The following is a 108,371-nucleotide window of genomic DNA, read 5'->3' as shown; positions in this document are numbered from 1 at the left end:
CACGGGTGCCCCGTAGGCGGTGTCGAGGTCGAGCGGATCGACCGAAAGCGGCAGCTTCCCGCCCTGCCATGTCACGTTGCCGTCCTCGGCCTCGATATCGAGGGCAAAGGGCGCGCCATCATCCAGCGTCGTCAGGTCGGTCTCGGCGCTCCAGCCCTCGGGCAGCACCAGCAGCGCGGCCTCTGCCGCCCCGGCTTCCTTGGGCGTGGTCGCCACGCCCGAAAGCACTATGGACTGCCCCTCCACCGTCACCTCGCCGCGTTCCAGAGGCGCAAGGGCCTGGGCCGCAACCATTGCCGCATCGCCCCAACCGGCGGGGCTGCCCGCGGCAAGGGTCAGACCGCCCGCCGCCTCGGCACCGATTTCTTCCGACAGGGCAGCGCGCGCCGCCTCGCTGGGCACATTGCCCTCCCACACCGGGCCACCCGGCCCGCGGGCCCCGTGAAGCCTGTAGGGGTCGGCCAGCGGCAGGATCTCGGCCTCAGAGCGCACCACGCGGCGCCCCGGCACGGCGTCGAGCGCCGCCATCACCCGGCCATGCTCGGCCTCGCCATCCGCCATCCCGGTCAGCACGATATCGCGCCCGCGCACTTCGGCCGCGAGTCCGTGCACCGCGCCCTGCACCGCCGCAGCCGCCTGTTCGCCTACCCGGTCCTCGATGGAATGGGCCGGGCGTGCTCCGGCATAAAGCCCCAGTGCCAGCACGCCTCCCACCAAAACTGCACCGCCCAAGAGCTTGCGCACGTCAAAAAATCTCCCGGTTCTCAAATCCACGCCTCGGCGTTGCCGCATGGTGACCGCAAGCGCCCGGGCATTGCAAGACCAAAGCCCGAAGCGTACCGGCGGCAGGGCGGGTGAAACCCGCCATTCGCCTCAAACGGCGGCCTTGCGCATCTCGTCGATGTAGATCTCGCGCAGACGCGTGGCCACCGGGCCGGGCGCGCCCTCGCCCAGCTTGGCGCCGTCGATCTCGACCACCGGCATCACGAAGGCCGAGGCCGAGGTGATGAAGGCCTCGTCCGCGTCTTGCGCCTCTTCGATGGTAAAGGGCCGCTCCTCCACCTTCATCTGCGCCTCGCGGGCAAAACGCAGCACGGCGGCGCGGGTGATGCCATGCAGGATCTCGGTGCCAAGCTGACGGGTGATGATGGTGCCGCCCCGCACGATATAGGCGTTGTTCGAGGTGCCCTCCGTCACCTTGCCGTCTTCCACCATCCAGGCGTCATCGGCCCCGGCCTTCTTGGCCGCCATCTTGCCCATCGAGGGGTAGAGCAGCTGCACCGTCTTTATGTCGCGCCGCCCCCAACGCTCGTCGGGGATGGACACGATCCGCACGCCCTTGCCCGCCGCCGGGCTGTCGGCCACCTGCTTTTCCTGATGGAACAGCACGAGCGTCGGCTTGGTGCCCTCGGCCGGATAGGCAAAATCGCGGTCCGCCGCGCCGCGCGTGACCTGCAGGTAGATCAGCCCTTCCTCAAAGCCGTTCCTCGCGATCAGCTCGCGGTGGATCTCCAGCAGCTCCTCCTCGGTGCAGGGCGCGGTCATCTCCAGCTCAGCCATCGAGCGCCAGAGACGCTTGGCGTGGCCGCCGAAATCCACCAGCTTTCCGCCCAGAACGGTCGTCACCTCATAGACACCATCGGCAAAGAGAAACCCCCGGTCGAAGACCGAAACGCGGGCCTCCTCTTCCGGCAGATACTCTCCGTTCACATAGACGATCCGGCTCATTCTCAATGCTCCTTGCTGGTGTTTTCGGGTGATACGCCGCCACCCCGGGCTTGTCGAGCGGCCTCGACCTGCGCGGCAAAACGGTCCAGAACCCGCGCCAACGGCCCGGCTTCGCAGCTCTTGCACCACAAGAACTTGCGCCGCCTGAGCCACAACATGCTGAGCCCGCCGCCGCAGCGCTCGCAGGCGCGGTCAAGGTCGGGCGGATAGGACTTGAGCGCCGCAATCTCCTCGTACACCGCCGGAAAGCGGGCGCAGAGCGCGGCGAGGCTCTCGAGCTCGAAATCGGGGCCATGCACCTCCAGCTCGCGCAGGCTCTCCATGTCGAGGATCGGCGTGATGTCGAGATCGGGCGGCGCGATCCCGTTCAGGTGCAGCACCTCCAGCCGGAGGTCGCGCAGGAAGGCGAGGCTGCTGAGCTTCTGCTTGCGGTTCATCCCGGCCGAAAGCTCCAGCCGCCGCAGCCCGGGCAACTGCGCGAGTGCCGAGGCGTCTTCCAGCGGGCCGGTGTCCCACCACCGCAGTCGTTTCAGCCCCGGCGCCCGGGTGATGCCCGCGCAACTGCGCAGCTTGGGGCTGTGCCAGACGATCAGCTCCTCCAGCCCGGCAGGCAGCGGAATGTCGGTGAAGTCGGGGGCCGAGATCCAGCGCAACTCCAGCAGCTTCAGCGGCAGGCGCTCCAGCCCGGCCAGCCGGGGCAGATCGGCGCGCCGCACCTCGTAGATCGCAAGCGCGTCGAGGTCGGCGGGCAGTGCCGCGGCATCGAAATCCGCGCCGCTCACCATCACCCGCCCCTCGCCGGTGGTGCCCGGCCCCGCGCTCACCCCCGGATCCACCCGGTGCGCACCGCGCGAGCCCAATCCTCGCGGCCATAGGCGCGCGCCATGGCCACCATCCGCGCCGCGTCATAGCGCGTCGAGCGAAACTCCACGCCCCAGCCCTCCCGACTGCGGGCAACCACGGCCCATTTCGCCTCGGGCGAGCCGGTCTCCACCGCATGGGGCGTGGGCGTGTCGTCGCTATAGGCCGGGCAGCCCACCGAACCGGGGTTCACCGCCAGCCGCCCGCCAACCTCCATCGCGCGTTGAAGGTGCGAATGCCCGCAAAGCACCAGCCCCGCGTCGATGCCGTCCAGATCGGCCGAAACCGCCTCGGCGGGGCGCTCGGCCACGCCCTCGCCGTCGATGACCTCCATCAGGTAGGCGTCATCCTGTGCAGGCCGCGCATGGCAAAGATACACGTAGTCCCCCAGCCATGCCGTCACCGGCAGCGCCCTGAGCCAGCCCATCGCCGCCACGTCCAGCGCCTCCCGGCTCACCCGGTCGGTCGCGCTCATCTGGTCCAGCGGGTTTTCCAGCAGGTAGCGGTCATGATTGCCCCGAATGCACACCATCTCGGGCCGCGCCAGCAGCAGCTCCGCCGTGCCCGCCGGGTCCAGCGGCCCGCTCAGATGGTCGCCGAGGTTGACCACAAAGCGCAGCCCCTCCCGGTCGATCTCCGCCAGCACCGCCGCCAGCGCATCGGCATTGCCGTGGATGTCGGCAATCACCGCAAAGCGCCCCGGCGGATCGGGGAGGCGTGCCGCGGGCAGCCTCATCCCCAGAGCGCCGCCTGGCTCGGATGCACGCCGTGCCCGTCATAGGCCAGCGGCGGGACCCGGTCTTCCTTCAGCAGCAGCGGCCCGTCGAGATCGGTGAAGCCCACGCCCTGCGCCGCAAGCACCGCCGGGGCCATGCCCAGCGAGGTGCCCACCATGCAGCCCACCATGATCCCGTAGCCCTCTTCCATCGCCGCCCGCTTCAGCGCGAGGGCTTCCGTGAGGCCGCCGGTCTTGTCGAGCTTGATGTTGATGACATCATACTTGCCCTTCAGGTGCTTCAGGCTCTCGCGGTCATGGCAGCTCTCGTCGGCGCAAACCGGCACCGGCTTGATAAGCCCGATGAGGCTCTCGTCCTGATCGGCAGGCACCGGCTGTTCCACGAGATTCACCCCGAGCCGCAGCAGGTGCGGGGCAAGCTCGCTGTAAATCTCGGCGCTCCACCCCTCGTTCGCATCCACGATCAGCCGCGACCGCGGGGCGCCGCGCCGCACGGCCTCCAGCCGGGGCATGTCCTCCGGCGTGCCGAGCTTGATCTTCAGCAGCGGACGATGCGCGTTCTCCCGCGCTGCCAGCTCCATCTCCTCCGCCGAGCCCAGCGACAGCGTATAGGCGCAGATCTCCGGCCCCGGCTCCTTCAGGCTCGCCAGCGCCCAAACCCGGGCACCGCGCTGCTTGGCCTCCAGATCCCACAGTGCACAATCCACCGCGTTGCGCGCCGCCCCGCTCGGCAGCAGCCGCGGCAGATCCTCGCGCGCAACCTTCCCGGGCAGCCCCTTGATCTGGTCGGTCACGCTCAAAAGGCTCTCGCCATAGCGCGCATAGGGCACGCATTCGCCCCGCCCCACGGCCCCGCCCGCGCGGATCTCGACCGTCACCACATCGGCGGCCACCTTGGTCCCGCGTGAAATGGTGAAGGGCACCCGCAGCGCAAACTGCTCGGTCTTGACGGTGATTTCCATGAAGCTCTCCGAATGTCGTGTTGCGTCAGCCTATCGCGGCCCATCAGGGCGGGCAATTCGCCCGCCCCTCCTGCACCCCTAGCCCTTCGGCGCAGGCAGCGCATCCACCAGCCGCGCGGCGCCCTGCCGGAACGGGTCCACCGTGGGCAGGCCCATCTGCGCCTCCACATCGGCCATGTAGGCCAGCGCCTCCTCCTCGGTCATGTGCTGGGTGTTGATCGACACGCCGATCACCTCGCAACCGGGGTTGACCACCCGCGCCATGGTAAGCGCCACATCGCGCAGCGCCTCCAGCGTCGGCAGCTCGTAGCCCGGCAGGCCGCGCATGTGCGGACGGGTCGGCTCGTGGCAGAGCACCAGCGCATCGGGCGCGCCACCATGCACCAGCGCCAGCGTCACACCGGAGTAGCTCGGGTGAAACAGGCTGCCCTGCCCCTCGATGAAGTCCCAGTGGTCGGCGTCGTTATCGGGCGTGAGCCACTCGATGGAGCCGGCCATGAAATCGGCAATCACCGCGTCCAGCGGCACGCCTTCGCCGGTGATCAGGATGCCGGTCTGCCCTGTCGGCCGAAAGCTCGACTTCAGCCCGCGCTCGCGCGCCTCCGCATCCATCGCCAGCGTGGTATACATCTTGCCCACCGAGCAATCGGTGCCCACCGCCAGCAGCCGCATCCCCTTGCGCGGCTCGCCATTGGCGATCGGGTATTTCACGCTCGGAATGCGCACGTCATGCAGCTGCCGCCCGTGCTCCTCGGCCAGCGCCACGAGGCGCGGCTCATGCTTGAGCAGGTTGTGCAGCCCGCTCGCCAGATCGAGCCCGGCCACCAGCGCCTGCTCCAGCACCTCCATCCAGGCCGGGCTGATGGTGCCGCCCCGGTTGGCCACGCCGATCACCAGCGTCTTGGCCCCGGCCGCCACCGCCTGCTCGATGCTCATCTCGGTCAGTTTCATGTCGGCCTTGCAGCCCGGCAAACTGAGCTGGCCCACCGCGTTTTCGGGCCGCCAGTCCTTGATCCCCTGTGCCACCTTGGCAGCGAGGGCATCGGGCGCGTCTCCGAGGAAAAGAAGATAGGGGGTCTCGATCATCTGTGAAGCTCCTTGGTTTGGCGCGATCCTAACCCTCCTGCTCAAGGATTTTGTGTCGTTCTCCGCGGCCCTTGCCCGACAGTCCGCAAGATTTTCGCTCATCGCCACATTGCCACGCAACTTTCTCGCGCCCCGCATGACGATCAGGCAGAATCCAGCGCAAGCCCCCGGAATCGCTGCACTGCGGCGCAAACAGGCTTGCAGATGACGACGCAACAATCTATCACCCACACCGACGCTCACGACATTTCATTACCCGGAGACCTGCCGCCATGTCCTTCCGCCTCCAGCCCGCCCCGCCCTCGCGCCCCAACCGCTGCCAGCTCTTCGGCCCCGGCTCCCGCCCCGCGATCTTCGAGAAGATGGCCGCCTCCGCAGCAGATGTGATCAACCTCGACCTCGAGGATTCCGTCGCCCCCGACGACAAGCCCGAGGCCCGCAAGAACATCATTCAGGCGATCGGTGACGTCGACTGGGGCAACAAGCGCCTCTCCGTCCGCATAAACTCGCTCGACACCCCCTTCTGGTATCGCGACGTGGTCGACCTGCTCGAAAACGCCTCGGAGCGGCTCGACCAGATCATGATCCCCAAGGTCGGTTGCGCCGAAGACATCTACGCCGTCGACGCGCTGGTCACGGCCATCGAATCCGCCAAGGGCCGCAGCAAGAAGATCGGCTTCGAGGTCATCATCGAAAGCGCCGCCGGCCTCGCCCATGTCGAAGAGATCGCCGCCGCATCGCCCCGGATGGAGGCCATGAGCCTCGGCGCCGCCGATTTCGCCGCCTCCATGGGCATGCAGACCACCGGCATCGGCGGCACGCAGGAGAATTACTACATGCTCCACGGCGAAACCCGCCACTACTCCGACCCCTGGCACTGGGCACAAACCGCCATCGTCGCCGCCTGCCGCACCCACGGCGTGCTCCCGGTCGACGGCCCCTTCGGCGACTTCTCCGACGACGAAGGCTACCGCGCCCAAGCCCGCCGCTCGGCCACCCTCGGCATGGTCGGCAAATGGGCGATCCACCCCAAGCAGGTGGCGCTGGCCAACGAGGTCTTCACCCCCTCCGAAGAGGCCGTGGCCGAGGCCCGCGAGATTCTCGTCGCCATGGAACAGGCCAAGAAGGAGGGCGCCGGCGCGACCGTCTACAAGGGCCGCCTCGTCGATATCGCCTCGATCAAACAGGCCGAGGTGATCGTGAAGCAGAGCGAACTCATCGCCGGCTGACCCGTAGGGCGGGACTTGTCCCGCCTTCCCGCCGCCAGCCCCGCACCGTAGGGCGGGACTTGTCCCGCCACCCGGCCCGCCTAGGCCAGCGGCATCACAACCTCCGTCAGCAGGTCCTCCGGCGCCGTGTCCATCGCGTTGTTCAGGTAGCGCTCGAAAGGCGCCTCATCCGGCGAAGGCTCCCGCCCGCTCTCCGGCAGCGCCTTGCCATAGATGAACCCCCAGGCCTCGGGCAGCCCGGTGTAGGGCCCCTTGTGGGTGACAACCAGCACCTCGCAGGGCTTCACCTCCACCCTGTCCAACCCCTCCGGCACCGCCTCGCCACCGGGCAGGATCACCCCGGCATGGGAGCGCAGCTTGTCGGCCGGCACCGCCGTCGGGTCATCCCAGAACCACGCCACCAACTGCCCCATCTTCCCGCCCAGCCCGGCTTCGAGACAGCGGGCGATCAGCCCCTCATAGGCCTGCCCGATCTCCTGGTAGGGGCCGGAATGCGCCAGCGCAGCGCCGCAAAACCCCGGCTCCTCGCGGATCTCGACATCATACATCGCAAGTTCTCCTTCGTTCTCTGGCAGTAGCAAAACAGGGGCCACGCGGCTCTTGCGCGTCTGCAATGGCGTCTGGCCGAAGGCGGCGCGATAGGCGCGGGCAAAGCTCTGCGGGTTTGGATAGCCGCACATGCCCGCCACCTCCTCCAGCGCCTGCCGCGTGGTGGCCAGCATCACCGCCGCGCGGTTCAGCCGGGTGCGCCGCACCGTCTCGGCCACGGTCTCGCCCATCATCCGCGTGTAGACCCGATGAAAGTGAAACCGCGAGAAAGCCGCCACATCGGCCAGCGCATCAAGGCTCAGGTCCTCGTCCAGATGGGTCAGGATATGGCGCTCCACCCGCGCCATCCGCTTTCGGTAATCCATTGCCCACCCTCGCCGTTCCCTGCCTCTCCCTAACATCCGCCGATCTGACAAATCTTGCTTTGTTGCAAGCCCGGCGTCCCTGCGCCATATGAAGGGGCAGCACTCCGCGAGGCCAGTCTGCGAGGATCAATGACCAACTACCTGGAATTCGAAAAGCCGCTTGCCGAAATCGAAGGCAAGGCCGAAGAGCTGCGCGCGATGGCCCGCTCGAACCCCGAGATGAAGGTCGAGGACGAGGCCAAGGGGCTCGACAAGAAGGCCGCCGACCTGCTCTCCGAGCTCTACGGCGACCTCTCCGCCTGGCGCAAATGCCAGGTCGCGCGCCACCCCGACCGGCCCCACTGCAAGGATTACATCGAGGCGCTCTTCACCGAATACACGCCTCTCGCCGGTGACCGGAACTTTGCCGACGATCACGCCGTCATGGGCGGCATGGCCCGGCTCGAAGGCCGCCCAGTGGTGGTGATCGGCCACGAAAAGGGCAACGACACCAAAACCCGGATCGAGCGCAACTTCGGCATGGCCCGCCCCGAGGGCTACCGCAAGGCGATCCGCCTGATGGACCTTGCCGACCGCTTCAACCTGCCCGTGGTCACGCTGGTCGACACCCCCGGCGCCTACCCCGGCAAGGGCGCCGAAGAGCGCGGCCAGTCCGAGGCCATCGCCCGTTCCACCGAAAAGTGCCTCGAACTGGGGGTGCCCATGGTCTCCGTGGTGATCGGCGAGGGCGGCTCCGGCGGGGCGGTGGCCTTCGCCTCCTCCAACCGCCTCGCGATGCTCGAGCATTCGATCTACTCGGTGATCTCCCCCGAGGGCTGCGCCTCGATCCTCTGGAAAGACGCCGAAAAGATGCGCGAAGCCGCCGAGGCCCTGCGTCTGACGGCCCAGGACCTGTCCCAGCTCGGCATCTGCGACCACATCGTGAAGGAGCCGCTCGGCGGCGCGCAACGCCACCGGGCCGAGGTCATCACCCGCGTCGGCGGCGCGGTGCAGACGCTGCTGAAGGAACTCGAGGGCAAGAACCGCAAGCAGCTCCGCAAGGATCGGCGCGACAAGTTCCTGAAGATGGGAAGCAAGGGGCTGGCCGCCTAGCGGTCAGAACGCCCGGCACCCATTCACCACATCCGCGAGCGCCGTAGGGCGGGACTTGTCCCGCCTTCCGCCTACCACATCCGCGGCTTTGCATATTCCGCATAGCCCTCGTCGTAGCTCTCGGCATCAAACCCGGCATCCGCCTCGCGCACCAGCTCGCCCGCACTCGGCACGCTTGCGCTCTCATCCTCGCCGCGCCACAGGCCCGATCGCATGATCGCCTTGGCGCATTGAAAATAGACCTCGCCGATCGTCACCACCACCACCGAGCGCGGCAGCTTACCCGCCTTGCCGAACCGGCCCCGAAGGCCCTCGTCGACAGATACCACCGCCGTCCCGTTCACCCGCACCACGTTTGTCGAGCCGGGCACCATGAACATCAGGCTCACCCGACCGTCGCGGACGATGTTGCGCAGGCTGTCCATGCGGTTGTTGCCCATCCAGTCGGGCAGCGCGAGGGTCTGCGCGTCGAGCGCCTCCACCACCGGGCCATCATCGCCGCGCGGCGAGCCGTCGGTGCCTTCCGGGCCAACGGTGCTGAGCACGCAAAAGCGCGACGCCGCGATCCACTTGGCATAGAGCGGCGTCAGCCGGTCGGCCACCTTGTCGAGCGAGCGCCGCCCCGGCTGGCCATAAAGCGCCTCCAGCGCCGCCACATCCTCGATCCGGCTCACCGTGCCGCCCCCGCAGCCCGCGCCGCCGGCGCGTCATAACCCGCCTCCAGCATCAGCGCGTCAGAGCGCGCCTCCACGACCTCCTCGAGCCGCGCCATGAAGGCCTGCGGCACCAGCCCCGGCGGGATCGGCGGCAGGAACTCGATTACCCCGACCCCCGGCTTGCGCAGGATGCCCTTGCGCGGCCAGAACACGCCCACGTTGGTCGCCGCCGGAACGCAGGTCTGCCCCAGCTCGCGGTAGAGCACGGCGCTGCCCACCTTGTAGGGCATGGCGGCCCCGGGCGCGACGCGGGTGCCCTGCGGATAGATCACCAGCTGCCCGGGCCGCTGCGCGCCCGAGGCCACGTCGCTCACCATCTTCTGCACCGCCTGCGCCCGCTTGCCCCGGTCCACCGGCACACAGCCCATCCGCAGCGCGTACTGGCCGAGGATCGGCGCCCACATCAGCTCTTTCTTCATGATGAACTTCGGGCGCGGCAGCACCGAGCAGAGCAGGATGATATCCAGAAAGCTCTGATGCTTCGACGCCACCAGCACCTCGCGCTGAGGTACCTCGCCCCGCACCTCGGTCTTCAGCCCCACCATCCAGCGGGCACTCCAGCGCACATAGCGGCAATAGCAATGCACGCCCCATGTCGCGCCGCGCCGGTCCACCAGCATGATCGGCGTGTAGAAGATCGCGAGGAAAAACATCGCGAAATACATCTGCCCGACAAAGAACAGCGAGCGCAGCCATTGCACCGCGCCGCTCATGTCACCTGCCTCAAGGTGCGCAGCGCCGCCGCCCGGGTGGCAAAGAAGGCCGTCGCCGCCGCCAGCACCGGCACCACCAGCGGCAGCAGCCAGCCCGCCCCGGTAAAGCCGAGCCCGGTCAGAAAGCCGCCGGCCGTGTCGGCGCGGGGCAGCATGGCCAGCGCCAGCATCGCCGCCGAGGTGCCCACCGCCGCGCCCACCAGCGCGCGCTGGGTGAAGCGGCGCACGAAGGCGCGGGCAATATAGGTATCCTTCGCCCCGACCAGCCGCAGCGTGGCGATCACGCGCGCATTGGCCGCAAGCGCCGAGCCCGCCGCCAGCGTGATCATCGCCGCCGTCGAGGTCGCGATCAGCGCAAGCGCCACGATCCCCAGCAGGCGAAGCCGCGAGGCGGCGCGGATCAGCGGCGCGCGCCAGCGCGAGTGGTCGTCATAGACCGCGCCCGGCACCTCACCCGCCAGCCGTGCCTTCAGCCCCGCCACATCCAGCCCCGCGCCCTCGACCACCTCGATCAGCACCGGCACCGGCAGCTCCTCGAGCGGCAGATCCACCCCCAGCCACGGCGCCAGCAACTCGCGCTGCTCCTCCTCCGAGAGCTGCCGCGCCGAGGCGATGCCCGGCGTGCTCTCCAGCACCTCCAGCGCCCGCGCGGCCTGCGCCGCCTGCTGATCGGCAGGGGCCGAGATCCGCAGCGTGGCAGAGCGCGCCAGCTCGTCCGACCACCGGCTCGCCACCCGCCCCGTCGCCAGTGACAGCGCCAGCGCGAACACCGCCAGAAAGGCCATCGCCCCGGCGGTGAACAGCGTGAGATTTGCGGTGAACCCGGTCGGCGGCACAACCCGGTCGGCCTGCCCGTCGCCCTGCAACAGCGCCAGCAGCTTCGACACCCGGTAGCGTACCTCGCCCAGCGCCTTCTTCGCCCCGCTCACAGGTCCGCACCCGCAAGCTGCAACCGCCGCTTCGAAATCCGCAGCACCCGCGCCGCAACCTTGCTCTTGGCGGTGCGGATCAGGTTGAGATCATGGGTCGCGATCAGGATGGTCTTGCCCATCTTGTTCAGCTCCACGAGCAGCTGAAGCAGGCGCTGCCCCATCTCCCAGTCGATATTTCCGGTCGGCTCGTCGGCCACCACGATGTCGGGCGACATCACAACCGCCCGCGCCAGCGCCGCCCTTTGCCGCTCGCCGCCCGAAAGCGAGGGCGGCAGCGCATCGGCGTGCTTTTCCAGCCCGACCCAGCGCATCAGCTCCTTGATGTTCTCGCGTTCCAGCTCCACGTTCCGCCCCGCCACGGTGAGCGGCAGCGCGATGTTCTCCGCCAGCGGCAGGTGGTCGAGAAACTGGCAATCCTGATGCACCACGCCGATCCGCTGGCGCGCCCGCGCCACCTCGTCGCGGCTGAACCCGGTGGCAGGCTTGTCAAACAGCTGCACCCGCCCGGCCGTGGGGGCCAGCTCAAGGTAGCACAGCTTCAAAAAGGTGGTCTTTCCGGCGCCCGAGGGCCCGGTCAGAAAATGAAACGACCCCGGCGCCAGCCGCAGCGAGATGTCACTCAACAACTCGCCCCCGCCGTAGCTGTAGGCCACATTCTCCAGCTCGATCACTCTTAACCCCCGCCAATCCTGCCGCTCCTTTTGCCGCAGCGGGGCCTCACATGCAATTGGGGTGGCCTGCTTGCCCGTGCAATTTCTTTGCTTCCGGGGGTTTGAGTGCTAGTTTGTGTGTCAAATAACAGAGGCACACAACCGAACCGGGTTGAAATCGAGGGGGCAGGTATGCGGCTGGTATGCCCGAATTGCGGTGCGCATTACGCCGTGGATGACAGTGTCATTCCAGAGGCCGGGCGAGATGTGCAATGTTCCAATTGCGGGCACAGCTGGTTCCAGCTGCCCGATGGCGCCCGCGAGCGCGTGAGCGCGGCGGCCCGCATGGCCGGCCAGGCCGGCCCGAAGCGCGAAACCACCAAGATCGCCACCGGCACCCCCGACGAGCCTGAAACCCCCGCCGCCGACCCCGTGCCCGAGCGTCCGGCCCGCAGGGCGCTGGACTCCGCCGTGATGGATGTGCTGCGCGAAGAGGCCGAGCGTGAAAAGGCCGCCCGTGCCGCCGAAGCCCCGCCCGAGCCGGTCCACGAACCGGCCCCCGAACCCGTGGCCGAGGCACCGCCCGCCGCGGAGACAACCCGCATCGCCGAGCCGCTTCCCGAGCCCGCGCCGCAACCCGAGGCGCAACCGGAGCCCGCTCCCGAACACGCCCCCGAGCCCGACGAGCGCCGTGTCGCAAGCGAAACCCACAAGGCCCGCATGCGCGGCGAAAATCCCGCCGTCGCCGTCGCCGCCCTCTCCGGGCGCGCCGCACATCGCAGCGAGATGCTGCCCGACATCGAAGAGATCAATTCCACCCTCCGCGCCAGCGCCGACCCGAGCCGCACCGCCGAAGAGGCCGGGGCCGCCAGTGCCGAGATCGAGAAGCAAAAGGCCAAGCGCGGCTTCCGGCTGGGTTTCGGCTTCGTCGCCATCCTCGCCGTGCTCGCCTTCCTCGCCTACACCCAGGCCCCGCGCATCGCCGCGGCCGTGCCCGCACTCGAAGCCCCGCTTGCCAGCTACGTGAGCGCCGTCAACGCGGGCCGCCTCTGGCTCGACACCACCCTGCGCGGCGCCGGGAGCGAATAGCGCCCCGCTAGCCGGAACCAACCAACGCAAAGCCTGGCGCGCAGGCGCTCTGCCACCTCAGCTTCCTCGCATCCGCAGGGCGTCGATGCCTTCAAGGGGGATCAGAACCGCTCGAGCAGCCGCTTGAGGTATTCCAGTTCCACATCCGGGCGGCCCTGCTCCGAAGAACGGCGGCGGATCTCGTCGAGCAGGTCGCGGGCGCGGCGATAGACGTCATCGCCCTGCAGCATGTGCTCCTCTGTGCCCAGCGGCCCGGTTGAGCCACGGTCGCGGCCCAGCGGGTCGCGGCGGCCGCTCGGGTCGGCCTGACCCACGTTCTCGCCCTGCCCGCCCTGCTGCTGGCGGCGCTCCTCGGCCATGGCTTCTCCGAGGTTGCGCATCCCTTCGCGCAGCCGCTCGATCGCCTGTGACTGGTTGTCGATCGCATCCGCCAGATCGCCCTGGTTCAGGCTCTCCTCGGCCCGGTCCATCGCGCGGCCCGCCTCATCCAGCGAGCGGCGGGCGGCGTCGCCCTGCTCGGTGCCCGCGCCGGGCATCTGGCCACGCTGGCGCTCCAGCTCGCGGCGCAGCTCGCGCTGGCGCTGCGCAAGGCTGCGCTCGTCCGGCTCGCCACCCTCGCCGGGGCGGCCATCGGGGTTGTTGCCCTGGCCCTGCTGGTTCTGCCCCTGCTCATGGCTCTCGCCCTGGCCCTGGTTGCCGTTGCGGCCCTGGTTCTCGCCGCTCTCGCCCTGCTGGGCATTGGGGTTGAACTGCTCCTGAAGGTCGCGGAAGGCCTCGTCGCTCAGGCCCTGCTGGTCGCGCAGCGTCTCCGCGAGGCCCTCCATGGCCTGCTCGCCGGGGCTCTGCTGCCCCTGCCCGCCCTGGCCTTGGGTGACCTGCATGTTCTGCATCATTTCCATGAGCTGGTTCAGCAGTTCCTGCGCCTCGGCGGTGCGGCCCTGCTGCATCAGCTCTTCGAGCTTGTCGAGCATGTCCTGCAGGTCCTGCTGGCTCAGCTCCATGGTCTCGCCCTGCTGGCCCTGCTGCTGCTCGCCGGGTTGCTGCTGCTGGGCGAGCTGGCGCATGTAGTCCTGCATCGCCTGCCGCATCTCTTCCATCAGCTGGGCGATTTCCTCGTCCGAAGCGCCGTTGCGGATTGCCTCGTTCAGCCGCTCCTGTGCCTGCCGCAACCGCTCCAGCGCGTTCGAAAGCGTGCCCTCCTCGATCCGCACCGCAATATCCCAGAGCGCATCGGCCAACTCGTCGCGGGTGGCCTCGGGCAGCGTCTCGCCCGCCGCCTCCAGCCGCTTCAGCACCATCCGCACCTGCAGGTAGGTGCGCGGCTGGGCCAGCGCCGAGGCCGGTTTCCAGGTGATCGTGCGCAGGATCTGCGCCGTGCGCGCCGCGTTCTCGCGGCTCCACAGCAGATCGCGCCGCAGCTCGATCAGCGCCGCCGCCGCCGGGTCGAAGAAGCGCCGCCCCGGCAGCACCATCGCGCGCGCCTCGCTGCGGCCCTGCTGGCCGTTGGCATCCTCCACCGTGAGCTGCATCGTCACCGGCAGGTTGGCCCATGCGTGCTTGCTCAGATCGTCGATCAGCGTCTCTTCAAAACTCGCCCGATCCCCCGAGATCGTCATCGGCAGGTCCAGCACCACCGGCTCGCGCGGCTCCGGCTCGGTGGCCAGCCCGTAGCGCCGCTCGAGCCCGCTCTCGTCCAGCGTGATCCGGGCGCTCCCGGCCACAACGCCATAATCATCCTCGGCCCGGAACCGCTGCTGCAGCTCTCCCATGGCCGTCTTCTCGATCGGCGCCACAAGCTCCACACGCGGCGCTGTATCGGGCGATATCAGCACCTGCCACGTCCGCCCGCCCGCGCCGTCAATCTCGATCTCGCCAGAGCCGTTCACAGCAAAGCTGCGCACCCCGTCATCCACGGCGGGCGGGCTGTCTTCGCCGGCAGCCTCCCCGGCCATGGCCTCACCCTCCGGTGCCGCCGCCTCGGCGGTGCCCGACACGGTCTCGCGCACCGACAGCGCGCCAACCTCGCCATAGAGCCGGATCGTCACTTCCGAGCCCTCCGGCACGGTAAAATCGGCCTGCGATATGTCGTTGAGGTAGAGCGAGGGCTTGCCGGTATAGGCCGGCGGCTCGATCCAGCCTTCCCAGCTCGGCCCGGCGGCCAGTGCGGCACCGGGGCCTGCCCCCGCCGCATCGTCGAGCGAGGTGATCCGCCAGAGCGAGCCGAACAGCAGCGCCGTCACCAGCGCGCCCAGCGCGGCGTAGCGCAGCGCATAGGGGTCGCGGTCCGAGAGCCGCAGGTCGGGCCGCACCGCCTTCGCGGTTTCGATCCGCGCGGCCATCCGCTCCACATGGGCGTTCCACACCGCCTCGGAGCCGAAATCGCCCGCGCCAATCGCCTGCTTGTCCGAAAGCGCCCGGATCGGGCGGCCCGGCAGCGTCGCATCCAGCCGCGCCACGACCTCCTTGCCGGAGGGGCGCGCATAGGCCCGCACGCCAAGCCCCAGCGCCACGAGCAGCGCCGCAATCCACAGCCCGCCAACCGCCCACACGCCTTCCGGCGGCAGCACGTCATGCGCACCGAAGGCCAGCGCGGCAGCGGCAATGAAAACAAGCGTCCAGACCGGCCAGAAGCAGCGAGTCAACCGCTCGGCAACCATCCCCACCCGCGTCAGCTGGAGGGGTCGCATCAGGCGCTTCAGGGCGCGGGAGCGGGCGGCATTGGGGTCCATGACCCTCCGTTGCGGTCAGGATTCGCGGCAAGTGCGGCCAGCATGGCCTACACCCATGAAGGAACCTTATCGCGGGCAATCATTTCGTCAAAGGTCGGTCTGGCCCGTATGACGGCAAAGTTATCCCCGCTCACCAGAACCTCCGGAATCAGCGGCCTGCCGTTGTATTCGCTCGACATCACGGCGCCATAGGCCCCCGCCGAGCGGAAGCCCACCAGCTCCCCGGCCTTCAAAGGCGCCATGGTGCGGCGCTTGGCAAAGGTGTCCCCGCTCTCGCAGATCGGCCCGACGATGTCATAGGTGCGCTGCTCCACCCCCGGCTCCGCCTCGATCACCGGAATGATATCGTGGTGCGCACCATACATCGCAGGCCGCAGCAGGTCGTTCATAGCCGCGTCGAGAATGAGAAAATCGGTGCCATCCCCGTCCTTCTCGTAGATCACGCCCGAAACCAGCATCCCCGCATTGCCCGAAATCAGCCGCCCCGGCTCGATCTCCACCTCAACGTCCAGCCCGGCGGTGACACGCTTGATCATCGCGCCGTACTCGATCGGCAGCGGCGGGCCGGAGTTGTTCCGCTCGTAAGGAATGCCAAGCCCGCCCCCAAGGTCGAGCCGCTCGATCTGGTGGCCCTCGGCGCGCAGCGCATGGGTCAGCTCCACCACCTTCTCGAAGGCGGTCTCGAAGGGGGCCAGCTCGGTGAGCTGCGAGCCGATATGCACGTCGATCCCAACCACCCGCAGGCCGGGCAGCGCGGCGGCGCGGGCATAGGCCTCCTTCGCGCGGCTGATCGGAATGCCGAACTTGTCGCCCTTCTTGCCGGTCGAAATCTTCTCGTGGGTCTTGGCATCCACATCCGGGTTCACCCGGATCGTCACCGGAGCCTCCACGCCCATCGCACTGGCAACCTCGCTCAGCGCCTCCATCTCCGGCTCGCTCTCGATGTTGAACTGCCGAATACCGCTTTTCAGCGCCATCGCCATCTCTTCGCGGGTCTTGCCCACGCCCGAAAACACGATCCTGTCGCCCGGAATGCCCGCCGCAATCGCCCGCGCATATTCCCCGCCCGACACCACGTCCATCCCCGCCCCGAGCTTGCCCAGCAGCGTCAGCACCGCTTGGTTGGCAAGGCTCTTCATCGCAAAGCAGATGCAATGCGGCACGCCCTCGAGCGCCTCCTCGAACAGGTTGAAATGCCGCGTCAGCGTGGCCGCCGAATACACATAGAACGGCGTGCCGACCTGGGCCGCGATCTCGGAGATCGGCACATCCTCGGCATGGAGCTCGCCGCTCTTGTAAAGAAAATGATCCATCGGGCCCTCGCTTGATACGGCGCGTTGCTACTGCACGGCAGCGGGCAGATCAATCGCTCACCACGCCCGCTGCACCCGCACGCCGCGCCCCTCGCCGCCCCGGCCCGGCAAGTGCCGGCCAAAGCGGCATCACGCCGCGTCGATGATCTTCAGGAAATCGGCCAATCCCCATGGCCCCAAGCGCATCGACGCGCCTGCGAGGGCCTCAGTCGGTGAACCGCGTCACCATCCGCAGGTTGCCATCCGCCCCCTTGGCCACGCCCATCTGCGCCTTGCCATGAAAATGCACGCCCGGCGGATAGGGCGGCTCATTTGTGCTCTCCAGCCCGCAGCCCGCGAGCAAGGTCAGGACCGCCGCCAGCAGCAGCTTCTCAGAACGTCCGGTCATCTTCATCCGCTCCGACAATCACATAGGGCGCACTGCCGGTGACACGGCCCACCGGACGGGTCGGCCCGTCGCTCGACCCGGCCACCCCGGCCTGCACCTTGGTCGGCAGCTCCACGGCCACCTTCAGGCCGCCCCCGCCGCCATCACAGCCCGCCAGGGCCAGCACGCCGAGCACCGCCAGGGCCCTCACAGCCCGCTCCCCCCGCGCACACCCACCTTGACGGTGCCGCTCACATGCACCCCGGGCGCCACCGGCGGCTCCGGCTCGCCATCCACCCCGCAGGCCGACAGGGCCAGCAGCGCGGCAAGGGCAAAGGCAGCTCTCATCCAAGGGTCTCCTTCCAGCGGGCAATCTGCGCCTTCACGTTGGCAGGCGCGGTTCCGCCATAGGATGTCCGAGAGGCCACCGAGTTGTCCACCGAAAGAACCGTGAACACGTCTTCCGTGATCCCCGCATGCACCCCCTGCATCTCTTCCAGCGACAGCTCCGGCAGGTCGCGGCCGGTCTTCTCGGCCAACGCCACAAGGCTGCCGGTGACGTGGTGAGCATCGCGGAACGGCAGGTTCAGCACCCGCACGCACCAGTCTGCAAGGTCGGTCGCGGTCGAAAAGCCCGTGCCCGCCGCCTCCGCCAGCTTCTCGCGGTTGGGGCTCATGGTCTCGATCATCCCCGCCATTGCGGCCAAGGCCAGCATCAGGGTGTCGGCCGCGTCGAAGACGCCTTCCTTGTCCTCCTGCATGTCCTTCGAATAGGTCAGCGGCAGGCCCTTCATCACCGTCAGCAGCCCCAGATTGGCGCCAAGAATCCGCCCGATCTTGCCCCGGATCAGCTCCGCGGCGTCGGGGTTCTTCTTCTGCGGCATGATCGAAGAGCCCGTGCTCCAAGTGTCGGACATGGTCACAAAACGGAACTGCGCCGAAGACCAGATCACCAGCTCCTCCGCCAGCCGGCTCAGATGCATCGCGCAAATGCTCGCCGCCGCCATGAACTCCAAGGCAAAATCCCGGTCCGCCACCGCATCGAGGCTGTTCGCCATCGGCCGGTCAAACCCCAGTGCCTCGGCCGTCGCCTCCCGGTCGATGGGAAAGCTGGTGCCCGCCAGCGCCGCCGCGCCAAGGGGCGACTCGTTCATCCGCGCCCGCGCATCCTGAAACCGGCCCACATCGCGGCCCAGCATCTCGACATAGGCCAGCATGTGGTGGCCCCATGTCACCGGCTGGGCAACCTGCAGATGGGTATAGCCCGGCATCACCCAATCCGCCCCACGCTCGGCCTGCCCCAGCAGCGCGCCCTGCACCGCCCGAATGGCCGGAACAGCGGCATCGCACTGGTCACGCACCCACATCCGAAAATCGAGCGCCACCTGATCGTTCCGGCTCCGCCCGGTGTGCAGCCGCTTGCCCGCATCCCCGATCAGCTCCACCAGCCGCGCCTCGACATTCATGTGAATGTCTTCCAGCGCCGCCGAAAACTCAAACGTCCCGCCCTCGATCTCTGACAACACCGTGAGCAGCCCTTCCCGGATCGCCTCCGCATCGCTATCCGAGATGATGCCAGCCTGCGCGAGCATGGCGGCATGGGCGCGGCTGCCCGCGATGTCCTGCTGCGCCATCCGCTGGTCAAACCCGATCGAGGCATTGATCGCCTCCATGATCGCGTCCACACCGGCAGAAAAGCGCCCGCCCCACATGGCGTTGGCGGCATTGTTGGAGGTCTCTGTCATGACGGGCCTAAAGGAGTTGAGGATGAGAAATCTGATCGCCGCGGTTCTCTACACGGCGCTGGCCGTCACTGCAAACACGGGCACCGCAAGCGCCGAAGACATTGCCGCCCTGCGCGACGGCAGCATGAAGAAGCTCGCCGTGCATTCGGCCCCCCGCGACGTGCCCGCCGAGGTGTTCGACGGCCCCGACGGGCCCGTCACCCTCGCCGACCTGAAGGGCGAGGTCATCGTGCTCAACTTCTGGGCCACATGGTGCGCCCCCTGCCGCAAGGAAATGCCCGCCCTCGCCGAGCTGGGCGAGGCCTTCGAAGGCAAGGGCGCCCGCGTCGTCACCGTGGCCACCGGGCGCAACCCAGAGGGCGCCGTCACCCGCTTCCTGGACGAAATCGGCCTCTCCGACATGCCCGTCTACCGCGACCCGCGCCAGAAACTCGCCCGCAACATGGGGGTGCTGGGGCTGCCGGTGACGGTCATCCTAAACGCCGAAGGCCGGGAGGTCGCCCGCCTGACAGGCGACGCCGAATGGAACAGCGACAGCGCCCGCGCCATCATCGCCGCGCTCGTGGCCGAGGGCAGCTGAAAAACTTCAATGCCTCCGGCGGGAGATATTTGAAGCAAGAAAATGAAGCGTAACCCGTTCATTTTCTTGCTCTAAATACTCAATCATCCGACCGGCCGAGCGCGGCGCAGTCGTCGTGGCGCGGGCAGGTCACGACATGGTCGTTCACCATCCCCACCGCCTGCATGAAGGCGTAAACGATCGTCGGCCCGACAAAGCGGAACCCCTGCTTCTTCAGATCCTTCGAGATCGCCTCCGACACCGGCGTCTTCGCGGGCACCTCGGCCAGCGAGCCCCAGCGGTTCTGCGCCGGTCGGCCCCCGACGTAGTTCCAGAGGTAGGCCGAAAACCCCTCCCGCGCCTCGATCTCCAGCCATCCGCGCGCATTGCCGATGGCGGCCTCGATCTTGCCCCGGTGCCGCACGATCCCCGGATCGGCCAGGCAGCGCGCCACCTCCGCCTCGCCCCATTGCGCGATCCGCGCAGGCTCGAACCCCTCGAAGGCGGCGCGGAAATTCTCCCGTTTCTTCAGGATGGTGATCCAGCTCAACCCGGCCTGGAACCCGTCGAGCATGAGCTTCTCGTAAAGCGCCCGCCCGTCCCACTCCGGCACGCCCCACTCGGTGTCGTGATACGTCAGATAGATCTCGTCGGTCCCGACCCAGCCACATCTCTCGCCCATCACGATCCCTTTTCGGAAAATTAGAACAAAATGAGAATATTCAGCATTTCTTAAGAGAACAAGCGGCATTCTCCCGTCAACCGGCAGAGCGCAGCAAGGAGCACGGCAAGGCATGGCCCCAGGAAAGCAGCGGAAGCGACAGTTCGAGGCCAGTGATTCCTCTCCCCTCGGCTCCGCGGTGCTCCAGCGCGACGAGGATATCATCGAAATGGTGCGCGGCGCGCTCGACCGGCGCGATGTGCTGCTCGCCTTCCAGCCCATCGTGCGCGCCACCGATCATCGCAAGGCCGCCTTCTACGAGGGGCTGATCCGGGTGCTGGACGACACCGGGCGGGTGATTCCCGCGCGGGAGTTCATCTCGGCCTGCGAAACCCACGAGATCGGCCGCATCATCGACTGCCTCGCGCTCGAAATGGGGCTGACCGCGCTGCACCAGGCCCCCTCCCTGCGCCTCGCCATCAACATGTCGGCCCGCTCCATCGGCTACCCGCGCTGGATGCAGACCCTCGAGCGCGGCCTTGCCATGGAGCCGACCCTCGCCGAGCGCCTCATCATCGAGATCACCGAAGCCTCCGCCATGGTGATGCCCGACATCACCTCCGTCTTCATGCTCGACCTGCAAACTCGCGGCGTCGCCTTCGCGCTCGATGATTTCGGGGCGGGCTACACCGCCTTCCGCTACTTCAAGGATTTCTTCTTCGACATCCTCAAGATCGACGGCCAGTTCGTGCGCGGCGTCAGCCGCGACCCCGACAACCGGATGCTGGTGGAGGCCATGGTTGCCATCGCCCGCCACTTCGACATGTTCACCGTGGCCGAGTTCGTCGAAAACGCCGAGGATGCCGCCGTGCTCTCCGAGATCGGCGTCGATTGCCTGCAGGGCTACCACTTCGGCGCCCCCACCACCTCGCCCGGCTGGCGCGAGTTCCCCCAAGGCATGCGCCGCGCCGGCTGAACCCTCCCTCCGCCACGCCCCGTAGGGTGGGTGCCAACCCACCCTCACCCTATGCCGCGCCCCCGACTCACCACCACCCCCACGCCCGCGGCGCCACCGCTCACCGCTCCGCCGCCCTCGCCGCAGCGCAGCATTTTGCCGCACCGCAGCAATCGCGCCCTTGCGTCACCCCGACCAAAGCTCTACCCATGGCTGTGATCCGGGCGGGGTGGAGTCGGGTCATGCGTCCGCGTCACAAGCACCTCGCCCCTGCCAATGGGAAAAGGATGTCTCATGACCAATGTCGTTATCGCCTCCGCCGCGCGGACCCCTGTGGGCTCCTTCCTCGGTGCCTTCGCCAACACCCCCGCCCATGACCTCGGCGCCGCCGTGCTCAAGGCCGTCGTGGAGCGCGCCGGCATCGACGCCGGCGAGGTGTCCGAAACCATTCTCGGTCAGGTCCTGACCGCCGGCCAGGGCCAGAACCCGGCCCGCCAGGCCCATATCAACGCTGGCCTTCCGCAGGAGTCCGCCGCCTGGAGCATCAACCAGGTCTGCGGTTCGGGCCTGCGCGCCGTGGCGCTCGGCGCCCAGCACATCCAGCTCGGCGATGCCTCCATCGTTGCCGCCGGCGGGCAGGAAAACATGTCGATGTCCCCCCACTGCGCCTCGCTGCGTCAGGGCCAGAAGATGGGCGACATGACTTACATCGACACCATGATCCGCGACGGCCTCTGGGATGCTTTCAACGGCTACCACATGGGCCAGACCGCCGAGAACGTCGCCGAAAAGTGGCAGATCTCCCGCGACCAGCAGGACGAGTTCGCCGTCGCTTCGCAGAACAAGGCCGAGGCCGCGCAGAAGGCCGGCAAGTTCGACGACGAGATCACCGCCTACACCATCAAGACCCGCAAGGGCGACATCGTGGTCGACAAGGACGAGTACATCCGCCACGGCGCCACCATGGAAGCCATGCAGAAGCTCCGCCCCGCCTTCACCAAGGATGGCTCCGTCACCGCCGCCAACGCCTCGGGCCTCAACGACGGTGCCGCCGGCGTGCTGCTGATGAGCGCCGATGACGCCGAGAAGCGCGGCATCACCCCGCTGGCCCGCATCGCCTCCTACGCCACCGCCGGCCTCGACCCGTCGATCATGGGCGTCGGCCCGATCTACGCCTCGCGCAAGGCGCTCGACAAGGCGGGCTGGTCGGTGTCAGACCTCGACCTGGTCGAAGCCAACGAGGCCTTCGCCGCCCAGGCCTGCGCCGTGAACAAGGACATGGGCTGGGATCCCTCGATCGTGAACGTGAACGGCGGCGCCATCGCCATCGGTCACCCCATCGGCGCCTCCGGCTGCCGCGTGCTCAACACCCTGCTCTTCGAAATGCAGCGCCGCGACGCCAAGAAGGGCCTCGCCACCCTCTGCATCGGCGGCGGCATGGGCGTTGCCATGTGCCTCGAGCGGCCTTGATACGCCGCAGCGCAGAATGGTCGCGCAATATAGTTGCGCGACCGATCCCCCTCACGTAACAATGCCTCCAACACGGAGGAGGAGACTGATATGACCCGCGTTGCACTCGTCACCGGCGGAAGCCGGGGTATTGGCGAAGCCATCTCGAAGGCCCTCAAGGCCGAAGGCTACCAGGTGGCTGCCACCTATGCCGGCAATGATGAGAAGGCCGCCGCCTTCACGGAGGCCACCGGCATCAAGACCTACAAATGGGACGTGGCCGATTATGCCGCCTCCAAGGCCGGGATCGACCAGGTCGTCGCCGACCTCGGCCCGATTGATACCGTGGTCGCCAATGCCGGCATCACCCGCGATGCCATGTTCCACCGGATGACCCCGGAGCAGTGGAACGAGGTCATCGGCACCAACCTGACCGGCGTGTTCAACACCGTGCACCCCTGCTGGCCCGGCATGCGCGAGCGCAAGTTCGGGCGGGTCATCGTGATCTCGTCGATCAACGGCCAGAAGGGCCAGGCCGGCCAGGCCAACTATGCCGCCACCAAGGCCGGCGATCTGGGCATCGTGAAGTCGCTGGCCCAGGAAGGCGCGCGCGCCGGGATCACCGCCAACGCCATCTGCCCGGGCTATATCGGCACCGAGATGGTCATGGCCATCGACGAGTCGGTGCGCGAGAAGATCATCGCAGGCATCCCCGCAGGCCGTCTCGGCACGCCCGAGGAAATCGCCCGCTGCGTCACCTTCCTCGCCTCCGAAGACTCCGGATTCATCAACGGCTCCACGATTTCGGCCAACGGGGCGCAGTTCTTCGTCTGAACGCGCCACAGGCAGCAAAAAACAAGGGTCGGCCCCCGTGGCCGGCCCTTCTTCGTGCGGGCCCTTCGCAACGGGCCAGGCGTTCCAGATTTTGCAAAGTTTCCCGGGGGCCCAACCGCGCCGGCATCGGCGCAGGGCCTCTCACGGTGTGACGGAGCCGACCGAGTGGCTGGCCGCCTCCGCCTGCCTCAGCATCTCCGGCGCGATGCAGGCGGCATGTCTGCGCCTGCCGCGCCGTGGAAAATCAGCTGTCGAGCCGCGTAATCTCTTCCTTCAGCCGAAGCTTCTGTTTCTTCATCTCCGCGATGGAAAGATCGTTCACCCCGGGGCTTCGTTGCGCCTCTTCCACCTCGGCCGAGAGTACCTGGTGTTTGCGACGGAGCTCCTGAAGATGGGCGGTCACGGACATGAGTATCTCCTCTTATGTGATGGTTCGGTCTGACCAGTGCACCACACAATGTGAGTCGTGTCACGGGTGACGCCCAAATCAGATGGGGATAATCGTCAACCCCAAACCTTACCAAAGGGTTAAAACTTCACAGGGCTGTCATGTTTGCCCTCACCCCATCCGTGTCAGCGCAGCGCCGTCGCGCAGGATCGCCGCCACCTCGGGGGTGTAGTCCTCGGCATCGCTCCTGTGCACCGGCCCCTCGTGCAGCACCATCGGTGCAAGCAGCCGCGCCTCGGCCCGCCCGCCCTTTCTGGCCTGCACGATCACGCGCCCGGCGGCGCGCCCCTCGCGGCCTGTCAGCGGCAGCACCGTCGCGCCGCCAAATCCGCCCCGCGCCACCATCGCCGCCAGCAGGTCGGGCAGGCGCTCGGCCCTGTGAATCACCGTGAGCCAGCCGCCCGGCGACAGGCGGCGGGCCGCCACATCGACCCAGATGCCAATCGGCGTCTCTTCGCCCATCGCCGCCTCCCGCGCCGCATGGGGCGAGGCCTTGCCGCGGCTCCGGTCAAAATAGGGCGGGTTGAACAGCAGATGGGTGAATCGGCGCGCCTTTACCGCCTCGGGCAGCTCGGCCAGGTCGGCCTCCACTACCTCCAGCGGCGCGGCGCCCCCGCGGGCATTTTCCGCCCCGTTGCGCCGGGCCAGGGCGGCATAGCTCGCGTCGCGCTCCACCGCCGTCACCCGCACCCCCGGCACCCGCGCCGCAAGGCACAGGCTCGCCACCCCGGCCCCCGCGCCCAGCTCCAGCGCCGTCTCGCCCGCGCGCGCAGGCACCGCCGAGGCCAGAAACACCGCGTCCAGCCCGGCCCGATAGCCCGTCACCGGCTGCCAGGCCTGCACCCGCCCGCTCAGGAAGGCGTCGCATCGTGCCTCAGTCAACGACGCCCTCAACCTCATTGTCGCGCAGGATCTCCGCGGCCTCTGCGTGGTCGGCATCCGCCACCATCAGGCGGCGCGGCAAAATGCCTATGCTCCCCTCGAGAACGCTCATGTGGACGTCCATTTCGAAGCAAGTTATATCCTCGCCGGCCAGTAGGGCCTTTGCGAAGACGAGTTGTGTCGGGTCGGTGGTGCGCAGAACGGCCTTCATGTGCAAAGACTTAAGGGCAGCAAGCGAAGCTGTCGAGCGGGGTGACGGAGGCGTGACAGTGCTGAAGACAGTGGAGACCGGCGCGCAGAGCAAGCCGCACGAGCGGCTGGCGGCGGCGCTGGCGGGCGAGATGGCGGATGTGAACGCCCTGATCGCAGAGCGCATGGCCTCCGAGCACGCCCCCCGCATCCCCGAAGTTTCGGCCCACCTGATCGACGCCGGCGGCAAGCGGCTGCGCCCCATGCTGGTGCTCGCGGCGGCCCGCCTCTGCAACTACGCCGGCCCCTTCCACATCCACCTCGCCGCCACCGTCGAGTTCATCCACACCGCCACGCTTTTGCATGACGACGTGGTCGACGAAAGCGGCCAGCGCCGTGGCCGCCCCACCGCCAACCTGTTGTGGGACAACAAATCTTCGGTGCTGGTGGGCGACTATCTCTTCGCCCGCGCCTTCCAGCTCATGGTCGAACCGGGCAACCTGCGGGTGCTCTCCATCCTCTCCAACGCCGCCGCCACCATCGCCGAGGGCGAGGTGCTGCAACTGAGCGCGGCGCAGGATCTGCGCACCGACGAGAGTGTCTATCTCAAGGTCATTCGCGGCAAGACCGCGGCGCTGTTCTCGGCCGCCACCGAGGCCGGCGGGGTGATCTCCGGCGCCTCCGACGAGGCCACCCGCGCGCTGTTCGACTACGGCGACGCCCTCGGCATCGCCTTCCAGATCGTCGATGACTACCTCGATTACGCGGGCGACGCGGGCGCCACCGGCAAGAACGTCGGCGACGATTTCCGCGAGCGCAAGCTGACCCTGCCCGTCATCAAGGCCGTCGCCCTCGCCGACGACGAAGAGCGCGCCTTCTGGAAGCGCTGCATCGAGCGCGGCAAGCAGGAAGAGGGCGATCTCGAAACCGCGCTCGGCCTTCTCGCCCGGCACGGCACGCTGGAGCAGACCCGCGAAGAGGCCACGTCCTGGGCCGATCGCGCCAAGGCCGCCCTCGCCCCCCTGCCCGACAGCGACATGCGCAGCATGCTCACCGATCTGGCCGACTACGTGGTCGCCCGCATCCGCTGAACCAACCGCGCGGCGGGCCCTAGCCCTCGGCCACCCACCATTCCGGCCGCTCGTCGCGCAGCACACCGGCCGCCCGGTCGCGCGCCTCGTTGTCCTCGAAAATCGCAAAGCAGCTCGCCCCCGAGCCCGACATCCGCGCCAGCATGATGCCCTCCATGGCCCGCAGCTCGTCGAGCACCTCGCCGATCTCGGGGGCCAGCGAGCAGGCCGGCGCCTCAAGGTCGTTGCGCTGCCATGTCAGCCAGTCCACCAGCTCCCGGCGGCTCGGCGCTTCGGGCGGGTCGGGCATCGGCGCATTGTCGGTCCGCTCCAGCCGCCCGAAGACCGCGGCGGTCGATACCGGCACCCGCGGGTTCACCAGCAGCAGGTTCAGCGCCGGCAGCGCCGGCAGCGCGGTCAGCTCCTCGCCGATCCCGCGCATCCGATAGGCCGCCTCCGGAGCAAGGCACACCGGCACATCCGCCCCCAGCTCCTTTGCCAGCCGGTGCGGCCCCGGCACCGGCACGCCCCAAAGCTCCGACAGCCCGCGCAGCGCCGCCGCCGCATCGGCCGAGCCGCCGCCAAGCCCCGAGGAGATCGGCAGAAATTTTTCGAGCTGGATCGATACGCCGCCCACCGCCACACCTTGCCGCGCCGCCTCGGCCTCCATCAGCTCCGCGGCTTTCAGCACCAGGTTGCTCGGCCCCGGCGGCACGCTGCCGCCGAACGGCCCCGACGCGCCAAGGCTCATGCCCGCCGCGTCCCGCAGCACGATGAGGTCGCCGACCCCGGCAAAGCACACGAGGCTGTCGAGCAGGTGATACCCGTCGTTGCGCCGGCCGGTGATGTGAAGTGCGAGGTTGATCTTGGCCGGGGCGAAGGCCTCAACCTTCGTCATTGGCCACGGCGAGCGGCTCCGCGCCCTCTTGCAACAGCACCGCGTCCAGACCCACCTCCAGCTTGCGCCGGATACGGTCCGCGTCCTTCTCTTCCGGGTCGAAGCTCAGCGCGCGTTTCCACTGGAACTGCGCCTCAAGCTGGCGGCCCACGGCCCAGTAAACGTCGCCAAGGTGGTCGTTCACGATCGGGTCCACCGGCAGCAACTCGGTGGCCCGCTCCATGTGGCTCACCGCCTCCTGGTAGCGACCCAGCCGGTAGAGCACCCAGCCCAGACTGTCGGTGATATGGCCCGAGTCGGGGCGCTCGGCCACCGCGCGCTCGATCATCTCCAGCGCCTCGTCAAGGTTCTCGCCCATCTCCACGTAGGAATAGCCGAGGTAGTTGAGCACCTGCGGCTGGTTCGGCCGCAGCTCCAGCGCCTTGCGAAAATCGGCTTCCGCCAGGTCCCATGTCTTCAGCCGCTCGCGGGTGATGCCGCGGGCGTAATACACGATCCAATGGGTCTCGTTCTCGTCCTCGAACAGCGCAATCGCCTTGTCGTAGGCAGCCTCGCTCTCAGACCATTTCTCCTGCCCGCGCAGGATGTCGCCCAGCGCGATGTGCACGCCCAGAATCTCGGGGCGGGCCTTGGCAAGCTGGCGCAGCACCTCGGTCGCCGCCGCGTCGTTGCCACCCTGGCGCAGCGCCTCGGCGCGGCCCATCTCGGCGGCATGAAACGCCGGATCGTCGCGCGACACCCGGTCATAGGTGCGCGTCGCCAGCTCATACTGCTCCATCTGGTCGAGCAGCTCGGCAGAAAGCAGCAGCGCCTCGGTGTTGTCATCGGGGCGCAGGTATTCGGAGGTGCGCGCATAGAGCAGGGTGTAGCTGTCGGTGGTTTCGCCGTTCAGCGCCCCCGCCACGCTCAGAAACACCTCTGCCAGCCCGTCATCGGCCGAGCGGATCACCGTGAACGGCAGCGTCTCGCCCGCCTCCAGCTGGTCACGGATGCCGGCAAGCTCGGGGTCGAGATCGCGGGTGAAGGCCTTTTCCATCAGCTCGATGGCCGCCTCGTTGCGGTCGAGCTGGCTGAGCACCTGCACATGCGCCACAACCCCGCGCCGGGTCAGCCGCAGCGGCCCGGCTTCCGCGCCCGAAAAGATCGCATCCGCCGCCTCGAAATCACCGGCCACCCCATAGGCCAACGCCTTGTGGTAGAGGCCAAAGGCCTTCAGCCCGGTTTCGTTCGCCGCGCCGTCGAACCCTTCCAGCGCCTTGTCCATGTTGCCCAGCGCCAGCTCGGCCCAGGCCCGCACGAGGCCATCGACCAGCGGGCCAACCGAGTCGCCCGCATCGAGCCCGTCCACGACCTTCTGGTACTCTTTCTTCCGCAGCGCCTCGGCCATCAGCACAAGCTGGGCAATCTGGCTCTGGTCGACCGTGCCCACCATCTTCTGCGCAATCGGCACCGCTGCCTTGAAGTCGGCCAGCCCGACAAAGGCAAGGATCGCGTTTTCCAGCAGCAGAGGATTGTTCTGATCGCGCACCAACGCGCGGGTGTAATAGTCGGCAGCGGCCCGGAAGTCGCTGTTGAAGCTCGCAACCCGCGCCGCAAGATAGGCGCCCGCAAGCCCCCGGTCGGTCTGTTGGGCGGCGGCGGGGAGGGCAACCGCGGCGCCAAGGGCGAGGGCGGCAGCGGAACGAAGCATGGATTTCAGGCGCACGGGGCTCTTTGACCTCTGTTTTGTTCTGATTGCGGCACGGTAGCTGCGCCGGGTTAGCAAAACAATACGCCTGAGAGGCCCCAAACCCGCCCCCACGCGGATTCTCGCGCCATCGTGACGCGGATTGCAGGCCACCCGCCCCGGGCCAGCCCGCGCCCCGCCATCAGATGTCGCAAAAGGCCCCGCGCGGGGCCTACCGCTCACATGTTCGGGTAGTTCGGCCCGTCGCCGCCCTGCGGCACCGTCCAGTTGATGTTCTGCGGCGGATCCTTGATGTCGCAGGTCTTGCAGTGCACGCAGTTCTGGAAGTTGATGACGAACTCTTCCTTGCCGTCCTTCTCCACCACCTCATACACGCCCGCCGGGCAGTAGCGCTGCGCCGGTTCGGCGTATTTCGGCAGGGTGAACTGGATCGGCACGCTCGGGTCTTTCAGCGTCAGGTGGCAGGGCTGGCTTTCCTCGTGGTTGGTCATCGAGAAAGACACGCTGGTCAGCCGGTCAAAGCTCAGCTTGCCATCGGGCTTGGGGTAGTCGATCGGCTCGAAATCGGCGGCAAGGCCGGTCGAATCCGCGTCGGTCTTGCCATGCTTGATCGTGCCGAACAGCGAAAACCCGAACAGGTTGTTGGTCCACATGTCCAGCCCGCCCAGCGCCAGCGACGGCCACAGCCCCCACTTGCTCCACATCGGCTTCACGTTGCGCACCTTCTTGAGGTCCTTGCCAATCGCGCCGCCGCGCACCTCGGCCTCGTAGTCGGAAAGCTCGTCACCCTCGCGCCCGGCCTTGATGGCGGCATGGGCCGCCTCCGCCGCCGCCTTGCCGCTCAGCATGGCGTTATGGTTGCCCTTGATCCTCGGCACGTTGACCATGCCCACCGAGCAGCCCAGCAACGCCACGCCCGGCGCCACCATCTTGGGCATCGACTGAAAGCCACCCTCGGTGATCGCCCGCGCCCCGTAGGCCACCCGCTTGCCGCCTTCCAGCAGCTCGGCCACCACCGGATGGTGCTTGAGCCGCTGAAACTCCTGATAGGGCCGCAGATAGGGGTTCTTGTAGTTCAAATGCACCACGAACCCGACGAAAACCTGATTGTTTTCCGCGTGGTAGATGAAAGAGCCACCCCCCGCGTTGCTCCCCAGCGGCCAGCCCATCGTGTGGGTCACGGTGCCCTCGCGGTGCTTGGCCGGGTCGATCTCCCAGATCTCCTTCATGCCAAGGCCAAACTTCTGCGGCTCCATGCCGGCGCTCAGGTCGTACTTGGCAATCACCTCCTTGGAGAGCGAGCCGCGCACGCCTTCGGAGAGGAACACATACTTGCCGTTCAGCACCATCCCCGGCTCATAGCCCGGCCCGGCGGTGCCATCGGGGTTCTTGCCGAACTCGCCCGCAACCACGCCCTTCACCCGGCCGCCCTCGTAGATCAGCTCGCTGCACGCCATGCCGGGGAAGACCTCGACGCCGAGTTCCTCGGCCTGCTCCGCCAGCCAGCGGCAGACGTTGCCCATGCTCACGATGTAGTTGCCGTGGTTGTGCATCAGCGGCGGCATCGGAAAGTTCGGCACCCGAACCTTGCCCGCTTCGCCCAGAATGTAGAAATTGTCCTTCTTCACCGGCACGTTGACCGGCGCACCCTTGGCCTTCCAGTCCGGGATCAGCGCATCAAGGCCCGCCGGGTCCAGAACCGCGCCCGACAGGATATGCGCCCCCACTTCCGAGCCCTTCTCCAGCACCACAACGTCGAGATCGGCATCGAGCTGCTTGAGCCGGATCGCCGCCGAAAGCCCGGCCGGCCCGGCCCCCACGATCACCACATCGTAGTCCATCGCTTCCCGTTCGATCTCGGCCATCTGGCTTGCCCTCCGCGCAAGATTAGTTCGTTGCGGCCTTGGTTACCGGAGGGAAAGGGCAGAGGCAATCGCAACGCTGCGGCGCAAAACGCGCAAGGGCTGGATGTGCAGGGAGGAAAGGTGGCCTGGCAGGGGCAGCAGGGCTTGAACCCGCGCTGAGGATGCCCACGGGATGCGCGGCAGGGTGAAGGCGCTCAAGGACGCCCATGGAGATGCTGACGCCTTCCGTCTGGTGGATGGGGTTTCCAACTTGTTGGTGAAGGGCGGACCCGATCTGGTGGCGCTTCAGAAAGCCGTGAAGGCCCGCAGGCCCGCGCTGGTGGTGATCGACACTATCGCCATGGCCTTCCCCGGCTTGGAAGAGAACGACGCGAAGAGCATGGGCCTTGTTGTGGCCGCGGCCCGGTCCCTGACCAAATGGGGCGCTGCCGTGCTGTTGATCCACCACGACACGAAAGAGGGCAGCGGCATTGCTAGGGGGCACTCCATCCTGAACGGGGCGCTGGACATGTCCTTGCATCTGAAGCGCGACGGCGGGCAGGTCACCGGCAATCTCACCAAGAACCGCAATGGCTCGACGGACCAAGGCTTCGCCTTCATCGTGAAAACCGTCACGCTTGGCGAGGATGAAGACGGCGACCCGATCACCACGGCGATTTGCGAAGAGTCCGACGGGCCGGAACGGGCAGCCCCGAAGCTGACCCCCAGCGTGGAGGCGGCCCTCGCGATCTTCAATGCTCTGCCCCAGCCCGTGACGGATGAGGACTGGCGGCAAGCCGTGATCGACTCCCGCACCGTGTCCGCGTCCGAAGACCCGGATAGCCGCCGGAAGGCTTACAAGCGGGCGGTGGAAGACCTGACCCGCAAAGGCATTGTGGTATTTGCCGACGGCAAATTCGTCCTTGCGACTGGCGACTGTGAGGACTTCACCGACGACATGGTGGAGGGGGCGCAATGACCAAGGCGGCGCATAACTCCACGCCGGCCATTGCTTCCGGGCCGTTCCAAGGCGGTCATATCGCCAAGGCGGAATCTGTGCAGCCTCACCAGTGGCAGCAGCAGACTAGCCCGGGCACCGGACAAAGCGGACGGACACGGACAAGGGCCGGACATGTCCGCACCTGTCCGGCGGGCATTAGGTGGGCGGGACACCGGACGGACACGGACAGGGGTCTTAAGACCTGTCCGTCTGTCCGGTCCGCACATGCCCCGGACATGCAGGCTTCAGGGGAAGAGGGAAGGAAGGGGAACCACGGCGGCACGTTGACCGAGCGCGGGTCCTTCCCGGGGCGGCGGGGTGCGGGGTGCGCGGAGCCCCGAGTCGTCACTCTTTGGAGAACAATTTAGATCAGGAACCCGATTTACTCTAACCAGTAGTTGGAGTAGTTTGAGCAGTGAAGCAGATTCGGAAGGGATACATCATGCGATTCAAGACCATCGAAATCGACTTCGAGATTCACAAGATGATCGAAGCAGTGCGGAAGGGCTTTCACGAACCGGAGTATGTCGCCTTGCGGCGTCTGCTGGCATTGCCGGAACCTTCTTCGGACGAGGCTGAAGACGACGATATTAACCGTGAGGGCATTCCGTTCACCGAAGACGGAGTCGAGATACTCCACGGCTCATATGCTCGGATGCGCTACCTACGCGGGACGCAGCAATACGAAGGCCAATTCTTGGACGGAAAACTGGTCGTGGAAGGCGTCGCATATCCGACCCTTTCCGCTGCTGCTAGCGATCTGGCGCGCACCAAGGAAGGCAAAAAAACCAGCCTAAATGGCTGGCTCTACTGGGAAGTCAAAGTCCCCGGAACGTCGCGCTGGATAAAGCTCAGCGACCTTCGCGATCAGGTGAACGCAAAATTGAAACAAGCCAGTAAATGGGTCTGACCGTTGCAGCACATCCCGCAATCCGAACTCGCCGAGATTGACGCACTCGTGGGCGGCCCGGACCCCGTGCCGGTTCCCGGCGATCTGGTGAATGCCGCCGGGCTGGCCGATTGGCTGGGGCTGACGCCCAACCGCGTTTCGGCCCTCGCCCGTGAAGGCGTGATCCCGCGGAGCGCCGACAAGCTCTTCGCCCTGAAGGCCGCCGTGCGGGCCTATGCCGACCATGCCCGGGCCGGAGCGCAGGGCCGCCGCGTCGACTCCGAACTGGCCGCCGAGAAGCTGAGGGCGGCCAAGGCGACCGCCGAGAAGCTGGAACTTCAGAACGCCAAGGTCCGAGGCGAGATCATTGCCGCCGCCGACGTGGAACGAGAATGGGCGGACGTGCTGCGGGGACTGAGAGCTGCCTTTCTCGCGCTGCCGTCCCGGGCTGCGGCCAAGCTGGGCCACCTGACGCCCCATGACCTCGCCGCGCTGGACGCCGAAGTCCGCGACGTGCTGTTGGAGATTGCCGCCGATGACTGACACCCTCACCCGCACCCGCCGCCGCGCTCTGGCCGCCCTGAGGCCGCCCCCGCGCCTGTCCCTGCCGGATTGGATCGAGTCGACCATGCGGCTGCCCGAGGGCGTCTCTGCTACGCCGGGCCGCGTCACCCTCTGGCCGTATCAGCGCGGCATTGCCGAGGCTATCAGCAACCCGCTTATGGAGCGTGTGACGGTGGTGAAGCCCGTCCGCGTAGGACTGACCACGCTTCTGTCTGGCACGGTGGCCGCCTACATCGCCAACGAGCCTTCCCCGATCATGGTCTTGCAGCCGACCGAGGCCGATGCCCGCGATTATGTGGTGAGCGATCTGGAACCGATTTTCGGTGCCACGCCCGAACTGAAGAGCCTGCTTTCTGCCGAGGCCGACGAGTCCGGTCGCAACACCCTCCTGAGCCGCCGCTTTCCCGGCGGTAGCCTGAAGGTGGTGGCCGCCAAGAGCCCGCGTAACCTGCGCCGCCACAACGTCCGCGTCCTGTTGATCGACGAAGCCGATGCGATGGAGCCGGGGGCCGAGGGCAGCCCGATCACGCTGGCCGAGCGCCGCACCCTGTCCTTCCCCAATCGCAAGATCGTGCTGGGCAGCACGCCGACGATGGAGGCCACCAGCAACGTGCTGCGCAGCTACGCCGCCAGCGACCGGCGCGTTTTTGAAGTGCCGTGCCCCCTTTGCGGCGCGTTCCACGAAATCGGCTGGGCGGACATTCAGTGGCCTGACGGCGAGCCGCACCGTGCGGCCTACGTCTGTCCGCATTGTGGGGCCGTGACCGAAGAGCGGCACAAGCCCGCCATGGTGGCCGCGGGGCGCTGGCGTGTGACCCGGCCCGAGGTTCAGGGCCATGCAGGTTTCCGGCTCAATGCGCTTGTCTCCACGCTGGCGAATGCGTCGTGGGGCAAAATCGCTCAGGAGTTCTTGGAGTCGAAAGACCATCCCGACAAGTTGCAGGTCTGGACGAACACCCTCTTAGGGCAAGGCTGGCGCGAGGCCGCGGAAGAGATCGACGAAACCGCCCTTGCGGCCCGTGCCGAGCCCTTCGCGCTGCCCGATGCGATCCCGCCCGACGTGCTGTTCATCACCGCCGGGGTGGACGTCCAGCGGGACCGTCTGGAAATGCTCTTCCTTGGCTGGGGGCGGGATGAAATCTTTGTGCTGGGGCAATCGGTCATCTACGGCGACCCGATGGGCGATGACGTCTGGGCGGAACTCGACGATGCCCTGCGGACGATCTGGAAGCACCCTAAGGGCGGCTTCCTGCGCGTGGATGCCGTGGGCGTGGACGCGGGCGACGGGGTGACGATGGACCGAGTCCTGGGCTTCTGTCGCCCGCGCATGTCGCGCCGGGTTTACGCCGTCAAAGGGGCCGCCGGGGACCGCCCCACCATCCGCGCCAGCGACACCAAGGGGGCACGGCTCTTCATCGTAGGCGTGGACTCCGTGAAGGGGCAGCTTATCAACCGCCTCGCCCGTGGCCGGTCCGTCCGCTTCAGCGACACGCTGGAAGGGCGCTTCTATGAAGAGCTTGCGAGCGAAAGGCTTGTGGTGCGCTACCGCCGGGGTGCCCCGATCCGGCAATGGGAACGCACCCCGGGCCGCCGGGCGGAGTCCCTCGACTGCATGGTTTACGGCATGGCCGTGCGGGCTCTGGTGAATGCAGACGTGGACCGGCGCGAAGTTGAGGTTGAGGCCAAGACAACGCCGAAGAAGCCCGCTACGGTAGTGAAGAGTAAGTGGCTGGAAAGGTGAACGCATGACGATTGGGTATTTGGATGAATCTCGCATCGAGAATATTCCGCCAAAGAACCGCGCAGCGCATGAGTTTTGTTTCCGACTCCATGACTTGATGGCCCATTTAGTTGTTGAAATGTCTATGGGAGGCCTTTCGGGTGTCTCTTTTCAATTTCAAACTCAAGAAGAGATTGACGCTTTTGAAAGCGGAATGCACCCGTTGGATTTTCTCGCCTCAACTGGAAAAGGCGATCTCGAAAGGCGAGCTGTCATAAATCACGCTTCCCTTGCAATGTTTTCGGATATGCTGCACTTTATTTATGACGGCCTCACAGCATTGGAGAAAAGGAAATTCTCCGTCGCATTCAATTTGCTCAGGAAACCCTTCAAAGAAGGACTGCCCCTAGCAGCTTGGATGTGCGCGGATGAAGAGGGCTTCTTTTCGAGACTCAAAGTGGACCCAAGCGGCTCCTTTGATCCGAGAAAGTTGGATCAACAGAAGCGTCGCGACCTCTATCGCGCTGCCGCCTGTCAGTCGGGCTGCAAGGACTTTATAGATGCGGATTATTTGGATGGCGTGGTCTCAGACAGAAGCAACTCATTTGGACTTGCACCGCTCTTTGACAAATCTACTCACTACGTCACTGGCAACCGGGCAATTGAGACTGAAGCATACAATATAAATATGATCTTCAAGAACCGAACGGACAACGATGTCTATGAAGGCTGCTACAAGGACATAGCATATATCCTTTTCTTCATGCACATGATCCAGATTAACATCTATTCTAGAATGTCTAGCGCCAAGAAGAAGTATATTAACTGGCTGATTTTCTCGACTCTATCTGTTTTCGAATCTCTTTTCGTGACCGGGAGTTCGAATATGCTAAGATTCATGAACAAGGAGTTTGGCGAGTTCTTCCAGTGCCCAATGTGTGAGGCGGATTTTCGGATACACAAGAAGCAAGCTCCTCGATTCTTTATTATGGAACTTGTGGAGTGCAAGGAATGTGGAATGACCCACCAATTTCCCTTCAACTGGCTTCTATCGAAAGTTGATCTCGACCTTGGCCGCGCTTAGACCGGCAGCGGCCCCCGCCCGTCGCGAAGGTCCAGCACCTTGATAAGCATTTGGGTGAAGCCGTTGTCGTAGGCTTCGCCAATCTCCATCGCTTCGGAAATCTGCCGATCCGACCAACTCAGGCTGACGAACTCGCCCGTCCGCTGCATCCACTCATTCACGATCTGCCGGGCCGCCTTGGCGCGGGTCGGGTGAATCTCGCCCGTGATGTAGGGCGCGAAGCACGAATGAGCGTTGCGGGTCTTCCGGTCCATACAGCTTTGCCTTTCCGGGGGAAGGGTGCGCCGGGCGAAGCATAGGAGAACCTCACCCGGCGCGTTGGCGTCGATGGGGAAATCCCTTACCCCGGCGACCGTATATCCGATTCCAGAAAGCGGAAGCAAGTATCTTGTTGCTATGCCTATCCATAGTAAAACTATTTTTGACCATGTTTTAAAGGCGTTGACTCCGATTGCTGTAAGCTGATATTGAGGGATTCGCCAACAAGGAGTCCCCTTATGACCAGCACCCAAGACCGTGATCCCGAAATTGGCGGGGCGTTCTACGTTCCCGCGGAAGCGCCCGACCAGTTGGGCGTTACGACCGAGCAAGCCGCCCGCGCTCTCGCGCACCCCGGCTTCGATGCGAAGCAGGCGACCGCGTTCTTCCGCAACCGCGTGACCGCCGGGCACTTGATCCCCTATGGCCGGATGACTTCGGACAAGCGCCGCCCCTACCTCTTTCGCACCGATCAGGTGTTGGTGGCTGCCGTTCAGCACCGTCTTGCCGAATGCGGGCTTACGGGCGACCCGATGCACGCTGCCTTCCTCGCGCTGAATGCGTGGGACGCAGATGACAAGGCCAAGCTGCCCAACCCCACCCATGCGCCGCAGCGGCCCGCCGGGCACGTCATGCGCCTTTACCTGACTGGCGTGCGCAACTTCGGTTTTGAACTCATCACCCTTCGCAACACCGCCGGTCGCGGGGATGTGGCCTTTTCGGCCCGGGTCCGCCGCTTCGACCCGGAAACCGGCAACGCCGATGGCACGTCTTTCCGGCTGCCCGGGCCGTCTTGGGAACGTCGCTCGATCTGGGCGACTGACCTTGACCCGATCCTTGCCTACATCACCCGCGAAAAGCCCGTGGTGAACTGATATGGCGTTCCCCTTCGTCCCCAAGCTCTTCAGCCGTTCGGCCAAGCCCCACACAGTCCGTCGCTTCGATGGCGCGGCTGGCGGGCGTCGGGGCTTTGGGATGGGGACGTTTGGGCGGGTCAATTCGGAAGTGGCCGCGAGTGGCGGGACTCTTCGGTCCCGCGCCCGCTACCTCGCGGCCAACAACCCTTGGCTGGCGCAAGCTGTCGCGAATTGGGCTGGGGCTCTGGTGGGGGCCGGTATCGTGCCGACCCCGAAACACCCGGACGCCACCACGCGGGCCGATCTGACCGCCAGCTTCCAAAGATGGGCCGATGACGCGGACGCCGATGGCCGGACGGATTTCTGGGGCCTTCAGGCGGACGTCGCCCGTGGGCTGGTGATCGACGGCGAGGCATTCCTCCACGTCCTGCCCGGTGAAGACGGCCCCCGGCTTCGGCTTCTGCCGCCTGAACTCATTGACGAGTCTATGACCCGCGAACTTGGCGACGGGGCCGTGATCGTGCAGGGCGTGGAGTTCGACGCTGAGGGCCGCCGGGTTGCCTACCATGTGCTGCCCTATCGCCCCCACGATCAATTCGCGAACTACGCCCCGCCGGTCCGCGTGCCTGCCGATGAAATCATCCACGTCATGAAGCCGTTGGCCGCCGGGCAGGTTCGCGGCGTCTCATGGCTCGCGCCTGTGATCCTCAGCGCGTCCGACTTCGATCAACTCTGCGATGCATTGTTGATGGGCGCGAAGGTGGCGGCGATGCACGCGGCCTTCCTTATCGACCTCAACGGCACCGGGGGCGAGCCCTACGACGGCACCGGGGAGGGCGGAATCCTCGAAACCGGCTTGGAGCCGGGCACCATGAAGCGCCTGCCCACGGGTTACGACGTCAAGTTCAACAGCCCCCAGACCATTGCCGAGATCGGGGCCTTTCTGCGCCTGAACTTGCAGCAACTCGCCGCCGGGCTGGGGCTGCCGGAACATCTGCTTTCGGGCGATCTGAGCAATGCGAACTATTCGAGCTTGCGGGCCGGGCTTTTGCCGTTTCGCCAGCGGGTGGAGCAAATTCAATATGGCACCCTTGTGCCCCAATTCCTGAAACCCGTCTGGGAACAGGTCATCACCCACGCCGTCTTGTCCGGCGATCTGGCGGCCCCGGACTTCGAGTCCTCGCCTCGCGTCTATTCGGCGGAATGGCTGCCGCCGAATCCGATGCAAGTGGACCCCCTGAAAGACACTCAGGCGACCGTGGCCGAACTGGACGCCGGACTAACCTCGCGGCGTAAAGCCGTGGCCGAACGCGGCTGGGCGCTGGAAGACCTGGACTCCGAAATCGCCGCCGATCCGCGCCAGAACGCGGGGGCAGCCGATGCCTGAATACTCCTATGAGGCGCACTGTCGGAAGCTAGCCCGGAAGCTGGGGGCTTCGGACGTGGTGAGCGGCCCGCGCCTGACCATCAATCCCGACAAGGCCACCGTGATCGTGCTGCCGCGTGAGGGCCGAAAGATCACGCCCCGAGACAAGGAATACACCGAATGGAAACGCAAGAATTGCTGACCCGCCGGGCGGCGATCACGCCCGAGACCTTCGACGCCGACGCGGGCACCGTGGAGGCCGTCGCCTCGACTTTCGCCCCGGTCCGCCGGGCAGGCTTCATGGAGCGGCTGGACCCTGCGGCGATCAACCCCGCCGATCTGGTGGGGCTGCCCGTGCTGGACGGGCACCGCAGCGGGCGGGCGCTGGACGTGGTAGGCAGCATCACCGCGGCCCGCATGGAAGCCGGTGCCCTTGTGGTAACGATCCGGCGCACCAGCGCGACCGACGCGGACCCGCTCTGGCAGCGGGTCGCGGACAAGACCATTCGCGGCGTGTCGATTGGCTACGCCGTGCGCAAGTGGCGTGAGACCACCGAAGGCGGGATGCGGGTCCGCACCGCCGTCGAATGGGCGATCAAGGAAGTCTCCGTTGTCGCCTCCCCCGCGGACCCTCAGGCAACATTTAGGAGCGAAGACATGCCGCAAGACGAAATCGAAACGGTGGAAACCACCGAAGAAACCACCACCGAAACCCGGGCGGCCATTCGGCAGATTTGCCGCAGCGCGGGCATGTCGGCGGAACAGGCCGATGACATGATCGACCGCGACCTCAGCATCACCGAGGCCCGGGCGGAAGCCTTTGAGGCCATGCAGCGCCGCACCCCGGCCCGCATTCGCACCGCGGCCCCGGCGAACGATGACCCCGCCGTCACCCTGACCCGCCGCGCCGATGCCCTCTTCGCCCGTGTCTCGGGCGAGGCCCCGACCGACGAAGCCCGGCCCTATGCTGCCGAGACGCTGCGCGATATGGCGCGGGCTTGCGTGGAGGCGGCGGGCGTCAGCACCCGCGCGATGGATGCCGACACGCTCTTCCGGGCTGCCATGCACACCACCAGCGACTTCCCGCAGTTGCTCACCAGCACCGGCAACAGGACGCTGACGGCGGCCTATCAGGCGGCGCAGAGTCCGGTTAAATCGGCTCTGGCCCGTCGCACCACCATGACCGACTTCCGCCCCGGCACCCGCCTGAAGCTGTCGGACATCGGCACCTTGGAGAAGGTGAGCGAGTCCGGCGAGATCAAGCACACCAGCCGGGGCGAGGCGTCCGAGTCCTATGCGCTCGACACCTACGCCACGCAGTTCGCTATCAGCCGCAAGGCGCTCATCAATGACGATCTGGGCGCGTTCCGCGATTGGGGCAGCACCGCCGGGCGCATGGCCGCTGAGACCGAGGCCAACCTGCTTTTGGCCCTCCTGCTTTCCAACCCGACGATGGGCGAAGACAACAAGGCGCTCTTCCACGCCGATCACGGCAACCTCTCCGACAACCCGGGCGCTCTGGGTGACGCCGGGGTGGGCGTGACGGGCCTTTCGGAAGCCCGGCAGGCCCTTCGCGGCATGAAGGCTCTGGACGGCAAGACGCCGATCAACGTCACGCCGAAGTTCCTTCTGGTGGGGCCGGAACAAGAGACCGAGGCCGAACAGCTTCTTTCCGAACTGGCCGCCGCCACGGTGGATGACGTGAACCCCTTCGCCAAGCGCCTGTCGCTTCTGGTGGAGCCCCGGATCACCGGCAGCGAATGGTATGTCTTCGCCGACCCGGCGCAGCTTCCCGTTCTGGAATATGCCTACCTGTCCAGCGCCCAAGGCCCGCAGATGGCGAGCCGTGAAGGCTGGGATGTGCTGGGCATGGAATTCCGCGTGGTGCTGGACTTCGGCTGCGGGGCCGTCGACTGGCGCGGCGCGTTCAAGAACGCGGGCGCGTAATGGCGACCGTCGCTGAACTCACGAAAATGCGGGCGGACCTTCTGGCCGCCCGCGCTGGCGGCGTCCGGCGCTACCGGGACCAAAACGGCGAAGAGATCGAATATCGGTCCGATGCCGAAATGGCCCGGGCTCTGGCCGCTCTGGACGCCGAGATTCAGGCGGCCACCGCCCGGCCCGCCAACACGATCCACTTCAAAATGAGCAAAGGACTCTGAGATGAAGAACTATGTGCAGAAGGGTGAGAACATCACCGTGACCGCCGCCGCCGCTGCCACCAGCGGGCAAGGCGTGCTTGTCGGCAACCTCTTCGGCATTGCCGCGGGCGATGCCGAGATCGGCGACGATCTGGACCTTGTGACCGTGGGCGTCTTCAGCATGGCGAAGGTTTCGACCGACGTGCTGGCCGTGGGCGATCCGGTCTATTGGGATGACACCGCCAAGCTGGCGACCGCGGACGATGACTCCGGCGCGAATGCCGAGATCGGCCTTGCCGTGACCGCCGCCGCCAACCCGTCCGGCACCGTCAACGTGCGCCTGAACGGGTGAGACATGCCCCGGGGTCCTTCCACCTTCCGGCAAGCTGACGTGGAACGGGCGGTCAAGGCCGCCCGCGCCGCCGGGCTGGATGTCGGAACCGTGGAAGTGACTCGCGAGGGGACCATTCGGGTTATGGTGGGGGCTTCTACCGGCGAGTCGGCTCAAGCCGAAACGCCCTTCGACACATGGAAGGCCAAGCGCGATGCGGGTCCGTCTTAAAGGTATCAACAGGGTTTCCAAACGGCTCGCCGATGGCAGCCGGGTCACCTACTACTACGCATGGAAGGGCGGCCCCCGGCTGCCCGGCAAGCCCGGCGATCCCGAGTTTGTGGACGCCTACAACGCGGCGATTGCCGAGAAGGCGAAGACGCCCAAGGGCACGCTGCAATCTGTTCTGAACGCCTATCAGGACTCTCCAAAGTTCACCGATCTGGCCGAGCGCACCCGCAAGGATTACGCGAAGCACGTCCGCAAAATCGAAACCGAATTCGGCGACTTCCCCTTGGCCGCCCTGTCCGACCGCCGCACCCGCGGCGAGTTCCTGGCATGGCGTGACCGCATGGCGGCCAACTCGCGTCGGCAGGCCGATTACGTCTTCGCCACCTTCGCGGCGATCCTCGCGTGGGCCGCCGACCGGGGCATGATCGTAACCAACCCCTGCGCCCGTCCCGGCAAGCTCTATCGGTCCAAACGGTCCGATACGATCTGGACCGAGGCGGATGAAACCTCCCTCTTAAAAATCGCCCCTGCCCGCATTCGCCTCGCCTACCTTCTGGCAGTCTGGACCGGGCAGCGCCAAGGCGACCTTCTGCGGCTGACGTGGAAAGCCTACGACGGCACCCATATCCGCCTCACTCAGCGCAAGACGGGCCGCCGGGTGGTGATCCCTGTGAGTGGCACCCTGAAGGCCGCTCTGGACGAAGCCGCGAAGACCAAGAGCGCGGTCACGATCCTCACCACCACCAAGGGCACCACTTGGACAAGTCACGGCTTCAGCGCCAGTTGGCGCAAGACGCTGGCGAAGGCGAAGGTGACCGGGCTCACGTTCCACGATCTGCGGGGCACCGCCGTCACACGGCTTGCCCTCGCCGGGTGCAGCGAACCCGAGATTGCGACCTTCACCGGGCATAGCCTTCGGGACGTGGCCGCGATCCTCGACGCCCACTATATGAGCCGTGATGCCCGCATGGCAGAATCAGCACTCAGCAAGCGGGAGGCGCACGAAGCCGGAACAAAAATTCCCAACTGAACGCCCAACCGCTCCACAGGAGTCCGCCTCAGAAGTCCATTTGGTCCATGAAAAGAAGTGGCAGGGGCAGCAGGGCTTGAACCCGCGACCTACGGTTTTGGAGACCGTCGCTCTACCAACTGAGCTATACCCCTAAGGCCGGGCCGATGGATAAGAGAGAGGGTTCGGCTTGGCAAGAGCGAAATGGTCTCTCCGGCCCCACCTCTCCGCTATATCCACCTCAGCCTGCGCAGGACCCAGAGCTGCAAGGCCCCCACCACCGCCAGCGCCCCGGTAAACACCCAGAACGCCCACGGGCTTTCGGCCCCGGGCATACCGCCGAGGTTGATTCCCATCAAGCCGGTCAAAAAGCCCAGCGGCAGGAAGATCGCGGAGAGGATCGAGAGCAGGTAGAGGTTGCGGTTCAGCTTGTCCTGCACCGCCGCGTCGATCTCGTCCTTCAGCACGATCAGCCGGTCGCGCATGGCGTCCAGCTCCTCCACCGCACGCACCAGCCTGTCATGCGCCTCCGCCAGCCGCCGCCGGTCGGACTTGCTGAGCATCGCATGGCCGCCGCTGGCAAGCTGCCCGATCGCATCGCGCTGCGGGCCCAGAAAGCGGCGCAGGTCGATCACCTCCTGCCGCTCGTCCACCACCTGCGCCCGCTGCTCCGGCGCCGGCGCACCGATCACCGCGTCCTCCAGCAGGTCCACCCGCTCGGCCAGCTCGAACAGCGTCTCGTCGATCCGTCCGCCCAGCCGCTCGACGAGGCTGGCCAGAAAGCTGCCCACGCTCTGCGGCCCCTCCGCCGCCGCCACCTCCTCGCGCAGCTCGGAAACAGAGCGCAGCGGCCGGCGCGACAGGGTGATGATCCGGGCCGGGTTCAGGAACACCCGGAGCGACACCATGTCTTCCACGTCCTCGCCGGGGTTCAGGTTGACCCCGCGCAGGATCACCACCAGCCCGTCCTCCTGCACCGAGGCGCGCGGGCGGGTCGATTTGGCGGTGAGCGCGGCGCGGGTCGGCGGCTCGACGAAATCCAGCACCTCCTCCATCCAGGGGTCGGTGTCGGGGTGGTCGGCAAGAAGATGCAGCCAGGCCAGTTCGTCGGCCTTCAGCCGGGCCACGATGTGGTCCTCGCTGTCCAGCCGCTTGCCCGCGTCGGGGCCGTTCAGGCAGTAGGCAAATTCGATGTGTTCCATGGGCCAGAGGCTAAGGGCTCTGCCGTCCGGGGCAACTGTAAAGAGGCGTTGCTGTCGTTAACAAAGTTCATTTTGCAAAAATACCGTATGCACAGGCTGTGCACAGGTTGTGTACGGGATGTGACAACGGTTTTTCGTGGTTAACGCCCCGAGGCGCCCCGCCGTACCTGCATTTTTGCAAAGCCCGGCCGCACCCCTCCCGAGGCGCGGCCAAGCCCTTGTTATTCAGGCAAATTCAATGCCCGCATCCACCATCGGCAGACGGAAGATGCGTTTTCCGGTCGCGTTGTAGATCGCATTGGCCACCGCAGGCGCCGCAGGCGGCAATCCCGGCTCCCCGATCCCCGTCGGCGCCTCCGCAGACGCTACGATATGCACCTCGATCTTGGGCATGTCGGTGATCCGCAGCGGCTCGTAATCGGGGAAGTTGCTCTGCACCACTTCGCCCCCGTCAAAGGTGATCTTCTGGCGCATCGCATGGCCCAGGCCATAGCCGATTCCGCCTTCGATCTGGGCGCGGATCACGTCCGGGTTCACCGCCACGCCGCAGTCCACCGCCGCCACGATCCGCTCCAGCTTCACCACGCCATCGGCGTCGGTCGACACCTCGGCCACCTGCGCCACATAGCTCTGAAACGAGAAATGCGCCGCAACACCACGGCCCCAGCCTTCGGGCAAGTCACTGCCCCAGCCCGCTTTTTCCGCCGCGAGCTTGAGCACGCCCGCCAGCCGCGGGCTGCCGCCAAGCAGGCCCTCGCGGAAGGCCACCGGGTCTGCGCCCGCCGCCTCCGCCGCCATGTCCATGGCCACTTCCATCGCATAGGCGGTGTGGCTGTTGCCGACCGAGCGCCACCAGAGCACCGGCACCGGGGTTTCCATGTTGCGCACTGAAACCTGCATCGCCGGAATGCCGTAGGGCGTGTCGGAAACCCCCTCGACCGAGGCGTGGTCGACCCCCTCGTGCACCATCATCTGCTCCATAGGCGTGCCCGTGAAGATCGACTTCGAAGCCACGTCCGAGCGCCAGGCCGCAAGCGTGCCGTCCTCTCCGAGCGCGGCCTTTACCCGATGCTTAACCATTGGGCGGTAATATCCGCCCGTCACGTCATCTTCGCGGGTCCACACCAGCTTGACCGGCTGATCGGTGCCCAGCGCGATGGCAGCCATGGCGGCTTCCACATGGTAGTCGCTGTCCATGTTTGCCCGGCGGCCAAAGGAACCGCCGGCATAGACGGTTTCGATGGTCGTGTTTTCCGGGCCAACGCCGGTCACGGCGCCTACCGCCATTTGCGTGACGGTCGGAAACTGGGAGCCATCCCAGATATGCGCCTTGCCGTCCTTGATCTGCACGGTGCAGGTCATCGGCTCCATCGGCGAATGCGCGAGGAACGGAAAGTCGAACTCCGCCTCGATGGCGGTGCCGGAGGCCAGCGCCTCCTCCGTGCCCGCATCGTTGCGCGCAGTCGGGCCTTCACCGTCCAGCGCGGCGGCGTATTCGGCCTCCATCTCCTCGGTCGAGCGGCCTTCGGCGTTGGAGAAATCCCACTCCACGCTCAGCGCCTCCCGGCCCTGGATCGCGGCCCATGTGTCGGTGCCATAGACCGCCACGCCCTTCGGCGTCTGCTTCACCGCCGTCACGCCCGGAACCTCCAGCGCGGCGCTGTCGTCAACACTGGCCACCGTGCCGCCAAAGCGCGGCGCGCGGGCCATGACCGCATAAATCGTGCCCTCCGGCGCCACGTCCATGGCAAAGATCGCGGTGCCATCCGTCTTCGAGGGCGTGTCCTTCCGGGGCAGCAGATCCTGCCCTATCAGTTTGAAATCCTTCGGCTCTTTCAGGATCGGCGCAGAAGGCGGCTCGGCCCCTTCCTTCACCTTGGCCACCAGTTCGCCAAAGCTGGCCGAAATATCGCCATGCGACACCACGCCCTTCTCGATGGTGATCTCGCTGGCCCGCACCGCCCATTCGAGGCTGGCAGCCTCCATCAGCATCGCACGCGCCGCAGCGCCCGCTTCGCGGTATTGCATGTAGCTGTTGGCCATGGCGGTCGATCCGCCGGTGCCCTGCATCCCGAAAAGCGTGTTGGCATAGATGCTGGCATCGGCGGGGGCAAACTCGATCTGCACCTGCGCCCAATCGGCATCCATCTCTTCGGCCACCAGCGTAGCAAGGCCCGTGGTGGTGCCCTGCCCCATCTCGAAATGCTTGAGGATCACCGTCACCGTGCCATCCGGCGCGATCTTGACGAAGGGGTTCGGCACCAGCGCGCCATCATGCCCGGCCGCCAGCGCACCTCGGCCATTGAAGCCGATGACCAGCGCCCCGGCGGCGGCACCGGCAAGAAACCCACGGCGGGAAGTTTTGAAATCTTTCATGGGTTTAACCCTCCATCTGCTTGGCTGCATCATGGATCGCCGCGCGGATCCGCACGTAGGTGGCGCAACGGCAGACGTTGCCGCCCATGTAGTCGTCGATGTCTTCGTCGGTGGGGGTGGCGTTTTCGCTGAGCAGGCCGATCGCCTGCATCATCTGACCCGATTGGCAGTAGCCGCATTGCACCACGTCATTGGCCCGCCAGGCCGCCTGCACCGCCTCGGCGACACCGCCGTTGATCCCCTCGATGGTAGTGACTTCGAGCCCCTCCACATCGGAAATCCAGGTCTGGCAGGAGCGCGTCGGCTCGCCATCCACATGCACGGTGCAGGCCCCGCAGGAGGCCACGCCGCAGCCGAACTTGGTGCCGGTGAGCTTGAGGCGATCGCGGATCACCCAGAGGAGCGGCATGTCCTCCGGCGCGTCAACGCTGACCGCCTCGCCATTGAGTTTGAAGGAAATAGACATCGGTGCTGGCCTCCCTGAGCTGGCATAGTGAACCGTTGCGTTCATCTTGCGGGGAGAGATAGGGCGGTGCGACAGCTTGTCTTGCCCGTCCGGGCAAAAAACAGGGGCCGCCTCGCTAAGAGACGGCCCCGTAAAGATTTTTCTGTCAGGGCAGGTCAAACCTGCCCGACGCGATCACTCGATGATCTTCGACACAACGCCGGCGCCGACGGTGCGGCCGCCTTCGCGGATGGCGAAGCGGAGGCCGTCTTCCATGGCGATCGGGGCGATCAGCTCAACGGTGAAGCTCACGTTGTCGCCGGGCATGACCATCTCGGTGCCTTCCTTCAGCGTCACCGTCCCGGTCACGTCCGTGGTGCGGAAGTAGAACTGCGGGCGGTAGTTCGCGAAGAACGGCGTGTGACGGCCACCTTCCTCTTTGGTGAGGATGTAGGCTTCCGCCTCGAACTTGGTGTGCGGCGTGACCGAACCCGGCTTGCAGAGCACCTGGCCCCGCTCAACGGCTTCACGGTCGATACCACGCAGCAGCGCGCCGATGTTGTCGCCGGCCTCACCACGATCCAGCAGCTTGCGGAACATTTCCACACCGGTGCAGGTCGTCTTGGTGGTGTCCTTGATGCCGACGATTTCGAGTTCGTCGCCCACGTTCACAACGCCACGCTCGATGCGGCCGGTCACAACCGTGCCACGACCGGAGATCGAGAACACGTCTTCGATCGGCATCAGGAACGGCTGGTCGACAGCGCGCTCGGGGGTGTCGATGTAGTCGTCGACGGCCTTCATCAGCTCGGCGATCTTCTCGGCGCCGATGTTGTCGTCACGGCCTTCGAGGGCGGCCAGGGCCGAACCGGCGATGATCGGAATGTCGTCGCCCGGGTAGTCGTAGGACGACAGCAGCTCGCGGATCTCCATTTCGACCAGCTCGAGCAGCTCTTCGTCGTCGACCTGGTCGACCTTGTTCATGAAGACAACCATCTTCGGGATGCCAACCTGACGGCCGAGCAGGATGTGCTCGCGGGTCTGGGGCATCGGGCCGTCGGCGGCGTTCACGACCAGGATCGCGCCGTCCATCTGGGCGGCACCGGTGATCATGTTCTTCACGTAGTCGGCGTGGCCGGGGCAGTCGACGTGGGCGTAGTGACGCGCGTCGGTCTCGTACTCCACGTGGGCGGTCGAGATGGTGATGCCGCGGGCCTTCTCTTCGGGCGCGCCGTCGATCTCGTCATAGGCCTTGAAGTCGCCAAACTGCTTGGTGATCGCAGCCGTCAGCGTCGTCTTGCCGTGGTCAACGTGACCGATCGTGCCGATGTTCACATGCGGCTTGTTACGTTCAAACTTTTCCTTAGCCATGGTCCTTGGCGCCTCTGTTCGGGGGGCCGACCAATGGCCCCGGGATTTGCATGGGCGGGTGCCTACGCGGGCGGGGGGGAAAAATCAAGCGCCCTTTGGGCTCAAGGGCTTCACGTCGCCGGGAAAGCGCCGTTGTCCTATTGGGCCGGTGTGATCACATCGCCGATGTCGGGCGAAACGCCGGGCCGGTCGGTTGCCAGCGGCGGCGCGGCAGAGGGGCCTTGCGCCCCGGGGCCCTCGAGCGGCGCAGGCAGCTCCGTCGGCAGCGCGTAGCGCGGCGCGAACCAGCCGGGGTTTTCCCGCATCCAGCCCTCGATCAGCCGGGCCGAATTGGCCGCAAGCTGTGCCATCTGCTGCTCCCGCGTGCGGGTCAGGCCGGAGCCGAGCACGGTCTCACCCGAGAGCCGCTCGAACACCGTGAAGACCCGCGGCTCGGGGTTGATCTTGCCCCCTGCCGCATCGTCCCAGACCGAAACCTGGATCCGCAGGATCGACTTGGGCGAGAGCACCACGGGCACGCCGGGCACCGCCAGCGCATAGGCATCCACCTTGACCGCAAGGTGATAGAGCTGATCGCCGCTGAACCGGCCGAAACGCTCCTGTAGCGCCGCCTCCAGCACACTCTGCCACTCCTCGGCGCTGGCCTCCCGCGAGGGTGGCACCTTCTGCGCCCCTTCGGCCACCACCACCGTATGGCCGAGGCTGAAGGCGCCGATGGGCTCGACCGGCTCCTGCAGGTCGGCCACCGCAGAGCAGCCCGCGAGCAGCATAGTGGCGGCGAGCCAGGCCCTCATTTGCAGATCACTTTCAGCGCATCCCATTCCGCGGCGCTGAGAACCGGCTCGAAGTCATCCTTGCCCCGGCTTTCGGCCGCCCGCGCGGCGATGGCGCGGCTGGCGAGGTTGGGGTGCGAGGCGAGATATTCCATCGCGCCCTCGCTGTCGCCGTAGCGGTCGCGCAGCTTTTCGAAGAAGCGGGCGATCCCCTCGGTCGGCAGCTCGGCCTCGCGCAGCGCCTCGAAGGCAAAGACATCCGCCCCCGCCTCCGCCTCCCGCGAGAAACTGGCCTGCATCAGCTGTTGCGAGATCACCAGCACCAGTGCACCGCCGGCGAAGTCCCCGAGGATCATGGAGAGAATACCCGCCGAACCCGCCGTGCGCAGGGTGATGCGCAGCGGGTCGCGGTTGTAGACATGGCCGATTTCATGGGCCAGCACCCCGGCCACCTCTTCGGGGCTGTCGGCCTTGTCGAGCAAGCCGGAGACGATCACGATATGCCCGCCCGGCGCGGCGAAGGCGTTCACCATCGGGTGGCGGATCACCTTGAGCTTCAGCGGATAGGGCAGCTCGATATGGCCGGTCAGCCGCTCGGCCATCTTGTCGAGCGCGGCCTGCCCCGCGTCGCTGGTGCAGAAACCCGAGCCGTTGTGGCTGCCCAGCATCCCCTCCATCTGTGCCACGACCGTGGTGCCGATGGTCTCTTCCTGCTCGGGCGAGATCAGCCCGGCAAGCGTGTCGGAGAGGGTGGGCAGGATCACGAACAGAATGAGCAGCAGGGCCGCCACCGCACCGCCGGTCCAGAACAGCACCTTGCGCGTCGTGCCCTTGGCCACCGAGACCTTGCGCAGGTTGGGGGCCACGGCTTCCAGCGCCGCCGCATCCTGGGCCGAGGCCACGTTGAGCCGCGCCTCGTCATGGCCCTCGCGGAAGAACACGATGCCGTCGCCAAAGCCCGGATCGCGGATCATCCGCAGCTCCTCGAGCGGCCACTCCTCGAGCAGCCGCCCGCTTTCCTCGTCGACGATCTGGAGCCGCCCCTTCATCTGCTCGGCCACCCCGCGCACCACCCGGGCACCGGCACTCTGCCCGTCGAAGTAACGGGCAGAGACGGCGAAGGCCGGAAGGGGCGTGGTCGGGTCGGCCACGGGCGTGGCTCCTTTCAGGTCGGGGCGCCGCTAGAAGGCGGCGCCAACATCGAGCGCATCGGCAAAGCCTTCGGCATCCACCACGTCATCGCCCACACGCTGGCGGATCGCGTCGAGCTTGGTCGCTCCGATCACCGCGGTTTCCTCCACGTAGTGGCGCAGGATCGGCTGGGTGATGAACACCATCGACAGCGCACCGGCAAAGACGATTGCGAAGATATAGGCAAAGGCGATGATCGCAATGAACAGGATGCCCTGCGGGCTGCCGAACAGGTCATTGGGGTTGGCGCCGCCGCCCAGAACCGAGGCAAAGCCTGCAATCAGGAAGCCCACCGGGATCAGCGCAATCGCCGTCAGCAGCGACACCGCGATGGTGCCGACGATGTAGGTGCCGATGATCGTGCCGGTGCGCGGCAGCGAGCGGAAACGGATGTCATCGCCCAGCACCTTGTGGGCGGCAAGGATGCGCCATGCGTGAACCTGGTAGTAGATGAATCCGATGATGAGCCAGATGTAGGCAACGAAGAAGATCACGAAGCCCAGCAGCGCAAGCTGCTCGTCCATCACCATCAGCACCGCGGCACCGATGAACAGCACGACCCCGATGATCACATGGATCATCGCCCGGTAGAGGCTTGTCCACTTTCCGCCCTGGCTGAACTTGGCATCGCCGTACCATGTGCGGTCCCAGGTGTATTTCTCGAGCTTGAAGGTGGCGAGCGGGCTGAGCAGGCCCAGCGTGAAGGCGCTGACCAGCGCCAGCAGGCAACCGCGCCAGGTGTAGCCCCAGGCGCCCTTCTCGGCGCCGAAACGCACGCCGCGCCAGCGGGTGCGGCTGAGCAGGTAGCGGCGGGCACGATACTGGGCAAAGTAGATCAGCGGGATCAGCGCGAAGAGGTTGATGTAGAGAACCAGGATCTGCTGCAGGGCCACCATCGGGTCCGCCGGATCTCCGCCGATGATGATCGAGAAGCCGGCAAAGAGCAGCAGCACGTTGAGAATTCCGAGATAGGCGGCGAGGATCACAACCGCGACGAGGAAGCCCAGAAACTTCTCCAGCCCTGTACCGGTGTATTCAAACGGGTTGCCGCCCGGCGCCGTGGCGCTCCACAGGTAGCGGCGAATGCGGGCCTTTGCCCAGAAGCGGTAGATCCCCAGCGTCAGCAGGGTCAGCATTCCGGTGCCGAGGGCGAGCCAGAACAGGCGGCCCCCTTCACCCCGGTACGCGCCGTGCAGAACGTCTTCCTCCACCAGCGGTGCATCAGTGTAACTCATTGCTCGTCCCTCGTTTTGTGCCCTGCCCTCTTACCGGGGCGGATCGGGCGAAATCGTGACTATCAGTTGGTAAATTTATTGTCCCTTGGAAATCCGCGGGGAGCCATGCGGCCCGAGGAGGCGCGTTTGCCGATCCATTCGGCAAGGTCGGTTTCGGTGCGGGTGCGCCCGGCCGGGTCTTTCCAGCTCAGACCGTCTTCCAGCGCGAAAGTCACGGCGTCGGAAAGGCCGCCATCCTTGTAGCGCTGCAGCCGCACGCCCTTGCCGCGTGCCATCTCGGGCAGCTCGTCGAGGCCGAAGACCAGCACCTTGCGGTTTTCGCCCACGGCGGCCACGTGATCGCCCTGCACCGGACGGCACACCAGCGCCGTGACGCCATCCTTCACGTTCAGCGACTGCTTGCCCGCACGGGTCTGCGCGACCACCTCGTCGGAGTTGACCACAAAGCCATCGCCCGCAGTGGAGGCCAGCAGCAGCTTCTGCCCCGGAACCTGGGCGAAGAGCGCCACGATCTCGGCCTCGTTGGGCAGATCGACCATCAGCCGCACCGGCTCGCCCATGCCGCGCCCGCCGGGTAGCTGGGAGCCGGGCAGCGTGTAGAACCGCCCGTTGGCGCCAAGCAGCAGCAGCTTGTCGGTGGTTTCGGCGTGAAACGCAAAGCGCGGGCCGTCGCCATCCTTGAACTTCAGCTCCTGGCTCAGGTCGATATGGCCCTTCATCGCCCGGATCCAGCCCATCTGCGAGCAGACGACCGTGATCGGCTCGCGGTCGATCATCGCCTCGATCGGCACGTCTTCGACCACGCCCGCCTCGGCAAAGGTGGTGCGCCGGGCCCCGCCTTCCGCCTTGGCGCCAAACTTCTCACGCACCTCCTTCAGCTCGTCGCTGATGCGGTTCCACTGAAGCTCGGGGCTTTCGAGCAGATCCTGCAGCGCCTCGCGCTCGCGCATCAGCGCGTCCTGCTCGTTCTTCAGCTCCATCTCTTCGAGGCGGCGCAAGCTGCGCAGCCGCATGTTGAGAATCGCCTCGGTCTGCACCTCGGTCAGCCCGTCCTGCGGCTCTTCCGGCGTGCCGGGGCCGATCGGGCTGACGTAATCGCGCTCATCCGTCGCCCGCGCCCGCTTGACCGACCAGTCCTCGGCCATCAGCGCCCGCTTGGGCTCATCATCATAGCGGATGATGTCGATCACGCGGTCGAGGTTGAGGAAGGCGATCATCAGGCCTTCGAGCACTTCGAGGCGGTTGTCGATCTTCTCCAGCCGGTGACGCGAGCGGCGTTCCAGCACTTCGCGGCGATGGTCGAGGAAGGCGCGCAGAAGCTCCTTGAGCGAGCAGACCTTGGGCGTGCGCCCGTCGATCAGCACGTTCATGTTAAGGCTGAAGCGCACCTCGAGGTCGGAGTTGCGATAAAGCATCCCCATCAGGATTTCCGGATCGACGTTCTTCGAGCGCGGCTCGATCACCAGCCGGATGTCCTCGGCGCTTTCGTCGCGTACATCGCCCAGAATCGGCAGCTTCTTCAGCTGGATCAGCTCCGCGATCTTCTCGATCAGCTTGGACTTCTGCACCTGATAGGGGATCTCTGTGACAACGATCTGCCACTGCCCCCGGCCAAGGTCTTCCACCTCGTAGCGGCAACGCAGCCGCACCGCACCGCGACCTGTGCGATAGGTCTCAGCAATGCTCTCGGGCGGCTCCACGATGACGCCCCCGGTGGGGAAATCGGGGCCCTTGACGTAGTTCAGCAGCGTGTCGTCACGCACATCCGGCGTTTTCAGCAGATGTTGGCAGGCCTGCACCAGCTCGTCGATGTTGTGGGGCGGAATATTGGTGGCCATCCCCACGGCAATGCCGCTGGAGCCGTTGGCCAGCAGGTTCGGGAAGGCGGCGGGCAGAACCTCGGGCTCCTGCAACCGGCCATCGTAATTGTCGCGGAAGTTGACGGTGTTCTCGTCCAGCCCTTCCAGCAGCGCCTCGGCGGCGGCGGTCATCCGGGCCTCGGTGTAGCGCTCGGCGGCAGGCATGTCGCCGTCGATGTTGCCGAAGTTGCCTTGCCCGTCGACCAGCGGGTAGCGCACGGCAAAATCCTGCGCCAGACGGGCCATGGCGTCATAGATCGCCTGGTTCCCGTGCGGGTGGAAATCGCCCATCGTGTCGCCGCTGATCTTGGCCGATTTCAGGAACCCTCCGGTCGGCGAAAGCCGCAGCCGGCGCATCGCGTAGAGGATTCGCCGGTGAACCGGCTTCAGCCCGTCACGCGCATCCGGCAGCGCGCGGTGCATGATGGTCGAGAGCGCATAGGTCAAATAGCGCTCGCCTATCGCCCGGCGGAGGGGTTCGGCCCTCTCGTTTGGCTCGATATTGGGGGTGTCTGCCTCGTTATCCATAGATGATGTGATACCCAAGCCACTCGGAGCGGTAAAGCGAAAGCAGCGCCTCAAAGTGAAGGCAAAAACCTACCCAAAGAACTATGATTCCGGTAAGCCCTTGGCCGGGTGGAACTCATCACGCTATACTGGCGTTGATTTTACACAAAATGATTTCGGTAGGTCGTCTTCGGAGGGTGCAATGGGTGCGCGTGGGTTGTTGAAAATGGTTGTGGCGCTGCTGGCGCTGATCTTCGGGTCGATGGCGATCGTGGGCAATGGCCCCGATGTTGCCATGGGTTCGGACGAGTCAGAGCTGACAGCCGAGGAGCTTGCCGCTCTGGACAGCTCCACCAATGTCGCCCCGGAAGCCGTGACCAAGGCCGAAGACACCCCTGTGATTCTGGCCGCAACCCAGGCCGAACCCGTTGCCGAACCCGAGCCGGCGCCGGTGCTCGAAGCATCGCTCGGCGAGGCCACCGACGCCGCCGTGCAAGCCGCCTTGGCAGAGACCGAACCGACCGAACCCGAAGCCACCGACGCCGTAGACCTGACCACCGTGGGCGTGGTTGTGGGCCAGCGCGTCAACGTGCGCTCCGGCCCTTCCACCGGCAACGGGGTGATCGGGCAGGTCGTGCAGAACCAGGAAGTCGAAATCCTGGGCTACGAAGACAACGGCTGGGCGCGCATCCTTCTGGGCGACGAAGAAGGCTACATGTCGGGCGATTTCCTTCGCGAAATGCCTCAGGGCTGACAATCCGCCGCCGCGAGGCTGCTTGCGCCCGACTTCCCGCCGGGGCATTGCCTAGGCCATGAGCCAGAAAACCATCCTCATCACCGGCTGTTCAACCGGAATCGGGTATGACGCCGCCCATGGTCTGCGCGACGCCGGCTGGCGCGTGTTCGCCACCTGCCGCCAGCAAAAGGACGTGGAGCGCCTGAAAGGCGAGGGCTTCGAGAGCCTTCTGCTCGATCATCAGGACACCGCAAGCATGGAAGCCGCCGTATCGACCGTGCTCGAAGCCACCGGCGGCACGCTCGATGCGCTTTTCAACAACGGTGCCTATGGTCTCGTCGGCCCGCTGGAAGATGTGCCCACCGACGGTCTGCGCGACCTCTTCGAAAGCAACTTCTTCGGCTATCACACCATGATCCGCCTCGTGCTGCCCGCCATGCGCGCGCAGGGGCATGGCCGCATTCTCAACTGCTCCTCCGTGCTCGGCTTCATGGCGATGCGGTGGCGCGGCCCCTACGTCGCCTCGAAATTCGCACTGGAAGGGCTTTCCGATGTGCTCCGGCTCGAAATGTCAGACGCCAATATCGACGTCGTGCTGATCGAGCCCGGCCCGATCCGCACCGAGTTTCGCCGCAACGCTATCGCCAAGTTCGAGCAATGGGTGGACTGGAAGGCCTCTCCGCGTCGCGGCCAATACGAATCCGAGCTGCTGGACCAGCTCTACAAGCGCAGCGACAAGCCCGAGCCCTTCGAGCTTGGCCCCGAAGCCGTGACCCAGGCCGTGCTTAAGGCCCTCACCGCCCGCAGCCCCCGCGCCCGTTACCGCATCACCACGCCCACCCGCATCATGGCGCTGGCCAAACGCCTGCTGCCGACGCGGGTGCAGGATTGGGCGATTCGCAAGATCTGAGCCTCTTCGCTTTTGGCGCAACGGGGGCTACATGAGCCGAAACGGGAGACCTTCATGCTCAACGATCCGCTCTTCATCCTCGTCGCCGTGGCCTGCCTCATCGTGGTGGCCATCCTGCTGTTCGGCATCGGCGGGTTTGCCAAGGGTGGCGACTTCAACAGGAAACACGCAAACAAGGTCATGCGGTGGCGGATCGGGGCGCAGGCAGTCGCCATCGTGCTGATCCTGCTGTTCGTCTGGCTGCGCCGAGGAGGCTGACATGGTTGTTCTGAACAAGATCTACACCCGCACCGGCGACAAGGGCGACACGGCCCTTGGCACCGGCGACCGGGTGGCAAAGCATTCTGCACGCGTGTCGGCCTATGGCACTTCCGACGAGCTGAACTCGGTCGTGGGCATGGCCCGCCTTCATGCAGAGGGCGACATGGATGCGCGCCTTGCCACGATCCAGAACGACCTGTTCGACCTTGGCGCCGACCTCTGCCGCCCGGGGCTGGCACAGGATGACGCCGCCGAATATCCGCCCCTTCGGATGATCGAGGCACAGGTCACGCGGCTGGAAGCCGAGATCGACGCCATGAACGCCGGGCTCGAGGCGCTGCGCAGCTTCATTCTGCCCGGCGGCACCCCGCTCGCCGCCCACCTGCACCTCGCCCGCACCACCTGCCGGCGTGCCGAGCGGCTTGCCACCGAACTGGCCGAGGCCGAGCCCGATGACGTGAACAGCCACGCCATCCGCTACCTGAACCGCCTGAGCGACTGGTTCTTCGTGGCCGCCCGCGTGGCCAATGGCGGCGAAGACGTGCTCTGGGTCCCTGGCGGAAGCCGCTGAGGCCGCAAACGTTTGCGCTAACGTCCCAAAACGCGGCGTCTGCATGGCAGATTGCGGCGTTTTTGCCCTGTAAGCGGGCGACACTCTCCGCTAACAAATGCACCAATCCGGGTGGTCTTGCCGCCCATGAAGCGAGGAGAGAGACCCCATGAAGGTGCTTGTGCCTGTGAAACGGGTGATCGACTACAATGTGAAAGTCCGTGTCAAATCGGACGGAAGCGGTGTCGATCTTGCCAATGTGAAGATGTCGATGAACCCGTTCGACGAGATCGCCGTCGAAGAGGCGATCCGCCTCAAGGAGGCCGGAACCGCCGAAGAGGTCGTGGCCGTCTCCATCGGCGTGAAGCAGGCGCAGGAAACGCTGCGCACCGCACTCGCCATGGGCGCCGACCGGGCGATCCTGGTCGTGGCCGCCGATGATGTGCATCAGGACATCGAGCCGCTCGCCGTCGCCAAGATCCTCGCCAAGGTCGTCGAAGAAGAACAGCCGGGCCTCGTGCTCGCCGGCAAGCAGGCGATCGACAACGACATGAACGCCACCGGCCAGATGCTTTCGGCCCTGCTCGGCTGGAGCCAGGCCACCTTCGCCTCCGAGGTGAAGGTCGAGGGGGACAGCGCCGTTGTGACCCGCGAGGTCGATGGCGGCCTGCAGACCATCAAGGTGAAGATGCCCGCCATCGTCACCGTCGATCTGCGCCTCAACGAGCCGCGCTACGCGTCGCTGCCCAACATCATGAAGGCCAAGAAGAAGCCCTTGGACGAAAAGACCGCCGCCGACTACGGCGTCGACGTCTCCCCGCGCCTCGAAGTGGTGAAAACCTCCGAGCCCGAAACCCGCCAGGCAGGCGAGATCGTGGCCGATGTCGATGCGCTGGTGGCGAAACTCAAAGAAAAGGGGGTTATCTGATGGCTGTTCTCCTTCTTGCCGAAGTGACCGATGGCGAGCTGGCGATGGACGCCACCGCCAAGGCCGTCTCTGCTGCCAAATCTCTGGGTGATGTGACCGTGCTCTGCGCCGGGGCCTCTGCCTCTGCCGCCGGTGAGGCCGCTGCCAAGATTGACGGCGTGGCCGAGGTGCTCGTCGCCGAAGACGCTTCGCTGGGCCACCGTCTTGCCGAGCCGACCGCCGCGCTGATCGTCTCGCTTGCGGGTGACTACTCGCACATCGTCGCCCCCGCCACGACCGATGCAAAGAACGTGATGCCCCGCGTCGCCGCCCTGCTCGATGTGATGATCCTTTCGGACGTGTCCGGCGTTGTCGACGCCGACACCTTCGAGCGTCCGATCTACGCCGGGAACGCGATCCAGACCGTGAAGTCGAAGGATGAAAAGAAGGTTATCACCTTCCGAACCTCCACCTTCGACGCCGCCGGTGAGGGCGGTTCGGCCTCAGTCGAAACCGCCTCCGCAGCCGACAACCCCGGCCTCTCCGAATGGGTCGAAGACAAGGTGGCCGAGAGCGACCGCCCCGAGCTAACCTCCGCCGGCATCGTCGTCTCCGGCGGCCGTGGCGTGGGCTCGGAAGAGGACTTCGCGCTGATCGAGAAGCTCGCCGACAAGCTCGGCGCCGCCGTGGGTGCCTCGCGCGCCGCGGTCGACTCGGGCTTCGCCCCGAACGACTGGCAGGTCGGCCAGACCGGCAAGGTGGTCGCCCCCGACCTCTACGTCGCCGTTGGTATCTCGGGTGCGATCCAGCACCTCGCGGGCATGAAGGACAGCAAGGTGATCGTGGCGATCAACAAGGACGAAGAGGCCCCGATCTTCCAGGTCGCCGACTACGGCCTCGTCGCCGACCTCTTCACCGCCGTCCCCGAGCTGATCGAAAAGCTCTGAGCCAACACGAAACACGCCAATCTCGAAAGGCCCGCCCTCACGGCGGGCCTTTTGCGTTATGAGACCATGCTCGCAATTTCGGGCGTCAGGGCCGCGGCGATCTCCTCATGCACGGCGGGGCCGGGCATCGCGCTCGCGGCGGGGGCTTCCGTCTCGGAACAGATCATCCCCTCGTTCCCCGCCGCCCAGGCCGCGTCGCTCGGCGTAGCCTCGACAACACCGGCCAGCTGCGGGCGCAGGATATCGACCATCGCCGCATCGACGAACAGCGGGTCATTCCCGAGGCTGTCGTGCGCTTCGTCATCGCTGCCGGCTCGGGTGTCATGCAGCCACAGAAGCACCACCTTGCCCGGGATCATCGCAAGCATAGTCTGCATCCGCGCCACCCAGGCCGCCTTCAGCTCTTCGACCACCATGAGATACTTCTTCTCGTTGACCCGCCGCAGGGTCGAGAGCAGATGGCGGGTGAAATTGAACTCGGTGAAATCCACCTCGCGAAAGACCGTCCGCATCAGGCTTGAGGCCCTGAGAAAGCGATCGTTCCGCCGTGGATGCACGGCATAGAACCGGTTCGACATGTTCTGCGCCCCCATCACCTGAACCACGGTCACGGTGGCGCGTCGGGCGGCGTCGATCAGGGTAGGGTCATTGATGAAAAGGTCGGCCCCGGCGTTCAGGCAGCCGAAGTTGACACAGCGCGCGCCGGTGCTCTCCTCGACAAGCGCCGGAAACGGATCCTCAACGAATTTGCCGTAGGTCTCTGTTCCACCGAAGAAGGCTACATAGGGGCCCTCCAGCTTGCGCTTGGGACCACGAAACAACAGCCGCGACTGGCCATAGCGACAATGCAGATAATCCAGCGCACTCTGACCAGCGATCTCAAAGGTCATTCCACCACCTCACACGTTCTCTTCACCCGCTGAAAAGCCTGCCCGAAGGCACTTTCGATTTTGCTAACGTTTCAAATCCGGCAGAAATTTCTTTGTATCCCGGGCCTTGCTGCGGCTGCACAGCCCCCCTAATCTCGCCGCAACCAGCAAGAGCGAGGTAAGGACCATGGACATCCAGAGCATCGGCGTTGTCGGCGCGGGGCAGATGGGTAACGGCATCGCGCATGTGCTGGCGCTCGCGGGCTATGACGTGAAGCTGAATGACATCAAGCAGGACGCCATCGACCGCGCCCTCGATACCATCCGCAAGAACATGGACCGCCAGGTCAGCCGCGAGAAGATCACCGCCGAGGCGCGGGATGCAGCCCTTGGCCGCATCTCGACCACGCTCACCCTGACAGACCTCGGCCCCTCCGATCTCATCATCGAGGCCGCGACCGAGCGCGAAACGGTGAAGACCGCAATCTTCGAAGACCTTGTGCCGCACCTCAAGCCCGAGACGATCCTGAGCTCTAACACTTCCTCGATCTCGATCACCCGGCTTGCATCACGCACGGACCGACCCGAAAAGTTCATGGGCTTCCACTTCATGAACCCGGTGCCGGTGATGCAACTTGTCGAGCTGATCCGGGGCATCGCCACCGATGAGCCCACCTACAAGGCCTGCGCCAAGGTGGTGGAAAACCTCGGCAAAACCGCCTCTTCGGCAGAAGATTTTCCGGCCTTCATCGTCAACCGCATCCTGATGCCGATGATAAACGAGGCGGTCTATGTGCTCTACGAAGGCGTGGGCAACGTGAAGTCGATCGACATGGCCATGAAGCTCGGCGCCAACCACCCGATGGGCCCGCTCGAGCTGGCCGATTTCATTGGCCTCGACACCTGCCTCGCGATCATGAACGTGCTGCACGACGGTCTGGCCGACACCAAGTATCGCCCCTGCCCGCTGCTGACCAAGTATGTCGAAGCCGGTTGGCTTGGCCGCAAGACAAACCGTGGATTTTACGATTATCGCGGCGAGGAGCCGGTGCCGACGCGCTAAGGGCGCCGCAGCTCCGAAGCCTCTGTGAAAGTCAGCTTCCGGGCTTCAGCGCCAGCGTCTTTTCCCGCAGCCACGAGATGAAACCACGCTGATTGCTCGACCAGTCGTCGATCTCGCCGCGCTCGATCGGTTCGCCCACGATCGGCGCTTGCGGCTTGTTGAGCGCATAGCGCACCTCGTAGAGCAGAAGGCTCTGGCGCAGCACGGCGCTGATCTTGTTGGCAATCTGATAGTAGCGGCTGTTCTGCCCCTGGAAATAGATCGGCACCACCCGCGCCTCGGAACGCAGGATCATCTTGGACGTGAAGGTGTGCCACTCTTTCTCGATGGCCGGGCCAAACCAGCTCTTGGAAGAGGCCACTTCGCCCGCCGGGAAGACCACCACGCAACCCCCCGCCTTCAGATGGTCATTGGCCTTCTTGCGCATTTCAAGATTGCGCTCGAGAGCATCCGGCTCGTGCGGAAAGGGCACCGGGATCATGAAGTCGTCGATCTCGGCCACGCCGGTCAGCAGCGAGCGAGTCAAAATCTTGTAGTCCGTCCGCCGCCGGCCGATCAGCTCGGCCAGCACCATGCCGTCGACCAGCCCGTGGGGGTGGTTGGCGACAATCACCAGCGGTCCGGTTTCGGGGATGTTGTCGATCTGCGCCTGCGGCGTGGTCAGCTCGATCCCCATCACACCCAGCGCCTGAGCCCAGAAGCCCTGCCCATGGGGCACGCTCATCGCCTCGAAGCGGCGGATCAGCCGCAGGAGCCTCAGCTTGGCCGTCAGCCACTCCATCACCCGGATGAAGTTGGCCTGGATCGGGTTGGGGAAGGTATTGGCGTAGCTCAGACGGCGACGGTCGTAGGGCACATCGTTCAGCGCTTCAGACTCGGGCTGCGTATCCGCTGTTCCGACAGGCAAGTCCAACCCCCGGCGCGGGCGCCGCAGGTTCATCGTCTTGGGTTGGTAACTTTCCACCAAGAGGGCCGTGCCTCCCTGCTCTCGTCTGTCAGATACCTTCGCCGAACTTGTCGGCCACCAGCTCTGCAAGGGCGGTCGCCAGTTCTTCGGCCTGGGCACCGCGGGTTTCGACCTCAATAAAGCTTCCCTTGGACGCTGCCAACATCAAAAGGCCCATGATGCTGTCGCCCCCGGTGCTCAAACCGTCCTTCGACACCTCTGCCTCGGCGTCAAATTGCTCAACGGTCTCGACAAACTTTGCAGATGCGCGGGCATGGAGGCCCTTTTCGTTCACGATTTCCAGTCGTTGCACCGATACCCCCACACAGCCTCAGACGACGCCGCCGTCGTAGCTGTTTATGTATTTACGTCCCGCCGCCATGGCACAATTTACTGCGTCTTCCACTTTGAGATGGCGGGATTTCGCGAGTTTGACCAGCATCGGCAGGTTCGCGCCATAGAGAATCTTGCGATTTTCCGGCCGACAGGCGAGCAGCGAGAGGTTGGAAGGCGAGCCTCCGAACATGTCGGTCACAACCACCACGCCGGCTCCATGGTCGACCGCGTCCGCGGCTGCACAAATTTCGGATTGTTTGTTCGACCTGTCACAATCCGCAGCTATGGTGATGGCGCGGATGCCATCCTGCTGACCCACGACATGCTCCACGGCGGCGAGGTATTCCTTCGCCAGCCCGCCATGCGCCACGATCACGATTCCGATCAAGCCAGTGTCCCCAATGCCGCGGCAGGCGACTCTGCCGCCCGTGCCCCAGCCCGCCGTTCGATTTCCCGATGCCGAATAGACACGCGCCATCCAGCACCTGCAAGCTCTTTCCCGAACCGTTCCGCTAGGGCAACGGAGCGATGCTGACCGCCGGTACAGCCGAAGCCGATCGACAGGTGGGATTTGCCTTCCTCTACAAAGGCCGGAAGAAGCATATCTACAAGGCCTCGCACGCGGTTGTGAAACTCCGCGAAGCGCGGGTCGGCCTCGACATGAGCCACCACCGCAGGGTCGCGCCCGTCGAGCGGACGCAATGCCGGCTGCCAATGCGGATTGTTGAGGAAACGGCAATCAAATACCATGTCCAGCCCGTGCGGCAGGCCGCGTTTGTACGAAAAGCTCTGAACCGAAACACCGAGTCGCACGGTCGCTTCGAGGGTGAACAGCCGGTCCAGTTCTTCCCGCAGGTCGTGCACCGACAGATCCGAGGTATCAATCAACACATCCGCCCGCTCGCGGATGTCGGCCAGCAGGTCGAAGTCGCGGGCGATGCCGGCCTCGGGGCTTTCGGCAGGGGCCAGAGGGTGACGACGCCGGGTTTCGGAATATCGCCGCAGCAGCACCTCCGGCGAGCAATCGAGATAAAGCACCTCGCGGGCGATATCGGGGCGCGCATCTAGCTGCGAGAGCAGGTCGATCAGGTGGGGCGTGGCGAAGTCGCGATTGCGACTGTCGATCCCGAGGGCCAAGGCACCGCCGCGAGGCTGGCCCTCAAGCAGGCGGGGCACGAGAGAGAGCGGCAGATTGTCGATCGCTTCGTAGCCAAGGTCTTCCAGCACTCGCACCGCCGAGCTGCGCCCCGCACCGGCAGGCCCGGTGACGAGCACCAGCCGCTGCACCGCCGAGGAATGCGGCAAGGTGCCTGTGTGGGTGTCGGTGTCTGTTGTGTCAGTCATGCGCCGTGGGGCCGTGGAAGGTCAGATTGCGGGCCGCTGGTCATCATCAGCAGAACCGCTGCCGGAAAGTGCGCGCCTGGAGCGCGGTGAAGCAAGGGCAGAGTGCATCCAAACAGGAGAATCTCGCGGGGTGGCGGCAACCTGTCACGCTCTTCCCGGCCTGCGTCGATCACCAGAGCGATTTCCGCCTTCGGAACCGAGGGCACCGTGAGCAGGCCGACACCGCGACACTCGATCATGCCTTCAAAGCCGGGCCGCGGCCGCGCGGTCAACACCCCATCTTCGCTGGCAAGCATCACCCTGTCGTCGCCCACCAGGTGTGCCCCGCGCGCGACCAGTTCGACGGCCAGCGCGGATTTGCCTGCGCCGGAGGCCCCGACAATCAGCACCCCACGCCGCCCGAAGGCAACGGCTGTGCCATGAAAGAAGTCATCCTTGTTCGAGTGCTGCCCGGCCATCGGCTGGCTCGTCCTGAGGTTGCCTCCGCGCAGGCCGGGTGCGGCGCCGGATCAGACCGGAAGGCCGACCACGAAACGGGCGCCCAGCGGCTCGGAGGTTATGTCATCATCGGTGGGGCGAATGTTCTCGGCCCAGATCACGCCGCTATGGGCCTCGACGATCTGCTTGGAGATTGCAAGGCCAAGGCCGGAATGGTCGCCAAACTGCCCCTCGGGTCGCTCGGAATAGAAGCGGTTGAACACTTTTGTCAGCGCCTGTTCGGGCATGCCGGGGCCGGTATCCTCGACCACCACCAGAACACGGTTTTCGCGGCGACGGACCCAGACGCGGACGGCGTCGCCCTCCTCGCAGAACGACAGCGCATTGGTGATGAGGTTCACGAAGACCTGCGCCAGCCGGCCTTCGAGGCCGGTGATGCGGATGGGCTGGCGCGGCACGTCCGAGATGAACTCCACACCCCGCCGCTGCGCCTCGCCACCGAGGTATTCGGTGATGTTGCCCAGCATCTTCAGCAGGTCGAACTCTTCTTCCTCTTCCTTCACCAACTCGCTGTCGAGGCGCGAGGCGTTCGAGATGTCGGACACCAGCCGATCCAGACGGCGCACATCATGCTCGATCACGTCGAGCAGCTTGTGGCGCTGGTCATCGCGCTTTGCGACCCGCAGCGAGCTCACTGCAGAGCGCAGCGAAGCCAGCGGGTTCTTGATCTCGTGGCTGACATCGGCAGCGAACTGTTCGTTGGCGTCGATCCGGTCGTAGAGCGCGGCCACCATGCCGCGCAGCGCCCCGGAAAGGCGCCCGATCTCGTCGGGGCGCCCCGTCAGGTCAGGGATACGCACCCGGTTGGGGCTCATCTTCTGGCCACCCTTCTCGCGGCCGATCTCGGCGGCCGAGGCCAGGTCGGCGATCGGGTTGGCGATGGTGGAGGCCAGCAGCAGCGACAGGCCAATGGACACGAGGATGGCGATGACGAACATCTGCAACACCTGCTCGCGCTCGGACCGCACCAGCGTGTCGATCTCGCCCTGCGCCGAGGTGATGGCGACAACGCCCACAACCTGGTTGCCCACCAGAACCGGCGTGGCGACTGAAAAGATCGTGCCGCCCGCCGCGTTGGAGCCGGTGCGAACGGTGGTCCGCCCGGTGGCGGCATCGGCCACCATGGCACGGGCAAGGCCCTCGGCATCGACATCGGGAACATCGGTGCGCTGGGACGAGAAGATCGAAGACATCCCTTCCCAGATCGCATTCAGAAAATCGGTGATGACGGTGCGGCGCTCTTTCTGCGCCTGTGTCACCGCGCTCTGGGAGTCGCTGCCGACGGTGGAGCCGAGAATGGTCTCTTCCTGCCCGAAGACAAAGACTTCGACACCCGACGACAGGTCGAGCCCGTCCACGACCGCCTGCACATCCACGCCGCTGGTATCCAGCGCCACAGGGCCGTCGATGAGCTGCACCTCGAAGACATCGGCAATCAGCTGTGCCTCGGCTTGCAGACCGGCTTCGCGCTGCAGGGCCAGGCTGTCGCGGAACGGGTTCAGATAGAACACGCCGGCGACCAGCAGCAGCAGGCCGAGCAGGTTGAAGGTGATGATCTTGCGCGCAAGCGGAGAACGATTGAGCGTCAGGAACCCCCGACGCTTTCGCTTCTCACGCATGGCATGGTCGGCGCTCTGGGGACTTTCCCAGTCTTCGCCGAGGACGACATCCGCCTCATATGTCTGGCTTGTGTCCCGCACCTGGGCCACCTCCTGACTGCGCTGCCTCACTCCTCGTTGTAGCGATACCCGATACCGTAAAGCGTTTCGATGGCGGAAAACTCGTCATCGACGCTGCGCATCTTCTTGCGAAGGCGCTTGATGTGGCTGTCGATCGTGCGGTCGTCGACGTAGACCTGATCGTCATAGGCCACGTCCATCAGCTGGTCGCGGCTCTTCACGAAGCCGGGCCGCTGGGCGAGGGCCTGCAGCAGCAGGAACTCGGTGACGGTGAGCGACACGTCGAGCCCCTTCCAGGTCACGGCATGGCGCAGCGGGTCCATGACCAGCTCGCCGCGCACCATCACCTGGGCCGTCTCGGCCTCGGTCGGGCCGTCGCCGCCAATCACCTCCTGACGACGCAGCAGGGCGCGGATCCGCTCGACCAGCAGGCGCTGGGAGAAGGGCTTCTTCACGTAATCGTCGGCACCCATGCGCAGGCCGAGCACTTCGTCGATCTCGTCATCCTTGGAGGTGAGGAAGATCACCGGCATGGTCGTCTTGGAGCGCAGGCGCTGCAGCAGGTCCATCCCGTCCATCCGCGGCATCTTGATGTCGAGCACCGCCATGTCGGGAAGCTTCTTGTTGAAGGCGTCAAGCGCCGTCTGGCCATCATTGTAAGTCTCGACCTCAAAGCCTTCGGCCTCCAGAGTCATCGAAACGGACGTGAGGATATTCCGGTCGTCATCGACGAGGGCAATTCTCGACATGCCTGTATTCCTTATTGTTTGTGCTCGTTTGCCTTGTTTTGCCTCAACATCCCGAATCGCACCTTTGGAATCAACAACTAACTGCGAATCACAGGCACTTGCGGCCATGATTGAACCGCAAAAGTGAGAACGAATGGCTAATTTGCATCACTCAATCGTCGCATTTTGCACCTCTCGGCAGATGTTTGCGTTAAACTGCCGCTGGTTGCGCTAACGCCGCACCTGCGCCGGTTCCTTTGCAAAAGTGACATGTTATAGGGGCGGAACTTCCCCCACGTCGGGGAGGTGTTCCGGGCCGGGAAGGGCCGGGACAGGCACCCAGATACGAGCTTGCCTCAGGAGCATGAAAAAACGATGACCATTGGACGCGTGAACCCCGCCAAGCGCTTGGAAGATCAAGGGATTACCGGGCTGGGAAACGTCTATTACAACCTCATCGAGCCGGCCATCATCGAACAGGCCGTCAAGCGGGGCGAAGGTGAGCTGGGGATCGGCGGCGCGTTTCTGTGCACCACCGGAAAATTCACCGGCCGCTCGCCGAAGGACAAGCACGTTGTGCGCTCGGCGGCGACCGAAAACACCATCTGGTGGGACAACAACGCACCGATGTCCGAAGCGGGCTTCGACGCGCTCCATGCCGACATGATCGAGCACATGAAGGGGCGCGACTACTTCGTGCAGGACCTCTTCGGCGGCGCCGACCCGGCGCAGCGCCTCGATGTCCGGATGGTCACGGAACTGGCCTGGCACTCGCTCTTCATCCGCCACATGCTGCGCCGTCCCTCGCGGGACGAGCTCGACAGCTTCGTGCCGGAATTCACCGTCATCAACTGCCCGAGCTTCAAGGCCGACCCGGCCAAGCATGATTGCCGCTCCGACACGGTGATCGCGCTGAACCTCGACAAGAAACTGATTTTGATCGGCGGCACCGAATACGCGGGCGAGAACAAGAAATCGGTCTTCACCCTGCTCAACTACCTGCTGCCCGAGCGCGGCATCATGCCAATGCACTGCTCGGCCAACCACGCCCAGGGCAACCCGGTGGACGCCGCCGTGTTCTTCGGCCTCTCCGGCACCGGTAAAACCACCCTGTCGGCCGACCCCAACCGCGTGCTGATCGGCGATGACGAGCATGGCTGGTCGGACCGCGGCACCTTCAACTTCGAGGGTGGCTGCTACGCCAAGACGATCAACCTTAGCCCGAAGGCCGAACCCGAAATTTACGCCACCACGCAGATGTTCGGCACTGTCATTGAGAACATGGTCTACAATCCCGAGACCAAGGAACTCGATTTCGATGACGACAGCCTGACCGCCAACATGCGCTGCGCCTACCCGCTGGAATACATCTCCAACGCGTCCGAAACCGCGCTCGGCGGCCATCCCAAGAACATCATCATGCTCACCTGCGACGCCTTCGGGGTGCTCCCCCCGATCGCCCGGCTCACTCCGGCGCAGGCGATGTACCACTTCCTCTCCGGCTTCACCTCCAAGGTGGCCGGCACCGAGCGCGGCGTGACCGAGCCCGAGCCGACCTTCTCCACCTGCTTCGGCGCGCCCTTCATGCCGCGCCGCCCGGAGGTCTACGGCAACCTGCTGCGCGCCAAGATCGACACCCACGGTGCCACATGCTGGCTGGTCAACACCGGCTGGACCGGCGGCGCCTACGGCACCGGCAACCGGATGCCGATCAAGGCCACCCGCGCCCTGCTGACCGCCGCGCTCGACGGCTCCCTGCACGAGGCGACCTTCCGCAAGGATGAGAACTTCGGCTTCCAGGTCCCCGTGACCGTCGCCGGAGTGGACGCCGCCCTTCTCGACCCGCGCTCCACATGGGCCGACAAGGAAGCCTATGACGCGCAGGCCACCAAGCTGGTTGAAATGTTCGCCGAGAACTTCGCCCAGTATGACGCCTACATCGACGACGACGTGAAGGCCGTCGCCATCGGCTGATGCAATGCGTCGCGCAAAATCGGGCGGTGCGGGCCGGGCTGGCCCTCGCCGCCCTTTTGCTGTCCGCCCTCCCCGCCGCTGCCGGGCCAGCCCCGTCGATGGACAGCGGAGCAATCGCCGCACTGGAGTTCGGCATCGTCTGCCCGCCCCGGGTGGTCGGCTCCGAGACGGCACCCGGCACCGAGAATGGCCGGGTCGACATCTTCGAGGGCGAGCCGCGCTTCATCGACAGCGGGGGTATAGTGCCTGCCACCCTCGGCATGAGCTTTGGCGTGCGGGCATGGGCGCAGGATGGCACCGCCCCGCGCAACGTGACCATCAAGAGCCTGCATCCCCGCTTTCCGGGCACAGGAACCTCCGAGCAGAGCTTTGGCTCCTCCATTGCGCCGGGCCGCCCCATGACCCATATCTACACCTTCGACATGCCACATGAGGCCGCCCCCGGCCTCTGGCAGCTTCAGGCCGAAGCGGAGGGTAAATTGCTCTATTCTGTTCCGTTCGAGGTGGTTCCGCCCGCGGCCTACACCGGCCCGGCGCTCGACTGTGCGGAACCGCCAGTTCTGAGCCGTGCCACCCCTGCCCCGAGGTCGGCCGGATGATCCGCGCCGCCCTGTTGATGAGCACCGCCCTCGCCCTGCCCGCAGCAGCGCAGGAGGCCTCCGCCGATCTCTACATCAACCCGGCCCTCGTGGCCGACGTGAGCTATGGCCTCAACTGCTCTGTCGAGATCACCGGCTCGATCGACGCGCCCGACACCGACCGGGGCGAGGTCGACGTGTTCGACAAGTCACCCGAGCTGTCACCTCTCGGACAGCTCGTGCCGGCACAGCTCGGCCTCGGCTTCGGCGTGCGGGCCCGTGCGGCAGATGGGGTGCGCATCACCGGTGCGACCTTCCGGGTGTTTCACCCCCCGTTCCCGGGGCGCGGCACCACCGAGCAGAGCTGGCTGGCAAGCTATGTCGACAGCAGCCACTCAACTCACCTCTACCGCTTCGACTTTCCCTATGAGGCCGTCCCCGGCACCTGGGTGATGGAGGCCACCCATGAGGGCGAGCTTCTCTATCGGATCCCCTTCACCGTGGTGCCCGAGGCGGCCTATCCGGGGGCCGAGACCCTCTGCGACCCCGAGGGCCTTCTGAGCCTCGCACCTTCCCTCCGCCACCCGGCGTAGGGCGGGACTTGTCCCGCCGCCCCGAGGCGCCTTAGCCCATCAGCCCGCGCCGGATCAGGTTGAGCCCGGCAAAGAGCAGCACCGCCAGCGTGGCCTTGCGAAAGGTGTTCTGGTCGATCCGGTCCTGCACCTTGAAGCCAACCCACATGCCCGCAACCGCAGGCACGAGCAGCATGGCCGAGAACCAGACCGTTTCGCCGTTCATCACGCCGCTCTTGAGGTGGCCCGCCAGCAGCATCACCGAGCCGAGGCCGTAGATTACCCCCTGCACCACGATCTGCCGCGCCTTGGGGGTTTCGATCGCCACGAGGTAAAGCACCGTCGTCGGCCCCCATGTGCCCGCAAGCCCGCCGAGTGTGCCGGAGAGAAACCCCGCGATGACGGAAGCCAGGGGCCGTCGCTCCTCCGGGATTACCAGCTTCAGCCCGGCAAGCTGGATCGCACAGAGCGCCGTGACCGGGATTCCGAGCACGAGGTACATCACGTCATCGGGGATCACGGTGACGAGCTGGGCCGACAGCAAGATCATCACGCAGACGATCAGGATGTAGACCCAGTAGTCGCGCAGCGCCGACTTCGCCTCCACCCAGCCGCATCGGGCCACCTGAAGCGCATTTGAGAGCACGATGGGCAGGATGATGCCGGCCACGACCAGCTTGGGATCCAGCAGGATCCCCATGCCCGAGATCATGATGAGCGGCATGGCAAAGCCCACCGCGCCTTTCACCACGCCCGCCAGCACGGTCACGGCGAGCGCAAAGACAATGAGGCCGGGGGTGAGAAGGTCTGGCAAAAGGTTCATACTGCCTCTTATCGCGCCGCCCGCGCCGCTGCATCCCAAATTGACCGCGACATTTTTATGCAAGAAAGATACAGATCACGAAATTAAGTTGCGCTGCAACTGCGAAGGGATTATTCCACCCGGGCACGACAGCGAGGACCGAATCCATGCCCCACGACGGACAGGACATGACCGCACAATCCGCCCTTCTCCCAGATCTTCTCAACCTCACCGGCGCCGCCATCGCGCCGGCCAAGGCGATCTTGGAGAAGGCCCAGAGCCACCTGAAGGGCGCGCTGGAGAAGGACGGCCGCATTTCGGGCGCCGCGATCGAGGCAAACCAGACCGCCGCCCACGGGCTGGCCTGGCTGGCGACCTATGTACAGGCGCTCGAGCAGATGCAGAAATGGGCCGAGCGGCTGACGGCGGATGGCAAGTTCGGTGAGGTCGAGGGCCTGCTGCACCAGATCGCCTTCGGCGAGTATCTCTGGCAGATCTACGGCGGCATCCCGATGAGCCAGGGCGAAATCATCCGCCTCCAGGATATCGGCCTCGGGCAGGACGACCAGCGCGCACTGATGTCACCCGAAGTCATGACGCTCTGCAACGGCGGCAATACCCAGGCCGCGCGCCTTCGCCTCGTGGAGCTGATGCAGGAGCAGGCGGCCAATATCACCGTGGGTGCGACCGGGTTGGACGACGAACTGGAGATGATCCGCGAGCAGTTTCGCCGCTTTGCCGTGGAGCGGGTCGAGCCACACGCCCATGAGTGGCACCTCAAGGACGAGCTGATCCCGATGGAAATCATCGAGGAGCTGGCCGAGATGGGGGTGTTCGGCCTCACGATCCCCGAGGAATACGGCGGCTTCGGGCTGTCGAAGGCCTCGATGGTCGTGGTCTCCGAGGAACTTTCGCGCGGTTACATCGGCGTTGGCTCGCTGGGCACCCGCTCGGAGATCGCCGCCGAGCTGATCCTCTGCGGTGGCACCGACGCCCAGAAGGAAAGCTGGTTGCCCCGGCTCGCCTCCGCCGAGATCCTTCCGACGGCCGTGTTCACCGAGCCCAACACCGGCTCCGACCTTGGCGCCCTGCGCACCCGCGCCGTGAAGGAGGGCGACAGCTACTCCGTCACCGGCAACAAGACCTGGATCACCCACGCGGCCCGTGCCCACGTGATGACCCTGCTCGCCCGCACCGACCCTTCGTCCAGTGATTACAAGGGCTTGTCGATGTTCCTCGCGGAAAAGACCCCGGGCACCGACGAGGACCCCTTCCCGACCGAAGGCATGACCGGCGGCGAGATCGAGGTGCTTGGCTACCGCGGCATGAAGGAATACGAACTTGGCTTCGACGGCTTCAAGGTGAAGGCCGAGAACCTGCTGGGCGGCGAAGAGGGCAAGGGCTTCAAACAGCTCATGGAAACCTTCGAGAGTGCTCGCATCCAGACCGCCGCCCGCGCCATCGGCGTGGCCCAGTCGGCGCTGGATATCTCGATGAAATACGCGCTGGACCGCAAGCAGTTCGGCAAATCCCTCATCGACTTCCCGCGTGTCGCCTCCAAGTTGGCGATGATGGCCGTCGAGATCATGGTCGCCCGGCAGCTCACCTATTTCTCGGCCTGGGAAAAGGACCACGGGCGCCGTTGCGACCTCGAGGCCGGCATGGCCAAGCTGCTCGGCGCGCGCGTGGCCTGGGCAGCGGCGGACAACGGCTTGCAGATCCACGGTGGCAACGGGTTTGCGCTGGAATACAGCATCAGCCGGGTGCTCTGCGACGCACGCATCCTGAACATCTTCGAAGGTGCGGCGGAAATTCAGGCCCAGGTCATCGCTCGCAGGCTGCTGGCCTGAGGCAGGGGTTTCCTGCCTCATCGCAGGAGCTTAGCCGCCGACCCAGACCAGTTTGCAGGCAAAGCCCGGGCGCCCCGGCGCATGGCCATCGGTCTGTGCCGCCCGGCATTGCGCCATGGCCTCGGCCTCGGCTGCGGCCCGGGTGCGGAAACCCGATGCGCTGCCCCAGTACCCACGACGGTCAACAGCGAAGGCCTTGGTGCCCGCGTAACCGCGTTGCAGCCCGATCAGCGCCTCGGCCTGCGGGCCCGACAGATGCGATGCGCCGGGCTGCACCGGCGCGGCGGGGATGATTTCTGCCACGATCCGGCAATCCGCGGCGAAGGCGGCACAATGGGCCAGAGCATCGGCCCGTGTCACGGAACGGTCGGCGTATCCGGCGACGGCCCCGAAGGCCCCTTTTTCCCCAACCGCGAAGGCCCCGTGCCACTGCGGCCCGTCGAGGAACTCGGCATAGGCGCGGTGCATGGCCCAGGCCTGGGGATAAGCCGCCGCCAGCTCCGCTGCGGAAGGCCCCAGCACAGCCGCCTCGGGAACGGCCGCCTCACTGCGCACCAGCCCGCTCACCGCCGAAAAGCTCAGGGCGGCAATGGCGGAAACGGCTATGAACAGGGTGGACTTTCTCATCTCGGTGGAAAGATGCCGGGCAAGCGTGGCAAGATCGTGGCAGTTTGGCGGCGCGGGGCTGACGCCCTATCTAGGGGTTATGAAAAACATCGCCCTCACCGCCCTCCTCGCCCTCACCCCCCTTGCCGCCGCCTGCAAGGACGAGACCGTCACCGGCTATGCCCCCGGCATCTACCGGCTGGAAGAGATCGACGGCACGTCGTTTGAATGGGGCGCCACGCTGAACCTGACGGAAGCAGGCAGGATCTCGGGTCAGGCGCCCTGCAATGGGTATTCTGCCGAACAGACAGCGCCTTACCCATGGTTCAAACCGGGACCGATCGTGGCGACGCGCATGGCCTGCCTGCATATGAACGGCGAGGCCGAATTTTTCGAGGCTCTGGGCGCGATGACCCTCGCCGAAGGCAGTGGGCCGGTGTTGATCCTCTCCAACGAGGCGGGGCGGGAGATGGTGTTCAGGCGCGAGGAGTGAGGCTCGCTAGCCCTTCGCCAACACCCGCAAGAGCCGCCCGCGTGCGCCCGGCAGGGGCTTTTCGCCGAGGGTCGCGCGCAACTGGTGTTCGAGAAAATACCCGGTGGTTTCAAGCCCCTGCATCAGCTCACCGGGGCTTTCCGGCGGCTCGCCCATGAGGCAGGGCGGCAAGGGCAGGAGCTTGGGTGCCCAGTCGCCGGCCCCCGCAACGCTCACGGCCCTGCCGGTTTTTGGCGAGACATAGGCCAACCCCTCGGTGGCGCCGGTCGCGGCGCAGCAGGTGAGATCGAGGCCGAAGCCCATTTCGTCGAGCAGCGCCAATTCCCAGCGCAAATAGGCCAGTGGCCAGTGCTGTGACGCCTCTTCGATGAGATCGAGCACGGTGAGAGAGCGGGTGTAAAGGCCGGGATAGGCGGCCCTTTCGGGCAGGACGAAGGAGAGCAGCGAGGTTACGGCGCCGAGGCCCGCCAGTGCCCTGCGGTCACCCAGAACGCCAGCTGCGCGGGCGTGAATGGGCTCGACGGTGAAGGCGCCGAGATGGTCTTCGAGCCGGGCGCGCCAGCTCAGGTCGAGCTGCGCGCCGGGTTGCAGGATGGGGGCCATCCGGCGGCCGGCGCCGCCGCGGACGACGCCTGCGTGCCGCCCTCGGGATGACGTGAAAACCTCAATGATTGCAGCGTTTTCGCCATGGGGGCGGGCGGTCAGCAAAACGCCTTCCTCGCGCCACTCCATCAGTCGAGCCCTTCCTCTTCGAGCAGGTGCCGCCCGGCGCGGTCTTCGACCTCGATCACCCAGATGTCGGGGTCGAACCGGCGCTGCGCGCGCAGGGTCTCATCGACCTCGGCCTCAGGCCCCTCGGCGAGCACGTCCCATGGCCGCGAACCGTCCATCGCCATGATACGCTGAAAGGCCCGGGCGGTGCCGTCGAGGGGGCTTTGCTTGATGAGGATGTTGCCCGCCGTCTCGTCGCCCTTGGCGACCACGAAGGCGGGAATGTCAGCGAGGCGCAGGCGGGTCAGGTAGGCCTGAACCCAGAACGAGCTGGTCAGCCGGGTCAAGCGTTACCGTCCTTGAAATCAAGGCCCATCTCATCGTAGCGCTCCGACTCTTCAAGCCATCCCGGCCGCACCTTCACTTGCAGGAAGAGGTGCACGCGGTGGCCGAGGAACTCCTCGAGATCCTCGCGCGCGGCCTTGCCGACGGCCTTGATCGTCTCGCCTCGGTTGCCGAGCACGATGCCCTTGTGACCGTCGCGCATGACGTAGACGATCTGGTCGATCTTGGCGGAGCCGTCCTTGCGATTTTCCCAGGCCTCGGTCTCGACGGTGAGCTGGTAGGGCAGCTCCTGATGGAGGCGGAGGGTGAGCTTTTCGCGGGTCATCTCGGCGGCGATCATGCGCAGGGGCAAATCGGCGATCTGGTCTTCGGGGTAGAGCCAAGGGCCCTCGGGCAGCTCCTTGGCGAGCCACTTGCGCAGGTCGTCAACGCCATGGCCCTTTTCGGCGGAGATCATGAAAACCTCTGCGAAGTCATAGGCTTCGCTCAGCTTTGCCGTCAGCTCCAGCAGCACCTCGGACTTGACCCGGTCGATCTTGTTGATCGCCAGCGCCACCTTCTGGCCTGCGGTTTCACGCTCCTTCAAGGAGTCGATGATGGCCTGCACGCCCTCGGTCATCCCGCGATGCGCCTCGATCAGAAGCACCACCACATCGGCATCCGCCGCCCCGCCCCATGCCGCGGCCACCATCGCCCGGTCGAGCCGGCGGCGGGGGCGGAAGAGGCCGGGGGTGTCGACGAAGACGATCTGGCTTTCGCCCTCGATGGCCACGCCGCGAATGCGGGTGCGCGTGGTTTGCACCTTGTGGGTGACGATGCTGACCTTGGCGCCGACCATGCGGTTGGTCAGCGTCGATTTGCCCGCGTTGGGCTCTCCGATCAGGGCGACGAAACCGGCGCGTGTGGTCATGGGGCGTGGCCTTTCATGGAGACGAGTCTAGCCTGCGTGCGAAGGCGCTTCCATAGGCTCAGGCGAGGGTCAGCACAAGCGGGCAATGGTCAGAAACCTCGGGGGAGTGGAGCACGTCGAAGCCCGCGACGGCGAGGCCCTCGCTGACCATCATGTAATCGGCAAAGCGCTCCGGCTTGGGGTAGAGGCTGTTGCGGGTGCCGGGGTGGCCGCCCTCGCGCACCAGCTCGCGGGGGGCGAGGCGGGAGAGCATGCGCAGGGTCTCGCTGCCGGGCAACACGTTGAAATCACCGCAGATTGCAACCTCGTCGCCGGGCTGGCGGACGGCCTCGACAAGCCCCGCAAGGCGCTCGGCTTGGGCGGCGCGGGCCGGGGTGTCGGCCTTGCCGGCCTGCGGGTCGCGCAGCCCGTGCATGTGGGCGATGACCACCGCCCCCTCGGGGCGCCAGAGGCGCAGGGCGTGGCCGGTGCGGGAGCGGGGGTGCGCACCGAAGCCGTCGGCACCGAAGGTGCCGTGCACGAAGCCTTGGGCCTGATGCGTCACCGGCAGGCCGCGACGGGTGAGCGTGGCGAGGCCCCATTGGCTCCAGACCTGGGTATCGCCGTGCCAGAGCGGGCCGCGGGCAGCGGGGCAGAAGGTGATGTCATGGCGCGGAAGGGCGGCGGCGAGGTCGGCCAGCATATCGGCCCGTTGGGGCAGGTTGCGGCCATCATCGCGGTAATCGAGCCAGGGCGCGGGCGCAGCTGGAACATGGACAACCTCTTGAATACACAGGATATCCGGGTCGTCCTGCGCCAGCCATTCAGAGAGTTCGGCGTGCATCCGCCCGCCCCAGGCGTTGAGGCAGGTGAGGCGCATCAGCCCTGCAACCGGTCCAGCAGGGCCCGCGCGGCCTCGTGCTCGGCGAGCTTCTTGCGGCGCGCCTTGCCCATGGCCTCCTCGCCGTTGGTGAGCACGGCGGCGATGTGGAAGATGAACTCGTGGCCATCTCCCTCCTGCTTGCGCAGTTCATAGGCGGGCGGCGGCAGGCCGCGCGCCTGCGCCCATTCCTGCAGCGCGGTCTTGGCATCCTTGGCGTCCGCCTCCACCGCGGCAACCCGTTTGCCCCAGTGACGCAACACCACCGCGCGCGCAGCGTCGAAACCGGCATCGCGGTAGACGGCGGCAATCACCGCCTCCATCGCATCGCCCAGCAGCGCCTCCTTGCGGCGCCCGCCCGACTGCATCTCGGAGCGGCCGAGCTTGAGAACCTCGCCCACCCCGATCTCGCGGGCGACCTCGGCGCAGGTCTCCTTGTTGACCAGCACGTGGAAGCGGGGCGAAAGCTGGCCCTCTGCGGCGGCGGGATCAGCCTCCATAAGTGCTTCGGCCACCACGAGGCCAAGCACCCGGTCGCCCAGAAACTCCAGCCGCTGGTTGTTGGCCTGCCCCGCCGTGGAAAACGACGGGTGGGTCAGCGCCCGCAGCAGGAGCGCGGGCTGGGCAAACTGGTGCCCGAGTCGCACCGCGAAGGCTTGAACCTCTGCCGAGGGCTTCATTCGATCTGCATCCCGTATCTATCACTGCGCCAGTTACCAAAATCATAAAGCCACGATCCGGCCGCGGAAAACAGCACCCGGTCAGCATGTCCGCGAATGTTGGAAACCGGCACCATTCCGATGCCCCCGGCCTGCGGGGGCAGGCGGCTGTCGGCGCTGTTGTCGCGGTTGTCGCCCATCACGAACACATGCCCCTCGGGCACGGTGGCTTCGGGCGTGGTATCGAGCGGGCCGGCATCGGAGATGTTCAGCACCAGATGACTGCGCCCCTCGGGAAAAACCTCTCGGAGCAGGGACTTGCGACAGGTTTTGCCCTGCCCGACGGGATCGTTGGCGCAGCGCGGCAGCACGCTCTGCGGGCCCTGGGGCGCCATGATCTCTTCAAACTCGCCCAGCGGCTCCTGCACCAGCGCCACCCCGTTCAGCACCGGAACGCCACCCTGCATGGCGATGGTGTCGCCGCCCAGCGCGATGACGCGTTTCACGTAATCGGCGCCGTTGACGGGATGGCGGAACACCACCACGTCACCGCGTGCGAGGGGCCGGGGGAGGCGCTCGTTGACGAAGAAGTAATCGCCCACCAGAAGCGTGGGTTTCATGGACCCGGCGGGGATGTAGAACGGTGCCCAGATCAGGCGGAGGGCAAGGGCGAGGGCCGGGAGGCCGAGCACGACGGCAACGCCCAACCCGAGGAAAAACCAGTAGAAAACCCGCCGCAAAGGCTCACTCGATCTTCTTGAAGAAGCGGTCGCTGCGCCATGTCCAGAAGTAGAAGAGCGAGCGGCCGGCCGAGGAGAACATGACCCGGTCGACGCGGCCGATGAGGTTTTCGAAGGGCACGTAGCCGACCCCGCCGAGCTGCTGGGAGACGCGGCTGTCCTGGCTGTTGTCGCGGTTGTCGCCCATGAAGAAGTACATGCCCTCGGGCACGTTGTAGACGTTGGTTTCGTCCTGATGCCGGTTGGGGAAATACTCGACGTTCAGGGTATCGTAGCTGCGGCCTTCGAGGTCGGTTTCGATGAGGCGCTGCTTTTCGCAGGTGCCGCCCTGGCCGACGGGGGCGTTGGAGCAGGCGGGCTCGGTGCCCTGGCTGCCCTGGGGCGCCTTGATCTCGGTGAAAAGGCCGCCGTCTTCCTGCTTGTAGGGGGTGCCGTTGACGATGAGCTGGCCCTTCGTCACTTGAATGCGGTCGCCCGGCATCCCTATGAGACGCTTGACGAAATCGGCCCCCGACACCGGATGACGGAACACCACCACATCGCCGCGCTCGGGCTCTCCGGCCCAGATCCGGCCCGAGATGGGGCAGGCGGAAAACGGGCAGGAGTGGCGGGAGTAGCCGTAGGCCATTTTATTGACGAAGAGGAAATCTCCGATCAGCAGCGTGTCCTTCATCGAACCGGTCGGAATCCAGAACGGCTGGAACAACAGGGTGCGGAAGACCCCGGCGATGATGAGGGCCCAGAAGATCGTTTTGATCGTCTCCATAAACCCGTCGCCGGCTTTGGTTTTTTCGGCCATTTGGCTTCCTCGCCTGTCTCTGCGCTCGCGCAGCTACATGGCGGGGGGGCGCGGGCGTGTCAAGGCGCGGCGACCCCACCGCACGGAAGGGTTAAGACGGGTGTTAACCACGAAAAAGCGAATGTCACATCCCGTGCACAACCCGTACACAACCTGTGCATACATTTTTTGACATAGAGGGAGGGCCGTAACCTTCCCTACCCCACCGCGCGGATCGGCAGGGCCTCGATCAGCACGAAGGCCTGCGCCCAGGGATGATCGTCGGTCAGGGTGACGTGGATCACCGCCTCGTGGCCCGGCGGGGTCATCGAGGCGAGGCGCTCGGCGGCCCAGCCCGTGACCTCCATCACCGGCTGGCCGGTGTGCAGGTTGCGCACCGACATGTCCTTCCAGGCGATGCCCATGCGCAGCCCGGTGCCGAGCGCCTTGGAGCAGGCCTCCTTGGCGGCCCAGCGCTTGGCATAGGTGCCCGGCGTGTCGGCCCGGCGCTCGGCCTTGGCCTGTTCGAGCGGGGTGAAGACGCGGTTGCGGAAGCGGTCACCGAAGCGCTCCAGCGTGCCGGCGATGCGCTCGATGTTGGCGAGGTCGGTGCCGATGCCGAGGATCATTCGTTGCCGAGCTGCTGGGTCACGCCGATTTCGCCGGTGGACTGGTTGAGGGTGATCGTCAGCAGGGTGGAATTGACGAAGTTCTTTTCGGGCAGCCAGATCATGGCGGGCAGCGTGAGGGTGAGGCCGGTGGCCGGGTCGTAGCCCGCTTCGAGCAGGTCGAACTGCACCCCGGCCCAGCCCGAGCGGCCGTCGCGGGAGAGCACCTTGCACTGGCGCCCGCCGACCTCGTCGTAGGGCGGCGAGAGGATCATCAGGTGATAGGGGGCGGCGGCGGGCTCGATGGTGTCGAGCAGCACGAGGCGGACCTCGCCATTGGCGAAGGTGCGGGTGCTGGCTTCCCAGGGTTCGGGGATGTTGCGGGCATCGGTGCGGAAATCGCCACAGTCGGAGAGCTCCTGCGCGCGGGCCGGCATGGTGGCGGCGAGGCAGAGGGCCGCGCCGAGGAGAAGGGGGGCGAGGCGACGGGTCATTTGTGGGCTCCTTCCGCGCCCAGTGCCTTGAGTTGCGACTTGGCGCCCATGCCGAAGAAGAAGCGGTTGGCGAGGAAGACCACGCCGAGCAGCACCACGAAGACCACGGCGACGATGCCGAGGAGCTGGGGTTCGCGCAGTTCGGGCATCACGAGGAGGACGCCGAGGAGGACCACCGCGTTGATGGCGGCGACAACGAGGGTCATCCGCAGGGCGCCGGCCCATGCCTCGCCGCCCGGCAGCGGGGCGCGGGTGGTGCGGGCGTAGGCCTGGCCCTCGATGAGGGCGGCGAGCATGGGTGGCAGGGCGGTGGAGAGGCCGGAGGGGGCGGAGACGCCGAGGAAGGCCTCGAGCGCCCAGAGCAGCGCGGCGAGCGCGACGGCTGCGGCGATGTAGACGCCGGCGTATCGCAACAGGTTGATCCGCATCGCTTGTGTCTCCGTCTGGACCCTTTGGGCGGAGAGTCTAGCGGCAGGGGCGCGGCAGGGGAAGGTCGGCCAGCTCGCGGAGCGACATGGCGCGGATGGCCGGGTGGGCGAGCGGATCTGCCGGGTCGGGCGCGCGGCGGGTGGGGGTGAAGAGGGTTTTGAGCAGGGTGAGCATTGCTTGCCTCCTTTCAGATGGGCTGAATATAGCCCGTCGCATGGCGCTCATGGATTGCTCTTGTTGTGAACTGCCTTATAGTTTTGCTATATGGCCGATCTCTCCGACATACCGCTCAACGCGCTGCGGGCCGCCGAGGCCGTGGCGCGGCTTGGCTCGCTCTCCAGGGCGGGCGCGGCGCTTGGGGTTTCGCCCGGGGCGGTGAGCCAGCAGGTGGCGCGGGCCGAGGCGGCGCTGGGGCGGGCGCTGTTCGAGAGGCGTCCGGGCGGGATGGTGGCGCTGGAGGAGACGGGCGAGGTCTTTGCCAACCTTGCCGAGGGCTTTGCCCGGCTGGGACAGGCGGTGGAGGCGGCGCGGCGGGACCGGGCGCATGTGCTGACGGTCTCGGTTGCGCCGATCTTTGCCGCGCGATTCCTGATCTGGCGGCTGGCGGATTTTACCCGGGCGCACCCGGAGATTCAGGTGCGGATCGACTCCTCGGTGGGGCTGGTGGATTTTGCCGCCTCCGACATCGACCTTGCGGTGCGGATCGGCCCCGGCGGCTACCGGGGCGTGGCCTGCGAAAAGCTGTTCGACCAGCGAATCGTGCCGGTGTGCTCGGCCGATCTGGCGGCGGGGATCACCGGGCCGGAGGGGTTTGCGGAGCGGCCCATTATCCGCGACAGCAGCGCGATGTTCGGCTGGGGCGACTGGCTGGGGGCGGAGACGGTGGCGCTGGGGGCGGGGCCGGAATTTTCGGACGCCTCGCTCTGCTTTGATGCGGCGATGGCGGGGCAAGGGGTGTTTCTGGCCTTCGAGGTGCTGGCGCATGATCCGCTGAAGCGGGGGCAGGTTGTGGCGCCGGTGCCGCGCTGGGAGAAGACGGCGCATGCCTATTGGCTGCTGCACGCAGAGGGGCGGAGCCTGAGCAACCCTGCGAGGCTGTTTCGGCGGTGGCTGCGCGGCGCGGTGGCGGCGGAGGGGCTGGGGGGAGGTGCGCCATGAAGGCGCAGCCTACAGGTAGCCCAGCCTAGGCGCGGGCCTCGTCCATCAGGCGGCGCATTTCGTGGATCGCGGGGGTGAGGCCACGGAAGATGGCTTCGCCGATGATGAAGTGGCCGATGTTCAGCTCGGCCAGTTCGGGGAAGGCGGCGACGGGCTTCACGGTGTCGTAGGTCAGGCCGTGGCCAGCGTGGACCTCGAGCCCGAGAGAGGCGGCGAAGGCGGACATCTCGCGCAGCCGTTCGAGTTCGGCATCGCGCTCGTCGAGGCGGCCCTCGGCGTGCGCGTCGCAATAGGCGCCGGTGTGCAGTTCGACGACGGCGGCGCCGATGCGGTGGGCGGCCTCGATCTGGCGGGCATCGGCGGCGATGAAGATCGACACGCGGCAGCCCGCCTCGGCCAGCGGGGCGATGAAATGGGCGAGCTTGTTCTCTTCCCGCGCAACTTCCAGACCGCCCTCAGTGGTGCGCTCCTCGCGCTTTTCGGGAACGATGCAGACGGCGTGGGGCTTGTGGCGCAGGGCGATGGCCTGCATTTCCTCGGTGGCGGCCATCTCGAAGTTGAGCGGCACGGTGAGCGCGCCCATCAGCGCCTCGATATCGGCGTCCGAGATATGGCGGCGGTCTTCACGCAGGTGGGCGGTGATGCCGTCGGCCCCGGCCTCCTCGGCCAGCCTGGCGGCGCGCAGCGGGTCGGGATAGGCCGAGCCGCGGGCGTTGCGGACGGTGGCGACGTGGTCGATGTTGACGCCGAGGCGGAGTTGGTTGGTCATCTGCGGGCCCTCTCTTGGCGCGGACCTTAGGGCGGGTTTTGCCGGGTTGGAAGGGGCGCCGGGCAGCGCCGTTTCGCCCTACTCGCCCGCGACCTCGCTCTCCTGCTTCTGCCGCTTGGCGGCGATCTCTTGCAGCTTGGCCTTGAGCTGGCCCTTGCGGCGCTGCTGGTAGGCGGTGAGCAGGGGGACGGAGACGTAGTAGCAGATCGTGGCGCAGATGATCCCGGGGATGATGCCGCCGACGAGGTAGGGCAGGAACACATCGTCGAAGAAGCCCGCGAGCTTGCCCCAGTGGGCCTTGTCGGGGGTGAAGATGGCGATGAAGTTGTTCCACAGGTCCGACATGGCGCCGGAGAACGCCTTCATCAGCCCGTGGCTGTCATCCGGCCTCGGGCCGCGCCCGAAGACCGGGCGGGTGCCCAGCATGGCGTGGCCGAGCTTCAGCGACAGGGCGGCGATGATCGGGAAGGTGATGGGGTTGCCGAAGAAGGTGCCGAGGATGGCGGCGAGGATGTTGCCGCGCATGACCTTGGCGACGATGAAGGCCGAGAGGAAGTGGAGCCCGTAGAAGGGCGTGAAGCTGACGAAGACCCCGGCCCAGATGCCCCGGGCGATGCGGTTGGGCGCATCGGGGAGGCGGCGGAGCCGATGGCGGACGTATTGCGCTGCCCGATACCAGCCGCCACGCGGGTAGAAGAACTCGAGCACGATTCGTGCCCAGCTTCGTCTGTCCCTGCGCCTGAATACCAAGCTCGTTCCCCTGCTCTGCGGCCCCTGCGCGGGGCCGCTGGTTCATGGTTTGCGGTCTGTGTTCTTTACCCGAGCGATCTCGGCCACGTCGCTGTCGGCTTCGAGTGCGGTCTGCACCATGTGCAGGTGCTCCACGTCACGCAAGTCCACATCTATCAGCAGACGATAAAAATCCTGTTTCCTGTCGATGAAGTGAAGATCCGAGATATTGGCCTTCTGCTCGCCGATCAGGGTGCAGATGCGGCCGAGGATGCCTGCGTCGTTGGAGATGGTCAGCTCGATGGTCACGGTGTTGACCACGCCGTGCTGGCCGGAGTGCCATTGCAGGTCGACCCAGCGCTCGGGCTCTTCCTCGAACTCGCCCAGCACCGGGCAGTCGATGGCATGGACCATCACGCCCTTGCCCCGATAGGTGATGCCCACGATCCGCTCGCCGGGCACCGGCTGGCAGCATTGGGCACGGGTCGAGATCTGGCCCTCGGGCAGGCCGACCACGGAGCGGGCCTCGTCGACCACCTCGCCCCGGTGGGCCTCGGCCAGGTCAGGGTAGAGGGTGGAGACGACATCGCGGGCGGTCAGCTCGGCGGAGCCGAGGCGGGCCAGCAGCTCTTCGTGGCTCAGGAGGCCGAGATTGCGGGCCGCGGTGGTCAGCGCCTTCTCGGTGGCCTTCTTGCCGACATGCTCGAAGGCCACCCGCGCAAGCTCGCGGCCGAGCTTGATGAAGCGCTCGCGGTCTTCCTCGCGGAGCGAGCGGCGGATCGCCGACTTGGCCCGCCCCGTGACCACGATGTCGAGCCAGGTCGGCTGCGGCCTCTGGCCCTCGGCGGTGATGATCTCGACCTGCTGGCCGTTCTTCAGCCGGGTCCAGAGCGGCACCCGCAGCCCGTCGATCTTGGCCCCGACGCAGCTGTCGCCGATGCGGGTGTGGATGCCGTAGGCGTAGTCGATCGGCGTGGCCCCGCGCGGCAGCTTGATCACGTCGCCCTTGGGGGTGAAGCAGAACACCTGGTCCTGATACATCTCGAGCTTCACGTGCTCGAGAAACTCGTCGTGGTCCTCGACGTCGAGCCTGTCGGTCAGCGAGCGGATCCAGAGGGCGGGATCGACGGCAAAGGGGTTTTCGGCGCGCACGCCGTCGCGGTAGCTCCAGTGCGCGGCCACCCCGGCCTCTGCGACCTCGTGCATCTGGCGGGTGCGGATCTGCACCTCGACCTGCTTGCCGTCACGCCCGGCGACGGTGGTGTGGATCGAGCGGTAGCCGTTGTTCTTGGGGGCGGAGATGTAATCCTTGAAGCGGCCGGGCACCGCCGTCCAGCGGGCGTGGATCGCGCCGAGGATGCGGTAGCAGTCCTCCTCGGAGCCGACGATGACGCGGAAGCCGTAGATATCGGCCAGACGGGAAAAGCTCTTCTGCTTTTCCTGCATCTTGCGCCAGACGGAAAACGGCTTTTTGGCGCGGCCATAGACCTCGCCCTTGATGCTGGATTTCTTCAGCACCTTCTGGATGTCGCGGGTGATGCTGTCGATCACGTCGCCGCTCTCGCGCTGGAGCAGGATGAAGCGGCGAATGATGGAGTTGCGGGCCTCGGGGTTGAGCACCTTGAAGGAGAGGTCTTCGAGCTCCTCGCGCATCCACTGCATGCCCATGCGCCCGGCCAGGGGCGCGAAGATGTCCATGGTCTCCCGGGCCTTCTGGGCCTGCTTCTCGGGGCGCTGGAACTTGATGGTGCGCATGTTGTGCAGGCGGTCGGCCAGCTTGACCAGCAGCACGCGGGGGTCGCGGCTGACGGCCATGATGAGCTTGCGGAAGTTCTCGGCCTGCTTGGTTTCGGAGGACGACAGCTGGAGGTTGGTCAGCTTGGTGACGCCATCGACCAGCTCGGCCACCTCGCGCCCGAACAGCTCGACCACATCGCCGTAGCTGGCCTTGGTATCCTCGACCGTATCGTGCAGCAGGGCAGTGATGATGGTGTCGTCGTCGAGCAGCTGGCGGGCGAGAAGCTCGGCCACGGCGACGGGATGGGTGAAGTAGGCCTCGCCCGACTGGCGGAGCTGGCCGTCATGCATCCGGGCACCGAAGGCAAAGGCCTTGGCGATCCGCTCGGCGTCGCAGTTGGGGTTGTAGGAAGAAACGAGGGCGACGAGACCGTCGGAGTCCATGCCAGTCGCCCTTGCTTTCGTTTACTTCTGTTCCTGGGCTTCCATCAGGGCGCGGAGGAGCTTTTCTTCCGACATGTCGTCGTCGGCGGGCTTGTCCTGCTCGGCACCCATGAGAAGGGCCATCGCGTCATCTTCGGGCTCGTCGACCTCGATCTGGGTCTGGTAGCTCTCGATCATGCGCTCGCGCAGATCCTCGGCCTGCTGGGTCTCTTCCGCGATCTCGCGCAGGGAGACGACCGGGTTCTTGTCGTTGTCGCGGTCGATGGTGATGTCGCCACCCGCGGCGATCTCACGGGCCCGGTGCGCGGCGAGCATGACGAGCTCGAAGCGGTTGGGGACTTTATCTACGCAATCTTCAACGGTGACGCGGGCCATGGATGTCTCCTGCAGGGAGGGGTTGGGCGGTGAAGGCCGGTATGTAGCGGGGGTGGTGCGGGTTGGCAAGGGGTCCAACCCAGGTTTTGCTGGGGTGGGGGCCGGTTTTTCAGGGGGTTGCGGCGTTATGACGACTCTGTGAGGGGGAGCGGTTTGACGGCGGCGCGCTCGGCCTCCGGCAGGGCGGCGGCCATTTGAGCCACGGAGCGCCCGGTGACCGGGTGGCACCAGTCGGGCGCGACATCGAGCAGGGGCACCAGCACGAAGGCGCGCTCGGCCAGGCGGGGATGGGGCAGGATCAGCTCTGCGGGGGTTTCGCGCGCCGCGCTGACCGGCGAGAGCCGCGCCCAGCGCCGCCATGTCGGCCGGTCGGGGCGCACCGCCTCGCCCCAGCCGATCAGGTCGAGGTCGAGCGTGCGCGGCCCCCAGCGCCTGTCGCGGACCCGGCCGTGATCTGCCTCAATCTTGTGCAGATGGGCCAGAACCGCTTCGGGAGAGAGCGTTGTTTCCGCCACAACCGCAGCGTTTATGAAGTCTGGCCCCGCCCCCGCCGGAAATGCAGGGGTCTCAAAGAGGCGGCTTTTTGCCAAAATGGTTAACGATTCGGTGTTTGCGGCGGAAATCGCGGAAAGCACCGTTACATTTGAAGAACCGACGTGTGATGGGGCGTTTGACCCGACGGCAAAGAGTGCTTTTGTAACCATGATATGACATTTGGAGGGTTGCGACCCGGCTTTTTAACACTATTTTCCGCTACGCTCACGGGGATAGATCACTCTTACCCCACTTCCACCACCACCACTCAGGGAGCCGTGAGCCTACTAGAAAGGGTATTTGATGTTCTACCGTGATGAGCGCCTCGCTCTGTTTATTGACGGCTCCAATTTATACGCCGCCGCCAAAGCCCTTGGCTTTGACATCGACTACAAGCTGCTGCGGCAGGAATTCATGCGCCGGGGCAAGCTGCTTCGGGCGTTCTACTACACCGCTCTTCTGGAGAACGACGAGTATTCCCCGATCCGCCCGCTGGTGGACTGGCTGCACTACAACGGCTTCTCGATGGTGACGAAGCCGGCCAAGGAATATGTCGACAGCCAGGGCCGCCGGAAGGTGAAGGGCAACATGGACATCGAGCTGACCGTCGACGCGATGGAGCTTGCCCCCCATATCGACCACGTGGTGCTGTTTTCCGGCGATGGCGACTTTCGCCCGCTGGTGGAGAGCCTGCAACGGCAGGGGGTTCGGGTTTCGGTGGTGTCGACCATTCGCAGCCAGCCGCCGATGATCGCCGATGAGCTGCGCCGGCAGGCCGACAACTTCATCGAGCTGGACGAGCTGAAAGACGTGATCGGCCGCCCGCCGCGCGAGCCGCGCCCCGAGCCTGCGGGCGCCGAGGAGCTTTCGTCGCGCGATTGACGGGGTGGTGGGCAGATTGCCCCACCCTACGGTTTGAGGCCCGCCCGTTGTGGCGGGCCTTTTCAGTTCTGGCCGGCCTCGAACTGGGCGTTCATGCCGTTGTGCGCCTCGATCAGCTCGGGCGGCCAGGTGCTTTTGATGAAGGCGAGGGTGGCGAGGATCTCGTCGTCGCTCAGCACGCCTTCGAAGGCGGCCATGTTGCTTTGGTAGCCCTGCCCCACCACGGCCTCGGTGCCGAACTTGGTGATGGCGAAGAGCATGGCGTCGGGGTGGTGCCAGGTGTGGCCGGTCTCGTCATGGGGCGGGGCGGGCATGAACCCGTCGGCGTCGCGTTCGCGCCAGTTGGCCACCTGCCCCTCCAGCGCCGCGCCGTGGCAGGCGGCGCAGTTTTCGGCGTAGAGGGTCTGGCCGAGGGCGAGGGCCTCGGGGTCGGTGTAGGGCAGAAGGCCGGTGGTGCCTTCGGCCTGGCCGGGCCATGCGAGCCAGAGGCTGGCGAGGGCGGCGGTGCAGGCAAGGGCGATGAGCGGGGTTTTCATGGTATGACTCCTCTTTGGCCGATGTTCTGGCAGGTTCCAGCAGGGGGAAGGCAAGCCCTGCGACGATCACGCCCGCGTCAATTGGCGACGCTTTACCTCGCCCGCGCGGCGCACTACTTCTGGAACCATGGAAAAACCGCCCCTCACCCTCCTCCTTGCCGCCCCGCGCGGGTTTTGCGCCGGTGTCGACCGGGCGATCAAGATCGTCGAGATGGCGCTGGAGAAATGGGGCGCTCCGGTTTTCGTGCGCCATGAGATCGTGCACAACAAATACGTGGTGGACGGGCTACGCGAGAAGGGTGCGGTGTTCGTGGAGGAGCTGGAGGAGTGCCCGGATGACCGTCCGGTGATCTTCTCGGCCCATGGGGTGCCCAAGGCTGTGCCCGCCGAGGCGGCCAAGCGCGAGATGATCTTTGTGGATGCCACCTGCCCGCTGGTCAGCAAGGTGCATATCGAGGCCGAGCGCCATGCCGAGAATGGGCTTCAGATGGTGATGATCGGCCATGCGGGCCACCCCGAGACGGTGGGCACCATGGGGCAGCTGCCCGAGGGCGAGGTGCTGCTGGTGGAGGTGCCCGAGGATGTGGCGGGGCTTGAGGTGCGCGATCCGGAGAAGCTGGCCTTCGTGACCCAGACCACGCTTTCGGTGGACGACACCGCCGAGATCGTTGCCGCCCTGAAGGCGCGGTTTCCGGCCATCGTGGGGCCGCATAAGGAAGACATCTGCTATGCCACCACCAACCGTCAGGAGGCGGTGAAGGCGATTGCCCCGCGCGTCGAGGCGCTGCTGGTGGTGGGCGCGCCGAACTCGTCGAACTCGCGGCGGCTGGTGGAAGTGGCGAGCCGGGCGGGCTGCGGCTATGCGCAGCTTGTGCAGCGGGCGAGCGACATTGACTGGCGGGCGCTTGGCGAGATCGGCACGGTCGGCGTGACCGCCGGGGCGAGCGCGCCGGAGGTGCTGATCGAAGAGGTGATCGACGCCTTCCGCGCGCGCTACGAGGTGAGCGTCGAGATGGTGGAAACCGCGCAGGAGCGGGTCGAGTTCAAGGTGCCGAGGGTGCTGCGCGAGCCGGCCTGAGATTTGCGCTTTGCAGGGCCTGCACGATGGGGCAGGCTCCCTGTTGTGCGAGGATTGACCAAAATAGCTGATGGCCGGGCGTGGCTGAGGGCGGCGGCAGCGGCCCTTGCCTCATTCGTGGCCTTGCTCTCCCCTGCCGGGGCGACCACGCCCCCTGCCCCGCCGCTGGCCTATTACGGGCAGGACAACGGCAGCCTGCCGCCGCCCCACCGGCGCAGCTTCAGCGCCGACATTCGCACCGATGGCACCGCCACGATCCGCAGGTGCCGGGGCTATGGTGAGGACGCATGCGTGGAAGAGGTCATCACCCTGCCCGATGGCGCCATGAAAGCGATCATTGCGGCGGTGCGCGACTCCGGCCTTGCCGCCACCCCAGCCCGAAAGAATGACCGCCCGCCGATTGGCGGCAAAGGGGACTGGGGGCGGGTCTGGCTAAACGGGGAGGAGCTGGCGCTGCCCCGCTCTCCCGATCCGGCGGATGCGGCGCGGGTGCGCGCGGTGCTGGACACCATCAAAGGCGCGATCCCCGAGCAGGCCCGCGCCCGGCTGCGTGACGCCCTTGCAGCCTTGCCCAAGGAGTAGCCCGATGAGTTTTGCCTTCCTTCTCACCACCTTTCTTGTCTGCCTCGCGCCGGGGATCGGCGTGGTTTACACGCTGTCGATGACGCTGGGCGGGGGCTGGCGGGCCGGAGGGCTGGCGGTGATCGGCTGCACGCTGGCGACGGTGGTGCATCTGGCCGCCGCGATGGCCGGGCTGGCCGCAGTGCTGCACAGCTCGGCGTTGCTGTTTCAGGCGATAAAATGGGCGGGCGTGGCCTATCTGCTGTGGATGGCCTGGGGCACGCTGCGGGGCAAGAGCACGCTGGATGTGAAGGCCGAGAGCCCCGGCGCGGCACTGAGGATCGTGCGGCGGGGGATCACGCTGAACATCCTGAACCCGAAGATCCCGATTTTCTTCGTGGCCTTCCTGCCGCAGTTCATCACCCCGGGCGAGGGCGCGACGGTGCAGCTGGTGCAGCTTGGCCTTGCCTTCGTGGGCATGACCTTTGCCGTCTTCGCGCTATACGCGGCGCTGGCGGGCACCATGCGGGCGCGGGTGCTGGCGAGCGAGCGGGCGATGGCATGGCTGCGCCGCGCCTTCGCCGCGAGCTTTGCCGCGCTGGGGCTGAAGCTGGCGATGGAGCGGGCATGAGGCCGGAAGACACCCTCGCGATCTATGATGCGCGGGTCGAGGATTATGTGGCCATGGGGGCGGCGCTGAAGGAGCGGCCCGATCTGGATGCCTTCATGGCGCGGCTGCCCGAGGGCGCCCATGTGCTGGACCTCGGCTGCGGCCCCGGATTTTCGGCGGCGCTGATGGTGGCGCGGGGCTTTGCCGTTGATGCGGTGGACGGCTCTGCCGGGATGGTGGCGCGGGCCTGCGCGCAGCCCGGGGTGCAGGCGCGGCAGGCCCGGTTCGAGGAGATCACCGGGGCGGCGCTTTACGATGGGGTCTGGGCGAATTTCTCGCTGCTGCATGCCCCGCGCGGCGAATTTCCGGAGCATCTTGCCCGGCTGCACCGCGCCCTGAAGCCCGGCGGCTGGCTGCACCTCGGCATGAAGCTGGGCGAGGGCGAGGGGCCGGACAGCATCGGGCGGTTCTACAGCTATTACAGCGAGGCCGAACTGGAGGGGTTGCTGGCGGGCGCGGGGTTTGAGATCGCCGGGCGGCGGGTGTCGCGGGGCAAGGGGCTTTCGGGCGATGCCTCGGAGTTCATCGTGCTGCATGCGCAGGCCATTCCCGAAGGCCCGACAAAGGGTTAACCTCGCCGCCATGGACAAGCTCACATCAGCCGCCCGCGCCTTTGCTGCCAAGAACATGGGCCATGCGATCGTGTTCTTCGCATGGCTGGTGACGGCGGTGCGGGGCATCTGGGAGGGCTGCGAGCCGGTGCCGGTGCAGCGCGTCTATTTCGCCAACCACACCTCGAACGGGGATTTCGTGCTGATCTGGGCCGCCCTGCCCTCGCGCCTGCGCCGCAGCACCCGCGCGGTGGCCGCCGCCGACTACTGGCTGAAGAACGGGTGGCGGGCCTTCATCGGGCGCGACGTGTTCAACACCGTGTTGATCTATCGCGGCGAAGAGGGGCGCGATGTGGACCCTATGGAGCGCATCCTGGAGGCGGTGGATGGCGGCGACAGCCTGATCATCTTTCCCGAGGGCAAGCGGAACATGGACCTCGAAGTGCCGCTGCTGCCGCTGAAATCGGGGATCTTCAACATCTCGCGCCAGCGCCCCGAGGTGGAGATGGTGCCGGTGTGGATCGAGAACCTGAACCGGGTGCTCCCCAAGGGCAAGCTGGTGCCGGTGCCGCTGCTCTGCACCGTCACCTTCGGGCGGCCGATGCAGGTGCTGGAGGGCGAGAGCCGCGAGGATTTTCTGGCGCGGGCGCAGGCGGCGATGCTGGCCTTGCGGCCCCTGCCCGGGCCACAGGAGACCTCGGGGCAGGCCCCTGATGGCTCTACCGGCGAGGCGGCTCCATGAGCGGGGCGGCGGTGGACCTGATCAAGCTGCTGTTCGGCACGCTGGGGGTGCTGGTGCTGGCCACGCTGGTGGGCCGGGTGCTGCGCGAGACCATTGCGCCCGACCGCTCGAACTCGGGCGTCGAGAACCTGAACGCGCGGATCGACGCGTGGTGGGGTATGGCGGCGCTGCTGGGGCTTGCCTTTCTGGCCGGGAAGACCGGGGTGATCGTGCTCTTTGCTCTCGTGTCCTTTGCCGCGCTGCGCGAGGTGCTGACCCTGACCACCAAGCGCGAGGCCGACCACTGGGCGCTGTTCGCCGCGTTTTTCGTGGTGCTGCCGGTGCAGTTCTGGCTGGTCTGGGACGAGTGGTATGGCTTCTATTCGATCTTCGTGCCGGTCTATGCCTTCCTGCTGCTGCCGGTGGTGGCGGTGCTGCATGGCGACACCCGCGATGTGTTCATCCGGATTGCCGAGACCCAATGGGCCCTGATGATCTGCGTCTACTGCGTGAGCCATGTGCCGGCCCTGCTGACGCTCCGGATCGAGGGCTACGAGGGGCGGGAAGTGCTGCTGATCGCCTGGCTGGTGATCGTGGTGCAGATGTCGGACGTGCTGCAATACACCTGGGGCAAGCTGGTTGGCCGGAGCAAGGTGGCGCCGACAGTCTCGCCCTCGAAGACATGGGAGGGGCTGGTGGGCGGTGTGGCGAGCGCCTCGCTGATCGGCATGGCGCTTTACTGGATCACGCCGTTCACGCCATGGCAGGCGCTGGGGATGTCGCTGGCGGTGACCTGCATGGGGTTCTTTGGCGGGCTGGTCCTTTCGGCGGTGAAACGCGACCGGGGGGTGAAGGACTGGGGCCACCTGATTGCCGGGCATGGCGGGTTCATCGACCGGATGGATTCGGTGGTGTTTGCGGCACCGATCTTCTTTCATCTCGTGCGCTACTTCTGGTCGGCGGTCTGATGGCGCTGGCGGACTCGTCGCTGGCCCATGCGGGCGCCGGGGCGGCGCTGATGGGCGGCTGGGCGTTTTATGCCAACAGCGGCCATCCGATGCCCGCGCCGCTGCTGGCCGCGCTGGTGCAGGGCGCGATGACGGCGGCGATCACCTACGGGCTGAAGCGGGTGCAGGAGGCGCTGGTGCCGCGCCTGCCCGGCGTGGCCGGGCTGGTGATGCCGCCGCTGGTCTGCTGCGCCATCTCCTTCGGGTTGCTGTTTGCGATCCATTCGCTGGCGGGCACGCCGGAGGTGCTGGCCACGCTGGCGGTGCCGACCACGGTGGCGACGCTTTATGCCTGCCTCTACACATGGCGGCTGTGGTCGCGTGGCTGAGCGCCGCCCGATTGCCGCCCGCTCGACGGGCTGGGCGCAGGCGGCGGCGCGGTGGCTGGCCGGCTCGCGGGTTACGCCGAACCAGATTTCGGCCTCCTCGATGGGCTTTGCGGCGCTGGCTTTCGGCTGCCTTTGGCTGACGCGGGGTGCGGGGCCGTCGTTCGACGCCGCGCTGCTCTGCGCCGCTGCCCTGTTCTGCCAGTTGCGGTTGGTGGCGAACCTGCTCGACGGGATGGTGGCGCTGGAGGGCGGCAAAGGCGGGCCGACGGGGCCGTTCTGGAACGAGGCGCCGGACCGGGTGGCGGATGTGATGATTCTGGCCGGGTTGGGGCTGGCGGTGGGGATGCCCTGGCTGGGCTGCCTGGCGGGGGCGCTGGCGGTGGGCACGGCCTATCTGCGCGAGCTGGGCCGGGCCGAGGGGCTGGCGGCCGATTTCTGCGGGCCGATGGCCAAGCCGCAGCGGATGGCGGCGGTGACGGCGGGCTGCGTGGGCGGCGCGGTGGAGGCGCTGGCCTGGGGCACGGGCTGGGCGCTGCTCGCGGCGCTGGGGCTCGTGGCGCTCGGGACCGGGGTTACCGCGCTTCGGCGCGCGCTGCGGCTCATTCGGGCCTTGTCTCTGCCCGGCCGAGGCGGCACATAGCGGCACATGCCAGACCTTTATGCCTATACCGACGGAGCCTGCTCCGGAAATCCCGGCCCCGGTGGCTGGGGCGTGCTGCTGCAGGCCAAGGAGGGCGCGGCGGTGGTGAAGGAGCGCGAGCTGAAGGGCGGCGAGGCGGCGACCACCAACAACCGGATGGAGCTGATGGCGGCGATCTCGGCGCTCGAGTCGCTGAACCGGGAGACCGAGATCACGGTTGTGACCGACTCGGCCTATGTGAAGAACGGCGTGACCGGTTGGATCCATGGCTGGAAGCGGAACGGGTGGAAGACGGCCTCGAAGAAGCCGGTGAAGAACGTGGAGCTCTGGCAGCGGCTGGATGAGGCCAACGCGCGGCACCGGGTGACGTGGAAATGGGTCAAGGGCCATGCGGGCCACCCCGAGAACGAGCGGGCCGACGAGCTTGCGCGGGCCGGGATGGCGCCGTTCAAATAGGCGGGCCTGGCCGACCGCCGGGGTTTGCCCTGTTTCTGCCCCTGTCGTTGGGGGGCCAGCCCCCCAAACCCCCCGGAGATATTTGCACCAAGATGAAGATCAGGCGTTAGGGCGGCGTTAACCTTAACGCGCCATTCTGGCCCTGCGGTACAGGCTGGAGAGCCGATGACCGCCCAAGGTGAAGCCCCGCCCGTCTTTCGCTGGATGGCGCACGGGCGGGGTGGACCTTTGCGATGGATTTTTCGGGTTGGTCCGGCGCGGGCCGGCTACTTCTTTTTGGCGACGACGTAGAGCGCGGCGGCAGCGCCGGCGATGACGGCAAGGATGAGGGCGAGTTTCACCAGGCCGAGGAGCAGCGGCAGCAAAAGCAGCCCGATGTAGCAGAGCAGCACGACGCCGGCCCCCATGGCGGCGGCGACCTCGTCATCGAAGCGGCGGTCGGCGGCACGGTTCAGGGCGAATCCGGCGGCGGCACCGGCGATGAGGAGGAGCACATGGAACATCAGGTGCCGAGACTGCCCGGAAGCGTGAGACCGCGCAAGAGTTCTGCCGCCTCCATCGGGCGTTTGCCGGGGCGCTGGGCCTGGGTGATTTCGACCGCACCGCTGCCGCAGGCGAGGGTGAGGCCGGAGAGAACCTCGCCCGGGGCGCCCTCGCCCGGGGCAAGGCGGGAGCGCAGGAGCTTGAGGCGCTCGCCGGCCACCTCTGTCCATGCGCCGGGAAAGGGGGAGAGGCCGCGGATGTGGCGATCGACCTCGGCGCCGGGGCGGGTCCAGTCGGTGGCGGCTTCGGCCTTGTCGATCTTGTCGGCATAGGTGACGCCCGCGTCGGGCTGGGGCATGGGCGGGAGCGCGCCGGCACGGTCGGCGGCGGCGACGATCAGCCGGGCGCCGAGGGCGGAGAGACGCTCGTGCAGGTCACCGGTGGTTTCCTCGGGGCCGATGGGGGTGCTTTCGCGCAGCAGGACGGGGCCGGTATCGAGGCCGGCCTCCATCTGCATGATGCAGACCCCGGTTTCGGCATCGCCGGCCATCACGGCACGGTGGATCGGCGCGGCACCGCGCCAGCGGGGCAGCAGGGAGGCGTGGATGTTCATGCATCCGAAGCGGGGCGCATCGAGCACCGGCTGCGGAAGGATGAGGCCGTAGGCGACCACCACGGCGAGGTCGGCCCCGAGCGCGGCGAAGGCCTGCTGCGCCTCGTCATCCTTGAGGCGGGCGGGGTGGCGGACGGGAAGGCCGAGGGCCTCGGCGCGGGCCTGCACCGGGGAGGGGCGCTCCTTTTTGCCGCGCCCGGCGGGCCGGGGCGGCTGGGTGTAGACGCAGAGGATCTCGTGGCCGGCGTCGTGGAGCGCATCGAGCGCGGGCACTGAAAACTCGGGGGTTCCCATGAAGATGAGGCGCATTGGCGGGGCTCCTTTTGGGGGAGGCTTTAGCATCTGGAAGGGGTGGGGTGTAGGGGGTGGCGTCTTGCGGCTGCGGGCGGCGCAGGTGCCGGGGTGGTGGGTTTCACCCACCCTACGGGGCGTCAGCGCCTGGTGGCCTTCTTCAGCAGCATCTGGCGCTTGGTGCGGCTGAGGTTGTCGAAGAACATGCGGCCGTTCAGATGGTCGATCTGGTGCTGGACGGAGGTGGCCCAGAGGTCTTCGAACTTCTTCTCGACCCGCGCGCCGCTTTCGTCGGTATAGGCCACGGCCACGCGGGCGGGGCGCGACAGCCTGGCGGAGGCGCCGGGGAGGTTGGGGCTGGCCTCCTCCCAGGAAAACAGCTCTTCGGAGGCCATGGTGATCTCGGGGTCGGCGAGGCGCACGACCTGCCCGCGGGCCTTGGAGCAATCGACCACGGCGAGGCGGAGCATGACGCCGAGCTGGGGCGCGGCGAGGCCGTAGCCGGGCATGGCCTCCATCACCTCGACCATCTCGTCCCAGATGGCGCGGATCTCGTCGGTGATCTCGCCCACCGGCGCGGCGGCGGTTTGCAGGCGCCTGTCGGGCCAGGGGATGAGGGGGCGGGCGCTCATGCCGGGAAGGGCTCGGGCTGGTCGTCGATGATGAGCCTGCCGTCGAGATGGTCGGCCTCGTGCTGTGCGATGGCGGCCTCGGCGCCGGACAGCTCGATGCTGCGGGCGGTGCCGGTTTCGTCGGTGTAGTCGAGACGGACGCGGGCCGGGCGGGTCATGCGCACCGGGCGGTCGGGGATGGAGAGGCAGCCCTCTTCCATGGTGGCCAGGTCGTCGCCGAGCGGCGTGATCACCGGGTCGAGGCAGATGCGGGGGCTCGGGGTGCCCTGTTTCCAGCCGGCGTCCATGACGAAGATGCGGCGCATCACGCCGACCTGCGGGCCGGCGAGCCCGCGACCGGGCGCGGCATACATGGTGTCGAGCATGTCGGCGGCCAGCGCGGCCATGTCCTCGCCCGCGACCGGCGCGCAGACCTGCTTGAGCCGCGCATCGGGCCAGAGCACGACGGGCAGCACGCTCATGGGCGGGGTTCAGGCACGGGCCTGCTCGCGCTTCAGTTTCTGCATCTTGCGGGTGATCATCTGGCGCTTCATCGGGCCGAGGTAATCAATGAAGAGCTTGCCGTTGAGGTGGTCTATCTCGTGCTGGACGCAGGTGGCCCAGAGGCCGGAGAACTGCTCTTCCTGCGCGGTGCCGTCGAGGCCCTGCCAGCGCACCTTCACCTCGGCGGGGCGGGTGACATCGGCGTATTGGTCGGGGATCGAGAGGCAGCCTTCCTCGTAGACGTTCTTCTCCTCCGACGACCAGACGACCTGGGGGTTGATCAGCACCATCGGGCGGGGTTCGGCCTCTTCGTCCTTGACGCAATCCATCACCAGAATGCGCTGCATCTCGGCGATCTGGGGTGCGGCCAGCCCGATGCCGGGGGCCTCGTACATGGTTTCGAGCATGTCGTCGGCCAGCCGGTGCAGCTCCTTGTCGAAGTCTGTCACCGGGTCGGCGGGCTTTTTGAGCCGCGGGTCGGGATGGATGAGAATGTCACGCAATGCCATGGGAGGGGATTTAGGACAGGCGGGGGCGCTGTGCAACATGGGTTGCGCCCGGAAGACGCTGCGCTAGTTTCGGGCGCAAGCAAGGAGCCTTCCCATGAATTTCGACGAGATCATCGACCGGCGCGGCACCCACTCGGCCAAGTGGGACATGATGGAAAAGATTTACGGCGTGCCCGCCGACGGCGGGTTGCCGATGTGGGTGGCCGACATGGACTTTCGCCCGCCCGCCTGCGTGCAGGGCGCGCTGGAAGAGATGATCGGCCACGGGCTCTACGGCTATTACGGCGACGACTCGGGCTACAAGGCGGCCATCCGCTGGTGGCTGGCCGAGCGCCATGGCTGGACGGTGGAGGACGGCTGGATCTTCACCACCCACGGGTTGGTGAACGGCACCGCGGTCTGCGTCGATGCCTTCAGCGACCCCGGCGACGGGGTGGTGCTGATGACGCCGGTCTACCATGCCTTTGCGCGGGTCATCGAGGCGGCCGGGCGCAGGGTGGTGGAGTGCCCGCTGGCGCTGCGGGAGGGCCGCTACGAGATGGATTTCGACGCCTGGGACGCGCAGATGGAGGGCAGCGGCGCGAAGATGCTGGTGCTCTGCTCGCCGCACAATCCGGGCGGGCGGGTCTGGACCCGGGCCGAGCTCGAGGGCGTGGCCGCCTTTGCCAGGCGCCATGACCTGGTGCTGGTGTCGGACGAGATCCACCACGACCTGCTGATGCCCGGCCAGAAACATGTGCCGATGGCGCTGATCGAGGGCGTGGAAGACCGGCTGGTGATGATGAGCTCGACCACCAAGACCTTCAACATCGCGGGTGCCCATACCGGCAATGTCATCATCCCGGACGAGGCGCTGCGGGCGCGGTTTGCCAAGAAGATGGCGGCGCTGGGGCTGTCGCCCAACTCCTTCGGGCTGTTCATGGCCGAGGCCGCCTATTCGCCCGAGGGCGCGGAGTGGGTGGATGCGCTCTGTGCCTATCTCGACGGAAACCGGAAGGTGTTTGACGCCGGGATCGCGGAGATCCCGGGGCTGGCCTCGATGCCGCTGGAGGCGACCTACCTGAGCTGGGTGGATTTCGACGGCACCGGGATGGCGCCGGCCGAGTTTGCCGCGCGGGTGGAGAAGGATGCGAAGATCGCGGTGAACCACGGGCCGACCTTCGGCAAGGGCGGCGAGAGCTTTTTGCGGTTCAACATTGCCACGCCGCGGGCGCGGGTGGCCGAGGCGGTGGAGCGGTTGCAGGCGGCGTTTGGCGACCTGCAATAGAACGGCGGGCCGGGCGGCAGGAGAGACCCTGCCCCTGGCCTAGCTGCTGGGAAGGTAGCCCACCGGTGCATCGCTGCGGCGCTCGAAGTCGAGCGGGGCGGAATCGCTGGCGGCGGTGGAACGTTTGAACTCGAAGATCCGCTCGCCCGCCTCTTCGCGGCTGTTCACGATGAGGCACTGGTAGAGGTGGCGCTCGCCCTCGAAGAGGTCGACCAACCCGCGCAGGTTGGGCGCGGGATCGGCTGCGAGGGCAAAGCCCTTGGTCCAGAACCGCAGCACCTGGTAGGTGTCGTCGCCATCGCGAACTTTCAGACGGCTCTTGCGGCGCTCCGCCTCGCGGCGTGCGGCCTCCAGACCCTCTCGGACCGATTGTGGCAGGAAATCAGACATTTGGCAGCTCCACTCTTGGCGCATGAGCATTGTGACCGAATCGGGTGACGTCAAGGTTAACGTTTTGGCGGCGACCAACGACTTTAGTTTGAAACTCATCGGCAACGCTGGCGGTTCCACCGCAGGAATGCACAGAATACCCTCTTGTCGCGCAAGTTTCGCAAGGAGCGCACAGAGGCTATATCCGTGGCAGCACAGGAATGGAGAACAGCATGGGCCGTCTGGTTGAAGGCGTCTGGAAAGACGAATGGTATGACACCAAGGAGAGCGGCGGAAAGTTCGTGCGCTCGACCTCCGGGTTTCGCAACTGGGTGACGGCGGATGGCTCTGCCGGGCCCTCGGGCGAAGGCGGGTTTGCCGCCGAGAGCGGGCGCTACCATCTCTACGTGTCGCTGGCCTGCCCATGGGCGCATCGTACGCTGATCTTCCGGGCGCTGAAGGGGCTGGAGGCGCATATCGCCGTGTCGGTCGTGCACCCGGACATGCTGGAAAACGGCTGGGAGTTCCGCTCGGATTTTGCCGGGGCCACCGGCGACGGGCTCCTTGGCAAGGACTACATGTGGCAGGTCTATACCCATGTGGACCCGAAGATGAGCGGGCGGGTGACGGTGCCGGTGCTCTATGACACCCAGCGCGATACAATCGTGAGCAACGAGAGCGCCGAGATCATCCGCATGTTCAATTCGGCCTTCGACGGGATCACCGGCAATACCGATGATTACTGGCCCGAGGCGCTGCGCGGCGAGATCGAAGAGGTGAACGAGCGGGTCTACGACACGGTGAACAACGGGGTTTACAAGGCCGGGTTTGCCACCACGCAGGAGGCCTATGACGCCGCGATCCATCCGCTGTTTGAGAGCCTCGACTGGCTGGACGCGCGGCTGGCGAAGCAGCGCTACCTCGTGGGCGGGCAGATCACCGAGGCGGATTGGCGGCTGTTCACCACGCTGGTGCGCTTCGACGAGGTTTACCACACGCATTTCAAGTGCAACCGCAACTTCCTGCGCGAGATGCCCAACCTCTGGGGCTATGCCCGCGAGCTCTACCAGCAACCCGGCGTGGCCGCGACGGTGGTGCCCGCGCATTACATCCGCCACTACCACTACAGCCACGACACGGTGAACCCGCATCGGATCATCCCGATCAACCCGGTGCTGGACTGGACCGCCCCGCATGGGCGCGAGGCGCTGAAGGCGGCGTGAGCGGTGCGGCGTGGGTAGGGCGGGACTTGTCCCGCCGCCCACCCTGGCGACTCAGGAGCCGCGGGGGTAGTTGCGCAGGTATTGGGTCATCTGCCAGCGGATGAGCCAGTTGGCGTCGATCACCCGGTAGTCGACCCCGAGGCGCTGGGCGACGGTGCGCACCTGGAACTCGTAGCGGTCTTCGCGCCGGTCGGTGTCGATCATCACCACCATGGGCTGCTTTCCGGTGAGGGAGGCGGCGAAGACGGCCTGGTGCAGGCTGTCGATGGAGCTGCGCTTGTCGAGCCCGAGCTCGATGACGGTGTCGTCGGTTTCGCAGTCGACGCGGATGTAGTTGAGGTCGTAGCCGACGTTGTAGGCATGGGAGACTTCCGTCTCCCCGCCCGCCACGAGGGCGCAATAGATTGCTGCGAATGCCAGTTCGTTCATCTGTCCCTCGTGGGGGAAAGATAGGGTCGTGCGGAGGTGATGTTAACCTTTCGTTAACAATTTGTGGCGCCGCGTTGCCGCGCCGCCGCGCGGCGGGACAAGTCCCGCCCTACAGGCTGTCTTCGACGTGGAAGCCTTCGGGGATGGTGTCGTGCCCGTCGAGGACGAGGTCGGCCATGACCTGCGCCACGCCGGGGGCCATGCCGAAGCCGATCTTGAAGCCGCCGTTGGCGATGAAATGCCCGTCGCGGCCCGGCCATGGCCCGAGGATCGGCGCGCGGCTGCGCGCGCGGGGGCGCAGGCCTGCCCAGCGGGCGAGCACGGGGGCCTCGGCCAGCGCGGGCACGAGGGCGCGGGCCTTGTCGATCAGCGCGTCGAGCTGGGAGTCTGTTTCCAGCCCGTCGAACTCCCGCTCGGTGCTGGAGCCGATGGCGGTGGTGCCATCGGCGTGGGGGATGATGTGGAGGCCCTCGGCGAAGAGCTGCGGGGCGGACGGGCCGGCATCGAAGCCCAGAAGCGCGGCCTGCCCCTTGATCCCCTGCCCCGCGACGCGCGGTCTGCCCTGCGAGAGCGCCTCGAGCCCGGACGCGCCGGTGGCCCAGATCACCGGGCCCTGCTCCGCCGCCTCGCCGATGACAATCTCGCCGCCCAGCGCTGTAAACGCAGCGGCCAGCGCCGCGCAGGCGCGGGCCGGGTGGAGCCGGGCCGAGAGGGTGTCGGCCACATAGAGGCCGGTGGGGGAGGCGGGGGCGAAGGCGGGAGGCGTGCTGACCACGCGCCATTCGGCGCGGCCTTGCCAGAGCTGTGCGGCACCGGCCTCGCGGGCGCGGGCCAGATCCTCGCCGCCGGGAGCCACGGGCTGCACCCGGCCGGTGCGGCCATAGCCGGGATCGACCCCGCCCGCCGCCTGCACCTGCGCCCAGAAGCGCTCGGCCGCGAGCAGGCTTTCGAGCTGGAAGGCCTTCTTGGGGTTCCAGTTTTCGGGCACGTGGGGCGCAAGCGCGCCGACCACCCCGCCCGAGCTGCCTGCCCCGACGGCGCGGCTTTCGATCAGCCGCACCGAAGCGCCGCGCCGGGCGCATTCCCAGGCCACCGAGAGGCCGAAAACTCCGGCTCCGCGCACTGTGATCTCTGCCATGGACATCCCCCGGCCCCGCCGCCATTCTCCGCCCGAACTCATAGGCCATCCCCCGATGCACCACCATCCCGCCCAGCTCGCATGGCGCGACAATGGCACCCCCGTCTCCACCCGCTTCGACGATCCCTATTTCTCGCTGGAGAACGGGCTGGCCGAGACCCGGCACACCTTTCTGGCGGGCAACGGGCTGCCCGGGCGGCTGTGCGAGGGCTTTCATGTGGGCGAGCTGGGGTTTGGCACCGGGCTGAACCTGCTGGCATTCTGGCAGGCGGCGCGGGAGGCGGGGGTGGCGGTGCGCTACACTGGGTTTGAAGGTTTTCCGATGAGCGCGGCAGAGGCGGCGCGGGCGCTGGAGCCCTTCGCCCCGGCCTTCCCCGAGCTGGCGGAGGCGCTGGTGGCGGGCTGGCCCGAGGCGGGCGGCAGGTTTTCCGCGCCGGGGCTGGAGGCGGAGGTGATCGCCGGGGATGCGCGCACCACCCTGCCCGACTGGACGGGCCGCGCCGATGCGTGGTTTCTCGATGGATTCTCCCCGGCCAAGAACCCCGAGCTCTGGGAGCCGGAGCTGATGGCCGAGGTCGCCCGCCACACCGCGCCGGGGGGCACATTTGCCACCTACACCGCCGCCGGCCACGTGCGCCGGGCCCTGGAGGCGGCGGGCTTTGACGTTGCCCGCGCGCCCGGGTATGGCCGCAAGCGCCACATGAGCCGTGGCACCCTTTCGACAGGCCCCCACAGATGACGCGCAGCCCGCAGACCAACGGCATCCTTCTGATGATCGCCACCACCTTTGTCTTTGCGGTGCAGGACGGGCTTTCGCGCCACCTGTCCGAGATCTACCCGGTGATGATGGTGGTGATGATCCGCTACTGGTTCTTCGCGGCCTTCGTCATTGCAATTGCCGCCCGTGCCAAGGGCGGGCTGAAGGCGGCGGCCCGCTCGAACCGGCCATTCCTGCAGATTTTCCGGGGCGTGTTGCTGGCCGCCGAGATCTGCGTGGCGGTGCAGAGCTTTGTCTGGCTCGGGCTGGTGGAGGCTCATGCGATCTTTGCCTGCTACCCGCTGATCATCGCCGCCCTCTCCGGCCCGGTGCTGGGCGAAAGGGTGGGCTGGCGGCGGTGGACGGCGGTGGGCGTGGGGTTTTGCGGCATTCTCGTGATCCTGCGGCCCGGCTTTGGCGTATTCACGCCCGCCTCGCTGATGGCGCTGGCCAGCGCGCTGATGTTCGCGCTCTACGGGCTGCTGACGCGCTACGCCTCACGCTATGACACCACGGCGACGAGTTTCTTTTACACCGGCACCACCGGAGCGGTGGTGATGACCGCCGTCGCGCTCTGGCAGTGGACCCCGATGACCGGGACCGAATGGCTCTGGATGAGCTGCCTTTGCCTGACCGGCGTCTCCGGGCACTGGCTGCTGATCAAGACCTACGAGGTGGCGGAGGCCAGCGCGGTGCAGCCCTTTGCCTATTTCCAGCTGGTCTTTGCCTCGATCATCGGCGTGGCGCTGTGGAACGACATCCTGCCGCCCACGACGATCCTCGGGGCGGCCATCGTGGTCTCGGCCGGGGTGTTCACGCTCTGGCGCGAACGCAAAGCCTGAGCGCGGGCGGGCGAACGGGGCTTTTCCCCGCGGCAAGCGCCGCCTACCATGGGGAAAATTTGATCCCGATGGATTTGACCACATGCGCTTTGCCCTCCGCCTCCTGCTGCTTGCCCTCACGCTCACCCTCGCCCTGCCCGCCACCACGGCGCGCGCGCAGGACACCACAGAGGCCCAGCCCACCGGCACCATCGGCGTGGAGGAGAGCCGCGAGCAGGATGCCGCGATTGCCCAGCGCATCCGCACCATCCTGAGCGAGCTGGAGGGCTACGAGGATGTGACCGTCGCGGTGAAATCCGGCATCGTCACCCTGCGCGGAACCACGCTGGACGCCGCCAAGGCCCGTCAGCTCAACGACCTCGTGGCCCGGGTCGACGGGGTGGTTGCGATCGAGAACGAGGTGGTGGAAAGCACCGATGTCGTCGAGCGGCTGAACCCGGCGGTGAAGCGCTTTCAGGACCGCGTGACCCAGATGATCGCCTGGGCCCCGCTGCTCATCATCGCGCTCTGCGCCTTTCTGGCGGTGGCCTTCGTCGGGGTGCTGCTGGCGCGGCTGAAGCAGCCCTGGGAACGGCTCGCCCCCAATGCCTTCATTGCCGACATCTACCGGATGCTGATCCGCCTCGCCTTCGTGGTGGCGGGCGTCGTGGTGGCGCTGGACATCCTGAATGCCACCGCCCTGCTCGGCACCATTCTGGGGGCGGCCGGTATCATCGGTCTGGCCATCGGTTTTGCGGTGAAGGACACGGTGGAAAACTTCATCGCCTCGATCATGCTCTCGATCCGCCAGCCGTTCCGCCCCAACGACGCGATCGAGATCAACGGCGACGAGGGCAAGGTCATTCGCCTGACCTCGCGGGCAACGATCATCCTGAGCTGGGACGGCAACCACATCCGCATCCCGAACTCGACCGTGTTCAAGAGCCGGATCGTGAACTTCTCGCGCAACCGGGAGCGGCGGTTCCTGTTCGATATTGGCTTCGAGGGGCCGGTCGACATGGAGGCCGCCCGTGCCATCGCGCAGGACACGGTGCAGGCCCTGCCCTTTACGCTGGAGACCCCAGCAGCAAGTGTCTGGATCGACAGCATCAGCGACGCCGGGATCATCCTGAAGGTGGCGGGCTGGATCGACCAGACAGAGACCTCGCTGCTCTTGGCCAAGGGCGAGGCGCTGCGGCAGGTGAAGGCGGCGCTGGAGGCGGCGGGCCTGTCGATCCCCGACACGACCTACCGGCTGCGGCTTGATCCGCCCTTCGGCGCCCTGCCCGCCCCGGCGCTGCCCGCCCAGGACACGCCCGAAGAGCCCGTGGCACCGACCGCGCCCGAGACCGTCACCCCGGCCCCGACCCCGATCACCGAAACCGCCGATGTGGGCGCGACCGAGGAAAAGGAGCTGGAAGCCATGGTCGAAGCCGAACGCGCCGAAGAGGGCCACGAGGACGATCTTCTCGACGACACAACCAAGGTCGAATAGGGGAAGGGGGAATAAGGCGCATTTTCCTCACGCAGGGGGCTTGCAAGGCTCACCGAGGTTGAGTAGGAAGCCCCTCGCCGTTGGGGTGTAGCCAAGTGGTAAGGCAGCAGTTTTTGGTACTGTGTATCGTAGGTTCGAATCCTACCACCCCAGCCAGGCACTTTCCGGAAATCGTACGGTACGCGTTTGGCGCCACTATGTGGCGCGAGTTCAAAGGCTTGCGCTTGCGCGGCTCTTCCTGAGACCGGAAGACAGGGCCGAATGGACGCCAATTCTGGCCCCGGTCTCAGATCGGCATTTCCATGGTAGCAGGTAGGATTTTTGGGGAGTCAGAGCGCCGCGATGATGGTGCGCTGCTCGACCCAATCGGACGGAAGGATGTTCCGCTTGCACCAGTCGGAGGTGAAGCCAGCCGGCTGATCTCCATCCATGACCATGCGAATGATATCCGGCGCGAGTAACGCCAGGCCGATCATCTGCTGGATGCGGCGCTTGGAGGTGTCGCTGGACTTCGCGATGTCGCCGAAGGTCTCGCCGGCGCGCACTCGTTCGAACCAGGACAGGGCCCGCGCGATGTTCCGGATGAGTGTGTCGTCGGTCTCCGGCGGAGCATCGGCCAGGATGATGCGTGTCTCTACGCCCCGCTTGCGCAGTCGGAACGGAAAAGCGCGGGTGATCGGCTCGGGCTGAACGTCACCTCCCAAAACTCCGAGTTGGGTCGCGATGGCCGAGGTGTCCAGCACGAGGTGCAAGGTGCCCGGCGCGATCTCGACACGTTGCGCCAGTTCAAGCAAAGCAGCGGTGTCGCCATCAGCCTTCAGCGCATCGAGCCGTGGCGCGATCTTCCCGATGGCGTCTGCCGTCGGATTGGCCGTTATCTCGCTGGGCAAGCTCGGTTCTGTGAGTATCGTCCGAACCAGGCCTGCAACCCTGCGCTCCAACTCCTCGGCCGGCAGGCGCCAGGCGTCGGGATGCTGCTCGGCCCGGCCCGCGACCAGCCGGTTGGAGATGTAGTAGCGCAGGCGGGTGCCGGACCGGGTCTTTGTGTGCGAGGGCGTGAGCCGATCCCCTGTCTCATCAAAGATTTTGCCGCAGAGCAGGCTCGTGCGCGCCGCCCTGCCCTGCCCGCGTCGGCGCGCGGCTCCGTGTTGCAGCGAGACCTGGATCTGGTCCCAACGCTCCGGATCGATGATAGCCGGATGGGCGCCGGCGTAGACCTGTCTACGGTGCCGGATCCGGCCAGCATAAAGCGGGTTGGTCAGGATGTGATGGATGTGGCCGCGGTCGAAGGGGCGTCCGCCAGTGATCGTGCCCTCTGGCTTGCGTCTGAGGCGGCTCCGAAGCCCCAGACCGGACGCCGTGTCGCGGACCGCCACGATCGTGCCATGCTCATCGTAGAGATCGTAGAGATGCCGGATAGTGTTCGCTTCGCCCTCGTCGATCGTCAGCGTCCGTCCGTCGGCCTGGTAGCCCATCGGAACCTGTCCGCCCATCCAGAGACCCTTGCGCTTGGAGGCGGCGATCTTGTCCCGGATGCGCTCGGCCGTCACCTCGCGTTCGAACTGGGCGAAGCTGAGCAGCATGTTCAGCGTCAGCCGCCCCATGCTGGTGGCGGTGTTGAAGGACTGGGTCACCGAGACAAAGGAGGCGCCGGCCGCGTCGAGTGTATCGACGATCTTCGCGAAGTCGGCGAGCGAGCGGGTCAGCCGGTCGATCTTGTAGACGACGATCTGGTCGATCCGGCCCTGCCGCATGTCCTCCAGAAGCTGCTGCAGCGCCGGGCGTTCGAGGCTTCCGCCCGACAGGCCACCATCATCATAGTGATCCGGCAGCGCAACCCAGCCCTCGTGCTTCTGGCTGGCGATATAGGCCGCGCAGGCTTCCCGCTGGGCATGCAGCGAGTTGAATTCCTGCTCCAGCCCGTCCTCCGAACTCTTGCGGGTGTAAATAGCGCAGCGGATCTTCTTCACGGCTTCGCCCCGCCCCTACCTTTCAATCCGAAGAACCGCGGCCCTGACCAGGCCGTGCCGGTGATGTGCTTCGCCACAGCAGAGAGCGAGGGCCAAGTCCTTCCGTCAAGCCTGTAGCCGCCTTCCACCACCTCCACCTGGTAGGTCCGCCCGTTCCATTCCCGCACGAGATGGGCGCCCGCGCGGACCCGCTTACCGACCGCTTTCGAAACGCTCTGTCCTTCGGCGATACGGCGCAGGTCTCGCCGAAGGTTCTCCGGCAACCTGCCGTGTTGCCGGCACTGTTCCTCATGCGCGATGGCCCGGAGCATGAAGTCGACCGACAGGTAGGCAGGTGGAGGAGACCCGAAGGTCTCCTCCCAAACCGCGATGTTGGCTTGCCGATCCGGGTCCGCCTTTCCCATTTGCCACCTCCGGCTCGGCGGTGATGCGGTAGCGCGGCGGCTTGCCCTCTGGGCGTTCGATGCCGATCTCGTAGCCAGCCTTCCGCAGCCCCGAAAGGGCCGCCCGGGTCGTGTGCGGCTGCCACTCCAGCCGCTTGCTGAGGGCAAAAATATCGGCGCCCGCCTTCGCCTTCAGCAATCGGATCAGCTGCGCCTTTTTGGTCGTGTGAGATTTGGTCTTTCGGTTTTCCGAGTTGGATGCCTTGTCAGCCTGGGTCATCTGGCTCTCCTGTGCTCAAGGCAGGAGCACCTTGCCCCTGCTACCAGGAAGAGCCCGGAGGGCCGGGCGGAGGGCCGAACGACAGGTGTGTCGCGACTCTCAGACGCAATACCGCTCTACGTGCCGCTGAAGTCCAGTTTCAAGGCAGGTTCCGCAAGTCAGGGTGGGCCGCAGTCTGCAGAACAACGCATGTCCAGTTTGCCGGGTGACCTGAGACCCGCGTCTTCCTCTGGTTCGAGGGAGAGTCCGCGCCAAAGCTGCCGAGAATCCTCACTTAGGGTGGTCCAGCTTCATGGGTGAAGCCAATACCGCGGGTCACAGCACAACTTGCTAGAAGAACATCTGCATGCGTATGAGATAGGTGTACCAAGCTGTTCTGTATCGCGTGCGACGGAATCCAGTTCTGGACTTTGATACTACCTATCCGACGTGTTGCAACCCGGCCGCAATGCCGCTCATGGTCAACTTGAGCCGTGTCAGTAATTCGGCATCGTTCGGCGAAGTCCGCAGCCCAGTCAGCACCGCGATTTGCTGCGTGTTCAGGATGTCCAGAGCCTTGCGCCGTTCCGCGAACCCGGGATTGACCTTGGCAATCGAACGACCGGTGAGTGCATTGTAACCGTCGACGGACCGACGCCACTCTGCCTCGATCCGGTCGAACACGCGCCGCGACACTGCTCTGTCCTCGACCAGCCCGGCGTAGCCTCGGGCGATCTCCATATCTGCCTTGCTCATCGCCAGTCCAATGCTGTCCACGGTACTGCGGAACGCGGCATTGTCACGGTAGATTAGGCAGAGGTCGTCGAGTTGTTCGGCGGAACAACTCTCGACAGCCTGTCCGAACCCGTACCACCCAGGTAGCATGTGGCGGCTTTGGGCCCAGCCAAAGACCCATGGGATCGCGCGTAACCGGTCGACGCTCGTCAAGGCACCACGCGACGCCGGGCGCGAGCCGATGTTGAGCTGCGGCAGGTATTCGACGATCGTCGCGCCTCGGAAATAGTCGAACAAGCCCTCGGTCCCGTCAATCAGATCACGATAGGCCGAATACGCGGCCTCCGAGAAGTGGGACAGGCACTCGGTATCGGCCGGCCGCTCCCTGGACTGCGAGATCGTCTGGCCGAATGCGATGACCTCGGCGGACATTTCGGCCAGGTGGCGCGTCGCCTGATCGACGGTCCCGTAGCGTTTCGAGATGACCTCGCCCTGTTCGGTCACGCGAAAACGCAGCGACGAAGAGGCGGACGGCTGCGCCTTGATCGCGTCCCGAACGGTTCCGCTGCCGCGCCCGATGGAACCGCCCCGGCCGTGAAAGAAACGTACCCTTGCACCGGCGCTGTCGAAAACATCCACCAAGGCACGCTCGGCCTTGCTGATTTCCCAGCGAGAGGTTACGATTCCGCCGTCCTTGTTGCTGTCGGAATATCCTAGCATCACCAGATGGCACCCTTGGGCGTCTTGGCGCGCACGGTAGAATTTCGTCCCCAGAAGCGTGCGCATGATTCCGGGTGCCGCGCGAAGGTCGCCAATCGTCTCGAACAGGGGAACCGGCTGTACGCCGTCCTCTCCACCCAGACCGCAGAGATCCAGAAGCCAACACAGCTCCGTGACATTCGCCGCACTGCCCGTGTTCGATATGATTGCATAGCGGATGGCCCGCGCACCCAGCCGAGACCGGATCGCTGCCGCAGCACGCAGAATTGCGAGCTCGGACCTCGTTTCGTCGGACAATTCGAGCGCCTCAAACGACTTCGCACACGTCGCATTCGGACCGAGCGTCGAAAGGAACGCCATTTTCTCAGCGTCACTCCAGTCCTGGTAACTTTCTGCCAGCTCGACTGCGCGCAACAGCTCCGCGACGACGCGGCAATGTACGGATGAATTCTGCCGCAGGTCGATCGAAGACAGGTGAAAACCGAAACAGCCAGCCGTAACGCCCAGTTCCGACAAAGGGTCTATGAAGTGCCGCGACAGTCCGATCCCTTCTAGCGCGCCTTCGACCGTCTTTAGATCGCGGACGAAGGCATCGGCGGAGGCGTAGCTCTCATTCCGGAGTTTTTGGGATATGGCTGAAATGGCGGATCTCAGGGTTTCCTGGCTGTAGTGGAGCGGAGTTTCGTGAGGTTTCGCGGCAAGCTCCCGCAGGTCCATCGGCAGGTCGACGAGGCGGTCGTCGACGCTCAGCACCTCCTCGAAAGAGGCGAGCGCCGAAAGATAGTAGGCGCGAATGGCTTTCGATTGGGCGCTGGCCGCCCTATGAAGCGTGTCGGCACAGACATGCGGATGTCCGTCCCGGTCCCCTCCGATCCAGGTCCCAAAGGTCAACCGGCCACCGCTGCCCGGCTGTCGGGCGTCGAGGATGCGTCTGACGGATGTCAGCGCCGGTACGATGGAATGCATCAGCACCGCCACACCGTTGGTGATCTCATCCTCGATCCTCAATCCCTCTTGGCGGGCAGGACTGGTCAGCCACAGAATTTCGATCAATGCGTCGATCCTGTCGTCCCGCGCCGGACTGGCGACCTCAGCCAAGCAGTCGGCGAGCCCTGAAACGATACGCTGGATGCTACGGCGCGTGGACTCCGTGGGGTGGGCCGTCAGCACCAGTTCGACCGAGACTTGTTGTAAAACCTTATTCACATTTTCGCCTTGGTAGGACGCGAGGCGGTCTCGCAGCACGTCAAGGGGGTCACCTTGTTCCATACCGACCACCATCTGCGCCAGATTTCGGAACTGCATGGTCAGACCCAACATCCGGAGGACCTGTTGGCAATGGCGCTGACCGGCGACATCTGACTGCACCCTATTTTCGAGCGCGGTTCGACAGGCAGTGGCGACGACCGGCCCTTCGTGTTTGGCGATGATCCCCAGAAGGCGGCCCGTCAGCATGGTGACGACGCGTTCTGTGTTGTCGGAAACGGGTCTGTCCAACATTTGTCCCCTCACAGCTTTTCGATCAGCTCGGGGACGGCGGTGAAGAGGTCGGCGACGAGGCCGTAGTCGGCGACCTGGAAGATCGGGGCCTCTTCGTCCTTGTTGATCGCCACGATCACCTTGCTGTCCTTCATGCCCGCGAGGTGCTGGATCGCACCCGAGATACCAACGGCGACGTAGAGGTCGGGGGCGACCACCTTGCCGGTCTGGCCGACCTGCCAGTCGTTCGGGGCGAAGCCCGAGTCGACCGCGGCGCGCGAGGCACCCACGGCGGCGCCGAGCTTGTCGGCGAGCTTCTCGATCAGCGCGAAGTCCTCTTCCGAGCCCACGCCGCGGCCGCCGGAGACGACGATGCCGGCGGAGGTCAGCTCGGGGCGGTCGCTCTCGGCCACCTTGTCTTCGACCCATTCGGAGAGGCCGGGGTTGTCGGCTGCGGAGGCGGTTTCGACCGAGGCCGAACCGCCCTCACCGGCGGCGTCGAAGGTGGAGGTTCGGAAGGTGATAACCTTCTTTTCATCTTTCGACTTCACGGTCTGGATCGCGTTCCCGGCGTAAATCGGGCGCTCGAAGGTATCGGCGTCGACAACGCCGGACACGTCCGAGAGGATCATCACATCGAGCAGGGCGGCGACGCGGGGCATCACGTTCTTTGCATCGGTCGTGGCGGGGCGACGATGTGCGAGTAGTCACCCGCAAGCGAGACGATCAGCGCGGCGGTCGGCTCGGCAAGACGGTGGCCCAGCGAAGCGTCTTCGGCGACGAGCACCTTGGCCACGCCGTCAATCTTGGCAGCGGCCTCACCGGCGGCAGAGGCAGAGGCCCCGGCGCAGAGCACGGTCACATCACCCAGCGACTTCGCGGCGGAGACGGCCTTGGCGGTGGCGTCCATCGCCAGCTCGCCATCGGTCACTTCGGCAAGAAGGAGAACAGCCATCAGATAACCCCCTTTTCTTTGAGTTTCGCCACCAGCGCATCGACATCGGCCACGATCTCGCCTGCCTGGCGGGTTTCGGGCTCGGAGGTCTTGACCACTTCGAGGCGCGGGGAGACGTCGACGCCGTAGTCGGCGGCGGTCTTCTCATCCAGCGGCTTCTTCTTGGCCTTCATGATGTTGGGCAGCGAGGCGTAGCGCGGCTCGTTCAGGCGCAGGTCCACGGTGACGATGGCGGGCATCTTCACCTTGATGGT

121 protein-coding genes, 2 tRNA genes and 2 pseudogenes (2 of these 125 running past the window's edge) are annotated in these 108,371 nt (G+C 66.2%); 50 read left to right on the top strand and 75 right to left on the bottom strand.

Annotation, left to right across the window (positions count from 1 at the left end):
* From GTH22_RS22300 to dgcN, 6 genes are all read right to left on the bottom strand, one after another.
* A protein-coding gene (locus GTH22_RS22300; RefSeq protein ID WP_252947413.1) for an OmpA family protein crosses the window boundary here: on the bottom strand, window positions 1-744 show its beginning. 1,776 nt of this gene lie to the left of the window's left edge; only the first 744 of its 2,520 coding nucleotides appear in the window; the start codon lies at window positions 742-744; its stop codon lies beyond the left edge, outside the window.
* Window positions 745-873: 129 nt separating this feature from the next.
* A complete protein-coding gene (locus GTH22_RS20335; RefSeq protein WP_252947412.1) occupies window positions 874-1,728 on the bottom strand; it encodes a D-amino-acid transaminase in 855 nt (284 codons plus the stop codon).
* Between the two features lie 2 nt (window positions 1,729-1,730).
* The gene (locus GTH22_RS20330; RefSeq protein WP_252947411.1) at window positions 1,731-2,552 is read right to left on the bottom strand and encodes a hypothetical protein; all 822 of its coding nucleotides are present in this window, start codon (window positions 2,550-2,552) and stop codon (window positions 1,731-1,733) included.
* The gene (locus GTH22_RS20325; protein ID WP_252947410.1) at window positions 2,549-3,325 is read right to left on the bottom strand and encodes a metallophosphoesterase; all 777 of its coding nucleotides are present in this window, start codon (window positions 3,323-3,325) and stop codon (window positions 2,549-2,551) included. The genes GTH22_RS20330 and GTH22_RS20325 overlap by 4 nt, the downstream gene beginning before the upstream one ends.
* Complete coding sequence (gene dgcA / locus GTH22_RS20320; RefSeq protein WP_252947409.1) at window positions 3,322-4,287, bottom strand: N-acetyl-D-Glu racemase DgcA; 966 nt, start codon at window positions 4,285-4,287, stop codon at window positions 3,322-3,324. Before dgcA ends, GTH22_RS20325 begins: the two co-directional genes overlap by 4 nt.
* 78 nt (window positions 4,288-4,365) lie before the next feature.
* On the bottom strand, window positions 4,366-5,373 hold the full coding sequence (dgcN, locus tag GTH22_RS20315) for an N-acetyltransferase DgcN (RefSeq protein ID WP_252947408.1): 1,008 nt from the start codon (window positions 5,371-5,373) through the stop codon (window positions 4,366-4,368).
* A gap of 272 nt (window positions 5,374-5,645) precedes the next feature.
* Between dgcN and GTH22_RS20310 the strand changes: the two genes are divergently transcribed.
* Complete coding sequence (locus GTH22_RS20310; protein ID WP_252947407.1) at window positions 5,646-6,602, top strand: L-malyl-CoA/beta-methylmalyl-CoA lyase; 957 nt, start codon at window positions 5,646-5,648, stop codon at window positions 6,600-6,602.
* Between the two features lie 80 nt (window positions 6,603-6,682).
* Here the strand turns inward: GTH22_RS20310 and GTH22_RS20305 are convergent, their stop codons facing one another.
* Complete coding sequence (locus GTH22_RS20305; RefSeq protein WP_252947406.1) at window positions 6,683-7,516, bottom strand: GyrI-like domain-containing protein; 834 nt, start codon at window positions 7,514-7,516, stop codon at window positions 6,683-6,685.
* Window positions 7,517-7,645: 129 nt separating this feature from the next.
* Between GTH22_RS20305 and GTH22_RS20300 the strand changes: the two genes are divergently transcribed.
* Window positions 7,646-8,608 (top strand): acetyl-CoA carboxylase carboxyltransferase subunit alpha, encoded by a 963-nt coding sequence (locus GTH22_RS20300; protein WP_252947405.1) that lies wholly within the window; start codon window positions 7,646-7,648, stop codon window positions 8,606-8,608.
* Between the two features lie 71 nt (window positions 8,609-8,679).
* On the opposite strand, the gene GTH22_RS20295 is transcribed toward GTH22_RS20300, so the two are convergent.
* The 4 genes from GTH22_RS20295 to GTH22_RS20280 are packed head-to-tail and all read right to left on the bottom strand — an operon-like array spanning window position 8,680 to window position 11,640.
* Window positions 8,680-9,282, bottom strand: a complete 603-nt coding sequence (locus GTH22_RS20295; protein WP_252947404.1) for an MSMEG_1061 family FMN-dependent PPOX-type flavoprotein — start codon at window positions 9,280-9,282, stop codon at window positions 8,680-8,682.
* On the bottom strand, window positions 9,279-10,037 hold the full coding sequence (locus GTH22_RS20290; protein WP_252947403.1) for a 1-acyl-sn-glycerol-3-phosphate acyltransferase: 759 nt from the start codon (window positions 10,035-10,037) through the stop codon (window positions 9,279-9,281). The genes GTH22_RS20295 and GTH22_RS20290 overlap by 4 nt, the downstream gene beginning before the upstream one ends.
* Window positions 10,034-10,966: a cell division protein FtsX gene (locus GTH22_RS20285; protein ID WP_252947402.1), complete on the bottom strand. Its 933-nt coding sequence runs from the start codon at window positions 10,964-10,966 to the stop codon at window positions 10,034-10,036. The genes GTH22_RS20290 and GTH22_RS20285 overlap by 4 nt, the downstream gene beginning before the upstream one ends.
* Complete coding sequence (locus tag GTH22_RS20280; RefSeq protein ID WP_252947401.1) at window positions 10,963-11,640, bottom strand: ATP-binding cassette domain-containing protein; 678 nt, start codon at window positions 11,638-11,640, stop codon at window positions 10,963-10,965. The genes GTH22_RS20285 and GTH22_RS20280 overlap by 4 nt, the downstream gene beginning before the upstream one ends.
* A gap of 171 nt (window positions 11,641-11,811) precedes the next feature.
* On the opposite strand from GTH22_RS20280, the gene GTH22_RS20275 reads away from it, so the two are divergent.
* Complete coding sequence (locus GTH22_RS20275) at window positions 11,812-12,708, top strand: zinc-ribbon domain-containing protein (protein ID WP_252947400.1); 897 nt, start codon at window positions 11,812-11,814, stop codon at window positions 12,706-12,708.
* Window positions 12,709-12,809: 101 nt separating this feature from the next.
* Here the strand turns inward: GTH22_RS20275 and GTH22_RS20270 are convergent, their stop codons facing one another.
* From GTH22_RS20270 to argH, 6 genes are all read right to left on the bottom strand, one after another.
* Entirely contained in the window at window positions 12,810-15,437 is a 2,628-nt protein-coding gene (locus tag GTH22_RS20270) for a TIGR02302 family protein (protein ID WP_252947399.1), read from the bottom strand.
* Between the two features lie 47 nt (window positions 15,438-15,484).
* Window positions 15,485-16,750 carry a diaminopimelate decarboxylase gene (gene lysA, locus GTH22_RS20265; protein WP_252947398.1) on the bottom strand — a complete coding sequence of 422 codons (1,266 nt, stop codon included), beginning with the start codon at window positions 16,748-16,750 and terminating at the stop codon, window positions 15,485-15,487.
* Window positions 16,751-16,955: 205 nt separating this feature from the next.
* A complete protein-coding gene (locus tag GTH22_RS20260) occupies window positions 16,956-17,138 on the bottom strand; it encodes a hypothetical protein (RefSeq protein WP_252947397.1) in 183 nt (60 codons plus the stop codon).
* Window positions 17,122-17,328, bottom strand: a complete 207-nt coding sequence (locus tag GTH22_RS20255; RefSeq protein ID WP_252947396.1) for a hypothetical protein — start codon at window positions 17,326-17,328, stop codon at window positions 17,122-17,124. The genes GTH22_RS20260 and GTH22_RS20255 overlap by 17 nt, the downstream gene beginning before the upstream one ends.
* Window positions 17,325-17,465, bottom strand: coding sequence for an argininosuccinate lyase (locus GTH22_RS20250; RefSeq protein WP_252947395.1), 141 nt, complete (start codon window positions 17,463-17,465; stop codon window positions 17,325-17,327). Before GTH22_RS20250 ends, GTH22_RS20255 begins: the two co-directional genes overlap by 4 nt.
* A complete protein-coding gene (argH, locus tag GTH22_RS20245; RefSeq protein ID WP_252947394.1) occupies window positions 17,462-18,862 on the bottom strand; it encodes an argininosuccinate lyase in 1,401 nt (466 codons plus the stop codon). Before argH ends, GTH22_RS20250 begins: the two co-directional genes overlap by 4 nt.
* A gap of 22 nt (window positions 18,863-18,884) precedes the next feature.
* On the opposite strand from argH, the gene GTH22_RS20240 reads away from it, so the two are divergent.
* Entirely contained in the window at window positions 18,885-19,442 is a 558-nt protein-coding gene (locus GTH22_RS20240; protein WP_252947393.1) for a TlpA disulfide reductase family protein, read from the top strand.
* Window positions 19,443-19,521: 79 nt separating this feature from the next.
* Here the strand turns inward: GTH22_RS20240 and GTH22_RS20235 are convergent, their stop codons facing one another.
* Window positions 19,522-20,103 (bottom strand): DNA-3-methyladenine glycosylase I, encoded by a 582-nt coding sequence (locus GTH22_RS20235; protein ID WP_252947392.1) that lies wholly within the window; start codon window positions 20,101-20,103, stop codon window positions 19,522-19,524.
* Window positions 20,104-20,215: 112 nt separating this feature from the next.
* On the opposite strand from GTH22_RS20235, the gene GTH22_RS20230 reads away from it, so the two are divergent.
* The 3 genes from GTH22_RS20230 to phbB all read left to right on the top strand — a co-directional run bounded on the left by GTH22_RS20230 (window position 20,216) and on the right by phbB (window position 23,320).
* Window positions 20,216-21,058: an EAL domain-containing protein gene (locus GTH22_RS20230; protein ID WP_252947391.1), complete on the top strand. Its 843-nt coding sequence runs from the start codon at window positions 20,216-20,218 to the stop codon at window positions 21,056-21,058.
* 273 nt (window positions 21,059-21,331) lie between these two features.
* On the top strand, window positions 21,332-22,507 hold the full coding sequence (locus tag GTH22_RS20225) for an acetyl-CoA C-acetyltransferase (RefSeq protein WP_252947390.1): 1,176 nt from the start codon (window positions 21,332-21,334) through the stop codon (window positions 22,505-22,507).
* Between the two features lie 90 nt (window positions 22,508-22,597).
* Complete coding sequence (gene phbB, locus GTH22_RS20220) at window positions 22,598-23,320, top strand: acetoacetyl-CoA reductase (protein ID WP_252947389.1); 723 nt, start codon at window positions 22,598-22,600, stop codon at window positions 23,318-23,320.
* A 244-nt stretch (window positions 23,321-23,564) separates the two neighbouring features.
* Here phbB and GTH22_RS20215 read toward each other — a convergent pair whose 3' ends face one another.
* From GTH22_RS20215 to GTH22_RS20205, 3 genes are all read right to left on the bottom strand, one after another.
* Window positions 23,565-23,729, bottom strand: coding sequence for a YdcH family protein (locus tag GTH22_RS20215; protein ID WP_252947388.1), 165 nt, complete (start codon window positions 23,727-23,729; stop codon window positions 23,565-23,567).
* Window positions 23,730-23,879: 150 nt separating this feature from the next.
* The gene (locus GTH22_RS20210) at window positions 23,880-24,650 is read right to left on the bottom strand and encodes a tRNA1(Val) (adenine(37)-N6)-methyltransferase (RefSeq protein WP_252947387.1); all 771 of its coding nucleotides are present in this window, start codon (window positions 24,648-24,650) and stop codon (window positions 23,880-23,882) included.
* On the bottom strand, window positions 24,643-24,861 hold the full coding sequence (locus tag GTH22_RS20205; protein ID WP_252947385.1) for a DUF2007 domain-containing protein: 219 nt from the start codon (window positions 24,859-24,861) through the stop codon (window positions 24,643-24,645). The genes GTH22_RS20210 and GTH22_RS20205 overlap by 8 nt, the downstream gene beginning before the upstream one ends.
* Window positions 24,862-24,991: 130 nt before the next feature.
* Here GTH22_RS20205 and GTH22_RS20200 point away from each other — a divergent pair, with 130 nt between their 5' ends.
* Window positions 24,992-25,930 (top strand): polyprenyl synthetase family protein, encoded by a 939-nt coding sequence (locus GTH22_RS20200; protein WP_252947688.1) that lies wholly within the window; start codon window positions 24,992-24,994, stop codon window positions 25,928-25,930.
* A 19-nt stretch (window positions 25,931-25,949) separates the two neighbouring features.
* On the opposite strand, the gene GTH22_RS20195 is transcribed toward GTH22_RS20200, so the two are convergent.
* The 3 genes from GTH22_RS20195 to GTH22_RS20185 form a co-directional block, all read right to left on the bottom strand.
* Complete coding sequence (locus tag GTH22_RS20195; RefSeq protein WP_252947384.1) at window positions 25,950-26,807, bottom strand: 4-(cytidine 5'-diphospho)-2-C-methyl-D-erythritol kinase; 858 nt, start codon at window positions 26,805-26,807, stop codon at window positions 25,950-25,952.
* Window positions 26,794-28,497, bottom strand: coding sequence for a tetratricopeptide repeat protein (locus tag GTH22_RS20190; RefSeq protein ID WP_252947383.1), 1,704 nt, complete (start codon window positions 28,495-28,497; stop codon window positions 26,794-26,796). Before GTH22_RS20190 ends, GTH22_RS20195 begins: the two co-directional genes overlap by 14 nt.
* Before the next feature lie 215 nt (window positions 28,498-28,712).
* A complete protein-coding gene (locus GTH22_RS20185; RefSeq protein ID WP_252947382.1) occupies window positions 28,713-30,359 on the bottom strand; it encodes an electron transfer flavoprotein-ubiquinone oxidoreductase in 1,647 nt (548 codons plus the stop codon).
* A gap of 166 nt (window positions 30,360-30,525) precedes the next feature.
* Between GTH22_RS20185 and GTH22_RS20180 the strand changes: the two are divergent.
* The 5 genes and pseudogenes from GTH22_RS20180 to GTH22_RS20160 form a co-directional block, all read left to right on the top strand.
* Window positions 30,526-31,317, top strand: a pseudogene (locus tag GTH22_RS20180) (AAA family ATPase); the annotation flags it as partial.
* Between the two features lie 463 nt (window positions 31,318-31,780).
* Window positions 31,781-32,248: a hypothetical protein gene (locus GTH22_RS20175; RefSeq protein ID WP_252947380.1), complete on the top strand. Its 468-nt coding sequence runs from the start codon at window positions 31,781-31,783 to the stop codon at window positions 32,246-32,248.
* Between the two features lie 3 nt (window positions 32,249-32,251).
* Window positions 32,252-32,770 carry a hypothetical protein gene (locus GTH22_RS20170; RefSeq protein ID WP_252947379.1) on the top strand — a complete coding sequence of 173 codons (519 nt, stop codon included), beginning with the start codon at window positions 32,252-32,254 and terminating at the stop codon, window positions 32,768-32,770.
* Window positions 32,763-34,532 (top strand): phage terminase large subunit family protein, encoded by a 1,770-nt coding sequence (locus GTH22_RS20165; RefSeq protein ID WP_252947378.1) that lies wholly within the window; start codon window positions 32,763-32,765, stop codon window positions 34,530-34,532. Before GTH22_RS20170 ends, GTH22_RS20165 begins: the two co-directional genes overlap by 8 nt.
* Window positions 34,533-34,536: 4 nt before the next feature.
* Window positions 34,537-35,595: a hypothetical protein gene (locus GTH22_RS20160; protein ID WP_252947377.1), complete on the top strand. Its 1,059-nt coding sequence runs from the start codon at window positions 34,537-34,539 to the stop codon at window positions 35,593-35,595.
* On the opposite strand, the gene GTH22_RS20155 is transcribed toward GTH22_RS20160, so the two are convergent.
* On the bottom strand, window positions 35,592-35,849 hold the full coding sequence (locus tag GTH22_RS20155) for a hypothetical protein (RefSeq protein WP_252947376.1): 258 nt from the start codon (window positions 35,847-35,849) through the stop codon (window positions 35,592-35,594). The two genes, GTH22_RS20160 and GTH22_RS20155, sit on opposite strands and share 4 nt — an antisense overlap.
* A gap of 243 nt (window positions 35,850-36,092) precedes the next feature.
* Between GTH22_RS20155 and GTH22_RS20150 the strand changes: the two genes are divergently transcribed.
* Genes GTH22_RS20150 through GTH22_RS20115 form a run of 8 tightly spaced genes read left to right on the top strand, consistent with a single transcriptional unit; the run spans window position 36,093 to window position 41,809 of the window.
* Window positions 36,093-36,728, top strand: coding sequence for a hypothetical protein (locus tag GTH22_RS20150; protein ID WP_252947375.1), 636 nt, complete (start codon window positions 36,093-36,095; stop codon window positions 36,726-36,728).
* A gap of 1 nt (window position 36,729) precedes the next feature.
* Complete coding sequence (locus GTH22_RS20145; protein ID WP_252947374.1) at window positions 36,730-38,097, top strand: phage portal protein; 1,368 nt, start codon at window positions 36,730-36,732, stop codon at window positions 38,095-38,097.
* Complete coding sequence (locus tag GTH22_RS20140; protein WP_252947373.1) at window positions 38,090-38,278, top strand: hypothetical protein; 189 nt, start codon at window positions 38,090-38,092, stop codon at window positions 38,276-38,278. Before GTH22_RS20145 ends, GTH22_RS20140 begins: the two co-directional genes overlap by 8 nt.
* Window positions 38,257-40,023 (top strand): prohead protease/major capsid protein fusion protein, encoded by a 1,767-nt coding sequence (locus GTH22_RS20135; RefSeq protein WP_252947372.1) that lies wholly within the window; start codon window positions 38,257-38,259, stop codon window positions 40,021-40,023. Before GTH22_RS20140 ends, GTH22_RS20135 begins: the two co-directional genes overlap by 22 nt.
* On the top strand, window positions 40,023-40,238 hold the full coding sequence (locus GTH22_RS20130) for a phage head-tail joining protein (protein WP_252947371.1): 216 nt from the start codon (window positions 40,023-40,025) through the stop codon (window positions 40,236-40,238). Before GTH22_RS20135 ends, GTH22_RS20130 begins: the two co-directional genes overlap by 1 nt.
* Window position 40,239: 1 nt before the next feature.
* The gene (locus GTH22_RS20125) at window positions 40,240-40,569 is read left to right on the top strand and encodes a DUF2190 family protein (RefSeq protein ID WP_252947370.1); all 330 of its coding nucleotides are present in this window, start codon (window positions 40,240-40,242) and stop codon (window positions 40,567-40,569) included.
* Between the two features lie 39 nt (window positions 40,570-40,608).
* Window positions 40,609-40,779, top strand: coding sequence for a hypothetical protein (locus GTH22_RS20120; RefSeq protein ID WP_252947369.1), 171 nt, complete (start codon window positions 40,609-40,611; stop codon window positions 40,777-40,779).
* Window positions 40,763-41,809 carry a site-specific integrase gene (locus GTH22_RS20115; RefSeq protein ID WP_252947368.1) on the top strand — a complete coding sequence of 349 codons (1,047 nt, stop codon included), beginning with the start codon at window positions 40,763-40,765 and terminating at the stop codon, window positions 41,807-41,809. The genes GTH22_RS20120 and GTH22_RS20115 overlap by 17 nt, the downstream gene beginning before the upstream one ends.
* A gap of 58 nt (window positions 41,810-41,867) precedes the next feature.
* Here the strand turns inward: GTH22_RS20115 and GTH22_RS20110 are convergent.
* The 9 genes from GTH22_RS20110 to GTH22_RS20070 all read right to left on the bottom strand — a co-directional run bounded on the left by GTH22_RS20110 (window position 41,868) and on the right by GTH22_RS20070 (window position 52,768).
* Window positions 41,868-41,943 (bottom strand) — tRNA-Trp (locus GTH22_RS20110).
* 75 nt (window positions 41,944-42,018) lie between these two features.
* A complete protein-coding gene (locus tag GTH22_RS20105) occupies window positions 42,019-42,990 on the bottom strand; it encodes a zinc transporter ZntB (RefSeq protein WP_252947367.1) in 972 nt (323 codons plus the stop codon).
* A 225-nt stretch (window positions 42,991-43,215) separates the two neighbouring features.
* Window positions 43,216-45,366, bottom strand: coding sequence for a xanthine dehydrogenase family protein molybdopterin-binding subunit (locus GTH22_RS20100; RefSeq protein WP_252947366.1), 2,151 nt, complete (start codon window positions 45,364-45,366; stop codon window positions 43,216-43,218).
* A 4-nt stretch (window positions 45,367-45,370) separates the two neighbouring features.
* Window positions 45,371-45,832 (bottom strand): (2Fe-2S)-binding protein, encoded by a 462-nt coding sequence (locus tag GTH22_RS20095; protein ID WP_252947365.1) that lies wholly within the window; start codon window positions 45,830-45,832, stop codon window positions 45,371-45,373.
* A 174-nt stretch (window positions 45,833-46,006) separates the two neighbouring features.
* Window positions 46,007-47,182, bottom strand: coding sequence for an elongation factor Tu (gene tuf / locus GTH22_RS20090; RefSeq protein WP_252946298.1), 1,176 nt, complete (start codon window positions 47,180-47,182; stop codon window positions 46,007-46,009).
* A gap of 137 nt (window positions 47,183-47,319) precedes the next feature.
* Window positions 47,320-47,976, bottom strand: coding sequence for a hypothetical protein (locus tag GTH22_RS20085; protein WP_252947364.1), 657 nt, complete (start codon window positions 47,974-47,976; stop codon window positions 47,320-47,322).
* Window positions 47,973-49,106 (bottom strand): M48 family metalloprotease, encoded by a 1,134-nt coding sequence (locus GTH22_RS22295; protein WP_252947363.1) that lies wholly within the window; start codon window positions 49,104-49,106, stop codon window positions 47,973-47,975. The genes GTH22_RS20085 and GTH22_RS22295 overlap by 4 nt, the downstream gene beginning before the upstream one ends.
* Before the next feature lie 30 nt (window positions 49,107-49,136).
* Window positions 49,137-50,381: a YjgN family protein gene (locus GTH22_RS20075; RefSeq protein ID WP_252947362.1), complete on the bottom strand. Its 1,245-nt coding sequence runs from the start codon at window positions 50,379-50,381 to the stop codon at window positions 49,137-49,139.
* Window positions 50,382-50,443: 62 nt separating this feature from the next.
* Window positions 50,444-52,768 carry a DNA topoisomerase IV subunit A gene (locus GTH22_RS20070; RefSeq protein WP_252947361.1) on the bottom strand — a complete coding sequence of 775 codons (2,325 nt, stop codon included), beginning with the start codon at window positions 52,766-52,768 and terminating at the stop codon, window positions 50,444-50,446.
* Between the two features lie 205 nt (window positions 52,769-52,973).
* Here GTH22_RS20070 and GTH22_RS20065 point away from each other — a divergent pair, with 205 nt between their 5' ends.
* From GTH22_RS20065 to GTH22_RS20040, 6 genes are all read left to right on the top strand, one after another.
* Window positions 52,974-53,501 (top strand): SH3 domain-containing protein, encoded by a 528-nt coding sequence (locus GTH22_RS20065; RefSeq protein ID WP_252947687.1) that lies wholly within the window; start codon window positions 52,974-52,976, stop codon window positions 53,499-53,501.
* 58 nt (window positions 53,502-53,559) lie between these two features.
* Window positions 53,560-54,393: an SDR family NAD(P)-dependent oxidoreductase gene (locus GTH22_RS20060; protein ID WP_252947360.1), complete on the top strand. Its 834-nt coding sequence runs from the start codon at window positions 53,560-53,562 to the stop codon at window positions 54,391-54,393.
* 54 nt (window positions 54,394-54,447) lie between these two features.
* On the top strand, window positions 54,448-54,651 hold the full coding sequence (locus GTH22_RS20055) for a twin transmembrane helix small protein (RefSeq protein WP_252947359.1): 204 nt from the start codon (window positions 54,448-54,450) through the stop codon (window positions 54,649-54,651).
* 1 nt (window position 54,652) lies between these two features.
* The gene (locus tag GTH22_RS20050) at window positions 54,653-55,225 is read left to right on the top strand and encodes a cob(I)yrinic acid a,c-diamide adenosyltransferase (protein ID WP_252947358.1); all 573 of its coding nucleotides are present in this window, start codon (window positions 54,653-54,655) and stop codon (window positions 55,223-55,225) included.
* 148 nt (window positions 55,226-55,373) lie between these two features.
* A complete protein-coding gene (locus GTH22_RS20045) occupies window positions 55,374-56,132 on the top strand; it encodes an electron transfer flavoprotein subunit beta/FixA family protein (RefSeq protein WP_252947357.1) in 759 nt (252 codons plus the stop codon).
* A complete protein-coding gene (locus GTH22_RS20040; RefSeq protein ID WP_252947356.1) occupies window positions 56,132-57,058 on the top strand; it encodes an electron transfer flavoprotein subunit alpha/FixB family protein in 927 nt (308 codons plus the stop codon). Before GTH22_RS20045 ends, GTH22_RS20040 begins: the two co-directional genes overlap by 1 nt.
* 56 nt (window positions 57,059-57,114) lie before the next feature.
* Here the strand turns inward: GTH22_RS20040 and GTH22_RS20035 are convergent, their stop codons facing one another.
* On the bottom strand, window positions 57,115-57,948 hold the full coding sequence (locus GTH22_RS20035; RefSeq protein ID WP_252947355.1) for a DUF6473 family protein: 834 nt from the start codon (window positions 57,946-57,948) through the stop codon (window positions 57,115-57,117).
* Between the two features lie 166 nt (window positions 57,949-58,114).
* On the opposite strand from GTH22_RS20035, the gene GTH22_RS20030 reads away from it, so the two are divergent.
* Window positions 58,115-58,990 carry a 3-hydroxybutyryl-CoA dehydrogenase gene (locus GTH22_RS20030; protein ID WP_252947354.1) on the top strand — a complete coding sequence of 292 codons (876 nt, stop codon included), beginning with the start codon at window positions 58,115-58,117 and terminating at the stop codon, window positions 58,988-58,990.
* Window positions 58,991-59,021: 31 nt separating this feature from the next.
* Here the strand turns inward: GTH22_RS20030 and GTH22_RS20025 are convergent, their stop codons facing one another.
* From GTH22_RS20025 to GTH22_RS19995, 7 genes are all read right to left on the bottom strand, one after another.
* On the bottom strand, window positions 59,022-59,897 hold the full coding sequence (locus tag GTH22_RS20025; protein WP_252947353.1) for a lysophospholipid acyltransferase family protein: 876 nt from the start codon (window positions 59,895-59,897) through the stop codon (window positions 59,022-59,024).
* A gap of 88 nt (window positions 59,898-59,985) precedes the next feature.
* Window positions 59,986-60,249: an HPr family phosphocarrier protein gene (locus GTH22_RS20020; RefSeq protein ID WP_252947352.1), complete on the bottom strand. Its 264-nt coding sequence runs from the start codon at window positions 60,247-60,249 to the stop codon at window positions 59,986-59,988.
* Between the two features lie 18 nt (window positions 60,250-60,267).
* Window positions 60,268-60,660, bottom strand: coding sequence for a PTS sugar transporter subunit IIA (locus GTH22_RS20015; RefSeq protein WP_252947351.1), 393 nt, complete (start codon window positions 60,658-60,660; stop codon window positions 60,268-60,270).
* The gene (rapZ, locus tag GTH22_RS20010) at window positions 60,657-61,616 is read right to left on the bottom strand and encodes an RNase adapter RapZ (protein WP_252947350.1); all 960 of its coding nucleotides are present in this window, start codon (window positions 61,614-61,616) and stop codon (window positions 60,657-60,659) included. The genes GTH22_RS20015 and rapZ overlap by 4 nt, the downstream gene beginning before the upstream one ends.
* Window positions 61,613-62,074 (bottom strand): HPr kinase/phosphorylase, encoded by a 462-nt coding sequence (locus GTH22_RS20005; protein ID WP_256471617.1) that lies wholly within the window; start codon window positions 62,072-62,074, stop codon window positions 61,613-61,615. The genes rapZ and GTH22_RS20005 overlap by 4 nt, the downstream gene beginning before the upstream one ends.
* A gap of 51 nt (window positions 62,075-62,125) precedes the next feature.
* Window positions 62,126-63,733 (bottom strand): sensor histidine kinase, encoded by a 1,608-nt coding sequence (locus GTH22_RS20000; protein WP_252947686.1) that lies wholly within the window; start codon window positions 63,731-63,733, stop codon window positions 62,126-62,128.
* A 107-nt stretch (window positions 63,734-63,840) separates the two neighbouring features.
* Window positions 63,841-64,542 carry a response regulator transcription factor gene (locus tag GTH22_RS19995; RefSeq protein WP_252947348.1) on the bottom strand — a complete coding sequence of 234 codons (702 nt, stop codon included), beginning with the start codon at window positions 64,540-64,542 and terminating at the stop codon, window positions 63,841-63,843.
* Window positions 64,543-64,896: 354 nt separating this feature from the next.
* On the opposite strand from GTH22_RS19995, the gene GTH22_RS19990 reads away from it, so the two are divergent.
* The 3 genes from GTH22_RS19990 to GTH22_RS19980 all read left to right on the top strand — a co-directional run bounded on the left by GTH22_RS19990 (window position 64,897) and on the right by GTH22_RS19980 (window position 67,666).
* Window positions 64,897-66,495, top strand: a complete 1,599-nt coding sequence (locus GTH22_RS19990) for a phosphoenolpyruvate carboxykinase (RefSeq protein ID WP_252947347.1) — start codon at window positions 64,897-64,899, stop codon at window positions 66,493-66,495.
* A gap of 98 nt (window positions 66,496-66,593) precedes the next feature.
* Complete coding sequence (locus GTH22_RS19985) at window positions 66,594-67,094, top strand: DUF3859 domain-containing protein (RefSeq protein ID WP_252947346.1); 501 nt, start codon at window positions 66,594-66,596, stop codon at window positions 67,092-67,094.
* Window positions 67,091-67,666, top strand: a complete 576-nt coding sequence (locus GTH22_RS19980) for a DUF3859 domain-containing protein (protein ID WP_252947345.1) — start codon at window positions 67,091-67,093, stop codon at window positions 67,664-67,666. The genes GTH22_RS19985 and GTH22_RS19980 overlap by 4 nt, the downstream gene beginning before the upstream one ends.
* Window positions 67,667-67,697: 31 nt before the next feature.
* Here the strand turns inward: GTH22_RS19980 and GTH22_RS19975 are convergent, their stop codons facing one another.
* The gene (locus GTH22_RS19975) at window positions 67,698-68,468 is read right to left on the bottom strand and encodes a sulfite exporter TauE/SafE family protein (protein ID WP_252947344.1); all 771 of its coding nucleotides are present in this window, start codon (window positions 68,466-68,468) and stop codon (window positions 67,698-67,700) included.
* Between the two features lie 146 nt (window positions 68,469-68,614).
* Between GTH22_RS19975 and GTH22_RS19970 the strand changes: the two genes are divergently transcribed.
* Window positions 68,615-70,297, top strand: coding sequence for an acyl-CoA dehydrogenase family protein (locus GTH22_RS19970; RefSeq protein ID WP_252947343.1), 1,683 nt, complete (start codon window positions 68,615-68,617; stop codon window positions 70,295-70,297).
* A gap of 30 nt (window positions 70,298-70,327) precedes the next feature.
* On the opposite strand, the gene GTH22_RS19965 is transcribed toward GTH22_RS19970, so the two are convergent.
* A complete protein-coding gene (locus GTH22_RS19965; RefSeq protein WP_252947342.1) occupies window positions 70,328-70,924 on the bottom strand; it encodes a hypothetical protein in 597 nt (198 codons plus the stop codon).
* Between the two features lie 79 nt (window positions 70,925-71,003).
* On the opposite strand from GTH22_RS19965, the gene GTH22_RS19960 reads away from it, so the two are divergent.
* Entirely contained in the window at window positions 71,004-71,396 is a 393-nt protein-coding gene (locus tag GTH22_RS19960) for an META domain-containing protein (protein ID WP_252947341.1), read from the top strand.
* Between the two features lie 6 nt (window positions 71,397-71,402).
* On the opposite strand, the gene recO is transcribed toward GTH22_RS19960, so the two are convergent.
* The 11 genes from recO to GTH22_RS19905 form a co-directional block, all read right to left on the bottom strand.
* Window positions 71,403-72,128: a DNA repair protein RecO gene (gene recO / locus GTH22_RS19955; protein ID WP_252947340.1), complete on the bottom strand. Its 726-nt coding sequence runs from the start codon at window positions 72,126-72,128 to the stop codon at window positions 71,403-71,405.
* Window positions 72,128-72,454 carry a DUF1491 family protein gene (locus GTH22_RS19950; RefSeq protein WP_252947339.1) on the bottom strand — a complete coding sequence of 109 codons (327 nt, stop codon included), beginning with the start codon at window positions 72,452-72,454 and terminating at the stop codon, window positions 72,128-72,130. Before GTH22_RS19950 ends, recO begins: the two co-directional genes overlap by 1 nt.
* On the bottom strand, window positions 72,451-73,362 hold the full coding sequence (era, locus tag GTH22_RS19945; protein WP_252947338.1) for a GTPase Era: 912 nt from the start codon (window positions 73,360-73,362) through the stop codon (window positions 72,451-72,453). The genes GTH22_RS19950 and era overlap by 4 nt, the downstream gene beginning before the upstream one ends.
* 58 nt (window positions 73,363-73,420) lie before the next feature.
* Entirely contained in the window at window positions 73,421-74,221 is an 801-nt protein-coding gene (locus tag GTH22_RS19940) for an endonuclease/exonuclease/phosphatase family protein (protein ID WP_252947337.1), read from the bottom strand.
* Window positions 74,221-74,901 (bottom strand): ribonuclease III, encoded by a 681-nt coding sequence (gene rnc, locus GTH22_RS19935; RefSeq protein WP_252947336.1) that lies wholly within the window; start codon window positions 74,899-74,901, stop codon window positions 74,221-74,223. Before rnc ends, GTH22_RS19940 begins: the two co-directional genes overlap by 1 nt.
* A complete protein-coding gene (gene lepB / locus GTH22_RS19930; protein WP_371928375.1) occupies window positions 74,898-75,620 on the bottom strand; it encodes a signal peptidase I in 723 nt (240 codons plus the stop codon). The genes rnc and lepB (GTH22_RS19930) overlap by 4 nt, the downstream gene beginning before the upstream one ends.
* A gap of 4 nt (window positions 75,621-75,624) precedes the next feature.
* Window positions 75,625-76,419 (bottom strand): signal peptidase I, encoded by a 795-nt coding sequence (lepB, locus tag GTH22_RS19925; RefSeq protein WP_252947335.1) that lies wholly within the window; start codon window positions 76,417-76,419, stop codon window positions 75,625-75,627.
* Window positions 76,420-76,616: 197 nt separating this feature from the next.
* Window positions 76,617-77,027: a holo-ACP synthase gene (gene acpS / locus GTH22_RS19920; protein ID WP_252947334.1), complete on the bottom strand. Its 411-nt coding sequence runs from the start codon at window positions 77,025-77,027 to the stop codon at window positions 76,617-76,619.
* Window positions 77,024-77,500: a hypothetical protein gene (locus tag GTH22_RS19915; RefSeq protein WP_252947333.1), complete on the bottom strand. Its 477-nt coding sequence runs from the start codon at window positions 77,498-77,500 to the stop codon at window positions 77,024-77,026. The genes acpS and GTH22_RS19915 overlap by 4 nt, the downstream gene beginning before the upstream one ends.
* Window positions 77,497-77,928, bottom strand: coding sequence for an ABZJ_00895 family protein (locus GTH22_RS19910; RefSeq protein WP_252947332.1), 432 nt, complete (start codon window positions 77,926-77,928; stop codon window positions 77,497-77,499). Before GTH22_RS19910 ends, GTH22_RS19915 begins: the two co-directional genes overlap by 4 nt.
* 37 nt (window positions 77,929-77,965) lie before the next feature.
* Window positions 77,966-78,103 (bottom strand): hypothetical protein, encoded by a 138-nt coding sequence (locus GTH22_RS19905; RefSeq protein WP_252947331.1) that lies wholly within the window; start codon window positions 78,101-78,103, stop codon window positions 77,966-77,968.
* A 90-nt stretch (window positions 78,104-78,193) separates the two neighbouring features.
* Here GTH22_RS19905 and GTH22_RS19900 point away from each other — a divergent pair, with 90 nt between their 5' ends.
* Window positions 78,194-79,087, top strand: coding sequence for a LysR substrate-binding domain-containing protein (locus GTH22_RS19900; RefSeq protein WP_252947330.1), 894 nt, complete (start codon window positions 78,194-78,196; stop codon window positions 79,085-79,087).
* Window positions 79,088-79,112: 25 nt separating this feature from the next.
* Here the strand turns inward: GTH22_RS19900 and GTH22_RS19895 are convergent, their stop codons facing one another.
* From GTH22_RS19895 to folK, 5 genes are all read right to left on the bottom strand, one after another.
* Window positions 79,113-79,856 carry a pyridoxine 5'-phosphate synthase gene (locus GTH22_RS19895; protein ID WP_252947329.1) on the bottom strand — a complete coding sequence of 248 codons (744 nt, stop codon included), beginning with the start codon at window positions 79,854-79,856 and terminating at the stop codon, window positions 79,113-79,115.
* A gap of 78 nt (window positions 79,857-79,934) precedes the next feature.
* On the bottom strand, window positions 79,935-80,564 hold the full coding sequence (locus tag GTH22_RS19890) for a DUF2062 domain-containing protein (RefSeq protein WP_371928374.1): 630 nt from the start codon (window positions 80,562-80,564) through the stop codon (window positions 79,935-79,937).
* Window positions 80,565-80,648: 84 nt separating this feature from the next.
* Complete coding sequence (locus GTH22_RS19885) at window positions 80,649-82,766, bottom strand: bifunctional (p)ppGpp synthetase/guanosine-3',5'-bis(diphosphate) 3'-pyrophosphohydrolase (RefSeq protein ID WP_252947327.1); 2,118 nt, start codon at window positions 82,764-82,766, stop codon at window positions 80,649-80,651.
* Between the two features lie 21 nt (window positions 82,767-82,787).
* Window positions 82,788-83,141: a DNA-directed RNA polymerase subunit omega gene (rpoZ, locus tag GTH22_RS19880; protein ID WP_252947326.1), complete on the bottom strand. Its 354-nt coding sequence runs from the start codon at window positions 83,139-83,141 to the stop codon at window positions 82,788-82,790.
* Between the two features lie 125 nt (window positions 83,142-83,266).
* A complete protein-coding gene (gene folK / locus GTH22_RS19875) occupies window positions 83,267-83,845 on the bottom strand; it encodes a 2-amino-4-hydroxy-6-hydroxymethyldihydropteridine diphosphokinase (protein ID WP_252947325.1) in 579 nt (192 codons plus the stop codon).
* 133 nt (window positions 83,846-83,978) lie between these two features.
* On the opposite strand from folK, the gene GTH22_RS19870 reads away from it, so the two are divergent.
* Window positions 83,979-84,557: an NYN domain-containing protein gene (locus GTH22_RS19870; protein ID WP_252947324.1), complete on the top strand. Its 579-nt coding sequence runs from the start codon at window positions 83,979-83,981 to the stop codon at window positions 84,555-84,557.
* Window positions 84,558-84,619: 62 nt separating this feature from the next.
* On the opposite strand, the gene GTH22_RS19865 is transcribed toward GTH22_RS19870, so the two are convergent.
* Window positions 84,620-85,093 carry a cytochrome c gene (locus GTH22_RS19865; RefSeq protein WP_252947323.1) on the bottom strand — a complete coding sequence of 158 codons (474 nt, stop codon included), beginning with the start codon at window positions 85,091-85,093 and terminating at the stop codon, window positions 84,620-84,622.
* A gap of 127 nt (window positions 85,094-85,220) precedes the next feature.
* On the opposite strand from GTH22_RS19865, the gene ispH reads away from it, so the two are divergent.
* From ispH to rnhA, 9 genes are all read left to right on the top strand, one after another.
* Window positions 85,221-86,171 (top strand): 4-hydroxy-3-methylbut-2-enyl diphosphate reductase, encoded by a 951-nt coding sequence (gene ispH, locus GTH22_RS19860; RefSeq protein ID WP_252947322.1) that lies wholly within the window; start codon window positions 85,221-85,223, stop codon window positions 86,169-86,171.
* A 117-nt stretch (window positions 86,172-86,288) separates the two neighbouring features.
* Window positions 86,289-86,753, top strand: coding sequence for a hypothetical protein (locus GTH22_RS19855; RefSeq protein ID WP_252947321.1), 465 nt, complete (start codon window positions 86,289-86,291; stop codon window positions 86,751-86,753).
* A gap of 4 nt (window positions 86,754-86,757) precedes the next feature.
* Window positions 86,758-87,363, top strand: coding sequence for a LysE family translocator (locus GTH22_RS19850; protein WP_252947320.1), 606 nt, complete (start codon window positions 86,758-86,760; stop codon window positions 87,361-87,363).
* Window positions 87,360-87,974 carry a trans-aconitate 2-methyltransferase gene (locus GTH22_RS19845; RefSeq protein ID WP_252947319.1) on the top strand — a complete coding sequence of 205 codons (615 nt, stop codon included), beginning with the start codon at window positions 87,360-87,362 and terminating at the stop codon, window positions 87,972-87,974. The genes GTH22_RS19850 and GTH22_RS19845 overlap by 4 nt, the downstream gene beginning before the upstream one ends.
* Before the next feature lie 10 nt (window positions 87,975-87,984).
* Window positions 87,985-88,695 (top strand): 1-acyl-sn-glycerol-3-phosphate acyltransferase, encoded by a 711-nt coding sequence (locus tag GTH22_RS19840; protein ID WP_252947318.1) that lies wholly within the window; start codon window positions 87,985-87,987, stop codon window positions 88,693-88,695.
* The gene (locus tag GTH22_RS19835) at window positions 88,692-89,642 is read left to right on the top strand and encodes a phosphatidate cytidylyltransferase (protein ID WP_252947317.1); all 951 of its coding nucleotides are present in this window, start codon (window positions 88,692-88,694) and stop codon (window positions 89,640-89,642) included. The genes GTH22_RS19840 and GTH22_RS19835 overlap by 4 nt, the downstream gene beginning before the upstream one ends.
* The gene (locus GTH22_RS19830; protein WP_252947316.1) at window positions 89,642-90,010 is read left to right on the top strand and encodes a hypothetical protein; all 369 of its coding nucleotides are present in this window, start codon (window positions 89,642-89,644) and stop codon (window positions 90,008-90,010) included. Before GTH22_RS19835 ends, GTH22_RS19830 begins: the two co-directional genes overlap by 1 nt.
* On the top strand, window positions 90,003-90,650 hold the full coding sequence (locus GTH22_RS19825) for a CDP-alcohol phosphatidyltransferase family protein (RefSeq protein ID WP_252947315.1): 648 nt from the start codon (window positions 90,003-90,005) through the stop codon (window positions 90,648-90,650). The genes GTH22_RS19830 and GTH22_RS19825 overlap by 8 nt, the downstream gene beginning before the upstream one ends.
* A gap of 6 nt (window positions 90,651-90,656) precedes the next feature.
* A complete protein-coding gene (gene rnhA, locus GTH22_RS19820; RefSeq protein WP_252947314.1) occupies window positions 90,657-91,106 on the top strand; it encodes a ribonuclease HI in 450 nt (149 codons plus the stop codon).
* Window positions 91,107-91,372: 266 nt separating this feature from the next.
* Here rnhA and GTH22_RS19815 read toward each other — a convergent pair whose 3' ends face one another.
* The 5 genes from GTH22_RS19815 to def (GTH22_RS19795) form a co-directional block, all read right to left on the bottom strand.
* A complete protein-coding gene (locus tag GTH22_RS19815; protein ID WP_252947313.1) occupies window positions 91,373-91,609 on the bottom strand; it encodes a hypothetical protein in 237 nt (78 codons plus the stop codon).
* Entirely contained in the window at window positions 91,609-92,511 is a 903-nt protein-coding gene (gene fmt / locus GTH22_RS19810; RefSeq protein WP_252947312.1) for a methionyl-tRNA formyltransferase, read from the bottom strand. Before fmt ends, GTH22_RS19815 begins: the two co-directional genes overlap by 1 nt.
* Before the next feature lie 122 nt (window positions 92,512-92,633).
* Complete coding sequence (gene def / locus GTH22_RS19805; protein WP_252947311.1) at window positions 92,634-93,125, bottom strand: peptide deformylase; 492 nt, start codon at window positions 93,123-93,125, stop codon at window positions 92,634-92,636.
* Window positions 93,122-93,586: a peptide deformylase gene (locus GTH22_RS19800; RefSeq protein ID WP_252947310.1), complete on the bottom strand. Its 465-nt coding sequence runs from the start codon at window positions 93,584-93,586 to the stop codon at window positions 93,122-93,124. The genes def (GTH22_RS19805) and GTH22_RS19800 overlap by 4 nt, the downstream gene beginning before the upstream one ends.
* A gap of 9 nt (window positions 93,587-93,595) precedes the next feature.
* The gene (def, locus tag GTH22_RS19795; protein ID WP_252947309.1) at window positions 93,596-94,117 is read right to left on the bottom strand and encodes a peptide deformylase; all 522 of its coding nucleotides are present in this window, start codon (window positions 94,115-94,117) and stop codon (window positions 93,596-93,598) included.
* 94 nt (window positions 94,118-94,211) lie between these two features.
* Between def (GTH22_RS19795) and GTH22_RS19790 the strand changes: the two genes are divergently transcribed.
* Entirely contained in the window at window positions 94,212-95,384 is a 1,173-nt protein-coding gene (locus tag GTH22_RS19790; RefSeq protein ID WP_252947308.1) for a MalY/PatB family protein, read from the top strand.
* Window positions 95,385-95,423: 39 nt separating this feature from the next.
* On the opposite strand, the gene GTH22_RS19785 is transcribed toward GTH22_RS19790, so the two are convergent.
* Window positions 95,424-95,774 (bottom strand): hypothetical protein, encoded by a 351-nt coding sequence (locus tag GTH22_RS19785; RefSeq protein ID WP_252947307.1) that lies wholly within the window; start codon window positions 95,772-95,774, stop codon window positions 95,424-95,426.
* Between the two features lie 212 nt (window positions 95,775-95,986).
* Between GTH22_RS19785 and GTH22_RS19780 the strand changes: the two genes are divergently transcribed.
* Complete coding sequence (locus GTH22_RS19780; RefSeq protein ID WP_252947306.1) at window positions 95,987-96,976, top strand: glutathione S-transferase family protein; 990 nt, start codon at window positions 95,987-95,989, stop codon at window positions 96,974-96,976.
* Window positions 96,977-97,027: 51 nt separating this feature from the next.
* Here the strand turns inward: GTH22_RS19780 and GTH22_RS19775 are convergent, their stop codons facing one another.
* Window positions 97,028-97,405 carry a hypothetical protein gene (locus tag GTH22_RS19775; protein WP_252947305.1) on the bottom strand — a complete coding sequence of 126 codons (378 nt, stop codon included), beginning with the start codon at window positions 97,403-97,405 and terminating at the stop codon, window positions 97,028-97,030.
* Between the two features lie 109 nt (window positions 97,406-97,514).
* Complete coding sequence (locus tag GTH22_RS19770; RefSeq protein WP_252947304.1) at window positions 97,515-98,549, bottom strand: FAD-binding oxidoreductase; 1,035 nt, start codon at window positions 98,547-98,549, stop codon at window positions 97,515-97,517.
* A 49-nt stretch (window positions 98,550-98,598) separates the two neighbouring features.
* Between GTH22_RS19770 and mnmD the strand changes: the two genes are divergently transcribed.
* The 4 genes from mnmD to GTH22_RS19750 all read left to right on the top strand — a co-directional run bounded on the left by mnmD (window position 98,599) and on the right by GTH22_RS19750 (window position 101,772).
* A complete protein-coding gene (gene mnmD, locus GTH22_RS19765; RefSeq protein ID WP_252947303.1) occupies window positions 98,599-99,282 on the top strand; it encodes a tRNA (5-methylaminomethyl-2-thiouridine)(34)-methyltransferase MnmD in 684 nt (227 codons plus the stop codon).
* A complete protein-coding gene (locus tag GTH22_RS19760) occupies window positions 99,279-100,142 on the top strand; it encodes a DMT family transporter (RefSeq protein WP_252947302.1) in 864 nt (287 codons plus the stop codon). The genes mnmD and GTH22_RS19760 overlap by 4 nt, the downstream gene beginning before the upstream one ends.
* 82 nt (window positions 100,143-100,224) lie before the next feature.
* On the top strand, window positions 100,225-101,616 hold the full coding sequence (locus GTH22_RS19755; protein WP_252947300.1) for a mechanosensitive ion channel domain-containing protein: 1,392 nt from the start codon (window positions 100,225-100,227) through the stop codon (window positions 101,614-101,616).
* Window positions 101,617-101,697: 81 nt separating this feature from the next.
* Window positions 101,698-101,772, top strand: a tRNA-Gln gene (locus GTH22_RS19750).
* A 173-nt stretch (window positions 101,773-101,945) separates the two neighbouring features.
* Here the strand turns inward: GTH22_RS19750 and GTH22_RS19745 are convergent.
* From GTH22_RS19745 to GTH22_RS19720, 6 genes and pseudogenes are all read right to left on the bottom strand, one after another.
* A complete protein-coding gene (locus GTH22_RS19745; protein ID WP_252947299.1) occupies window positions 101,946-103,586 on the bottom strand; it encodes a recombinase family protein in 1,641 nt (546 codons plus the stop codon).
* On the bottom strand, window positions 103,583-103,897 hold the full coding sequence (locus GTH22_RS19740) for a DUF2924 domain-containing protein (protein WP_252947298.1): 315 nt from the start codon (window positions 103,895-103,897) through the stop codon (window positions 103,583-103,585). The genes GTH22_RS19745 and GTH22_RS19740 overlap by 4 nt, the downstream gene beginning before the upstream one ends.
* Window positions 103,875-104,249: a DUF3489 domain-containing protein gene (locus GTH22_RS19735; protein ID WP_252947297.1), complete on the bottom strand. Its 375-nt coding sequence runs from the start codon at window positions 104,247-104,249 to the stop codon at window positions 103,875-103,877. The genes GTH22_RS19740 and GTH22_RS19735 overlap by 23 nt, the downstream gene beginning before the upstream one ends.
* 420 nt (window positions 104,250-104,669) lie before the next feature.
* Window positions 104,670-107,183 carry a phosphoenolpyruvate carboxylase gene (locus GTH22_RS19730; RefSeq protein WP_252947296.1) on the bottom strand — a complete coding sequence of 838 codons (2,514 nt, stop codon included), beginning with the start codon at window positions 107,181-107,183 and terminating at the stop codon, window positions 104,670-104,672.
* Between the two features lie 8 nt (window positions 107,184-107,191).
* Window positions 107,192-108,117, bottom strand: a pseudogene (locus tag GTH22_RS19725) (electron transfer flavoprotein subunit alpha/FixB family protein).
* Window positions 108,117-108,371, bottom strand: partial view of an electron transfer flavoprotein subunit beta/FixA family protein gene (locus GTH22_RS19720; RefSeq protein ID WP_252947295.1) — the 3' portion only. Its footprint extends 504 nt past the window's final position; only the last 255 of its 759 coding nucleotides appear in the window; the start codon falls outside the window, past its right edge; it ends in the stop codon at window positions 108,117-108,119. Before GTH22_RS19720 ends, GTH22_RS19725 begins: the two are co-directional and overlap by 1 nt.

Source organism: Oceanicola sp. 502str15, from assembly GCF_024105635.1.
Taxonomy (GTDB): domain Bacteria; phylum Pseudomonadota; class Alphaproteobacteria; order Rhodobacterales; family Rhodobacteraceae; genus Vannielia.
This window is presented reverse-complemented; position numbering and strand designations above follow the sequence as displayed.

Coding starts and splice junctions, on each gene's coding strand:
- GTH22_RS19870 (WP_252947324.1), top strand. CDS start 83,979: ATGTTCTACCGTGATGAGCGCCTCGCTCTGTTTATTGACGGCTCCAAT.
- GTH22_RS20100 (WP_252947366.1), bottom strand. CDS start 45,366: ATGAAAGATTTCAAAACTTCCCGCCGTGGGTTTCTTGCCGGTGCCGCC.
- GTH22_RS20185 (WP_252947382.1), bottom strand. CDS start 30,359: ATGGCCGAGATCGAACGGGAAGCGATGGACTACGATGTGGTGATCGTG.
- def (WP_252947309.1), bottom strand. CDS start 94,117: ATGGCATTGCGTGACATTCTCATCCATCCCGACCCGCGGCTCAAAAAG.
- GTH22_RS19980 (WP_252947345.1), top strand. CDS start 67,091: ATGATCCGCGCCGCCCTGTTGATGAGCACCGCCCTCGCCCTGCCCGCA.
- GTH22_RS19730 (WP_252947296.1), bottom strand. CDS start 107,183: ATGTTGGACAGACCCGTTTCCGACAACACAGAACGCGTCGTCACCATG.
- rapZ (WP_252947350.1), bottom strand. CDS start 61,616: ATGACTGACACAACAGACACCGACACCCACACAGGCACCTTGCCGCAT.
- GTH22_RS19735 (WP_252947297.1), bottom strand. CDS start 104,249: ATGACCCAGGCTGACAAGGCATCCAACTCGGAAAACCGAAAGACCAAA.
- GTH22_RS20150 (WP_252947375.1), top strand. CDS start 36,093: ATGACCAGCACCCAAGACCGTGATCCCGAAATTGGCGGGGCGTTCTAC.
- GTH22_RS20300 (WP_252947405.1), top strand. CDS start 7,646: ATGACCAACTACCTGGAATTCGAAAAGCCGCTTGCCGAAATCGAAGGC.
- GTH22_RS20065 (WP_252947687.1), top strand. CDS start 52,974: ATGGTTGTGGCGCTGCTGGCGCTGATCTTCGGGTCGATGGCGATCGTG.
- GTH22_RS20190 (WP_252947383.1), bottom strand. CDS start 28,497: ATGCTTCGTTCCGCTGCCGCCCTCGCCCTTGGCGCCGCGGTTGCCCTC.
- dgcN (WP_252947408.1), bottom strand. CDS start 5,373: ATGATCGAGACCCCCTATCTTCTTTTCCTCGGAGACGCGCCCGATGCC.
- GTH22_RS20310 (WP_252947407.1), top strand. CDS start 5,646: ATGTCCTTCCGCCTCCAGCCCGCCCCGCCCTCGCGCCCCAACCGCTGC.
- GTH22_RS20005 (WP_256471617.1), bottom strand. CDS start 62,074: ATGGCCGGGCAGCACTCGAACAAGGATGACTTCTTTCATGGCACAGCC.
- GTH22_RS19775 (WP_252947305.1), bottom strand. CDS start 97,405: ATGAACGAACTGGCATTCGCAGCAATCTATTGCGCCCTCGTGGCGGGC.
- GTH22_RS20115 (WP_252947368.1), top strand. CDS start 40,763: ATGCGGGTCCGTCTTAAAGGTATCAACAGGGTTTCCAAACGGCTCGCC.
- GTH22_RS19895 (WP_252947329.1), bottom strand. CDS start 79,856: ATGACCAACCAACTCCGCCTCGGCGTCAACATCGACCACGTCGCCACC.
- GTH22_RS20030 (WP_252947354.1), top strand. CDS start 58,115: ATGGACATCCAGAGCATCGGCGTTGTCGGCGCGGGGCAGATGGGTAAC.
- dgcA (WP_252947409.1), bottom strand. CDS start 4,287: ATGGAAATCACCGTCAAGACCGAGCAGTTTGCGCTGCGGGTGCCCTTC.
- GTH22_RS19865 (WP_252947323.1), bottom strand. CDS start 85,093: ATGAAAACCCCGCTCATCGCCCTTGCCTGCACCGCCGCCCTCGCCAGC.
- GTH22_RS20160 (WP_252947377.1), top strand. CDS start 34,537: ATGACGATTGGGTATTTGGATGAATCTCGCATCGAGAATATTCCGCCA.
- GTH22_RS19990 (WP_252947347.1), top strand. CDS start 64,897: ATGACCATTGGACGCGTGAACCCCGCCAAGCGCTTGGAAGATCAAGGG.
- GTH22_RS20070 (WP_252947361.1), bottom strand. CDS start 52,768: ATGGATAACGAGGCAGACACCCCCAATATCGAGCCAAACGAGAGGGCC.
- GTH22_RS20145 (WP_252947374.1), top strand. CDS start 36,730: ATGGCGTTCCCCTTCGTCCCCAAGCTCTTCAGCCGTTCGGCCAAGCCC.
- acpS (WP_252947334.1), bottom strand. CDS start 77,027: ATGATCCTCGGCATCGGCACCGACCTCGCCAACATCGAGCGCATCGCC.
- GTH22_RS19835 (WP_252947317.1), top strand. CDS start 88,692: ATGAGCGGGGCGGCGGTGGACCTGATCAAGCTGCTGTTCGGCACGCTG.
- GTH22_RS19940 (WP_252947337.1), bottom strand. CDS start 74,221: ATGCGCCTCACCTGCCTCAACGCCTGGGGCGGGCGGATGCACGCCGAA.
- GTH22_RS19915 (WP_252947333.1), bottom strand. CDS start 77,500: ATGACCCGTCGCCTCGCCCCCCTTCTCCTCGGCGCGGCCCTCTGCCTC.
- GTH22_RS20165 (WP_252947378.1), top strand. CDS start 32,763: ATGACTGACACCCTCACCCGCACCCGCCGCCGCGCTCTGGCCGCCCTG.
- folK (WP_252947325.1), bottom strand. CDS start 83,845: ATGGTTACAAAAGCACTCTTTGCCGTCGGGTCAAACGCCCCATCACAC.
- GTH22_RS19910 (WP_252947332.1), bottom strand. CDS start 77,928: ATGCGGATCAACCTGTTGCGATACGCCGGCGTCTACATCGCCGCAGCC.
- GTH22_RS19780 (WP_252947306.1), top strand. CDS start 95,987: ATGGGCCGTCTGGTTGAAGGCGTCTGGAAAGACGAATGGTATGACACC.
- fmt (WP_252947312.1), bottom strand. CDS start 92,511: ATGCGCCTCATCTTCATGGGAACCCCCGAGTTTTCAGTGCCCGCGCTC.
- GTH22_RS19970 (WP_252947343.1), top strand. CDS start 68,615: ATGCCCCACGACGGACAGGACATGACCGCACAATCCGCCCTTCTCCCA.
- GTH22_RS20260 (WP_252947397.1), bottom strand. CDS start 17,138: ATGACCGGACGTTCTGAGAAGCTGCTGCTGGCGGCGGTCCTGACCTTG.
- rpoZ (WP_252947326.1), bottom strand. CDS start 83,141: ATGGCCCGCGTCACCGTTGAAGATTGCGTAGATAAAGTCCCCAACCGC.
- GTH22_RS20240 (WP_252947393.1), top strand. CDS start 18,885: ATGAGAAATCTGATCGCCGCGGTTCTCTACACGGCGCTGGCCGTCACT.
- GTH22_RS20125 (WP_252947370.1), top strand. CDS start 40,240: ATGAAGAACTATGTGCAGAAGGGTGAGAACATCACCGTGACCGCCGCC.
- GTH22_RS20060 (WP_252947360.1), top strand. CDS start 53,560: ATGAGCCAGAAAACCATCCTCATCACCGGCTGTTCAACCGGAATCGGG.
- GTH22_RS20055 (WP_252947359.1), top strand. CDS start 54,448: ATGCTCAACGATCCGCTCTTCATCCTCGTCGCCGTGGCCTGCCTCATC.
- GTH22_RS19840 (WP_252947318.1), top strand. CDS start 87,985: ATGGACAAGCTCACATCAGCCGCCCGCGCCTTTGCTGCCAAGAACATG.
- GTH22_RS20195 (WP_252947384.1), bottom strand. CDS start 26,807: ATGACGAAGGTTGAGGCCTTCGCCCCGGCCAAGATCAACCTCGCACTT.
- GTH22_RS20230 (WP_252947391.1), top strand. CDS start 20,216: ATGGCCCCAGGAAAGCAGCGGAAGCGACAGTTCGAGGCCAGTGATTCC.
- mnmD (WP_252947303.1), top strand. CDS start 98,599: ATGCACCACCATCCCGCCCAGCTCGCATGGCGCGACAATGGCACCCCC.
- GTH22_RS20290 (WP_252947403.1), bottom strand. CDS start 10,037: ATGAGCGGCGCGGTGCAATGGCTGCGCTCGCTGTTCTTTGTCGGGCAG.
- GTH22_RS19800 (WP_252947310.1), bottom strand. CDS start 93,586: ATGAGCGTGCTGCCCGTCGTGCTCTGGCCCGATGCGCGGCTCAAGCAG.
- recO (WP_252947340.1), bottom strand. CDS start 72,128: ATGGAGTGGCGCGAGGAAGGCGTTTTGCTGACCGCCCGCCCCCATGGC.
- GTH22_RS20140 (WP_252947373.1), top strand. CDS start 38,090: ATGCCTGAATACTCCTATGAGGCGCACTGTCGGAAGCTAGCCCGGAAG.
- GTH22_RS19790 (WP_252947308.1), top strand. CDS start 94,212: ATGAATTTCGACGAGATCATCGACCGGCGCGGCACCCACTCGGCCAAG.
- lepB (WP_252947335.1), bottom strand. CDS start 76,419: ATGGCCGAAAAAACCAAAGCCGGCGACGGGTTTATGGAGACGATCAAA.
- GTH22_RS19815 (WP_252947313.1), bottom strand. CDS start 91,609: ATGTTCCATGTGCTCCTCCTCATCGCCGGTGCCGCCGCCGGATTCGCC.
- GTH22_RS20175 (WP_252947380.1), top strand. CDS start 31,781: ATGCGATTCAAGACCATCGAAATCGACTTCGAGATTCACAAGATGATC.
- era (WP_252947338.1), bottom strand. CDS start 73,362: ATGACCACACGCGCCGGTTTCGTCGCCCTGATCGGAGAGCCCAACGCG.
- GTH22_RS19830 (WP_252947316.1), top strand. CDS start 89,642: ATGGCGCTGGCGGACTCGTCGCTGGCCCATGCGGGCGCCGGGGCGGCG.
- GTH22_RS19885 (WP_252947327.1), bottom strand. CDS start 82,766: ATGGACTCCGACGGTCTCGTCGCCCTCGTTTCTTCCTACAACCCCAAC.
- GTH22_RS20270 (WP_252947399.1), bottom strand. CDS start 15,437: ATGGACCCCAATGCCGCCCGCTCCCGCGCCCTGAAGCGCCTGATGCGA.
- GTH22_RS20000 (WP_252947686.1), bottom strand. CDS start 63,733: ATGCGTGAGAAGCGAAAGCGTCGGGGGTTCCTGACGCTCAATCGTTCT.
- def (WP_252947311.1), bottom strand. CDS start 93,125: ATGAGCGCCCGCCCCCTCATCCCCTGGCCCGACAGGCGCCTGCAAACC.
- rnc (WP_252947336.1), bottom strand. CDS start 74,901: ATGAAGCCCTCGGCAGAGGTTCAAGCCTTCGCGGTGCGACTCGGGCAC.
- ispH (WP_252947322.1), top strand. CDS start 85,221: ATGGAAAAACCGCCCCTCACCCTCCTCCTTGCCGCCCCGCGCGGGTTT.
- GTH22_RS20050 (WP_252947358.1), top strand. CDS start 54,653: ATGGTTGTTCTGAACAAGATCTACACCCGCACCGGCGACAAGGGCGAC.
- rnhA (WP_252947314.1), top strand. CDS start 90,657: ATGCCAGACCTTTATGCCTATACCGACGGAGCCTGCTCCGGAAATCCC.
- GTH22_RS19755 (WP_252947300.1), top strand. CDS start 100,225: ATGCGCTTTGCCCTCCGCCTCCTGCTGCTTGCCCTCACGCTCACCCTC.
- GTH22_RS19975 (WP_252947344.1), bottom strand. CDS start 68,468: ATGAACCTTTTGCCAGACCTTCTCACCCCCGGCCTCATTGTCTTTGCG.
- GTH22_RS20135 (WP_252947372.1), top strand. CDS start 38,257: ATGGAAACGCAAGAATTGCTGACCCGCCGGGCGGCGATCACGCCCGAG.
- GTH22_RS20250 (WP_252947395.1), bottom strand. CDS start 17,465: ATGAGAGCTGCCTTTGCCCTTGCCGCGCTGCTGGCCCTGTCGGCCTGC.
- GTH22_RS19905 (WP_252947331.1), bottom strand. CDS start 78,103: ATGCTCACCCTGCTCAAAACCCTCTTCACCCCCACCCGCCGCGCGCCC.
- tuf (WP_252946298.1), bottom strand. CDS start 47,182: ATGGCTAAGGAAAAGTTTGAACGTAACAAGCCGCATGTGAACATCGGC.
- GTH22_RS19785 (WP_252947307.1), bottom strand. CDS start 95,774: ATGTCTGATTTCCTGCCACAATCGGTCCGAGAGGGTCTGGAGGCCGCA.
- GTH22_RS20075 (WP_252947362.1), bottom strand. CDS start 50,381: ATGAGTTACACTGATGCACCGCTGGTGGAGGAAGACGTTCTGCACGGC.
- GTH22_RS20130 (WP_252947371.1), top strand. CDS start 40,023: ATGGCGACCGTCGCTGAACTCACGAAAATGCGGGCGGACCTTCTGGCC.
- GTH22_RS20225 (WP_252947390.1), top strand. CDS start 21,332: ATGACCAATGTCGTTATCGCCTCCGCCGCGCGGACCCCTGTGGGCTCC.
- GTH22_RS20205 (WP_252947385.1), bottom strand. CDS start 24,861: ATGAAGGCCGTTCTGCGCACCACCGACCCGACACAACTCGTCTTCGCA.
- GTH22_RS20045 (WP_252947357.1), top strand. CDS start 55,374: ATGAAGGTGCTTGTGCCTGTGAAACGGGTGATCGACTACAATGTGAAA.
- GTH22_RS20105 (WP_252947367.1), bottom strand. CDS start 42,990: ATGGAACACATCGAATTTGCCTACTGCCTGAACGGCCCCGACGCGGGC.
- GTH22_RS20085 (WP_252947364.1), bottom strand. CDS start 47,976: ATGAGGGCCTGGCTCGCCGCCACTATGCTGCTCGCGGGCTGCTCTGCG.
- GTH22_RS19965 (WP_252947342.1), bottom strand. CDS start 70,924: ATGAGAAAGTCCACCCTGTTCATAGCCGTTTCCGCCATTGCCGCCCTG.
- GTH22_RS20335 (WP_252947412.1), bottom strand. CDS start 1,728: ATGAGCCGGATCGTCTATGTGAACGGAGAGTATCTGCCGGAAGAGGAG.
- GTH22_RS20095 (WP_252947365.1), bottom strand. CDS start 45,832: ATGTCTATTTCCTTCAAACTCAATGGCGAGGCGGTCAGCGTTGACGCG.
- GTH22_RS20200 (WP_252947688.1), top strand. CDS start 24,992: ATGGCGGATGTGAACGCCCTGATCGCAGAGCGCATGGCCTCCGAGCAC.
- GTH22_RS19845 (WP_252947319.1), top strand. CDS start 87,360: ATGAGGCCGGAAGACACCCTCGCGATCTATGATGCGCGGGTCGAGGAT.
- GTH22_RS19995 (WP_252947348.1), bottom strand. CDS start 64,542: ATGTCGAGAATTGCCCTCGTCGATGACGACCGGAATATCCTCACGTCC.
- GTH22_RS19770 (WP_252947304.1), bottom strand. CDS start 98,549: ATGTCCATGGCAGAGATCACAGTGCGCGGAGCCGGAGTTTTCGGCCTC.
- GTH22_RS20155 (WP_252947376.1), bottom strand. CDS start 35,849: ATGGACCGGAAGACCCGCAACGCTCATTCGTGCTTCGCGCCCTACATC.
- lysA (WP_252947398.1), bottom strand. CDS start 16,750: ATGGATCATTTTCTTTACAAGAGCGGCGAGCTCCATGCCGAGGATGTG.
- GTH22_RS19760 (WP_252947302.1), top strand. CDS start 99,279: ATGACGCGCAGCCCGCAGACCAACGGCATCCTTCTGATGATCGCCACC.
- GTH22_RS19740 (WP_252947298.1), bottom strand. CDS start 103,897: ATGCTCCGGGCCATCGCGCATGAGGAACAGTGCCGGCAACACGGCAGG.
- GTH22_RS20275 (WP_252947400.1), top strand. CDS start 11,812: ATGCGGCTGGTATGCCCGAATTGCGGTGCGCATTACGCCGTGGATGAC.
- argH (WP_252947394.1), bottom strand. CDS start 18,862: ATGACAGAGACCTCCAACAATGCCGCCAACGCCATGTGGGGCGGGCGC.
- GTH22_RS20215 (WP_252947388.1), bottom strand. CDS start 23,729: ATGTCCGTGACCGCCCATCTTCAGGAGCTCCGTCGCAAACACCAGGTA.
- GTH22_RS20235 (WP_252947392.1), bottom strand. CDS start 20,103: ATGGGCGAGAGATGTGGCTGGGTCGGGACCGACGAGATCTATCTGACG.
- GTH22_RS20305 (WP_252947406.1), bottom strand. CDS start 7,516: ATGGATTACCGAAAGCGGATGGCGCGGGTGGAGCGCCATATCCTGACC.
- GTH22_RS19850 (WP_252947320.1), top strand. CDS start 86,758: ATGAGTTTTGCCTTCCTTCTCACCACCTTTCTTGTCTGCCTCGCGCCG.
- GTH22_RS19900 (WP_252947330.1), top strand. CDS start 78,194: ATGGCCGATCTCTCCGACATACCGCTCAACGCGCTGCGGGCCGCCGAG.
- GTH22_RS20040 (WP_252947356.1), top strand. CDS start 56,132: ATGGCTGTTCTCCTTCTTGCCGAAGTGACCGATGGCGAGCTGGCGATG.
- GTH22_RS20035 (WP_252947355.1), bottom strand. CDS start 57,948: ATGACCTTTGAGATCGCTGGTCAGAGTGCGCTGGATTATCTGCATTGT.
- phbB (WP_252947389.1), top strand. CDS start 22,598: ATGACCCGCGTTGCACTCGTCACCGGCGGAAGCCGGGGTATTGGCGAA.
- GTH22_RS20325 (WP_252947410.1), bottom strand. CDS start 3,325: ATGAGGCTGCCCGCGGCACGCCTCCCCGATCCGCCGGGGCGCTTTGCG.
- GTH22_RS19985 (WP_252947346.1), top strand. CDS start 66,594: ATGGACAGCGGAGCAATCGCCGCACTGGAGTTCGGCATCGTCTGCCCG.
- GTH22_RS19960 (WP_252947341.1), top strand. CDS start 71,004: ATGAAAAACATCGCCCTCACCGCCCTCCTCGCCCTCACCCCCCTTGCC.